General features: G+C 69.3%; 106 protein-coding genes, 3 rRNA genes and 3 pseudogenes (2 of these 112 only partly in view). 45 read left to right on the top strand and 67 right to left on the bottom strand.

Annotated features, from left to right (window positions below; all coding sequences use genetic code 11):
• A protein-coding gene (locus tag DEI96_RS14790) for a YeiH family protein (protein ID WP_111024467.1) crosses the window boundary here: on the bottom strand, window positions 1–158 show its beginning. 874 nt of this gene lie to the left of the window's left edge; 158 of the gene's 1,032 nt are visible here — the first part of the coding sequence; its start codon is at window positions 156–158; its stop codon lies beyond the left edge, outside the window.
• 9 nt (window positions 159–167) lie between these two features.
• On the opposite strand from DEI96_RS14790, the gene DEI96_RS14795 reads away from it, so the two are divergent.
• Window positions 168–881 carry a hypothetical protein gene (locus tag DEI96_RS14795; protein WP_111024468.1) on the top strand — a complete coding sequence of 238 codons (714 nt, stop codon included), beginning with the start codon at window positions 168–170 and terminating at the stop codon, window positions 879–881.
• On the opposite strand, the gene DEI96_RS14800 is transcribed toward DEI96_RS14795, so the two are convergent.
• Window positions 875–1,468, bottom strand: coding sequence for an LppP/LprE family lipoprotein (locus tag DEI96_RS14800; protein ID WP_284183611.1), 594 nt, complete (start codon window positions 1,466–1,468; stop codon window positions 875–877). The genes DEI96_RS14795 and DEI96_RS14800 overlap by 7 nt on opposite strands.
• Window positions 1,469–1,601: 133 nt before the next feature.
• On the opposite strand from DEI96_RS14800, the gene DEI96_RS14805 reads away from it, so the two are divergent.
• The 4 genes and pseudogenes from DEI96_RS14805 to DEI96_RS14820 all read left to right on the top strand — a co-directional run.
• Entirely contained in the window at window positions 1,602–2,429 is an 828-nt protein-coding gene (locus tag DEI96_RS14805; RefSeq protein ID WP_181440589.1) for an alpha/beta hydrolase, read from the top strand.
• A 146-nt stretch (window positions 2,430–2,575) separates the two neighbouring features.
• The gene (locus tag DEI96_RS14810; RefSeq protein WP_071405928.1) at window positions 2,576–2,920 is read left to right on the top strand and encodes a hypothetical protein; all 345 of its coding nucleotides are present in this window, start codon (window positions 2,576–2,578) and stop codon (window positions 2,918–2,920) included.
• 65 nt (window positions 2,921–2,985) lie between these two features.
• Window positions 2,986–3,078, top strand: a pseudogene (locus DEI96_RS14815) (DivIVA domain-containing protein); the annotation flags it as partial.
• Between the two features lie 12 nt (window positions 3,079–3,090).
• Window positions 3,091–3,240: pseudogene (locus DEI96_RS14820) on the top strand (DivIVA domain-containing protein); the annotation flags it as partial.
• A 99-nt stretch (window positions 3,241–3,339) separates the two neighbouring features.
• On the opposite strand, the gene DEI96_RS14825 reads toward DEI96_RS14820, so the two are convergent.
• Window positions 3,340–4,704 carry an MFS transporter gene (locus DEI96_RS14825; protein ID WP_111024720.1) on the bottom strand — a complete coding sequence of 455 codons (1,365 nt, stop codon included), beginning with the start codon at window positions 4,702–4,704 and terminating at the stop codon, window positions 3,340–3,342.
• 297 nt (window positions 4,705–5,001) lie between these two features.
• Window positions 5,002–5,172, bottom strand: a complete 171-nt coding sequence (locus DEI96_RS14830; RefSeq protein ID WP_164941189.1) for a hypothetical protein — start codon at window positions 5,170–5,172, stop codon at window positions 5,002–5,004.
• Between the two features lie 169 nt (window positions 5,173–5,341).
• On the opposite strand from DEI96_RS14830, the gene DEI96_RS14835 reads away from it, so the two are divergent.
• From DEI96_RS14835 to DEI96_RS14850, 4 genes are all read left to right on the top strand, one after another.
• Window positions 5,342–6,103 (top strand): LamB/YcsF family protein, encoded by a 762-nt coding sequence (locus DEI96_RS14835; RefSeq protein ID WP_111024721.1) that lies wholly within the window; start codon window positions 5,342–5,344, stop codon window positions 6,101–6,103.
• Window positions 6,100–6,741 carry a 5-oxoprolinase subunit B family protein gene (locus DEI96_RS14840; protein ID WP_111024722.1) on the top strand — a complete coding sequence of 214 codons (642 nt, stop codon included), beginning with the start codon at window positions 6,100–6,102 and terminating at the stop codon, window positions 6,739–6,741. Before DEI96_RS14835 ends, DEI96_RS14840 begins: the two co-directional genes overlap by 4 nt.
• The gene (locus tag DEI96_RS14845) at window positions 6,738–7,622 is read left to right on the top strand and encodes a 5-oxoprolinase subunit C family protein (protein ID WP_111024723.1); all 885 of its coding nucleotides are present in this window, start codon (window positions 6,738–6,740) and stop codon (window positions 7,620–7,622) included. The genes DEI96_RS14840 and DEI96_RS14845 overlap by 4 nt, the downstream gene beginning before the upstream one ends.
• A 63-nt stretch (window positions 7,623–7,685) precedes the next feature.
• On the top strand, window positions 7,686–7,988 hold the full coding sequence (locus tag DEI96_RS14850) for a putative quinol monooxygenase (protein WP_111024724.1): 303 nt from the start codon (window positions 7,686–7,688) through the stop codon (window positions 7,986–7,988).
• Between the two features lie 32 nt (window positions 7,989–8,020).
• Here the strand turns inward: DEI96_RS14850 and DEI96_RS14855 are convergent, their stop codons facing one another.
• The 4 genes from DEI96_RS14855 to DEI96_RS14870 all read right to left on the bottom strand — a co-directional run bounded on the left by DEI96_RS14855 (window position 8,021) and on the right by DEI96_RS14870 (window position 11,100).
• Entirely contained in the window at window positions 8,021–8,203 is a 183-nt protein-coding gene (locus DEI96_RS14855; RefSeq protein ID WP_027465973.1) for a hypothetical protein, read from the bottom strand.
• 62 nt (window positions 8,204–8,265) lie between these two features.
• Complete coding sequence (locus tag DEI96_RS14860; protein ID WP_245165121.1) at window positions 8,266–9,327, bottom strand: DUF2891 family protein; 1,062 nt, start codon at window positions 9,325–9,327, stop codon at window positions 8,266–8,268.
• A complete protein-coding gene (locus DEI96_RS14865) occupies window positions 9,314–10,396 on the bottom strand; it encodes a DUF979 domain-containing protein (RefSeq protein ID WP_111024725.1) in 1,083 nt (360 codons plus the stop codon). Before DEI96_RS14865 ends, DEI96_RS14860 begins: the two co-directional genes overlap by 14 nt.
• Window positions 10,393–11,100 (bottom strand): DUF969 domain-containing protein, encoded by a 708-nt coding sequence (locus DEI96_RS14870; RefSeq protein ID WP_027465970.1) that lies wholly within the window; start codon window positions 11,098–11,100, stop codon window positions 10,393–10,395. The genes DEI96_RS14865 and DEI96_RS14870 overlap by 4 nt, the downstream gene beginning before the upstream one ends.
• Window positions 11,101–11,197: 97 nt before the next feature.
• Here DEI96_RS14870 and DEI96_RS14875 point away from each other — a divergent pair, with 97 nt between their 5' ends.
• Window positions 11,198–11,842 (top strand): GntR family transcriptional regulator, encoded by a 645-nt coding sequence (locus DEI96_RS14875; RefSeq protein WP_111024726.1) that lies wholly within the window; start codon window positions 11,198–11,200, stop codon window positions 11,840–11,842.
• An 82-nt stretch (window positions 11,843–11,924) separates the two neighbouring features.
• Here DEI96_RS14875 and DEI96_RS14880 read toward each other — a convergent pair whose 3' ends face one another.
• Window positions 11,925–12,503 carry a TetR/AcrR family transcriptional regulator gene (locus DEI96_RS14880; protein ID WP_111024727.1) on the bottom strand — a complete coding sequence of 193 codons (579 nt, stop codon included), beginning with the start codon at window positions 12,501–12,503 and terminating at the stop codon, window positions 11,925–11,927.
• A gap of 287 nt (window positions 12,504–12,790) precedes the next feature.
• Between DEI96_RS14880 and DEI96_RS14885 the strand changes: the two genes are divergently transcribed.
• The 4 genes from DEI96_RS14885 (at window position 12,791) to DEI96_RS14900 (ending at window position 16,584) form a co-directional block, all read left to right on the top strand.
• Complete coding sequence (locus DEI96_RS14885; protein ID WP_111024728.1) at window positions 12,791–12,994, top strand: hypothetical protein; 204 nt, start codon at window positions 12,791–12,793, stop codon at window positions 12,992–12,994.
• A 365-nt stretch (window positions 12,995–13,359) separates the two neighbouring features.
• Entirely contained in the window at window positions 13,360–14,826 is a 1,467-nt protein-coding gene (locus DEI96_RS14890) for a DUF6421 family protein (protein WP_111024729.1), read from the top strand.
• The gene (locus DEI96_RS14895) at window positions 14,823–15,506 is read left to right on the top strand and encodes an SDR family NAD(P)-dependent oxidoreductase (RefSeq protein WP_111024730.1); all 684 of its coding nucleotides are present in this window, start codon (window positions 14,823–14,825) and stop codon (window positions 15,504–15,506) included. The genes DEI96_RS14890 and DEI96_RS14895 overlap by 4 nt, the downstream gene beginning before the upstream one ends.
• Before the next feature lie 4 nt (window positions 15,507–15,510).
• Window positions 15,511–16,584, top strand: coding sequence for a threonine aldolase family protein (locus tag DEI96_RS14900; protein WP_071245082.1), 1,074 nt, complete (start codon window positions 15,511–15,513; stop codon window positions 16,582–16,584).
• 54 nt (window positions 16,585–16,638) lie between these two features.
• On the opposite strand, the gene DEI96_RS14905 is transcribed toward DEI96_RS14900, so the two are convergent.
• Entirely contained in the window at window positions 16,639–18,135 is a 1,497-nt protein-coding gene (locus DEI96_RS14905) for a CitMHS family transporter (protein WP_111024731.1), read from the bottom strand.
• Between the two features lie 153 nt (window positions 18,136–18,288).
• Between DEI96_RS14905 and DEI96_RS14910 the strand changes: the two genes are divergently transcribed.
• The 4 genes from DEI96_RS14910 (at window position 18,289) to DEI96_RS14925 (ending at window position 21,764) form a co-directional block, all read left to right on the top strand.
• Window positions 18,289–19,998, top strand: coding sequence for a sensor histidine kinase (locus tag DEI96_RS14910; RefSeq protein WP_111024732.1), 1,710 nt, complete (start codon window positions 18,289–18,291; stop codon window positions 19,996–19,998).
• A complete protein-coding gene (locus DEI96_RS14915) occupies window positions 19,995–20,651 on the top strand; it encodes a response regulator (RefSeq protein ID WP_111024733.1) in 657 nt (218 codons plus the stop codon). The genes DEI96_RS14910 and DEI96_RS14915 overlap by 4 nt, the downstream gene beginning before the upstream one ends.
• A gap of 107 nt (window positions 20,652–20,758) precedes the next feature.
• Window positions 20,759–21,073: an SdpI family protein gene (locus DEI96_RS14920; protein ID WP_181440590.1), complete on the top strand. Its 315-nt coding sequence runs from the start codon at window positions 20,759–20,761 to the stop codon at window positions 21,071–21,073.
• Window positions 21,074–21,371: 298 nt separating this feature from the next.
• On the top strand, window positions 21,372–21,764 hold the full coding sequence (locus DEI96_RS14925; protein WP_146246959.1) for a hypothetical protein: 393 nt from the start codon (window positions 21,372–21,374) through the stop codon (window positions 21,762–21,764).
• Between the two features lie 52 nt (window positions 21,765–21,816).
• Here the strand turns inward: DEI96_RS14925 and DEI96_RS14930 are convergent, their stop codons facing one another.
• Complete coding sequence (locus DEI96_RS14930; protein WP_111024735.1) at window positions 21,817–23,040, bottom strand: endo-1,4-beta-xylanase; 1,224 nt, start codon at window positions 23,038–23,040, stop codon at window positions 21,817–21,819.
• A 109-nt stretch (window positions 23,041–23,149) separates the two neighbouring features.
• Entirely contained in the window at window positions 23,150–23,599 is a 450-nt protein-coding gene (locus DEI96_RS14935) for a MarR family winged helix-turn-helix transcriptional regulator (protein WP_111024736.1), read from the bottom strand.
• Window positions 23,600–23,682: 83 nt separating this feature from the next.
• Here DEI96_RS14935 and DEI96_RS14940 point away from each other — a divergent pair, with 83 nt between their 5' ends.
• Window positions 23,683–24,426 (top strand): SDR family oxidoreductase, encoded by a 744-nt coding sequence (locus tag DEI96_RS14940; RefSeq protein WP_111024737.1) that lies wholly within the window; start codon window positions 23,683–23,685, stop codon window positions 24,424–24,426.
• Window positions 24,427–24,503: 77 nt separating this feature from the next.
• Here the strand turns inward: DEI96_RS14940 and DEI96_RS14945 are convergent, their stop codons facing one another.
• The 5 genes from DEI96_RS14945 to DEI96_RS14965 all read right to left on the bottom strand — a co-directional run bounded on the left by DEI96_RS14945 (window position 24,504) and on the right by DEI96_RS14965 (window position 31,028).
• Window positions 24,504–26,657 carry a beta-galactosidase gene (locus DEI96_RS14945; RefSeq protein WP_258372982.1) on the bottom strand — a complete coding sequence of 718 codons (2,154 nt, stop codon included), beginning with the start codon at window positions 26,655–26,657 and terminating at the stop codon, window positions 24,504–24,506.
• Window positions 26,654–27,562 (bottom strand): carbohydrate ABC transporter permease, encoded by a 909-nt coding sequence (locus tag DEI96_RS14950; protein ID WP_110864171.1) that lies wholly within the window; start codon window positions 27,560–27,562, stop codon window positions 26,654–26,656. The genes DEI96_RS14945 and DEI96_RS14950 overlap by 4 nt, the downstream gene beginning before the upstream one ends.
• Window positions 27,559–28,512, bottom strand: a complete 954-nt coding sequence (locus DEI96_RS14955) for a carbohydrate ABC transporter permease (RefSeq protein WP_220039146.1) — start codon at window positions 28,510–28,512, stop codon at window positions 27,559–27,561. The genes DEI96_RS14950 and DEI96_RS14955 overlap by 4 nt, the downstream gene beginning before the upstream one ends.
• 11 nt (window positions 28,513–28,523) lie before the next feature.
• Complete coding sequence (locus tag DEI96_RS14960) at window positions 28,524–29,861, bottom strand: ABC transporter substrate-binding protein (RefSeq protein WP_111024738.1); 1,338 nt, start codon at window positions 29,859–29,861, stop codon at window positions 28,524–28,526.
• A 147-nt stretch (window positions 29,862–30,008) separates the two neighbouring features.
• Window positions 30,009–31,028: a LacI family DNA-binding transcriptional regulator gene (locus tag DEI96_RS14965; RefSeq protein WP_111024739.1), complete on the bottom strand. Its 1,020-nt coding sequence runs from the start codon at window positions 31,026–31,028 to the stop codon at window positions 30,009–30,011.
• 299 nt (window positions 31,029–31,327) lie between these two features.
• Here DEI96_RS14965 and DEI96_RS14970 point away from each other — a divergent pair, with 299 nt between their 5' ends.
• Entirely contained in the window at window positions 31,328–31,879 is a 552-nt protein-coding gene (locus DEI96_RS14970) for a hypothetical protein (protein WP_146246960.1), read from the top strand.
• Window positions 31,880–32,011: 132 nt separating this feature from the next.
• Window positions 32,012–33,451, top strand: coding sequence for a family 20 glycosylhydrolase (locus tag DEI96_RS14975; protein WP_284183612.1), 1,440 nt, complete (start codon window positions 32,012–32,014; stop codon window positions 33,449–33,451).
• Between the two features lie 56 nt (window positions 33,452–33,507).
• Here DEI96_RS14975 and DEI96_RS14980 read toward each other — a convergent pair whose 3' ends face one another.
• Complete coding sequence (locus DEI96_RS14980; RefSeq protein ID WP_017886883.1) at window positions 33,508–34,449, bottom strand: LysR family transcriptional regulator; 942 nt, start codon at window positions 34,447–34,449, stop codon at window positions 33,508–33,510.
• Window positions 34,450–34,568: 119 nt separating this feature from the next.
• Here DEI96_RS14980 and DEI96_RS14985 point away from each other — a divergent pair, with 119 nt between their 5' ends.
• The gene (locus DEI96_RS14985) at window positions 34,569–35,525 is read left to right on the top strand and encodes a putative oxygenase MesX (protein WP_111024742.1); all 957 of its coding nucleotides are present in this window, start codon (window positions 34,569–34,571) and stop codon (window positions 35,523–35,525) included.
• A 37-nt stretch (window positions 35,526–35,562) separates the two neighbouring features.
• Window positions 35,563–36,612: a methionine synthase gene (locus DEI96_RS14990; RefSeq protein WP_111024743.1), complete on the top strand. Its 1,050-nt coding sequence runs from the start codon at window positions 35,563–35,565 to the stop codon at window positions 36,610–36,612.
• A 129-nt stretch (window positions 36,613–36,741) separates the two neighbouring features.
• On the opposite strand, the gene DEI96_RS14995 is transcribed toward DEI96_RS14990, so the two are convergent.
• Entirely contained in the window at window positions 36,742–37,239 is a 498-nt protein-coding gene (locus tag DEI96_RS14995; RefSeq protein WP_111024744.1) for a hypothetical protein, read from the bottom strand.
• A 242-nt stretch (window positions 37,240–37,481) separates the two neighbouring features.
• Between DEI96_RS14995 and DEI96_RS15000 the strand changes: the two genes are divergently transcribed.
• From DEI96_RS15000 to DEI96_RS15010, 3 genes are all read left to right on the top strand, one after another.
• A complete protein-coding gene (locus DEI96_RS15000) occupies window positions 37,482–37,907 on the top strand; it encodes a hypothetical protein (RefSeq protein ID WP_111024745.1) in 426 nt (141 codons plus the stop codon).
• A gap of 416 nt (window positions 37,908–38,323) precedes the next feature.
• The gene (locus tag DEI96_RS15005; RefSeq protein WP_111024746.1) at window positions 38,324–39,559 is read left to right on the top strand and encodes an acyl-CoA dehydrogenase family protein; all 1,236 of its coding nucleotides are present in this window, start codon (window positions 38,324–38,326) and stop codon (window positions 39,557–39,559) included.
• A gap of 224 nt (window positions 39,560–39,783) precedes the next feature.
• Window positions 39,784–40,656 carry a carboxypeptidase-like regulatory domain-containing protein gene (locus DEI96_RS15010; protein WP_181440591.1) on the top strand — a complete coding sequence of 291 codons (873 nt, stop codon included), beginning with the start codon at window positions 39,784–39,786 and terminating at the stop codon, window positions 40,654–40,656.
• 153 nt (window positions 40,657–40,809) lie between these two features.
• On the opposite strand, the gene DEI96_RS15015 is transcribed toward DEI96_RS15010, so the two are convergent.
• Window positions 40,810–41,274, bottom strand: a complete 465-nt coding sequence (locus DEI96_RS15015) for a hypothetical protein (protein ID WP_111024748.1) — start codon at window positions 41,272–41,274, stop codon at window positions 40,810–40,812.
• A gap of 421 nt (window positions 41,275–41,695) precedes the next feature.
• Between DEI96_RS15015 and DEI96_RS15020 the strand changes: the two genes are divergently transcribed.
• Both DEI96_RS15020 and DEI96_RS15025 read left to right on the top strand, forming a co-directional pair.
• Window positions 41,696–43,501 carry a hypothetical protein gene (locus DEI96_RS15020; protein ID WP_146246962.1) on the top strand — a complete coding sequence of 602 codons (1,806 nt, stop codon included), beginning with the start codon at window positions 41,696–41,698 and terminating at the stop codon, window positions 43,499–43,501.
• Between the two features lie 273 nt (window positions 43,502–43,774).
• Window positions 43,775–44,494 (top strand): RNA 2'-phosphotransferase, encoded by a 720-nt coding sequence (locus DEI96_RS15025; protein ID WP_181440592.1) that lies wholly within the window; start codon window positions 43,775–43,777, stop codon window positions 44,492–44,494.
• A 202-nt stretch (window positions 44,495–44,696) separates the two neighbouring features.
• Here the strand turns inward: DEI96_RS15025 and nrdF are convergent, their stop codons facing one another.
• The 4 genes from nrdF to nrdH all read right to left on the bottom strand — a co-directional run bounded on the left by nrdF (window position 44,697) and on the right by nrdH (window position 48,646).
• On the bottom strand, window positions 44,697–45,671 hold the full coding sequence (nrdF, locus tag DEI96_RS15030) for a class 1b ribonucleoside-diphosphate reductase subunit beta (RefSeq protein WP_017886894.1): 975 nt from the start codon (window positions 45,669–45,671) through the stop codon (window positions 44,697–44,699).
• Between the two features lie 90 nt (window positions 45,672–45,761).
• The gene (gene nrdE, locus DEI96_RS15035; protein WP_110864196.1) at window positions 45,762–47,867 is read right to left on the bottom strand and encodes a class 1b ribonucleoside-diphosphate reductase subunit alpha; all 2,106 of its coding nucleotides are present in this window, start codon (window positions 47,865–47,867) and stop codon (window positions 45,762–45,764) included.
• Window positions 47,868–47,884: 17 nt separating this feature from the next.
• Complete coding sequence (gene nrdI, locus DEI96_RS15040) at window positions 47,885–48,301, bottom strand: class Ib ribonucleoside-diphosphate reductase assembly flavoprotein NrdI (protein ID WP_027465945.1); 417 nt, start codon at window positions 48,299–48,301, stop codon at window positions 47,885–47,887.
• 111 nt (window positions 48,302–48,412) lie between these two features.
• Window positions 48,413–48,646: a glutaredoxin-like protein NrdH gene (gene nrdH, locus DEI96_RS15045; protein WP_017886897.1), complete on the bottom strand. Its 234-nt coding sequence runs from the start codon at window positions 48,644–48,646 to the stop codon at window positions 48,413–48,415.
• A gap of 355 nt (window positions 48,647–49,001) precedes the next feature.
• On the opposite strand from nrdH, the pseudogene DEI96_RS15050 reads away from it, so the two are divergent.
• From DEI96_RS15050 to DEI96_RS15060, 3 genes and pseudogenes are all read left to right on the top strand, one after another.
• Window positions 49,002–50,140 (top strand): annotated as a pseudogene (locus DEI96_RS15050) (MFS transporter).
• 226 nt (window positions 50,141–50,366) lie between these two features.
• Window positions 50,367–51,185, top strand: a complete 819-nt coding sequence (locus DEI96_RS15055; protein WP_111024894.1) for an aldo/keto reductase — start codon at window positions 50,367–50,369, stop codon at window positions 51,183–51,185.
• Between the two features lie 56 nt (window positions 51,186–51,241).
• Window positions 51,242–51,814 carry a hypothetical protein gene (locus DEI96_RS15060; RefSeq protein WP_111024893.1) on the top strand — a complete coding sequence of 191 codons (573 nt, stop codon included), beginning with the start codon at window positions 51,242–51,244 and terminating at the stop codon, window positions 51,812–51,814.
• Here the strand turns inward: DEI96_RS15060 and DEI96_RS15065 are convergent.
• Window positions 51,811–52,149: a hypothetical protein gene (locus DEI96_RS15065; protein ID WP_071405879.1), complete on the bottom strand. Its 339-nt coding sequence runs from the start codon at window positions 52,147–52,149 to the stop codon at window positions 51,811–51,813. The two genes, DEI96_RS15060 and DEI96_RS15065, sit on opposite strands and share 4 nt — an antisense overlap.
• A 118-nt stretch (window positions 52,150–52,267) precedes the next feature.
• Between DEI96_RS15065 and DEI96_RS15070 the strand changes: the two genes are divergently transcribed.
• The gene (locus DEI96_RS15070; RefSeq protein ID WP_146246976.1) at window positions 52,268–53,098 is read left to right on the top strand and encodes a LysM peptidoglycan-binding domain-containing protein; all 831 of its coding nucleotides are present in this window, start codon (window positions 52,268–52,270) and stop codon (window positions 53,096–53,098) included.
• A 63-nt stretch (window positions 53,099–53,161) separates the two neighbouring features.
• Window positions 53,162–53,683 (top strand): ribonuclease H family protein, encoded by a 522-nt coding sequence (locus DEI96_RS15075; RefSeq protein WP_027465941.1) that lies wholly within the window; start codon window positions 53,162–53,164, stop codon window positions 53,681–53,683.
• A gap of 237 nt (window positions 53,684–53,920) precedes the next feature.
• On the opposite strand, the gene DEI96_RS15080 is transcribed toward DEI96_RS15075, so the two are convergent.
• Together DEI96_RS15080 and DEI96_RS15085 are read right to left on the bottom strand one after the other, a co-directional pair.
• A complete protein-coding gene (locus DEI96_RS15080) occupies window positions 53,921–54,172 on the bottom strand; it encodes a DUF6458 family protein (RefSeq protein WP_071291234.1) in 252 nt (83 codons plus the stop codon).
• Between the two features lie 64 nt (window positions 54,173–54,236).
• On the bottom strand, window positions 54,237–56,807 hold the full coding sequence (locus tag DEI96_RS15085) for a DEAD/DEAH box helicase (RefSeq protein WP_111024891.1): 2,571 nt from the start codon (window positions 56,805–56,807) through the stop codon (window positions 54,237–54,239).
• Between the two features lie 122 nt (window positions 56,808–56,929).
• On the opposite strand from DEI96_RS15085, the gene DEI96_RS15090 reads away from it, so the two are divergent.
• Window positions 56,930–57,943 carry an LLM class flavin-dependent oxidoreductase gene (locus tag DEI96_RS15090; protein WP_111024890.1) on the top strand — a complete coding sequence of 338 codons (1,014 nt, stop codon included), beginning with the start codon at window positions 56,930–56,932 and terminating at the stop codon, window positions 57,941–57,943.
• Window positions 57,944–58,423: 480 nt separating this feature from the next.
• Here DEI96_RS15090 and DEI96_RS15095 read toward each other — a convergent pair whose 3' ends face one another.
• Window positions 58,424–60,904, bottom strand: coding sequence for a glycoside hydrolase family 3 protein (locus tag DEI96_RS15095; RefSeq protein WP_111024896.1), 2,481 nt, complete (start codon window positions 60,902–60,904; stop codon window positions 58,424–58,426).
• Between the two features lie 185 nt (window positions 60,905–61,089).
• On the opposite strand from DEI96_RS15095, the gene DEI96_RS15100 reads away from it, so the two are divergent.
• Entirely contained in the window at window positions 61,090–61,680 is a 591-nt protein-coding gene (locus DEI96_RS15100) for a TetR/AcrR family transcriptional regulator (protein ID WP_111024889.1), read from the top strand.
• Window positions 61,681–61,728: 48 nt separating this feature from the next.
• On the opposite strand, the gene DEI96_RS15105 is transcribed toward DEI96_RS15100, so the two are convergent.
• The 3 genes from DEI96_RS15105 to DEI96_RS15115 form a co-directional block, all read right to left on the bottom strand.
• A complete protein-coding gene (locus DEI96_RS15105) occupies window positions 61,729–62,046 on the bottom strand; it encodes a hypothetical protein (protein ID WP_146246975.1) in 318 nt (105 codons plus the stop codon).
• 110 nt (window positions 62,047–62,156) lie between these two features.
• Window positions 62,157–62,888 (bottom strand): SAR2788 family putative toxin, encoded by a 732-nt coding sequence (locus tag DEI96_RS15110; protein ID WP_111024887.1) that lies wholly within the window; start codon window positions 62,886–62,888, stop codon window positions 62,157–62,159.
• On the bottom strand, window positions 62,885–63,664 hold the full coding sequence (locus tag DEI96_RS15115) for a S8 family serine peptidase (RefSeq protein ID WP_258373003.1): 780 nt from the start codon (window positions 63,662–63,664) through the stop codon (window positions 62,885–62,887). Before DEI96_RS15115 ends, DEI96_RS15110 begins: the two co-directional genes overlap by 4 nt.
• A 151-nt stretch (window positions 63,665–63,815) precedes the next feature.
• Between DEI96_RS15115 and DEI96_RS15120 the strand changes: the two genes are divergently transcribed.
• Window positions 63,816–64,679: an NAD-dependent epimerase/dehydratase family protein gene (locus DEI96_RS15120; RefSeq protein WP_071245140.1), complete on the top strand. Its 864-nt coding sequence runs from the start codon at window positions 63,816–63,818 to the stop codon at window positions 64,677–64,679.
• Between the two features lie 3 nt (window positions 64,680–64,682).
• Here DEI96_RS15120 and DEI96_RS15125 read toward each other — a convergent pair whose 3' ends face one another.
• Both DEI96_RS15125 and DEI96_RS15130 read right to left on the bottom strand, forming a co-directional pair.
• Complete coding sequence (locus DEI96_RS15125; protein ID WP_258373001.1) at window positions 64,683–66,263, bottom strand: DUF7059 domain-containing protein; 1,581 nt, start codon at window positions 66,261–66,263, stop codon at window positions 64,683–64,685.
• A 20-nt stretch (window positions 66,264–66,283) separates the two neighbouring features.
• A complete protein-coding gene (locus tag DEI96_RS15130) occupies window positions 66,284–66,649 on the bottom strand; it encodes an ArsR/SmtB family transcription factor (protein WP_071245119.1) in 366 nt (121 codons plus the stop codon).
• Window positions 66,650–66,752: 103 nt separating this feature from the next.
• Here DEI96_RS15130 and DEI96_RS15135 point away from each other — a divergent pair, with 103 nt between their 5' ends.
• Complete coding sequence (locus DEI96_RS15135) at window positions 66,753–68,006, top strand: MFS transporter (protein ID WP_111024886.1); 1,254 nt, start codon at window positions 66,753–66,755, stop codon at window positions 68,004–68,006.
• Between the two features lie 41 nt (window positions 68,007–68,047).
• On the opposite strand, the gene DEI96_RS15140 is transcribed toward DEI96_RS15135, so the two are convergent.
• Entirely contained in the window at window positions 68,048–68,497 is a 450-nt protein-coding gene (locus tag DEI96_RS15140; RefSeq protein WP_111024885.1) for a TIGR02611 family protein, read from the bottom strand.
• A 130-nt stretch (window positions 68,498–68,627) separates the two neighbouring features.
• Complete coding sequence (locus tag DEI96_RS15145) at window positions 68,628–68,960, bottom strand: TraR/DksA family transcriptional regulator (RefSeq protein WP_111024884.1); 333 nt, start codon at window positions 68,958–68,960, stop codon at window positions 68,628–68,630.
• A gap of 50 nt (window positions 68,961–69,010) precedes the next feature.
• On the opposite strand from DEI96_RS15145, the gene DEI96_RS15150 reads away from it, so the two are divergent.
• On the top strand, window positions 69,011–70,048 hold the full coding sequence (locus DEI96_RS15150) for an LLM class flavin-dependent oxidoreductase (RefSeq protein WP_111024883.1): 1,038 nt from the start codon (window positions 69,011–69,013) through the stop codon (window positions 70,046–70,048).
• Window positions 70,049–70,073: 25 nt separating this feature from the next.
• On the opposite strand, the gene DEI96_RS15155 is transcribed toward DEI96_RS15150, so the two are convergent.
• The gene (locus tag DEI96_RS15155) at window positions 70,074–70,532 is read right to left on the bottom strand and encodes an ASCH domain-containing protein (RefSeq protein WP_220039150.1); all 459 of its coding nucleotides are present in this window, start codon (window positions 70,530–70,532) and stop codon (window positions 70,074–70,076) included.
• Window positions 70,533–70,656: 124 nt separating this feature from the next.
• On the opposite strand from DEI96_RS15155, the gene DEI96_RS15160 reads away from it, so the two are divergent.
• Window positions 70,657–71,103: a DUF2510 domain-containing protein gene (locus DEI96_RS15160; protein WP_111024881.1), complete on the top strand. Its 447-nt coding sequence runs from the start codon at window positions 70,657–70,659 to the stop codon at window positions 71,101–71,103.
• A 157-nt stretch (window positions 71,104–71,260) separates the two neighbouring features.
• On the opposite strand, the gene DEI96_RS15165 is transcribed toward DEI96_RS15160, so the two are convergent.
• The 28 genes from DEI96_RS15165 to infC form a co-directional block, all read right to left on the bottom strand.
• Window positions 71,261–72,241 carry a site-specific tyrosine recombinase XerD gene (locus DEI96_RS15165; protein ID WP_111024880.1) on the bottom strand — a complete coding sequence of 327 codons (981 nt, stop codon included), beginning with the start codon at window positions 72,239–72,241 and terminating at the stop codon, window positions 71,261–71,263.
• 38 nt (window positions 72,242–72,279) lie between these two features.
• On the bottom strand, window positions 72,280–72,879 hold the full coding sequence (locus DEI96_RS15170; protein WP_111024879.1) for a DUF1349 domain-containing protein: 600 nt from the start codon (window positions 72,877–72,879) through the stop codon (window positions 72,280–72,282).
• Window positions 72,876–73,451, bottom strand: a complete 576-nt coding sequence (locus tag DEI96_RS15175) for an NUDIX domain-containing protein (RefSeq protein ID WP_111024878.1) — start codon at window positions 73,449–73,451, stop codon at window positions 72,876–72,878. Before DEI96_RS15175 ends, DEI96_RS15170 begins: the two co-directional genes overlap by 4 nt.
• A gap of 179 nt (window positions 73,452–73,630) precedes the next feature.
• Entirely contained in the window at window positions 73,631–75,346 is a 1,716-nt protein-coding gene (gene pyrG, locus DEI96_RS15180; RefSeq protein ID WP_110864214.1) for a CTP synthase, read from the bottom strand.
• Window positions 75,347–75,472: 126 nt separating this feature from the next.
• Entirely contained in the window at window positions 75,473–77,167 is a 1,695-nt protein-coding gene (gene recN / locus DEI96_RS15185; RefSeq protein ID WP_111024877.1) for a DNA repair protein RecN, read from the bottom strand.
• A gap of 110 nt (window positions 77,168–77,277) precedes the next feature.
• The gene (locus DEI96_RS15190; protein WP_071245131.1) at window positions 77,278–78,201 is read right to left on the bottom strand and encodes an NAD kinase; all 924 of its coding nucleotides are present in this window, start codon (window positions 78,199–78,201) and stop codon (window positions 77,278–77,280) included.
• A complete protein-coding gene (locus DEI96_RS15195) occupies window positions 78,198–79,031 on the bottom strand; it encodes a TlyA family RNA methyltransferase (protein WP_111024876.1) in 834 nt (277 codons plus the stop codon). The genes DEI96_RS15190 and DEI96_RS15195 overlap by 4 nt, the downstream gene beginning before the upstream one ends.
• On the bottom strand, window positions 79,024–79,212 hold the full coding sequence (locus DEI96_RS15200; RefSeq protein ID WP_146246973.1) for a hypothetical protein: 189 nt from the start codon (window positions 79,210–79,212) through the stop codon (window positions 79,024–79,026). The genes DEI96_RS15195 and DEI96_RS15200 overlap by 8 nt, the downstream gene beginning before the upstream one ends.
• Window positions 79,213–79,222: 10 nt before the next feature.
• Window positions 79,223–80,212: an HAD-IIA family hydrolase gene (locus DEI96_RS15205; protein WP_111024874.1), complete on the bottom strand. Its 990-nt coding sequence runs from the start codon at window positions 80,210–80,212 to the stop codon at window positions 79,223–79,225.
• A gap of 13 nt (window positions 80,213–80,225) precedes the next feature.
• A complete protein-coding gene (locus DEI96_RS15210; RefSeq protein ID WP_111024873.1) occupies window positions 80,226–81,077 on the bottom strand; it encodes a tetratricopeptide repeat protein in 852 nt (283 codons plus the stop codon).
• Between the two features lie 1,296 nt (window positions 81,078–82,373).
• Window positions 82,374–82,490, bottom strand: a 5S ribosomal RNA gene (rrf, locus tag DEI96_RS15215).
• A gap of 157 nt (window positions 82,491–82,647) precedes the next feature.
• Window positions 82,648–85,776, bottom strand: a 23S ribosomal RNA gene (locus DEI96_RS15220).
• A 432-nt stretch (window positions 85,777–86,208) separates the two neighbouring features.
• A 16S ribosomal RNA gene (locus DEI96_RS15225) occupies window positions 86,209–87,730 on the bottom strand.
• The 16S, 23S and 5S rRNA genes sit together here, the layout of an rRNA operon.
• 581 nt (window positions 87,731–88,311) lie before the next feature.
• On the bottom strand, window positions 88,312–89,625 hold the full coding sequence (tyrS, locus tag DEI96_RS15230; protein ID WP_111025023.1) for a tyrosine--tRNA ligase: 1,314 nt from the start codon (window positions 89,623–89,625) through the stop codon (window positions 88,312–88,314).
• 63 nt (window positions 89,626–89,688) lie between these two features.
• Window positions 89,689–90,387 carry a DNA-3-methyladenine glycosylase gene (locus DEI96_RS15235; protein ID WP_111025022.1) on the bottom strand — a complete coding sequence of 233 codons (699 nt, stop codon included), beginning with the start codon at window positions 90,385–90,387 and terminating at the stop codon, window positions 89,689–89,691.
• Window positions 90,384–91,820, bottom strand: a complete 1,437-nt coding sequence (argH, locus tag DEI96_RS15240) for an argininosuccinate lyase (protein WP_111025021.1) — start codon at window positions 91,818–91,820, stop codon at window positions 90,384–90,386. Before argH ends, DEI96_RS15235 begins: the two co-directional genes overlap by 4 nt.
• An 83-nt stretch (window positions 91,821–91,903) precedes the next feature.
• On the bottom strand, window positions 91,904–93,100 hold the full coding sequence (locus tag DEI96_RS15245) for an argininosuccinate synthase (protein ID WP_111025020.1): 1,197 nt from the start codon (window positions 93,098–93,100) through the stop codon (window positions 91,904–91,906).
• 18 nt (window positions 93,101–93,118) lie between these two features.
• Window positions 93,119–94,042, bottom strand: coding sequence for an ornithine carbamoyltransferase (gene argF / locus DEI96_RS15250; RefSeq protein WP_111025019.1), 924 nt, complete (start codon window positions 94,040–94,042; stop codon window positions 93,119–93,121).
• On the bottom strand, window positions 94,039–95,262 hold the full coding sequence (locus DEI96_RS15255) for an acetylornithine transaminase (protein WP_111025018.1): 1,224 nt from the start codon (window positions 95,260–95,262) through the stop codon (window positions 94,039–94,041). Before DEI96_RS15255 ends, argF begins: the two co-directional genes overlap by 4 nt.
• Window positions 95,259–96,311: an acetylglutamate kinase gene (gene argB / locus DEI96_RS15260; protein ID WP_111025017.1), complete on the bottom strand. Its 1,053-nt coding sequence runs from the start codon at window positions 96,309–96,311 to the stop codon at window positions 95,259–95,261. The genes DEI96_RS15255 and argB overlap by 4 nt, the downstream gene beginning before the upstream one ends.
• On the bottom strand, window positions 96,311–97,510 hold the full coding sequence (gene argJ, locus DEI96_RS15265) for a bifunctional glutamate N-acetyltransferase/amino-acid acetyltransferase ArgJ (RefSeq protein WP_111025016.1): 1,200 nt from the start codon (window positions 97,508–97,510) through the stop codon (window positions 96,311–96,313). Before argJ ends, argB begins: the two co-directional genes overlap by 1 nt.
• Entirely contained in the window at window positions 97,507–98,604 is a 1,098-nt protein-coding gene (locus tag DEI96_RS15270; protein WP_111025015.1) for an N-acetyl-gamma-glutamyl-phosphate reductase, read from the bottom strand. The genes argJ and DEI96_RS15270 overlap by 4 nt, the downstream gene beginning before the upstream one ends.
• Before the next feature lie 77 nt (window positions 98,605–98,681).
• The gene (pheT, locus tag DEI96_RS15275; protein ID WP_111025014.1) at window positions 98,682–101,174 is read right to left on the bottom strand and encodes a phenylalanine--tRNA ligase subunit beta; all 2,493 of its coding nucleotides are present in this window, start codon (window positions 101,172–101,174) and stop codon (window positions 98,682–98,684) included.
• Window positions 101,174–102,214 (bottom strand): phenylalanine--tRNA ligase subunit alpha, encoded by a 1,041-nt coding sequence (gene pheS / locus DEI96_RS15280; RefSeq protein ID WP_027466550.1) that lies wholly within the window; start codon window positions 102,212–102,214, stop codon window positions 101,174–101,176. Before pheS ends, pheT begins: the two co-directional genes overlap by 1 nt.
• 96 nt (window positions 102,215–102,310) lie before the next feature.
• Window positions 102,311–103,162 (bottom strand): TrmH family RNA methyltransferase, encoded by an 852-nt coding sequence (locus DEI96_RS15285; protein ID WP_071405146.1) that lies wholly within the window; start codon window positions 103,160–103,162, stop codon window positions 102,311–102,313.
• 65 nt (window positions 103,163–103,227) lie between these two features.
• Entirely contained in the window at window positions 103,228–103,611 is a 384-nt protein-coding gene (gene rplT, locus DEI96_RS15290; RefSeq protein WP_017887975.1) for a 50S ribosomal protein L20, read from the bottom strand.
• A 27-nt stretch (window positions 103,612–103,638) separates the two neighbouring features.
• Window positions 103,639–103,833, bottom strand: a complete 195-nt coding sequence (gene rpmI, locus DEI96_RS15295; protein WP_017887976.1) for a 50S ribosomal protein L35 — start codon at window positions 103,831–103,833, stop codon at window positions 103,639–103,641.
• Between the two features lie 60 nt (window positions 103,834–103,893).
• Entirely contained in the window at window positions 103,894–104,568 is a 675-nt protein-coding gene (gene infC / locus DEI96_RS15300) for a translation initiation factor IF-3 (protein ID WP_081827403.1), read from the bottom strand.
• Window positions 104,569–104,882: 314 nt separating this feature from the next.
• Here infC and DEI96_RS15305 point away from each other — a divergent pair, with 314 nt between their 5' ends.
• Window positions 104,883–105,233 carry a DUF1844 domain-containing protein gene (locus tag DEI96_RS15305; protein WP_027466553.1) on the top strand — a complete coding sequence of 117 codons (351 nt, stop codon included), beginning with the start codon at window positions 104,883–104,885 and terminating at the stop codon, window positions 105,231–105,233.
• Window positions 105,234–105,308: 75 nt separating this feature from the next.
• Here DEI96_RS15305 and DEI96_RS15310 read toward each other — a convergent pair whose 3' ends face one another.
• Window positions 105,309–106,622 (bottom strand): phosphotransferase, encoded by a 1,314-nt coding sequence (locus tag DEI96_RS15310; protein WP_220039152.1) that lies wholly within the window; start codon window positions 106,620–106,622, stop codon window positions 105,309–105,311.
• Window positions 106,623–106,749: 127 nt separating this feature from the next.
• Between DEI96_RS15310 and DEI96_RS15315 the strand changes: the two genes are divergently transcribed.
• From DEI96_RS15315 to DEI96_RS15330, 4 genes are all read left to right on the top strand, one after another.
• Entirely contained in the window at window positions 106,750–108,222 is a 1,473-nt protein-coding gene (locus DEI96_RS15315) for a CHAD domain-containing protein (protein WP_284183614.1), read from the top strand.
• A 20-nt stretch (window positions 108,223–108,242) separates the two neighbouring features.
• On the top strand, window positions 108,243–108,698 hold the full coding sequence (locus DEI96_RS15320; protein ID WP_111024335.1) for a MaoC/PaaZ C-terminal domain-containing protein: 456 nt from the start codon (window positions 108,243–108,245) through the stop codon (window positions 108,696–108,698).
• Between the two features lie 104 nt (window positions 108,699–108,802).
• Window positions 108,803–110,683 (top strand): glycoside hydrolase family 2 protein, encoded by a 1,881-nt coding sequence (locus DEI96_RS15325; RefSeq protein WP_111024334.1) that lies wholly within the window; start codon window positions 108,803–108,805, stop codon window positions 110,681–110,683.
• Between the two features lie 149 nt (window positions 110,684–110,832).
• Window positions 110,833–112,053 (top strand): putative hexosyltransferase, encoded by a 1,221-nt coding sequence (locus DEI96_RS15330; protein ID WP_181440565.1) that lies wholly within the window; start codon window positions 110,833–110,835, stop codon window positions 112,051–112,053.
• A 106-nt stretch (window positions 112,054–112,159) separates the two neighbouring features.
• Here the strand turns inward: DEI96_RS15330 and DEI96_RS15335 are convergent, their stop codons facing one another.
• Window positions 112,160–113,218: an amidase domain-containing protein gene (locus DEI96_RS15335; RefSeq protein WP_258372920.1), complete on the bottom strand. Its 1,059-nt coding sequence runs from the start codon at window positions 113,216–113,218 to the stop codon at window positions 112,160–112,162.
• Between the two features lie 105 nt (window positions 113,219–113,323).
• On the opposite strand from DEI96_RS15335, the gene DEI96_RS15340 reads away from it, so the two are divergent.
• On the top strand, window positions 113,324–113,707 hold the full coding sequence (locus DEI96_RS15340; protein WP_071405149.1) for a response regulator: 384 nt from the start codon (window positions 113,324–113,326) through the stop codon (window positions 113,705–113,707).
• Between the two features lie 113 nt (window positions 113,708–113,820).
• Here DEI96_RS15340 and DEI96_RS15345 read toward each other — a convergent pair whose 3' ends face one another.
• On the bottom strand, window positions 113,821–114,343 hold the 3' portion of the coding sequence (locus DEI96_RS15345) for a glycoside hydrolase family 25 domain-containing protein (protein WP_071404019.1). 305 nt of this gene lie beyond the right edge of the window; 523 of the gene's 828 nt are visible here — the last part of the coding sequence; its start codon lies beyond the right edge, outside the window — the gene reads right to left on this strand; it ends in the stop codon at window positions 113,821–113,823.

The raw sequence follows: 114,343 nt of genomic DNA on the forward strand, positions 1-114,343 counted from the left end.
CCGGTGCGGCGTCGGACGAGCCACCCCACGACGGCACCGATCAGGACGGCGGGGACGGGACCGCCGACCACCGGGACGACCCGGCCGACGAGGGTGGCGACGATGCCGATCGCCACGGCGAGGGCGACACCGGGTGCGGCGGCACGGACGGACTGCATGGGAACAGCATGTCGCGCTCGCGGACGATCGGTGGCCGCGACGGGCAAGATGGCACGGTGGAGTACTCCGGGGAACGGTGGGTGCAACGGCTGCGCGACGGGGAGATGCCGAAGCGGGGGCCGGTGCTGCTCGCGGCGGTCGTCACCACGGCGGTGGGGCTCGCCGCGCTCGTCGCCGAGTTCGCGTTCCCGGACTTCCTGCGCGGCATCGACAGCGCCCGGACACAGGGGTCGTTCGTGCTGTGGCCGATCGTGGTCGCGGGGTTCGGGGTGCTGCTGGCCGTGTCGACGCTGTCCGCCGGGCGAGGCGACCGCCGGACGCTCGCGCGCATCGGAGCGGGGCGGGCACCCCGGTTCCACCTGCCCGTGCTGACGTCCGGCCTGCGCACCTCCGACGACTTCCCGAAGCCCCGCCCCGAGGTCTGGACCGTCGACGAGTTCGGCCTGCACGCGTGGGCACCGTCACGGGACGCGCCGGTGTTCGGCCTGCCGTGGGCGCGCATCCGACGGTTCTCCGTCGCGACGAGGGAGTCCCGCGGCCAGCGTGCCGACTTCGGCGTCTGGATCACCACGACCGACGGTGACGACGTGGTCGTGCAGCCGCGGTCTGCCCTCGGACGTGAGTTCGAGGCCGGACCGGACAAGCTCGACACCCTCGTACGGGTCCTGCGCACCCTGCAGCGGGAGCTCGGCCCGGACTCGGTGCCAACCGACCGTCACTGAGCGGGCGGGGTGCCCCCCGTCATCTCGACGCGGCCGGTCTCGTCGTTCCAGGTGAAGGTGGCCGTGGTGCGGCCGGAGGGCGCTGCGTTCGGCTCGCCGGCCTTGGCGAACCGGTAGGTCACCGTGACGGCCGAGTCGCTCTGTCGTTCGACGGTCGGCTCGAAGGCGTACTGCTGGGCAGTGGCCGTGCCGAGGTACCGGCCTTCGTGGAACAGCAGGATCGCGTACGGGGATCCTGCCGTGCCGTACTCGGGTGCGACCACGGACCAGGACAGTGGCGCGCAGGCGTCGTAGCCGGAGTAGTCGGCGTTCGCGGCGTCCCACTTCGCATCCTCGAGGCCGGCGGGCAGCGGCAGGGCCGCGATGCCATCGGCCGCAGCCTCGGCACCGCTCGACGGCCCGCAGGTCGGGGTGGGGGTGGGCGTCGGCGTCGGCGTGCTCGCGGCGTCGGAGGGCGGGGCGGTGACGGTCTCGGTCACGGTCGGGGTCGCCGCACCGCCGTCCGCTCCGTCAGCGCCGGAACACCCCGTCAGCAGCGCGGCCAGGGTCGCAGTGGTCAGGATCAGGGCGGCTCTCGTCAGGCGCATGCCTCCACGCTGCCTGCCCCGCCGAGCGGTCGCCCGCATCGTTACCGGGCCGTGTCCCTCGCGACGCTCCGAAAGCATGCCTGTTCGAGCGCCGCGAGCCCGGCTCCCGCCCGCGTCCTGCAACACTGCTCCCATGCGGGGGAAGCACCAGGACACGATCGAGGTCGCCGATGACCGGATCGACGGACCACACGGACCGGTTCCCGTCCGGCGGTACCGACCGTTGAACCAGAGCGCCAGCGTGGGAGCCCCGACCCTGGTCTGGGTGCACGGCGGCGGGTTCTTCCGGGGCGACCTCGACCTGCCGGAGTCCGACGCCGTCGCACGGGCACTCGCCGAGCGCGGGCTGCCGGTCGTGACCGTCGACTACCGCCTCGGACCACTGCCCGGGCTGCCGTGGCTCGGCCGGGGTGGACCACGTGGGCGACGACGGGCACCCCACGCGCGGGACGAGATCGTCGCCGTGCTCCGCCACCTGCACGCCGAGGCACCGTCCGCCGGCCTGCTGCTCGGTGGGGCGAGCGCCGGGGCGTGCCTGGCGGCGTCCGCGGTCGCCCCGCCACTGGTCGGCCTCGTGCTGACCTACGGGTTCTTCCACGCCCGACTCCCGCGTGACCGGGCGCTGCAGCGACTCGTCCGAGGCCACCGGCGGCTCACGCACGCGCCGCTGCTGCTCGACCTGAGCAACCGGGCGTACGCGGGCGGCCGCCCCACTGCGGTCTACCCGGCGTCCGACGACCTCGGCGGGTTCCCCCGCACCCTGGTGATCGACGCCGAGCGGGACGTCATGCGTGCGTCGGGCGAACGATTCGCGGACGAGCTCGCGGCCGCGGACATCGAGGTCGAACGACACGTCCTGCCGGACAGCCGTCACGCATTCCTCAACCGACCCGGCACGCGGGACTTCGACGACACGATCGAACGCATCGTGGACTGGGCCGACCGGAACCCCATCCGCTGAACGCTCATCCATCTGCGAACGGCGGACATCCGGGGACGGCACGCCCGCGGCGGACGTACTCTGGAAACGGAAGCAACGGCGGTTCCGAATCCCCTTCGCCACGCTCCCTGCCGTGGCGTCTCACCACCGTGACGAAGAGTTCCATCGTGACCGAACACCTCATCGAGTACGTCGCCCGCGACCGCACGGGCATCACCGCCGTCGTGACACCGACCGGTGTCATCGACGTGGACACCGTGATCCAGCACATCCGCGCCGGCCACGCGGGCTACTACGTGGCTGCCGACTCGTGGAAGCGCACGCCGGTCCGGAGCATGTCCTTCATCGGCGGGACCTACCTGTTCGCGAACTGGGACGGGTCGAAGCGGAACATGCTGCACGACCTGGCTTTCCGCTCACCGACCCGCTCGATCGAGACGCCCCACGAGCCGGAGTCGCGGTTCTCGCGGTTCCTCGACGCGCTGTTCGGCAGGCGCTCACCGCAGCTCTGACCCCCGGCAACCCGCCCGTGACACCATGGCAGGGCCACGAGAGGCGCCAGCAGAAGGGGGAGGACATGCTCGCACGAGAGGTGGCGGACAAGCGGTTCCGGCCGACGAAGTTCCGCGAGGGGTACGACCAGAGCGAGGTCGACGCGTTCCTCGACCGGGTCCAGACCACCCTGGCCGGGTACGAGCAGCGACGCCCGGTCGACCCGCTCACACCGGAGCAGGTCGCAGCGGTCCGGTTCCAGCCGACGAAGTTCCGCGAGGGGTACGACCAGGGGCAGGTCGACGACTTCCTCGACGAGGTCGTCGTCGCACTGCGTCAGCACGGCCCCCGCTGACGCGGCCACGTGCGGTGCAGGTGACCGCCTGGAGGCGCGGCGTGCGTCGCGGACGCGGGTCGCGCCTCCAGGCGGTCGCGTCGGTCAGCGGACCGACTTGATGGGCAGGATCACCAGGGCGCCGAGGATGACGGCGACGCCGGCACCCCAGAGCATGAGCGTGTAGTTCTGGCCGCCACCGATGCCGAGCAGGAACAGGCCGACGGCGGGGGCGAGTGACTGCGGCAGGGCGTTCGCGATGTTGATGACGCCGAGGTCCTTGCCGGGGCGCTCCGGGTCGGGCAGCACGTCGACGACCAGGGCGGTGTCGATGGCGGCGTAGATGCCGAAGGCGAAACCGAGGACGATCTCGGCGAAGTAGAACCCGCCGACGCTGTCGACGTGGGCCAGGATCACCAGGCCGACGGCGGTCATGGCCGTCGAACCCCAGACGAAGACCTTGCGACGCTGGATCCGGTCGGACACCCAGCCGGAGACGGCCGCACTGACGAGCAGGGCGATCGTGTACAGCAGCACGCCGAACGCGACGACCCCGACCGCTTCGCCCTGCGGGAGCCCGATGCGGTCCTGCATGTAGAGGAGTCGGTACGTCGTGAACATGAACGTGCCGAAGGTGATGAGGAAACGGCCCCACCAGGCGAGCCCGAAGTCGCGGTGCTTGATCGGGTTCGTCCAGAACGAGCTGATCAGGTTGATCCAGCTGAAGGGCTTGACGGGCGTCGTCGGCAGGTCGTCGCGAGCGACGAACGAGTACACGAGGACCGCGATGATCGCCAGGACGCCCGGGGCGATGAACAGGACCGGCAGGTTCCCGACCAGGTACACGGCCAGGTAGAGCCCGGCCAGGATCGCGATGTTCTGTGCCAGGGCGATGACGCTCGAGGCCTTGCCACGCTGGAACTCCGGCACGTTGTCGGCGAAGCTCGCCGTCAGCGTGGACAGGACGGCGTTGGCGGAGACCTGCGCCAGCACCCAGGCCAGGGTGAGCTGCAGCACGTCGGGCGAGAACGCGAGCCAGGCGAGGGAACCGACGAAGACGACGACACCGCCGACCATCCAGGGGCGGCGACGGCCCCACCGCGTGCGGGTGCGGTCGGAGAGCGCGCCGAACAGGGGGTTGGCGAACAGGGCGCCGAGCGCTCCGAACGGCAGGACCGAACCGACGACGGTCTCGGGGCTCGTCGGGTTCAGCTCCGTCGCCTTGATCGACATGCTCACGAAGACCGGGGTGAGCAGGGCGACGAACAGGCCGAACTGGGCGAAGCTGAGGCCCCAGAGGTACCCCCGGCCCACCCGGACGGTGCTGACGGACTGCGTGATGCCCTCGACCGAGAACGCTCGGGACGCCGCGGCGTCCGTGGCGGTGGCTCCGGCGGCTGCGGTGACCGCTGGGGACGCGGTCCCGGCGATGCCCCGCGTGGGTTCTTCCTTCGACGTCGGTGTCGACATGACTCCTCCTCGAGTCACAGGGGGCTTCGGTGCCCGCTGAATCCCTAGTGCTGCTAGGTGATCGGGACTGTAGCACCGGAAACCTCGTGCCGGAAGGTTTTGCGCTGTTTGTTTCGTCGGGTGCGGACGGATGCGTGCGGACGCGTGCGGATGCGTGCGGACGCGTGCGGACGCGTGCGGACGCGTGCGGACGCGTGCGGACGCGTGCGGATGCGTGCCGACGCAGAACGACACCGCCGTTGTCGGGGGACAACGACGGTGTCGTTCTGCATCGACCCGCAGGCCGGAAAGGAGCCGCTAGTGCTCGCCGTCCTCTTCCGGGTTGAAGTGCGAGTCGTCGCCCGTGTGCCCTGCGGCCAGGCCGTCGGGGTTGTTCGGGATGGTGTTGTCGTCGCCGAGGCCGCCCGGCTTCTCGGTGCCCTCGGAGTCGTTCTTCGGGGCGTCGTGCGTGTTGTCACTGTCGGTCATGAGCTGCTCCAGTGCAGAGATCGATCCGGCAGCACTGCCGCCGGTGGTACTGAGGACTCGGACAGTACGTGGCGCACCTCGGAAACCGCCGTCCGACCGGGGGAAGCGGATGACAGGGACCGGGGTGATCGGTAGATTGTTCAACAACCCGCGACGACAGGGAGCACCCGTGACGACGATCGACCTGAACAGCGACCTGGGCGAGGGCTTCGGAGCCTGGGCCATGGGCGACGACGCCGCGATGCTCGACGTCGTCTCGAGCGCCAACGTCGCCTGCGGGTTCCACGCCGGCGACCCGACGATCATGCTCGCCACCGCCCGCGCCGCCGCCGAGCGTGGTGTGGCGATCGGCGCGCACGTGGCCTACCGCGACCTGATCGGGTTCGGCCGCCGGCCCGTGCACGTCACCCCCGACGAGCTGTACGCCGACGTCGTGCACCAGCTCGGCGCGATGGCCGCCACCGCGCACGTCGCCGGCACGGCCGTCACCTACGTCAAGCCGCACGGTGCCCTGTACAACACGGCCTGCGCCGATCCCGTGCAGGCCGAGGCCGTCGTCCGTGCCGTGGCCGACGTCGACCCGTCCCTCGCCGTGCTGGCGCTGCCCGGGTCCGAGCTGCTGCTGGCGGCCGAGCGACACGGGCTCCGCGCGGTGAGCGAGTCCTTCGCCGATCGCGCCTACGAACCCGACGGCTCGCTGGTGTCACGGAAGCAGCCGGGATCGGTGCTGCACGACCCGGACGAGGTCGCAGCCCGGGTGCTCCGCATGGTCACCGACGGGGTCGCGACCGCCGTCGACGGGTCCGAGATCGCCGTGCGTGCCGACTCCGTCTGCGTGCACGGTGACTCCCCCGACGCGGTCGCGATGGCCCGGGCCATCCGAGCACTGCTGACCGAGCACGGCGTGACGATCGCGCCCTTCGCGCCGTGACTGGCCCGGAGGTCCGCTCCGCTGGCGGCACCGCACTCCTCGCCACGTTCGGGTCCCTCGCCGACGTCGTCGCCTTCCGCGCCGGACTCGCACAGGCCACCCTGCCGGGGCTGACCGAGGTCGTCTCCGGTGCCCGGACACTGCTGCTCCGGTTCGACCCGACGACGACGGACGCCGGGCGGCTCCGCTCCGAGCTCGCGCAGGTCAGCCCGGTCAGCCCGGTCAGCGCCACGCTCGAAGCGCACGACGCCGACCCGCTCGTCATCCCCGTCACCTACGACGGCGAGGACCTCGACACCGTCACCGAACTGACCGGCATGCGGCGCGACGAGCTCGTGGCGTGGCACACCGGGCAGCTCTGGACGAGCGCGTTCTGCGGCTTCGCCCCCGGCTTCAGCTACCTCACCGGCAGCGATCGACCGCTCGACCTGCCCCGCCGCAGCACCGCCCGCACGGCCGTCCCGAGCGGGGCCGTGGCGTTGGCCGGCGAGTTCAGCGCCGTCTACCCGCGGACATCGCCCGGCGGCTGGCAGCTCATCGGCCGCACCGAGGTGCCGATGTGGTCCCTCGAGCGCACGCCTCCGGCGCTCGCCCCCGCCGGCACGCTCGTCCGGTTCGTCGTGGCGGGTGCGGCATGACCGCGCTGACCGTCGTGCAGGTCGGTTACGGCGCGACCACGCAGGACCTCGGGCGCCCGGGCTTCAGCGACATGGGCCTCGGCGCGGCCGGAGCCGCCGACCGTGGCTCCGCGGCACTCGCCAACAGACTGGTCGGCAACCGTCCCGACGCGGCCGTCCTGGAGGCCCTGCTCGGCTCCGTCACGCTCCGCGCCGACGCGTACGTGGTCGCGGCCACCACCGGCGCGGCTTGCCCCGTCGAGGTCGAGCGGGCGGACGGATCGGTCCGCGGTGCCGCCTCGCACGAGGTGCTGCTGCTGGCCCCGGGCGACACGCTCCGGATCGGCACCGCGACCGTGGGCCTGCGCGCCTACGTCGCGGTCCTCGGGGGCTTCGCGGTCGACCCGGTGCTCGGCAGCCGCTCGTGGGACTCCCTCGCGCGCCTCGGTCCGCCGCCGCTGTCGGCCGGTGACGTCCTGCCCGTCGGTGACGCCCGGGTGTCGTGGCCGATCGTCGACGCGGTGCCGCAGCCCGAGCCGCGGTGGCCCGACGAGTCGGTCGTGCTCGACGTGGTGCCCGGACCGCGCGACGACTGGTTCACCCCGGAGTGGCGCACGACCCTCACCGGCCAGGACTTCTCCGTCAGTGCGGACAGCGACCGGGTGGGGGTCCGCACCACGGCCGCGACGCCGCTCGCTCGCTCCGTGGCACGCGAGCTGCCGAGCGAGGGCGTCGAGACCGGTTCACTGCAGGTGCCGCCCGAGGGCTTCCCCGTGCTGTTCCTCGCCGACCACCCGGTGACCGGCGGCTACCCGGTCATCGCGGTCCTGACACCGTCGTCGATCGACCTCGCGGCGCAGCTCCGTCCGGGCGATCCGCTCCGGTTCCGCATCCTCGACTGACCGACCCGGAACAAGCGCAGGGGGTCAGGGGTTGGCTTGGACACCGCTGACGAAAGGTTCCCCATGTCGATGACCGTCCTGCTCGAGGTCCAGTTCCAGAGCGACGCCCCCGAAGACGCACTCCAGGGTGCGATCCGCGAGACGCTCGAACAGACCGCGTCGTTCCACGGCCTGGAGTCGCTCGAGGTCCTGGTCGACGACGAGGACCCGGCGCGCATGGTCGTCGTCGAGTCGTGGACGACCGCCGAGGACCACGACACCTACGTGGCCTGGCGCGCGACGCCGGAGGGTGCTCCGGCGATGGCACCGTTCCTCGCCGCGACTCCGGTCACCCGCACCTTCGCGCGGACCCTCCCGCTCGACTGAACGGACGCCGAAGCCGACAACGGCGCGATCGCTCAGATCGTGTCGTCGTCGGTGTCGAGCGGCACCGGTCGGTCGTCGTCGGGGAGCAGTTCGTCGTCCGCGTCGTCGACCACCGGCAGGTCGTCGGGGTCGAGCACGGTCGGCTCCGGTTCGTAGTCGGTCTCCTGCGCCTCGCGGAAGTCGTCGAGGGTCTCGTCGTCCTTCGGATCGCTCATGGCCCCGAAGGTACCTCCGGATCCTCGACGTGTCCGCAGATGTCGAGCGCTCCCGACGACGGTCAGCGAGCGGCGTGCTCCCGGGCCTCCATGGCGTCCCAGGCGAAGCTCGCCAGCCAGTGAGTGGAGTAGTACTCCTCGCCCACGCTCGCCGCGAGACCCGAGACCAGCAGCCGGTCGGCCGCGTCGTCGAGCAGGTCGGCGATGCCGGTGCCGGAGTCGTCCGGGCCGCCGGCGCGGAGTGCGTCCGCGATGCGCCGGGCCGATCCCGCCCGCGACAGGTCGAGCCCGAACAGGTGCACCTGCTGCGGGTCGTTCTCGTCACGGACCACCGTCGACCGCAGGATCGCGTCGCCCGGCTGCACCGCGGCGAAGAAGCCACGGGCCCACGTCGCGAACTCCGGGGCGGGCAGCACCGCCCGCATCAGGTCGGCTTCGGCGAGGCCCGCGGACAGGAAGTCGTGCCCGCTCCGCTCCCAGGCGAACGGCCACCCGGCGTCCGCGCCGAACCAGTCCTTCGCAGCGCCCTCGACCGCTGCCGCCAGGGCCGGACGGTCGAGCGACCGGGCGGCCTCGAGCACGAGCAGCAGCCCGAACGCCGAGTTCGAGTGCACGCCGTGCCGGACGGGGTGCGCGGCGCCGTCGATCCACCGGACGACCAGGTCTTCGAGGACGTCGACGACGGGTGCGAACCCCGGTGCCAGTGCCCGGACAGCGGGCGCCTCGGATGCCGACACCTCGGCGGCGAGCCGGGCGAGCCAGGCCCAGCCGTAGGGGCGCTCGTAGTGCGGCGTCTCGCGCAGGTAAGCGGCCTCGGTCGCGAGGTGATCCGTCGTGAGGTGCGCCTGCAGGATCGAGGTGAGCCGGGCCTCCAGGTCGGTGGGCAGGCCGTGCGCGACCAGGCGCGCCGCGAGCCAGTGCATGTGCACCGACGAGTGCCAGTCGTACGACGTGGCGAAGGCGGGGTGGAGCTCGACGGGCAGGGCCCGGTCGTCCGGTCCGGATGTCGCGTGGTGCGCGGCGTAGGGGTACTCGCGGGTCGTGTTGTCCGCGGCGACGGCCGCGAAGCGGTCGGCCCAGGCCGCGCGGGTCAGGTCGATCGGGGCGGCATCAGAATGCGACAAGGTACATGACTCCCATGTTGACGACGAGCAGGATGGCGGCGGTGGGGATCTGCGCCTTGATCGGGCCGTACTTGTCCCGCATCTCGAGCAGGGCGGCCGGCACCAGGTTGAAGTTCGCGGCCATCGGGGTGACGAGCGTGCCGCAGAAGCCGGCGAGCATGCCGATCGCGAAGATCGCGGCGGGGTTACCGTCGAAGCCCTGCACCAGGACGGGCCAGCCGATCGCGGCCGTCATGATCGGGAACGCGGCGAAGGCGTTGCCCATGATGATCGTGAACAGGGCCATGCCGAGGCAGTAGATGACCACGGCGGCGAGCAGCGAGCCGTCGGGCAGGACCGACTTGATGATGGTGCCGACGGCGTCACCGACCCCCGCCTGGGTGAAGACGATGCCGAGCGTCGAGAGCATCTGCGGCAGCAGCGCCGCCCAGCCGATCGCCTGCAGCAGGCGACCGCCCTCGCGGATCGGGGTGGCGATCTTCGGCGGGCGCAGGACGAACACGGCCACGACCACGGCGAGCACCGAACCGATGCCCAGGCCGGTCAGGGTCGCACTGCCCTCGGCGAGGAGCGGTTCGCCGCCGAACGAGACGAGCGGGCCGAGCGTCGCGACCAGCACGGCGACCACCGGCACCACGAGGGCCGGGATGAAGAGCCGGTTGCCGTACTTCGTCGCGAACGCGGCGCGCTCGTCCGGGCTGGTGGTGGCGAGCACACTCGTGCTGCCGCTGCCGGCGTCCGTGATCTTCTGCGTCACGCCGGTGGGTTCGGCGGGGCCGGTCTCGGCACCCGTGCCGGCGCCGGGGATGCTCGCGACCCGGGTGCGGCTCGTCGTGCCGGTGAAGCCGAGTCCGGCGAGCGCGACCATCACGAGGACGGCGATCCCGAGCGTCCAGGCCGGCACGGTGCCGGCGGCGACGAAGGTGCCGGTGAAGAACGACAGGCCGAGGATACCCCAGAACGCCGCGTTGCCCAGGCGCTTCGCGTGCGCGGTGTCGGTGACGATCAGGACGGCGACGGCGATGAAGAACGCGCCGATGAGCCAGTAGAGCCATTCGCTGGTGATCACGCTGCTGCCCCCAGGGTCGGGGCGTCGGCACGGGCGTCCGCCGCCATCTTGTCGAGTCGGCGGTCGAACAGCAGCAGGCGTCCGCCGTGCACGATGAGTGCCGCGATGCCCGTCGGGATCGCCCACAGGGCCAGGTCGATCGGTTCGAGCGACAGTCCGTAGGTCGAGTCGACGAACGTCGTGATGAGCAGGATCGAGCCGACGGCGACGAAGACGTCCTCGCCGAAGAACACACCGACCGTGTCGGACGACGCCGAGTAGCCCTTGATCTTCTCGCGCATGCGGTCGTCGATCCGCCCGTACTTCTTCGTCGCCGCACCCTCGGCCATCGGGTAGACCAGCGGGCGCACGGTCTGCGCCGGGCCACCGATGCTCGTCAGGCCGACCGCCGCGGTGACCTGCCGGATCACCAGGTACCCGGCGAGCAGACGACCCGTCGTGAGCTTGTCGAGCTTCGCGATCAGGCGCTTCGCCTGGTCCTGCAGGCCGTAGCGCTCGATCAGACCGATGACGGGCAGGACGAGCGCGAAGGTCGTGACGGACCGGCTCGAGGCGAACCCGTTGCCGAACGCGTCGAGGATGCCGACGGGACCGATCCCGCCGATGGCCGCGGTCACGATGCCCGCGACCGTGACGACGAGGAGCGCATTGATGCGCAACGCGAAGCCGACGATGACGACGGCGACGCCGATGAGGACGAACATGCGGGACAGTCTGGACCGCATTGTTCAACAATCGCAAGAGCCGGTTCCGCTCTGTAACACGCCCTTCACAAACGCCACCCGTGCCAGGATCGGTGCCATGACCCGAACCGTCGGCGGCGCTGACTCCACGGCCACGCGGTTGCGCACCATGATCGCGTCGGGTGGGTTCTCCCCCGGGGCGCAGCTGTCCGAGGAACGGTTGAGCGACCAGCTCGGGGTCTCACGCAACACCCTGCGCGAGGCCTTCCGGCTGCTCGCCCGCGACCGTCTCGTCGAGCACGTGTTCAACCGCGGGGTCTTCGTCCGCCGGCTCTCCGCCGCCGACGTCACCGATCTCTACGCGGCTCGGCGGGTGCTCGAAGAGGCAGCCGTGCGCGCCTGCACCCCCGACGCACCGGCACTCGCCGAGGCCGCCGCAGCGGTCGCCGACGCCCGGGCAGCCGCGTCCGCAGGCGACTGGGGCGCGGTCGGCACCGCCGACATCCGGTTCCACGCCGAGCTCGTGCGCGCGGTGCCGAGCGAGCGGATCCACGCCCTGATGGACGGCCTGCTCGCCGAGATGCGGCTCGCCTTCCTGACCACCGCGGACCCGGCCTCGTTCCACGCCGACTTCGTCGAACGCAACGACGCGATCGTGTCCGCGTTGCGCGGTGGCGACCAGGACGCCGCCTCGGCGCTGCTCGCCGACTACCTCGACGACGCGGAGCGGACGCTGCGGGTCGCCGCCGGCGCAGCCGACTGAGGGACGGCCAGGAGGCCCGGTGCGGCTCCGCCCCGCACGTCCGGCCCGCGACCGCTCACGCTGATCCCTGCGGACCCCTCGGTCAGGACTTCCCGCCGAGCAGCGCCGTGACCGCGTCGACCACGACCTGGCGACGCCGCGGCGGCGTCACGGCCTGCACCAGCGGCTCGTACTCCGGAGCGGTCGCGCTCCAGAACGCCGCGGTGTGCAGCACGAGCCCGAGCAGCACCGCCGGACGGAACGCCCGCGGCAGGACCCCGGCACGCTGCGCGTGCTCGACCTCGGCCACCGCGTCGACGTAGCTCGTCGCGACGGACTCGAGCGGGACGTCGGCGCGCTCGAGCCGGTGCCACGTCGCGAGCCGCTGGGCCCAGGGGCGACGGACGTACGAGTCGTGCACCCGGCCGGCCCAGGCGGCGAGGTCGGCGGTGTCGAGCGGGGCCTCGGCGAAGGTCTCGGTCACGGTCTCCGCGACGAGGGCGTCGAACAGCCCCTCCTTGCTGCCGAAGTAGTGGAAGACCTGCGCCTTGTTGCTCGACGCCGCGGCACCGATCCGTTCGACCCTGCCGGCGGCCAGTCCGACCGCGGAGAACTCGTCCCGCGCGGCGAGCAGGAGCCGGGCGCGCATCGCGTCAGCGGCTGGGGGCGTGAATCGGGCCATGGCGACCACCGTACCGATCACACGGCCCTGCGGAGCTGAAGTGCACTGCAGCGGCTTCAGGCCACCTCTCGCGGAATCCCTGCAGAACGACTTCGAGAGAAATACAAACTACGCACGAACCATCTGGAACATCAGTAGCCTGTGAACGCAGGTACAAGTCGTGACCACATGAGGAGATGGCGTTGTCTCGGAGAACCATCGGACGATCTTCCGGAGCTCTCGGAACGATCACTCCGGAGCGAGCAGCACACTCTCGTCTCCGGCGTGGGCTCAGCACGGGGCTCGCAGTGAGCGCGATCCTACTCGGCGTCGCCTGCGTGGTGCTGGTCGTCAATGGATGGCCGCTCACGGTCGCGGCCGGAGCAGCCGGCCTGAGCGCCGCGAGCTTCGCTGGCGTGCTGGAGTCGAAGAGCAAGACGGCACCGGCTGCATTCCTGGTCTGCGTCGCAGCGATCGGCGTCGCGCTCGTCCTCAACGAGGTACTTCCGTAGTCCGTTCGCACGCCGGCCGGTCGGTCGGTCGGTCCTGCGAACGTGAGGCACCCTGCGTGCGCTCGACGGGTGGACAACGACCTTGGTCCATTCGTCTTCGCGACCGTCGGCGGAGCGGTACCCGGGGCGAGCGAGCCGACGGGCACCTTCGGCGGCAGGAAGCCGTCGTCCCGCCGGACAGTACCGCCACCGCACGAACCGTGCGCGCAGCAGTCGGATCCCCGCGCCGGCACCACGACGACGCACGATTCCACCGCAGATGGGCAACTTTGCGTCCCCCGAACTTCCCTAGGCTCGAGACGATCCGGTAACGCGCACCACTCGTCCGCAGATCCGCGGCCGACCCCGAAGACGGGAGGTTCGACATGTCCCAGTTCGCCCAGAAGATCTCGCAGGACGCCATCGTCGGAGAGCCCGAGGTCGTCGAGGACCGCCTGTCGGTGCGCGAGATCGCCGCCCACCCCGCCTGGCTCCGGCTCAAGCGCGCGGTGGTCGCCCTGCAGGCCCTGCAGACGCGGGACGGCTCCGTCCCCGAACCGTCCGAACACGCTGCTGCCGCCGACCACGTCGCGGTGATCGTGCCGGCCGTCGCCGAGCTGGCACCGCACTTCCCGCACGACGCCGCGTTCCTGCAGGTGCTGCAGCGCGACTTCGCACGCTGGAAGGAGCAGGGCTTCGGGGTCCCCGACTTCCTCGACTCCCTCACCGCGTTCCAGCCGCAGCAGCACCGCGTCGACGGGCTCGGCCACCTGGTCGTGTTCCCGATGGTCACCCAGAACGGCAGCACCTCGCGCTTCGTCGAAGCGGTCCTGGTCGAGGTCATCTGGCCGGAGTTCATCGCCGAGCTCGAGGCCGGCGACCACGGCAACGCGTTGTTCGTCGCGCTGCGCTTCGTCGACTTCACCCCGGGGTACGACACGAACTCGGCGGTGCTGTTCCCCGAGACCGTCGCGATGCGCTCGATCCCCGCCTTCACGTGGGGCGCGATCTTCCAGGACCGCGAGGCCGCCCGCTACCGCCGGGTCGTCCGTGCCGCCGCCGACGTCACCAAGCTCGAGCTGCCGGCCGAGGCCGCGGCGATGCTCGACGACCAGCAGCTGACCGAGCGGGTCTTCGTGATGTGGGACATCATCCACGACCGCTCGCACATGCGCGGGGACCTGCCCTTCGACCCGTTCATGATCAAGCAACGGATGCCGTTCTTCCTCTACTCGCTCGAGGAGCTCCGCTGCGACCTGACCGCGTTCCGCGAGTCCGTGCGTCTGGAACGCGAGCTGTCCGGCGGAACCGACACGGGCCTCCAGGACGCGCAGCGCGCCATCCGCGACCACGCGCGCCTGGTGCAGTACGCGGTCGTCTTCGACCGCATCTTCCGCTTCGCGATCACCGGCAGCCGCGTCCGCAACTACGACGGACTCGGCGGCCAGCTGCTGTTCGCCTGGATGCACCAGCACGGCGTCCTGCACTGGACGGACACGCAGCTGACGATCGACTGGCCCGAGGTGCCGGACGTGATCATCGCCCTGAGCGACGAGATCAACGAGCTCTACCGGCGCTCGATCGACCGGCCGAAGTCGGCGCACTGGCTCGCCGCGTACGAGATGCTGACCCGCACGCTCACGCCGCACCCGGCGTCGAAGTGGGCGCGTGGCCTGCCCGACGAGACGCTCGCCGGACCGCCGCGCGGCTACACCGAGGCGGTGCTCGACGACGAGTTCCCGCTGTCGATGTTCTACGAGGCGCTCGACAAGAAGATGGCGACCGTCATCGCGTCCACGGCCGGCATCACCGGCACCACGGACGCCGAGCTCGTCGGCGAGGCCGCCGCGTGACCGACGGCTCGGTGGCCGGTCGCCTGGTGCTGATCGCCGGTGCGACCAGTGCCAGCGGCGCAGCCGTCGCGCGCGCACTCACCGCCGTCGGTGCGGCCGTCGTCGCGGTCGGCACCAGACCCGACGCCCTGGAGGCCCTGCGCGCGTCTGTCCCGGGCGTCACGACGCGCACGTGCGACCTGTCGGACCTCGGTGCGGTCACCGCGTTGGCCGACGACGTGCACGCGGACGCCGGCCGCGTCGACGGGCTGGTCCACCTGGTCGGCGGGTGGCGCGGCGGTGGCAGCATCGTCGGCCAGTCCGACGCGGACTGGGACTTCTTCGACCGCGCCTTCCGGACCCTGCGGAACACGACCCGGGTCTTCCACGACGACCTGGTGGCGTCCCCTGCCGGGCGGCTCGCGTTCGTGTCGTCCACCGCGGTCGACTCCCCCACCGCCGGCGCCGCGAACTACGCGGCCGCGAAGGCCGCGTCCGACGCCTGGGTCCGGGCCGTGGCACAGGGGTTCCGGAAGGAGGCACCGGAGACCGCCGCGGCCGCGGTGTTCGTCGTCGGTGCACTGTCCGGCCTCGAAGCGCAGCTCGGCACCGCGGTCGTCCGGCTCTGGGACACCCCACCGGCCGATGGCAACGGTGCCCGCATCCCGCTCACGGCGCCTGATCCCTCGAACCTAGGATGAACGCGTGACCCTCCGACTGCATGACCTGGACCTGCGGGGCTTCGCCTCGGACAACTACGCCGGCGTCCACCCCGAGATCCTCGCCGCCATCGCCGCGGCCAACGACGGCCACCAGATCGCCTACGGCGAGGACGTCTACACGGCACGTCTCAACGAGGTGATCCGCGAGCACTTCGGGTCGCAGGCCGAGGCGTTCCCGGTGTTCAACGGCACCGGCGCGAACGTCGTCGGCCTGCAGTCGATGCTGCCGCGGTGGGGAGCGGTCGTGTGCACCGCGACCGCGCACATCCACACCGACGAAGCCGGTGCGCCCGAGCGCGTCGCCGGCATCAAGCTCCTGCCGGTCGAGGCACCCGACGGCAAGCTGACGCCCGAGCTCATCGACCGCGAGGCCTGGGGCTGGGGCGACGAGCACCGTGCCCAGCCGCTCGTCGTGTCGATCACGCAGACCACCGAGCTCGGCACCGCCTACACGGTCGACGAGGTCCGGACGATCGCCGACCACGTCCACTCGCTCGGCATGAAGCTGCACATGGACGGCGCCCGCATCTCGAACGCCGCGGCGTCCCTCGGGGTGCCCCTGCGCGACTTCACCACCGACGCCGGTGTCGACGTGCTGAGCTTCGGCGGGACGAAGAACGGCATGCTCTACGGCGAGGCGATCGTCGTGCTCAACCCTTCGGCGTCCGAGGGGTTGCACTACCTGCGCAAGATGAACATGCAGCTCTCGTCGAAGATGCGGTTCGTCTCCGCGCAGCTCATCGCCCTGCTCAGCGACGACCTGTACCTGCGCTCCGCCGGGCACGCCAACGCCATGGCCGCCCGACTGCGCGGTGCACTGGAGGCCGGCATCGCCGACGGCAGCATCCGGGGCGTCGGCTTCAGCCAGCAGACCCAGGCGAACGGCGTCTTCGCGACCCTGCCCGCCGGGGTGGCCGACCGGCTGCGGAAGCACTTCCGGTTCTACGACTGGGACGCCAGCCGCAACGAGGTGCGGTGGATGTGCGCGTACGACACCTCGGAGCAGGACATCGACGACTTCGTCGCGGCCCTGACGCGGGAGCTCGACGCCGCGTGAGCTGACCGACCGCCGGTGCCGGCCCGGCGCGCCGGGCCGGCACCGGCGGTCGGCTCATCCGAACGGGATGACCCGCACGACGATCGCCACCACGAGCATCGCCATCGCGACCACGGCGGCCCGCCACAGCACCTTCCGGTGGTGGTCGCCGAGGTTCACGTTGGCCAGCGACACCAGCAGCAGGATCGCGGGGACCAGCGGGCTCTGCATGTGCACCGGCTGCCCGACGACCGAGGCCCGCGCCATCTCGGCCGGGGTGATCCCGTACGCCGAAGCGCTCTCGGACAGCACCGGCAGGATGCCGAAGTAGAACGCGTCGTTGCTCATGAAGAACGTCAGCGGCATGCTCAGCACACCGGTGATGCCCGCCAGGTACGGACCCATCGAGTCCGGGATCACCGCGACGAGCCAGTCGGCCATCGCCGCGACCATCCCGGTGCCGTCGAGCACCCCGATCAGCACCCCGGCGGCGAACACCATCGACACCACGCCGACGATGCTCGGAGCGTGCGCGACGATCTGCGCGGTCTGCTGCTTGAGCTGCGGGAAGTTCACGAGCAGGGCGATCGCCGTGCCGATCATGAACACGAAGTGCAGCGGCAGCAGGCCCAGCACGAGCGCCACCATCACGGCGACGGTCAGCGCCAGGTTGAACCAGATCCGCTTCGGCCGCAGGGTCGGACGGTTCGGGTCGAGCATCGTCTCGGCCATGGTGCCGGTCCCCGTGCCGCCCTCGTCCCCCGAACCCGCGCCGTCCACGCCATCGCCGTCCGCACGCCGACCGTCGGCCTTCCCGCCGCGCAGTCCGAGCGCGACCGTGGGGCTCGTGAACATCCCGCCGCCGGTCCCACCCACCGCCGCGAGCACCCGTGAACCGGCCCGGGCGTTCGCCCGCTCCGGCACCCGCGCACCCCGCGAGGCCTCGGTGAACTCGATCAGCCCGAGGCGCTTCCGCTCCCGCAGGCCCATCGTCCACGCGAACGTGAAGCACAGCAGCAGCCCCACCACGAGCGACGGCACGAGGGGCACGAAGATGTCCGTCGGGTCGATCTTCAGCGCGGCGGCGGCACGGGCGGTGGGACCGCCCCACGGCACGATGTTGAGCGTGCCGTTCGTCAGACCCGCCACACACGTCATCACGACCGGGCTCATGCCGAGCTTCAGGTAGATGGGCAGCATCGCCGCCGTGACCACGATGAACGTCGTCGAGCCGTCCCCGTCGAGCGACACCGCACCGGCCAGAAGAGCCGTCCCGAGCACGATCTTCGCCGGGTCGTTGCCGGTCACCCGCAGGATGAACCGGACGAGCGGGTCGAACAGGCCGACGTCGATCATCAGCCCGAAGTACATGATCGCGAACATCAGGAGCGCGGCCGTCGGCGCCAGCGTGCCGATCGCCTCGGTCACCATGTCGCCGAGTCCCAGACCCGCCCCCGCGAACAGTCCGAACACGGTCGGCACGATGATCAGCGCGAGCATGGGTGACATGCGCTTGGTCATGATCAGGACCATGAAGGTCAGGACCATCGCGTACCCGAGGATGACGAGCATCAGGACTCCTTCGTCCGTGTCTGGCAGTCCGGGCACGCTACGACCCGGCCTGGAGGCGCGGCGCGCTTCTGCACATTCGCGCACCATCGCGCGTTGACCGCTTTCTGCGCATTGTGCGCAGGCAGGTCGGCTCGCCCTCCGTACGCTGGGGTCGTGACCGACGACCGTTCACGGCGCCCCAGGCTCCGCTTCGCCACCGAGGTGCTCGTGCTGCAGCTCGCCGTGGTCGTCGCCGTCGTCGCCCTGACCAGTGCCGTGTTCGTCCGGATCGAGGTCACTCGGCTGGAGCGCGCTGCCGAGGGGACCGCACTGGCGATCGCACAGAGCGTCGCCGCGCAGTCCGACGTCCGGGCCGCGGTCGCCCGGTTGAGCGTCGACGGCACCCACCTCGACCCCGCGGTCCTCGCTGACGGGCCCGTCCAACGGGCGGCCCTCGCAGCCCAGCGCCGGACCGGGGCACTCTTCGTCGTGGTCACCGACGACCGGGGCATCCGACTGGCCCACCCCGACACCGACCGGATCGGCGAGATGGTGAGCACCTCCCCCGACGCCGCACTCGCGGGCCGCGAGACCGTGTCCTGGGCGCGCGGCACGCTCGGTGAGTCGGCGCGGGCGAAGGTGCCCGTCTCCGCGCCCGCAGCCGGCGGGGCGGAGACGAGCCGGGCCTCCCGGCAGTCCGCCGTCGTCGGCGAGGTGAGCGTCGGGTTCAACCGGGCACGCGTCTACGACACCCTGGTCGAGGACAGCATGCCGGTGATCGGTGCCGGGCTGGCGGCGGTCCTGCTCGCGGTGATCGCCTCGGTGCTGATCCGGCGGCGACTGGTGCGGCTGACACTCGGGCTGCAGCCGGAGGAGCTCGTGACGCTCGTGCAGAACCAGCAGGCCGTGCTCGGCGGCGTCGGTGAGGGCGTCATCGCGATCGGCCCGTCGGGGGTCGTCACCGTCTGCAACCCCGAAGCCGTGCGACTGCTCGGGCTGGCCGATCCGGTCGGCCGTCCGGTGGCCTCCCTCGACCTGCCCGCGCCGCTCGGGTCGATGCTGGACGTGACCACCGCGGCTCCGGCGAGCGCCACGATCGTCGCCGGGCACCGGGTGCTGCTCGTCGACGTCCGCACGGTGTTCCGCGACGGACGCGACCTGGGCCGGGTCGCCGTCCTGCGCGACCGCACCGACGTCGAGGCCCTGACCCGACGGCTCGACGCCGTCGGGGCGATGAGCACGGCGCTCCGCGCGCAGCGCCACGAGTTCGCGAACCGGCTGCACGCGATCTCGGGGCTGCTCGACATCGGCGAGACCGCCCGGGCGCGCGCGTACCTGGCGGACGTGCAGGAGCGCGGACCGCTGCGCTACCCGGTGCAGCATGCCGACCGGCTGACCGAGCCGTACCTGCAGGCGTTCCTCGGGGCGAAGGGGGTCGAGGCCGCCGAGCGGGGCGTACTGCTGCGGATCGGGGCGGAGACGCTCGTGCAGGGGACGATCACCGACCCGGGCGACGTGACGACCGTGCTCGGCAACCTGGTCGACAACGCGGTCTCGGCGGCGCTCGGCAGCGATGAGCGGTCGCGCGACGGCGGATCCCCGTGGGTGGAGGTCGAGGTGCTCGACGACGGCGCGACCCTGCACCTGTCGGTGATGGACTCCGGGCCGGGGGTGCCGGACGATGCCGCGGACTCGCTGTTCGTCCGCGGGCCGGCGCCTGCTCCTGCGTCGGAGGACGTCTCGCAGGTGCACGGGCTCGGGATCGGGCTGCCGTTGTCGCGGGAGATCGCCCGGCGGCACGGTGGCGACGTGTGGCTCGCCTCCCCCGGCGGCGCCGACCACGGCGCGGTCTTCTGCGCCCGACTGGAAGGAGTGGTGTCGTGAGTTCCGTGTTCACCGTGCTGGTGGTCGACGACGACTTCCACGTCGCCGACCTGCACCGGCGGCAGGTCGACGAGGTACCGGGGTTCCGGGCGCTCGAACCCGTCGGGACCCTCGCGGCCGCCCGCTCCGCGCTGTCGAGCGGGACCGTGGACCTGGTGCTCGTCGACGTGTACCTGCCCGACGGCAGCGGGCTCGACCTGCTGCGGTCGATCGACGCCGATGCCTTCGTGTTGAGCGCCGCCTCGGACTCGGGCACCGTGCGGCGGGCGATGCGGAGCGGGGCACTCGCCTACCTGATCAAGCCCTTCGCAGCCGGGGTGCTGGCCGAGCGGCTGCAGGCGTACGCACGGTCGCGGAACGTGCTCGACGAGCGGTCGACACTCGACCAAGAGGCCGTCGAGCGGGCGTTCCGGATCCTGCACGCCGGGGACAGCGGTGGGGCGTCACCGTCCCGGGCGGCCACCGCGGCGCTGGTGCTCGAGCAGCTGGTCGCCGGTGAGGAACGGTCCGCCGCCGAGGTGGCTGCGGCGATCGGGGTCTCACGGGCGACGGCGCAGCGGTACCTGGCGCAGCTCACGGCGGACGGGACCGTGGCGATGCAGTTGCGGTACGGGGCTGCGGGGCGGCCGGAGCACCGGTACGTGCGGCGGTGACGGGCGCTGCTACCCTTGCGTATTTCACCGGATACCGGCAGGTTTGGTCTGACGCGCTCCGATCTCAGCCCCACGCGAGCGCGATGACCGACCCAGAAGGAGATCACGTGATCGCGATCGAGATGGCAGCCGCCGTCCTGACCATCGTCTTCGTCGTCCTGCCGGCACGCGGCACCATCGGCCGGAACGGGCTCGTGGGCATCCGTACCCGGGCGACCATGCGCAGCGACGAGAGCTGGATCATCGGCCACCGAGCAGCGATCGTCCCGACGAGCATCGCCGGCGGCGCGACCGTGGCAGTGAGCCTGGTCTACATCACACTCGGACGCGCCGACGACATCCCCGCTTTCGTCGCGTGCGCCGCGATCCTCGTCGGCGGAGCCTTCTGGGGCGTGGTGGCCGCAGGACGCGCGACCAGGTGACGGCGAACGCGGGGCCCGGGCGTGGTTCAGCGCTGACGCCGTCGAGCTGCTCGAGATGGTCGGCCCGTACCTCCAGGTCGTGGCGGTGCCGCACACGCACCCTGACATCTGTCCCTTCCGGCCGCCTCAGGAGGGGCGCGCGCCGCCCTAGCCCTGTCCCTGGTCCGTGAGGCGCCATCCGGACGCCGTCTTCGTGAAGCAGAAACTCCACGTGCGGGTCCCGTTCATCGGCTCCGACTCCTCCGACGCTCGACTCGTCACCGTTGTGTCGACGCAGGACTCCGTCCTGTGGCCAGGGTTGAACGGCACCGATTCCGCCTTGTCCGCGACGGTGTACTTCCGCAGCGTCGGGTTCCGGCACCACGCCCACGTGCTGTCGAGCGTCAACGCCTTCGTCACGTCACACCGCTGCGCCTTCGCCGCAGCCAGGTACACCTTCGTCACCTCGACAGAGGTTGCGGACGACGGCGGCAACCGGGGCGAACTGCACCCGGCCACCAGTGCGAGCCCCGACGCCAGCACGGCGGTCGCGAGGAGCGAGCGCTGCACGAGCAGGAGCCGTCCGTGCGGTCTGCTCATACGCATCAAGTCCACCCCTCACGGCGCCGCGGACGGTCCGCTGGTCTCGCCCAGCAAAGCGCACCACCCCGATCAGAGCCATGAGCACCCCCACAGCCAGGTCCGCCACTGACGGACTGGAGGCGCGGGGCGGGGCCGCACCGGGCCTCCAGTCCGTCAGGTGGTCACGCGACGATCTGCACCTGCGTGGGCACGTCGGTGACGGCGAACGCGGTGGACGTGCCACGCACGTCGACGCGGTAGTCGCCACGGAAGCCGCGGACCTGCACCCGACCGCGGTCGTCGGTGCGCAGCACCGTCGGGCCGAGCCACCACTCCTCCTTGACCAGGCGGCGGAGCGCGTCGTAGGACGGCTTCGGGGTGCCGTCGGCGCGGACGAGTCCGATCGGGGCGCCGAGCCAGGCGCCGGCGTCGGTGATGCCCCAGTAGGTGATCGCCTCGACAGAGGGGTGCCCCACGAGGCTCCGGTAGTGCCGCTCGATGTCGTCTGCCTGGCGCGCCTCACCCTCGGGCGTCGACGGCCACGAAGCAACCTGGTGGTCGTTGAGGTCGACGATGTGCGCGGGCATGAGGTCACCGGAGACGAGCGAGGTCTCGGTCAGGTGGAGCGGCAGGCCGTAGCGGGCGAACCGGTCGACCATCGCGAGCATCGTGTCCTCGCCCCAGTAGCCCTGGTGCATGTGGGTCTGCAGTCCGATGGCGTCGATCTGCACGCCGGCTTCGAGCACGCCCTCGATCAGGCACTCGTACGCACTCGACAGGTCGAAGTCGTTGAGCAGCAGGGTGGCGTGCGGATTGGCGGCGCGGGCCTCCTCGAAGGCCATCCGGATCATCGGGATGCGGCCCTTGGCCCGGGCGAGCGGGGTGATCGCGTTGTCGCCGTTGTCGAACACCGGCATGATGACGACCTCGTTGATGGCGTCCCAGGTGTCGATCGTGCCGGCGAAGGCGGAGACCTCGCGGCGGATGCGCTCGCGCTGGAGCCGCTCGACCTCGTCCAGCGGGAGCCCCAGCAGCCAATGGGGCTGCACGGTGTGCCAGACCAGCGGGTGACCCTTGAGGGCGATGCCGCGGTCGCGGAACCACTGCGCCGTCGTCAGGAGTCTGGCGGTGTCGGGGGCTCCACGCTCGGGCTCGAAGCGGCCCCAGTAGAACGGGAGCGTCGCGGTGTTGAAGACGTCGGTGTAGAGGTCGGCGAGGTGCTCGGTGCCTGCCGCGTCGTACGCTTCGCCGTTGGCCAGTTCGATGAAGTCGAAGCCGATGTTGCCGAAGGCGAAGGCATGGCGGGTCTGCTCGACGGTGATGTCGGCATCGGGGATGGGATTGCCTTCGGCATCGACGACCGTCAGGGTCGTCTCGCCGAAGCGGTGCTCTGGTGCGTGCGTCATCGCGCGTCCTCCGACATCGTCGTCCGGGATTTGTTGTGCGCGTAAACATAGCAGCGGGGATCGTCGCCGTCACCCCTGGGCGGTCGGCCCTGCGGAGTCGTCCGCGGGGTCAGGCGGACTGGACACCGTGAACGGAGAGAACCCGGTCGAGCAGGTGGATGAGGTCCTTCCGCTCCTTCGTGGACAACGCGGCGAGCAGTTCGTCCTGCACGGCATCCGCGAGCACCTGGATCTCGGCGAGCCTGACCCGACCAGCGGCCGTGATCGTGACGACGTTCCGCCGGCGGTCTGTCGGGTCGGGCTCCCGAGTCACGGCTTCGTCTCCTTCGAGCCGGACGACGATGCCGTTGACGTTGTTGCGGTCCAGACCCAGCGCCCGACCGATCTCAGCCTGACTCAGCGCGCCGTTCTCGTCGAGCACCGCCAGCACCGCGAAGTCGGACCGCGCTTCGAGGGGCATCCGGGCACTGGTCAGGCGCGCACCGATCGTGGCGAGTCGCCCGGCCTGCCAGCTCACGAGCGTCCGGAGCGTCTGGGGTGGAGTGGGGTCGTCGGACATGCCCGAAGACTATCAGTTGGTACGACCAACCATTTGTGGGTATCGTTGGTCGAACCAACATTGGTCTCACCGAGGAGTCAAACATGTCCACGGATCCCGTCAACCCTGACCTCTCAGGTCGTCGCGTCCTCGTGCCGGGCGGCACGGGCGGTGTCGGGGAGGGCATCGTCAGTGCCTACCTCGACGCCGGTGCCGACGTCGTCGTCCCCACCCGTTCCGATGCGCGCGGCACAGAACTCCGCGCCGCGCTCGGCGCGATCGGCACCTCCCACCTGCTGCACCTGCCGACGCACGACTACACGTCCTTCGCCGGGGCGGAAGCACTCGGTGCCGAGATGACCGAACGGCTCGGCGGCATCGACGACGTGGTCGTCCCCGTGGGCGGATGGTGGCAGGGCGGGCCCCTGACCACCATCGACGAGGACGACTGGGCGGGAGCGTTCACCGGACTCGCCACGGCGCACATGGCACTGGCGCGGGCGATCGTCCCGCGGCTCAGTGGCGTCGGCGCGTACACGGTGATCGTCGGGCAGTCCGCCGAGTTCCCGGTGCCGGGCAGCGGGCTGGTGAGCATGGAGCAGGCCGCGGTGCTCATGATGCAGCGGGTCCTCGCGGCGGAGTCGCCGGACGAGCGTGTCCACGCGCTCGTGCTCGGGCCGGTGCGGACCCGGTTCGTCGACGGCGAGCCGGAGTGGGTCTCGGCGTCCGAGGTCGGTGCCGCCGCCGTCGCGCTGTCCCTGGCGACGGGCATCGGCAGCCGCTCCGTCTCACTCGCGTCGTCGACGGAAGCCCGAACGGCGACGGAGGCGTTCCGGGCCGCGGCCTGACCACTGTCAGAGTGCCGCTGTTGCACAGAAGGAGCAGGCGGACCGTCCGACCCGACGGCCCGTCTGCTCCGGTCTCCCTAGGCGACGACGACGACCCGGACGTCCCACGGCCCGAGCTCGAGCACGGCATCCGCGGCGAGTGCCGTGCCCTCGAACATGTCCTCCGCGGCGACCGGCACCGCGTACGTGCTCGGTTCCCACGACCAGTTGTGGATCACGTGCACCGTCTCGCCGCGGCCGTTGACCGAACTCGCGACCGACTGCGTGTCGGCCTGCGGCTGCCAGCTCGGCGACCCGCTGCCCTGCGCGACCGCCCACTCCGTGATCGCTGCGGCGAGTGCCGGATCCGGGACGGTCCCGACGTAGGTGACCCGACCAGCTCCGTGCGACCGGGAGGTCACCGCCGCGAACCGACCGTGGTGCGGGTGGTCGTAATTGACGAGCACGTCGGCGTCGTCGACGAGCAGGCCGTCCGCCCACCGGGTGGCCGTCGCCCCGGCCGGCACGGTGAACCCGTGCTCAGCGGCAGCGGCTCCGGCGGACACCGGGATGCGTCGGCCGAGGTTGCTGAACTCGTCGTAGTGCACGCCCGCGGGCACGTCGAGGAACGCGGGCTTCCGTTCGAGCCGCGCACGGGCCTCTTCGTCCTCGTACCCGGTGCGGATGCCGACGACCAGGTGGCCACCTGCCTCGGCGTAGGCGGCGAGCCACTGCAGCTGGGCGTCGGTCGCGATGGTGAACGCGGCAGCGACGAGCACCGGACGCTCCGCGGCGACGGACGCCGGCTCACGGTCGAAGACCTGCGACGGGTGCACGGTGTTCGCCTGCAGACCCGCATCGAAGACGCCTCGGGCGTAGGCGTCGTAGATCGTCTGCCACGAACGCCGGTCGGGCTCCATGCCGTCGCCGAGCGCCGGGTGCTCGTTCAGCGCCCACTTCGACTCGTTCGAGAACAGCAGGGCGACGTCGGCGTGCGGGCGGAGGCCGGCGACCCGGTCCCCGGCGTGCGCGAACTCCGCTCCGATCCGGGCGATCTCCTCGTACGTGCGACCGGGCTGCTGCGAGTGCGGCAGGACGCCACCCCAGTACGTCTCGACGCCGTAGTGCAGCGTGTGCCAGTGCCAGTACTCGATCATCGACGCGCCTCGGGACACGAGCGCCCAGGCGGCCTGGCGCCACTGCCCTTCGTAGGCCGGTTCGTTCATCCACGAGAACCCGATGGCCTGCGCGTTGGTCTCGGTGACCAGGAACGGTGCCTGCTTCGACCCGTACATGCGGTCGCCCGAGGCGAAGATCGACCAGGCACCGGACGAGGTCCAGAACTGTGCGGGTTCCTCGGCACTCGGCAGCTCGAGGGCGTCCTGCATCCGGTAGTACGGGTTGCCGGCGGTGACGTCGAGCGTCCGGGTGAGCACCTCGTCCTCGACGGTCGGCCGCTCGTAGGCGATGCACGTGGTCACGAACTGGTCCGGACGCGAGTACTCCCGCACGACCGATGCCTGCCAGGCGATGAAGTCCGTCGTGATCGAGGCCTGGAACCGGCGCCAGGCAAGGTCGTACTGCGGCTGCGCGTTGCCGTCCGGCGTCCACAGGTCCGCCCAGGTGGACAGCCGGTGGGACCAGTAGGTCAGGCCCCACTCCTCGTTCAGCCGCTCGACGCTGCCGTAGGTGTGGCGCAGGTGGTCGACGAAGCGTTGGAACACCTCGGGGTTCGCGATGAGCTCGTTGCCCGGTTCGTTGTCGACCTGGTAGCCGATCACGGCTGGGTGCTCGGCGTAGCGGGCGACGATCTTCCGGATGACCCGCTCGGCATGGAACAGGAACGCCGGGTGGGCGTAGTCGATCTCCTGCCGGGCACCCCAGCCCATCGCCTCGCCGTCGGTGCGGCGGCGGACGTTGATCTCCGGCACGATGCGGGCGAGCCACATCGGCACGGCGTACGTGGGTGTACCGAGGATCACCCGGATGCCGTGTTCGTGGGCGGCGTCGAGCACCGGTGCGAGCCACTCCAGGTCGAAGCGGCCGTTCTCCGGCTCCCAGGTGCTCCAGACGGACTCACCGACGCGGATGACCGAGAAGCCGGCCTCCTGCATCAGGCGCATGTCCTCGTCGAGCCGAGGGGTCGGCTGGTACTCGTGGTAGTAGGCGGCGCCGAAGAGGACGCGGTCGTGCTGCATGGTGCTGGGTGCTCCGTTCGAGAAGGATCGGTGGTGGGTGCGGGTGTCGGTCATCCCTTGACCGCCCCCGCGGTCAGCCCGTCGAGCAGCTGCTTGCGGAGGAGCAGGAACACGAGGATCGTCGGCACGCTCGCCAGCACGGCCCCGGCGAGCACCAGGTCGTACGACCGGTTCTCCGACGCGAAGATCGCGTTGAGGCCGAGGGGCAACGTGTACTGGCTCGAGTCGGACAGCAGGACCAACGGCCACTGGAAGGAGTTGTAGCTCTGCAGGAAGCTCCACACCGCCAGGGCGCCGAGCGACGGTCGGAGCAGCGGGAGTACGACCCGGCGGAACGTGCCGAACTCGGAGTTGCCGTCGATGCGGGCCGCCTCGATGAGTTCGTCGGGGATCGCCTGCACGATGAACTGCTGCATCATGAAGATGCCGAACGCCGGCGCCACCCACGGCACGACGAGCGAGAACCAGGGGTTCGTCAGCCCGGACTTCACCACCAGGATGAAGAGCGGCACGAGGATCACCGCGAACGGCACCGAGAGCGACGAGAACATCACGGCGAACAGGATCCGCTTGCCCCGGAACCGGAACTTCGCGAAGCCGTACCCGGCCATCGCGCAGACGAACACGGACACGACGGTCGCGATCAGGGCGGTGCCCACACTGATGCCGAACCAGGCCCAGAACGGCTGGGTGGCGAGCAGGTTCGTGTAGTTCTCCCCCGTCGCCGGGCTCGGGATGAGCGTGGGCGGTGTCGCGAAGATGTCGCCACGCTGCTTGAACGAGCCGGACAGCGCCCAGAGCAGCGGGAACACGAAGACCAGCAGCAGCGCCACGAGTGTGGCGTAGAGCAGGCCGCGGCGAGCGATCCAGCCCCTGGTGCGGGGCGGGCCGGACCGGGGTGCCCGGCTTCCGGCGGTCGTGACGGCCCGGGTGTCCGGGCGGTCGGTGGTGGCGGTCATGCGTCCCTCCCGATGGCGAGTGCGCGGTTGAGGATCTGGCTGACGCCGAACACGACGACGAACAGCACGACACCGGCGGCTGCCGCGTACCCGAACTGCTGCCGTTCGAAGGCGGCGCGGTAGATGAACATGGCGACGGAGAGCGTGGCTTCGCCGGGGCCGCCCTTGGTGAGCAGGTAGGGCTCGTCGAACAGCTGCGCGGCACTGATGAAGCTCGTCACCACGACGAACGCCGTGACCGGTCGGATCGCCGGGAGCGTCACGTTGGTGAACTTCCGGAAGGTGCCTGCCCCATCGAGCGACGCGGCTTCGTACTGCTCGGGCGACACGTTCTGCAGTGCTGCCAGGAAGAAGATCGTCAGGTACCCGACCGTGCGCCACAGGAGCACGAAGCCGATGGCGACCTTCGCGAGCGTCGGGTCGCCGAGCCAGTCGGTGTTCGGCAGTCCGAACAGCGCCTTGAGCATGGCGTTGAGCAGCCCGTAGTTCGTGTCGAACACCAGGCTGTAGATGAGCGCGATGACGATCGGCGACAGCACCATCGGGATGAAGAACGTCACCCGGAACAGGTCTCGGGCGCGGAGTCCCTTGGCGTTGAGCGCCTGCGCGACCAGGAGCGAGCACGGCACGATGACGAACACGGCGATGAGTGTGTAGATCAACGAGTTGACCAGGGCGGTGCCGAAGCTGGTGTCCCGGAACAGGTTCGCGTAGTTGGACAGGCCGATCCAGTTCGGCGTGCCGAGGCCGACCCACTCGGTGAGTGACAGGTACACGGCGGCGAGCACCGGCACGATCATGAACAGGCCGTACAGCACGTAGAACGGCGCGATGAAGAGGTACGGCGCGCTGCCACCGTTCGTGTTCAGGCGGCGGCGACGGCGATCGGGTGGATCGGTGGTGGTCGTGGTGGCGGACACCGGGATGCCGGTGGCGGTTGATGTGGACAACGTCGTCCTCCTCAGGCGCGGGTCTGGCCGCGGAAGTCGGCCGCAGCGGCGTCGAGCGCCTGCTTCGGGGAGATCTGGCCCTTGTAGGCCTTGATGAGGTAACCGCTCAGGACGGTCTGCAGGATCGAGGCATCGGCGCTCTGGTGCTGCGAGGGCACGTCGTCGACGACCGACTTGTAGACGCCGAACAACTGCTGCCCGCCGAAGTACGGATCGCTCAGCGCCGCGAGCCGCGGGTCGTCGTAGACCGATCGGAGCGTCGGCAGGTAACCGAGGTCCTGGTAGCGCTTCACCTGCTGGTCCGGATCGAGGTACGCGGCGAGCACCAGATCGATCCCGGCCTTCGTGAGCGGCTTGTCGCGGAGCACCGAGAACCCGGTACCGCCGCCGACGCTCGTCGTGCTGCCACCACCCGCGAACCGGGGCAGGTTCCGCACCTTCCACTTGCCCTTCTGCTCGGGCACGTTCGGCTTGATGCCGTAGCTGGCGTACCAGGAGGGCATGTCGACGGCCAGGATCGTGCCCCCCTTCAGCCCGGACTGCAGGCTCGGTCCGTACATGTCGGCGACCGTCGCGATGGCACCGGACTGCACACCGTCGACCAGGAACTGCAGGGTGCGTTCGGCCTCCGGCGTCTGGATGTCGATGCCGCCGTCCTCGTCGTACAGGTCGCCGCCCCGCTGGAGCAGCAGGATCTGGTAGCTCTGCAGCGTGCCGCCCGGATCGGTGACCGCCACGGCGTGCAGCGCGACGCCCTTGCTCTTGTTGAGCTTCGCGCCGACGTCCATGTACTCCTCCCACGTCGTCAGGTCGTCGGGGATGCCGAGGGCCTCGAACTGGTCGGCTCGGTGGTAGTAGACGCACAACGGGGTGTCCGAATCGAGCGCGTAGAGGTGCCCGTCCTTCGAGAACGGCGTGAGTCGTGCAGCGATCAGGTCGTCCTTGCGCGACGCCACCGACGGCGAGAGGTCGCTCAGCAGCTCGGCAGCGATGTCCCCGCGGAGCATCCGGCAGAACGCCCCGATCTCGAGCCCGGCGACGTCCGGCGTCCCCGTGCCGGCGACGGCCTGCGCGATGAGCTTGGTCGGGATGTCCGCCGCCGCGATCGTGGTGATGTCGAGCGCGAAGTCGAAGTCCGACTTCCGGTCGGCGACCGGCAACGCCTCGGTGAAGAACTTCTCGTAGCCGGGGTCGTGGGTCCAGAAGGACAGGTCGGCGCGTCCGGAACGGACGGCGGCCGTCGACTGCGGGGAGCAGCCGGCGAGCAGCGCGCCGAGGGCGATGCTGCCGCCAGCGGCGGCGCCCCACCGGAGCAGGTCGCGTCGGCTCGGCCCACGGCCTGGAGGCACGGGTGGCGCAGGTGGGGAAAGTCGCCTGGGTACTGGGGTCACGGAGGTCTCCTGACGTCGTCGTCGAGGTGCGTGCGGAAGTGGCGGTGAGCGCGCGTGAGCGCTCACTCACGGGACGGACGCGGGCCGCGCCTCCCGTCCGGGGGTTCAGTCGGCGGGGCGGAGGTGACGCCGCTCAGCGGACGGCGGCGCGCTGGTGGCGCGCGTGATCAGCTGGCCGGGCAGCATCCGGTGGCGCTCGGCGGGCGGGTGGCCGTCGAGGGTGCGGAAGAGGCGGTGCATCGCGAGGCGGGTGGCCTCGTCGAAGTCCTGACGGATGGTCGTGAGCGGCGTCGGCAGGTACGCCGAGATCGGCATGTCGTCGAAGCCGACGACGCTGACGTCACCCGGCACGGACAACCCGTGCTGCTGGATGGCGGACATCGCGCCGATCGCCATCTGGTCGTTCGCGACGAAGACCGCCGTCAGGTCCGGACGGCCGAGCAACGAGCGCATGGCCTCGTAGCCGCTCTGCGGCGACCAGTCCCCCTCGACCGGCGCGTGCTCGGCGACGCCGGCGTCCTGCAGCGCCGCCCGCCACCCCGCCAGCCGGCGCGAACTCGAGGTCCAGTCCGCCGGACCCGCGATGTGCCACACGGTCTCGTGCCCGAGGGCCAGCAGGTGATCGGTGGCCGCGAACGCAGCGCCGCTCTCGTCCAGACCGACCGCCAGGGTGTTCTCTCGGTCGGAGACGTCCGGCGGCCCGAGCGTCAGCACCGTCACGCCCTGGGGCAGGCGGAGCTGGTCCATCTGGTTCTCGACCGGCTCGGAGAAGACGATCGCCTCGACGTCCTGGCCGACGAGCGAGTCGACCGCCGGCTGGAGCTCGGATGCGGTCGCGGCGACGGTCCGGACGATGGCCAGGCTGTACCCGTTCGTGCGGCACGCCTGCTCGACGCCGGTGAGCATGGCGGTCGGGCCGTACAGGTTCGTGCCGATGGTGATGAGACCGATCCGGCGGGAGCGCTGCGACTTGAGGGAGCGGGCGGCTGCGTTCGGGCGGAAGCCCAGTTCGTCGATCGCCTTGAGGACCCGGGCGCGGACCGCCTCGGTGACGTGCGGTTCGCCGTTCACCACGCGGGAGACGGTCTTCTGGGAGACGCCGGCCAGGGTCGCGACGTCGGTCATGGAGGCCGGACGGAGGCGATGAACCGATGCGTTGCCGCTCATCGTCAGCTCCTTCGCTGCTCCGTGGGACCGGCCAGGACCGGATGTGGGAGCAAGACAACCACGGGATTGTCTACGTAGTCAAGAGCGATTCCGCGGTGGTCATCGCAGCTGCAAGGTTGTGGCTTGTATTGATGTGCAGCATTCTGGATCGGTTGCCGTGCCGAGGCGCGAACCGAGAGGAAGAACATGGAGAAGATCCGGGTCGCATGCCACGCGGGCGGAGACAGGCGGTGAGGGCGTCAGGCACCCGGCCCTCCGTGCGCAGAGCTGCCGCCGCCACCCTGATGGTCGCCACCACCGGTGCCTCGCTGCTGGCGGTCGACAACCTGCTCGGCTTCATCGGAACGCATCTGATCGCAGCAGGGCCAGTGTTGATGGTCGCTGCTATATCCGTGTCAGCAGGAGTCGTCGCCGCTGCCGGTGCTGCGCTCGCTCGCGACGCCGTGCACCTCGTCTTCGCGGCCGCCACCGTCGTCTTCGTGGCCGCCCTGTCGCCGGCGACCAGCAGCCAGCTGTGGCTCTCCATCGCGGTCGTCCTGCAGGCGCTCGTCCCGTTGGCCTTCGCAGCCGCCGGGCTGCTGGCCCTTCGCGGTTCGCGGAACTCCACCGCGGTGCGGGTCCTCGCGGTGCTGCTCGTGGGGTTCGCCGCCGCTTGGATCGTCACCGCGTTCATCCCGGTGGCGCTCGTGGCGTTCCTCCTCGCACAGGCCGGCACGCTGGTCGTCGGGGCTGCCCTCAGCCTGCAGCCGCTTCTTCGCCGCGCCCGGAGTCTTGTGCGTGCGCTGTGGGCGAGTGCGGAGGTCCGCTGAGGAGCCCCGCTGCACGTCGCTGGGCGATGTGCGTTCGACGCGGTGCGGATACGATCGTGCGCGCATCCTGATCCAACGAGGGCAACGGGGTGTTCGAGGGGGGAGGACATCGTGGTGCGTCAGCAGGGGCACGTGGGTCCCGGATCGTCGGCCAGACGCACGATCGCGGTCGGTCTGGCAATCGCCGTGTCGGCAGCAGCCCTGGTCGGCATCCGTGCAACGGCAGGATCAGCGGACACCGCAGCCTCGGCGGTGACGGTCACGAAGGTCACCGCGTCCACCACCGGCACCGCCGTGCGCACCACGCTCAAGGTCAAGAACACCGCCTCGGTGCGGAAGCCGGCTTCCTCCGCGTGGCTGTACCTGTCCGCCGGCACGAAGAAGTACACTCTCGGCCGGGTCGCGGTGAAGGCACTCGCCGCTGGTTCGAGCACCTCGGTCACCGCAGTCCGCGGGACACCTTCCCGTGCCGCGGCCGGCAAGTACTCCGTCCTCGCCTGCGCCGGTGCGTACTCGGCGAAGCAGTGCCGCACGTCGACCGCGACCGTCACCACCAAGCCGACGAAGCGCGCGCGTCCGGAGACGGGCGTGATGCTCGACGTCGCTCGCGCCTACTACCCCGTAGCGTTGCTCAAGCGGTACATCGACCTCCTCGCCGACGACGGCGGCCGCTTCCTGCACCTGCACCTCACCGATGACCAGAACGTCGGGATCGAGAGCACGGTCCTCGGCCAGACCCTCGCCAACGCTGATCTCGACGACGGCGTGTACACGAGCCGCGTGACCCATCGCCCGTTCCTGAGCGCCGCGCAGGCACGCTCGATCGCCGCCTACGGGGCGAAGCGAGGCGTCGCGATCGTGCCGGAGATCGACACTCCCGGACACATGGCCGCCGCCTTCGCCCTGCTCGAGGCGGAACACGGCACGAAGTGGGTCGACCGCATCCGTTCGGGCGAGAACGAACTCGACACGTCGGCGCCGGAGAGTCTCGCCCTGGCGAAGAAGCTGTACGCAGAGGTGCAGCGGACCTTCCCCTCCAGCCGCACCGTGCACATCGGCGGGGATGAATGGGGCGACGACGTCACCGCCGGCCAGCGCGTCGCCTGGATGAACGCGATGGCGGCCACGGTCGGCAACCGCGAGGTCTGGGCCTGGAACGACGGGATCGATCGGGTCGCGATCGGGCGACTCGATCCGCGCATCCACGTCACGTACTGGAGCTTCGACGGCGACACCGAGGACGCAGCCGAGCGGCGCGAACGGCGAGCACGACGGGCGAGTGCGGTCGACCTGCAGCAGGCTGGGATCGACCTGCTCAACTACAACTCGTACTACCTCTACGAGGTGCCGACGGACCTCGACCCGGCCGACAGCGAGTACACGGTCGCCGACCTCCGCGAGAACTGGTCACTCCGGGCGTGGGACGGCGACTCCGGTTCGCTGCTCGCGGCTCCGATGTCGGGCGCCGCCGTCGCGATCTGGGGTGAGGACCTGGAGGATCCACCTGCTGACGCGCTCCTGGGGTGGAGCGCACCGCACGTGAGGGCGATGATCGAAACCGCAGCCTCCTGACGGACGCGTGTCGTGCCTCCAGGCCGATCGCTGGAACCGCCGGACCCGCCGCCTGCCTATCCGAGCGGCTCCACGCCGTAGCTGGTGACCACCGCGCGCAACTCGTCCAGGTACGCCTGCGCCTGCACGGTGAGGGGAACCGAAGCGTGCGCGATCCAGCCGATCTCGATGCGCTCGTCGACGTCGAGGGGGATGGCGACGATCTCGGGATCGAGGTCGTCGCTGATGAGCCCGGTCGAGATCGTGTACCCGCCGAGGCCGATCATGAGGTTGAAGATCGTCGCCCGGTCCGAGACACGGATCTCCCGCTTGCTCGACATCGTCGACAGGATCTCCTCGGCCAGGTAGAAGGAGTTGTTCGCGCCCTGGTCGAACGTGAGCCGCGGCAGGTCCGCGAGGTCCTCGAGGGTCGCACGCTCCCGAGACGCGAGCGGGTTCCGCTTCGCCACGAAGATGTGCGGCTGCGCGACGAACAGCGGTGTGAACACGACGCCGGCGTCCCGCAGCAGCTTGCCGAGCACCTGCTTGTTGAAGTCGTTGCGGTAGAGGATGCCCACCTCGCTGCGCAGCGTGCGGACGTCCTCGATGATGTCCCAGGTGCGCGTCTCGCGCAGCGAGAACTCGTACTCGTCCGCAGCTGCCGCTTCGACCATGCGGACGAAAGCCTCCACCGCGAACGAGTAGTGCTGGGCGGACACCCCGAGCAGCCGACGCGACCGCTGTCCGCCGACGTAGCGCTGCTCGAGCAGGGAGACCTGCTCGACGACCTGCCGGGCGTACCCGAGGAACTCGACGCCGTCGACGGTGAGCACGACCCCTCGGGCCGATCGGGTGAACAGCGGGCGTCCGATCCGCGTCTCCAGGTCCTTCATCGCCGCGGACATCGTCGGCTGCGACACGTAGAGCAGGTCGGCCGCTGCGCTGATCGAGCCCTCCGTCGCGACCTCGATGAAGTACCGGAGCTGCTGCAGGGTGATGTCGTTCGAGACACGGGCCATAGGCCGAGGCTATACCGGTGCATAGCGTCTCGGTATTACCTGATGGCCCATGAATCCCGCGATGATCGAGGCACCCCTTCCCCAGCGCCCGCGGGCGCTCGACGAACAGATTGCCGACCATGGCGAACGACCTCACCTTCAGCATCACCCGGACCCGGTTCGACGAGGACTACTCCCCCGCCGACAGCTCCCGGCTGACCACGAACTTCGCCAACCTGGCGCGCGGCGAGCACCGTCAGCAGAACCTCCGCGCTGCGCTGGCGATGATCGACGGACGAGCGAACGAGCTGGCCGCGGCACACGACCGCTACCGTCTGCAGCTCGACATCGTCTCGGTGGCGCTGGAGTTCTCAGACAGCGGGTCGGACGCGGAGTTCCCGCTGCTCGAGATGCTCGACGTCACGATCGTCGACGAGCACACCGGCGAGCGCCACCAGGGGATCCTCGGCAACAACTTCTCGTCGTACCTGCGCGACTACGACTTCTCGGTGCTGCTGCCGTCGTCGCCGTCGCTGCCGTCCGACTTCGGACAGCTGCACGGGGCGCTCTTCCAGCGTTTCCTGGAGTCCTCCGCGTTCCACTCGAACTTCAGTGCCGAGCCCGTCGTCTGCATCAGCGTCTCGACGAGCCAGACCTACCGCCGGACCGGGTACGTCCACCCGATCCTGGGCGCCGAGTACGAGCACGAGCACTCCTCGCTCACCGACGACTACTTCGGCCGGATGGGCATGCGGGTCCGGTACTTCCAGCCCGTCGGGGCGGCTGCCCCGCTCGCGTTCTACACGCGCGGCGACCTGACCGGCGACTACACGGACCTCCAGCTCATCGGCACGATCGCCACCATGGAGACGTTCCAGAAGATCTACCGCCCGGAGGTCTACGCCGCGAACACCCCGTCCGGCAGCACCTACCGCCCCACCCTCGACCACACCGACTTCACACCCACCCCGGTGACGTACGACCGCGAGGAGCGCAGCCGCCTCGGGATCACGCAGGGCCGGTGGACCGAGGAGCACCTGGTGCGGCCGCACCACGCACTCCTCGCCCGGTGGGCTGACCCCGCCCTCGCGCGCTGACTTCCTCTGCCCTTCGACTGACTGGACCGTCACCCCCATGCGTTCTCTCCTCCCCACCTCGATCGTCGGCAGCCTGCCGAAACCGTCCTGGCTCGCCGAGCCCGAACGGCTCTGGTCCCCCTGGGAGCTGCAAGGAGCAGCACTGACCGAGGGCAAGCAGGACGCCCTCCGATCCGCCGTGCACGAGCAGGAGCGCCGTGGCATCGACATCGTCAGCGACGGCGAGCAGACCCGCCAGCACTTCGTCACGACGTTCATCGAGCACCTGGACGGCGTCGACCTGGAGCGCAAGGAGACCGTCCGCATCCGCGACCGCTACGACGCGGCCGTCCCGACCGTCGTCGGTGCCGTGAGCCGTCGGGCGCCGGTCTTCGTTGAGGACGCGAAGTTCCTGCGGGCTCAGACCGATCGCCCCATCAAGTGGGCGCTCCCCGGCCCGATGACGATGATCGACACGCTCTCCGACCAGCACTACAAGAGCCGCGAGAAGCTGGCGTGGGAGTTCGCCACGATCCTCAACCAAGAGGCCCGGGAACTGCAGGACGCCGGCGTTGACATCATCCAGTTCGACGAGCCCGCCTTCACCGTCTTCCACGACGAGGTGCAGGACTGGGGCGTGGCCGCACTCGAACGCGCAGCCGAGGGCCTGCGCGCTGAGACCGCCGTGCACATCTGTTACGGCTACGGCATCGAAGCGAACAACAAGTGGAAGGAGACGCTCGGGGCGGAGTGGCGGCAGTACGAGCAGTCGTTCCCGCTGCTGCAGCAGTCGTCGATCGACATCGTCTCGCTCGAGTGCATCCACTCCCACGTTCCCCTCGAGCTCGTCGAGCTGATCCGCGGCAAGAAGGTCATGCTCGGGGCGATCGACGTCGCGACCGAGACCGTGGAGACCCCGGAAGAGGTGGCGGGGGTGCTGCGTCGGGCGCTCGAGTTCGTCGATGCCGACAAGCTCATCCCCAGCTCCAACTGCGGGATGGCGCCCCTGGCGCGGGGTGCGGCGCTGGACAAGCTCGGCGCGCTGTCCGCAGGGGCGGACATCGTGCGGGCCGAGCTCGCTAGCGTCGCCGAGCCGGTATCGCGCTAGCGACTCGGCTGCACAGGAGGGCTCGCCTCGACAACGGGGCGGGCCGTCCTTCGTGTCGCGTCCGGCAGGCGCCCTGGTCCCGGGCCGGACTGGAGGCGCGGCTCGGTTCCGGTGGTCAGGTCGCGGTCGTCACTCCTGACTGTCGAGGCTCATCTTCTCGAAGTCCCCCGCAACGCACTGCGAGCTGCCGTCGATCGTGTACCCGCGGGGATCCGCGCGGAAGTCGGAGGAGCTCACCGGACCGCCCCTGCCCCGGACGCCGAGGATCGGGTCCTCGCCGCCGGTCTGGTACCGCTCGGTCGTGACGCCGAGCTCCTTCCAGTGCTGTTCCACCGCCTTGACGTCGGCCTTCGGGTCAGCGCTCGCGGAGCGGACCATGGCGTAGACGTACTGGACGTCCCCTTGCCCCAGTCCCCGGCCGCACTTCCCGAGCCCCGGACCGTCGCTGACTTCCCAGCCGTCACCGACCACGTCGGTCGAACCCTCGACGAACGTGACGATCGACTGCTTCGCCCGCTCCGGGGTCTTCCCGAGCCCGGAGCTGCAGCCGGCGAGGACGGCGACCGCGAGCAGTGCCGCTCCTACAGACGGGAGGACGATGACGGCTTTCCGTCGAGGTACTTTCATCTGGGAACTCCACTCAGATCGCGCTGTGTCTGCGACGTTCGCACAATCATCTCGTGAGCCGTTCGAGCTGGCCGGTCGTGGCAGAGCCCACGTTCTGGAGCGACTTCGTGTCCTCGTCGAGGTAACCGCCGCCCTACCAGGTATGGACTCCATGGTCGCGTACGGGGTTGAGACCCGGCGCTCCGTCGGCGTCGAACGACGGCGTCTGCGAAGCGTCAGACTCGAGGGCGTTGACTACGGTCATGATCACCAAGGGCGTCATCCACCAGGTCGAGACTGCGACTGTCCGGGATCGCAACGGCGTGTCAGTCGGCAAGGTCGTGCAGGTGTTCCCCTCCGACGAGGACGGCAGTGCGGCCTACGTCTGTGTCGCAACCGGACTGCTCGGGCGTCACCAGGCGCTCGTCCCCGCCGACGACGCCACGTTCGACGGCACGGACGTGCACGTCGGGTACACGAAGGACGCGATCAAGGACGCGCCGTCCCTCGGAGCCGGACGCACCTTGTCCCCCGCCGAGGCGAACGCCGTCCGCGGACACTTCGGGCTGTCCCACACCGGCGCTGCAACCGGGGACATGGGTGATCCCCACGAGAACCTCGATCAGGCCGGGACCGGTCTCGGGGGTGCCGACGACACCGAGGGCGCAGGGACGACACCGCCGGCCTGAACCTCACCGGAGTGAACGGCGCCGAGACCACGGCTATCGCCCACACCAAGCCAGGCAGTGGCCAGTCCTCTGGCGGGTGCGCGCTCGCTCGATGATGCGCGCTCCTGTGAGCGTGGCCGACGCGGGTTTCTCGGTGGAGCGTGCCCGTCTCCGTCCGACGGGCTCCGCGGCCATCGCACACGCGCAGCACCGCGAAGGCGCTGCTGCGAACCCCCACCTCGTCGCTGCGTGGTCACGTGTCATGGGAAGTCACCCTCCGACACACATCGACACAACCCTTCTCGCAGGCGTTCGGCGATGCCACAGTCTCGCGATGGCGCACATCTGGTCGGGCTGTCCGCCCACACCGGACGAATCGACACCACACGGCGCCACACCACGCGACAGGTAGCAACCCAGAGAACGAAGGAGTCCTCGTGACCATCAGCAACCAGACCGCCGACCGCACGATCGACGAGGGCGCCGACGACGAGCTCCTCGCCCGCTTCCGTCCGATCTTCGACCGCATCGCTGCCGGCGCCTCTGCGCGCGAACGCGACCACCGCCTCCCGTTCGAGGAGATCCGCGAACTCGCCGCCGCAGGATTCGGCGCCGTCCGCGTCCCCGTCGCCCACGGCGGAGCCGGGGCGACCCTGCCCCAGCTGTTCCGCCTGCTGACCGAACTCGCCGCCGCTGACAGCAACATCCCCCAGGCGCTCCGCGGCCACTTCGCACTGGTGGAGGACCGGCTGGTCGCCCGGTCCGGGAAACGCGAGGGGTGGCTTGACCGCTTCGGCCGCGGTGAGATCGCCGGCAACTCGTGGACTGAAGTCGGGTCGGTGCAGGTCGGCGACGTGATCACGAAGGTGACCCCGCAGCCGGACGGGACGTTCCGGATCACCGGGCAGAAGTACTACTCGACCGGCAGCATCTTCGCCGACTGGATCGACACCTACGCCGAGCGCACGGACACCGGCGAGCGGGTCATCGCGATCGTCGACGCGCACCAGCCCGGGGTCACGCACACCGACGACTGGGACGGGTTCGGGCAGCGCACCACCGGCTCCGGTACCAGCACCTTCGACGACGCCGTCGTGCAGGCCGATGCGGTGATCCCCTTCGACGAGCGGTTCAAGTACCAGACGGCGTTCTACCAGGGCGTGCTGTTGAGCGTCCTCGCCGGGTCCGTCCTCGCAGCCGAACGAGAGATCGCGCGCGAGGTCCGCAACCGCACCCGCGTCTTCTCCCACGGCAACGCCGACACGTTCGCGGCAGACCCGCAGATCCTGCAGGTCGTCGGCGAGGTGTCGGCGGCCGGGTTCGCCGCCACGGCGATCGTCGACCGGGCCGCCGCGGCCCTGCAGGGCGCGTACGAGGGAGCCGGGCTCGACACAGCCGAAGACGAGCGCCGCAACGACCGCGCCGAACTCGCGACCGCGCAGGCGCAGGTGGCGCTGACCACGCTGGCGACGACGGCGACCTCGCACCTGTTCGACGCGCTCGCGGCGTCCGGGGTGAGCACGACGAAGAACCTCGACCGGCACTGGCGGAACGCTCGCACCGCCGGCAGCCACAACCCGTGGGTGTTCAAGGCACGGATCATCGGTGACCACGCGGTCAACGGTGCCGAACCGCCCCGCGTCTGGGCGATCGGTGCGACCCGGACCTCGTGACGCCTGTCGAAGCCGGGACGGCTTCCGCGTAACCGCTGCTGCGATGTGCCTGCCCCACCGCCCGCCCGCCGTGCGCGTACAGTCCCTGGCAACGCACGGCTGGCCAACGACCGGGGAACGCGATGCGACTGATCACTGGGATGACGCTGGCCGTTGCGCTGGCAGCAGGCGCGCTGATCGGCCTCGCGCCACCAGCGACTGCGGCCGGATCCGGAACGATCACCGTGCAGCTCACAACACCCGACGGCACCGCGATCCGGCTGGCGGACGTCGAACTCGCAGCGATCGGCACCGATGTCGTCGTCGGGAACGCCACCACCGACGATGACGGCACCGCGACGTTCACCGGCATCCCCGCACCGGACACCGTCACGGTGACGACGCGGCAGCTCCCGCCGCACGGAACGGAGACCTACGCCCCCGGACTCCGCTCGGGCATCACCGTCCGTGGCGGTTCCACAGTCGCGGTCACCGTGCCGCTCGTGATCGGCGCCACCGTGCAGGGCGGCGTGGTCGGCCCCACGGGACCCGCCACCGGTCGCCTGATGTACGCCTGGAACGAGGACACCTCGCAGGTGTTCCGGACGACCTCGGACAGCGCAGGCCAGTACCGATTCGTCGGGTTGAGCACCGGGAAGTACCGCATCGAGGCCTACGCCAGTGGAACGGCGTCGCCCGCCGTCTGGAAGACCCGGGTGTACCAGCAGCGAGGAACGCTCCCGGCTTCCCGGGTCACCTTGTCACGGCACTACGCACACAGCGACTACGACCTGATCGTCTACGCGGCCTCGGCGTCCCGCAGCCCGTCGGAGCAACTGAGCGGCGCGACCGTCACGGTGACGAACGCGACGACCGGTGCGTCGTTCTCGACCCGGTTCTCGACGCTGCTCGACAGCGAGCAGACGGCGCAGTTCCAGATCCCCTCCGGGCAGTACGTGGTGGAGCTCCGGACCGTCGCGACGACCACAACGACCGCGCAGGTGCTGTGGCTCGGACGTCCGGGCGGCGTGTACCGGTACGTGGCCGACCGGGCGCAGGCCGTCCCGGTGACGGTCGTGTTCGGCGGTCACGACTTCTGGGGCGGCGCCCTCGGGTGATTCGGCCCCAGCACATGGCTGGCCGGACGCGGTTGGCTGCGTGACTGCACGCGGTCGCGTGAGCAGCAACGGACAGGAGGCGCGGTGCCAGCTGGCACCGCGCCTCCTGTCCGGCACACGGTCGCGGACACGCGACGGTGGCGTCGCCACCTTCTACATGTCGGCGATGAGACGGAGCGTGTAGCCGTCGGGCACCGTCTGGTGTTCGACGTAGTGCATGAACACCGGCGCAGCCTGGTCAGCCGTGAACAGCTCGGCAGGATGCCGGGGCTCGTGCGCCGCCTGAACGTCGATGGTCCCCGTGAGCGCTTCGGTGAGATCGTGGTCGCGGCCGACGATGTAGAAGCGGTACTCCCCGTCGTCCTCGCGACGGCGCAGCTCCACGCTCATCTTCTTCGCGGTGCCACCGGCCTGCAGGTAGGAGTTGCCGTACTCGTCGATGACGGGCTGCGGGCCGGCGCGCCACGTCTGGTCGTCGATCGGCGCGGAGAAGACGAGCCACGCGAAGTGGTCGTCGTTGTCGAGGAGGCCGAGGCTGCGTCGCACCTGGTCCGGGAGCGGGCGGAACGTGTCGTTCAGCACACTGCTGACTGACCCGTTGGACTTCATGATGATCAAGGCGGGCTACTCCACGTGCTCGTAGGCGACAGAGGTGATCTTGATGCGCACCCCATGGAGCGTGGCATACGCGGGCTTGTCGTAGGAAACACCGTTGTCGACATATCCAACGTCAAGGTGCGGCCTCCCAGACCTTGCTTCGCTCTGAATCGCACAGTAGCGTTGCCAGCAGACCTCATCAACCCAAACCCATTTAGGGAACCAATTGAAGAAGCCTCCGGGTCCGAGCAAGTTCTCTCCAGCAGATTTGCGTAATTCCCTTCGTGGAAATATCAGGCCCGACCGGGAGCAATCGGCGCAGCTTTCCTCTTTTTGGCGCCAGTTGGGGATGCGCCCTACCGCCGTCGCAGCCGGATCGGACCCGAAGCCAGCCGACGTGACAGCACCTTTCTTACTAAGGTCTGAGGTGAAGGCCGCGGAAGTGGCAGAACTCTGGGTAGACGTCCTTTCGGAGCGGCATGAGCCCACTCTTGCAGATCTGGTGCTTATCGAGTACTGGTTTTCGGTAGGAGCAGCACATCTTTCGCGTCACATGCCGGCGAAGATGTCATACACGAAGACTCTCCTGACCGTCAGGCAGCGAGTCGCGATAGCCGTGCATGATTACGCCAGAGAAATCAATTGGCGGCGCCCAGTGCTCTTTGTAACAGCGCTCAAAATCGCTCGCGCCTACCTACGTGACGCAGTCGGACACGAAGAGGCTCTTCGCCCGGAACTGCGAAAAAATTTCACAGGCCGCCTAGGCGTAGCCTCCGTACTCATTTCTCGATTCGAGAGCATCGACCAAGAGGACGCCAGAGAAGCCATCACCGCGCTCGAACGCTCGATCTCGCAGGGAAACACGGACAGCTCCGCATTCGCGTACCTACTGGAGGCGCATGCAGTCTATTTCGATCTACAACCCGATATAACTCTCCTCGAGCGGGCATTGAGCGGAGCCAGAGAGCGATGCTCACAGGATCCCTCGTTCATCCTTGCTCAAATAGACCTTCTGCTACGCAAGGCAACGCAACCTGGATTTGTGACCCCAGACACCGACGTTCTTTCTGAGGCACGTAACCTCGCGAGCGCCTGCAAGCCGTTCCTCGGGGAGGAGAAAGTTCGAAGGGTCATGGCGACCGCGATCATCGAATATCTCCAGTCCGGTTTAGTCGAGCAAGAAGATCTAATGCATGCGCGACTTCCATTCGGTCTAAGGGTCGAGGGTGAGTCAAATCAGCTCTTGGTGCAATCAGCCAGATATCTTATTGGCCCGCTACGTCAGCTGGCAAGCTCAGGTGAACCCACCGCGCGAGGACTCTTGGCAGACTATCTCCTTCAGGCCGCCGGCCCACTTGGCATTACTGAGGCGAACGCGCTGGAGGAAAGCATATCGCTGAGGGGCGGGCAACGAACGCTGGAAGACGAGCGAAGTCAGCTACTGAGGCGGCGAGACCAATTACGGCTTGCAGCCCTGACGGATGATAGATTCCTGCGGATAAACACGTTGACTGAACTCGCTGCCATGGTCGACGCGGATCACACACTGCCGGCACCCCTCGTACTCCTGGCCCGGGACGTGCAAGAGCACGGGGCACAACCCGTCCCCATGGAGATAGGAACGGGCCAGTCCGCCCGCGCCGTTCTCAACAATATCTCGAAGGGCGACAGCAATTCCTTGTACGAGAAGGCTGGCGAGGCGGCGCTGCACAGCCCAGATCTATCTGTTCTCGGCTTAGGGGGCCGGAGCGGAGTGACCTCTGTGGCCGACTACTACGGACTGAGTAGCGAGACCTTCATCTTCAAGAACATGGCGAGGGTCGCGGTCGAGCTAGAGAAAGAGCGCTCAGACGCCATCGCTCACCATCTTCGGAGTGAGGGCTGGGAGAATCGGTACAAAGTATCTCGCCTCTTGGCCACATACGACCGCGAAGAAGAGGACGGAACAGACGTGACAGCCGCAAGGCACTATGTCCGCGGACGTTCACTCTTTGACGCGGTAGACACCGCGGACGCCGCGGAGCGCCGCGACCTACTGCGTGATGCAGCGAAGTTCCTCGGCATCATTAATGAATGCGAGCGCGGCGAGCCTTCAAACAGGGGCCGTCGTGAAGTGAAAATGAAGGAGTTTGGCCGTTGGCTGAAAGCTTGCGGCCTGCAGGATGCGGGCGCTACTTTCCACCGCTGGTGGGAACTCGTAAAAGACGTGGACCTCGTACGCCGGCGCGACGCGCACCTCCATAATTGACTGATTACGGACGCTCGAACTCTTTATGCAATCGATCTCGAGGCACAGGGCTGGAGGCCTGCGGGGTACGAGTTAGCTCAACTCACTGACGACCATTCCTTCCTGCCCATGGGGGACTGGGAGAGTCGCAGAACAGTATTCACGGATTGGCGAAGTGCCCGGAATGCTAACCCTGAAGGAGAGGGCGCAGAGTGGCTGTCCTACCAAGCATCAGTCCTGTCGCGGATCATCTGGGGCTTAACCGGGTCCGCCAAAAGCCCTTTTCCCTCCGGCATGGCTGAGGCGCGTCTTTCAACCTTCATCGACACCGTGGCGGACGCGCGCTTGCGCGATCTGGGGAACGAAATACTTCAGAGCTGGCTGTCATCACGTGGGCTTTCGCGACTTCCGCTTTCCGATCCCGCCGCGACTGGCGCGGGTCGCATCCGGACAAGCAAGGGCATGGCCTTCCACCTTCGCCATGACGCACTTTTGGAGCGAGACGCTGGCGGTTGGGCCCTCCTCGAAGATCTTCAGCAACGACTATTACCCGCGCATCCTGTCGAAGTCCTCGCAGCCGTAGCAACCGATAGAGAAGAGCGTCGATTTGAGATCAAAGCAGGAAGGATCCGGGCCAAGTACGGTCATAGCATTCCTGCTGAACTCGATTATGATCCGCCGAAGGTCACCACTCGCTTGTACCACGCTTCTCCTTGGGCATCGGCGAACCATATTATCGACAGTAGGGCTGGCGTGCTGCCTATGAGTAGACAGTTCGTTCATTTGAGCGACGACATCGAAGAAGCGGTGGCGAACGGAATTCGTACCGGCCAGCCTCTCGTTTACAGCGTATCCTCCGGTGCCGACGCGGGCATTCTCCAAGCTCACGGCAGCACGTTTCTCTCACGGGGAATTCCGATGCGAGAGCTAAGCGTCGTACCCGTGTCGTGCTTCTGGGTTCAGATTCCACCTAGCACGCATCTGCTCAGGGCGGAGCTGCCACCGACAGTTTGAGGGCCTAATCTCTCATCAGAAGTCGTGATTGATGGAATCAAGCTTCCTCGGTATTGATTTCAGCACCACGGTGCCTAGTGGAGCTTGTTTTACGGCGTCCAGAGACCAGCTGCAGAGGTCATCCATCGCGCCGCTGACGCCGCAGACACAGAACGCCCCGCCGGCCGAAGCCAGCGGGGCGTCCCCATGAGTCAGACCAGGATCAGAAGTCCCAGTCCTCATCCTCAGTGTTCACGGCCTTGCCGATGACGTACGACGAGCCCGACCCCGAGAAGAAGTCGTGGTTCTCGTCCGCGTTCGGCGACAGGGCGGAGAGGATGGCCGGGTTCACGTCCGTGATGTTCTTCGGGAACATCGGCTCGTAGCCCAGGTTCATCAGCGCCTTGTTGGCGTTGTAGTGCAGGAACTTCTTGACGTCCTCGGTCAGACCGACCTCGTCGTAGAGGTCCTGCGTGTACTGCACCTCGTTCTCGTACATCTCGAACAGCAGCGAGAACGTGTAGTCCTTGAGCTCGTCGCGCTCGGCCTGCGTGAGGGTCTCGAGGCCCTTCTGGTACTTGTACCCGATGTAGTACCCGTGGACGGCTTCGTCACGGATGATCAGGCGGATCAGGTCGGCGGTGTTCGTGAGCTTGGCGCGCGACGACCAGTGCATCGGCAGGTAGAAGCCCGAGTAGAACAGGAACGACTCGAGCAGCGTCGAGGCGACCTTGCGCTTCAGCGGGTTGTCGCCCTGGTAGTAGTCCATCACGATGGACGCCTTCTTCTGCAGGTTCGGGTTCTCCTCGGACCAGCGGAAGGCCTCGTCGATCTCACGCGTCGACGCGAGGGTCGAGAAGATCGACGAGTAGGACTTGGCGTGCACCGACTCCATGAACGCGATGTTCGTGTAGACGGCTTCCTCGTGCGGGGTGATCGCGTCGGGGATGAGCGACACGGCGCCGACGGTGCCCTGGATGGTGTCGAGCAGGGTCAGACCGGTGAACACACGCATGGTCAGGGTCTGCTCGGCCGGCGTCAGCGTGTTCCACGACTGCACGTCGTTCGACAGCGGCACCTTCTCGGGCAGCCAGAAGTTGTTGACGAGACGGTTCCAGACCTCGACGTCCTTGTCGTCCTGGATGCGGTTCCAGTTGATGGCCTGGACCCGATCAATGAGCTTCAGCTTCTCGACCAACGTGTGTTCCTTACAGAGATGGTGACTAAGTGACGGACTGGAGGCGCGGTGCGGGTTGGCACCGCGCCTCCAGGGAGCAGAGCGGCAGCTCTACAGCATGCAGCTGACGCAGCCCTCGACCTCCGTGCCCTCCAGCGCGAGCTGGCGGAGACGGATGTAGTAGATCGTCTTGATGCCCTTGCGCCATGCGTAGATCTGCGCCTTGTTGATGTCACGCGTGGTGGCGGTGTCCTTGAAGAACAGCGTCAGGGACAGGCCCTGGTCCACGTGCTGCGTCGCCGCGGCGTACGTGTCGATGATCTTCTCGGCACCGATCTCGTACGCGTCCTGGTAGTAGTCCAGGTTGTCGTTCGTCATGAACGGCGCCGGGTAGTAGACGCGGCCGAGCTTGCCTTCCTTGCGGATCTCGATCTTCGACGCGATCGGGTGGATCGACGACGTCGAGTGGTTGATGTACGAGATCGAACCGGTCGGCGGGACGGCCTGCAGGTTCTGGTTGTAGATGCCGTGCTCCTGGACGGAAGCCTTCAGCGCCTTCCAGTCGTCCTGCGTCGGGATCGTGATGTTCGCGTTGTCGAACAGCGACGCAACACGAGCAGTCGCGGGCGTCCACGTCTGGTCGGTGTACTTGTCGAAGAACTCACCCGACGCGTACTTCGAGTCGCGGAAGCCGTCGAAGGTCTCGCCGGTCTCGATCGCGATCTTGTTCGACGCACGCAGGGCGTGGAACAGCACCGTGTAGAAGTAGATGTTCGTGAAGTCGATGCCCTCTTCGGAGCCGTAGTAGACGCGCTCACGAGCGAGGTAGCCGTGCAGGTTCATCTGGCCGAGGCCGATGGCGTGCGACTTGTCGTTGCCGTCCTCGACGGAACGCACCGAGGTGATGTGCGACATCTGCGAGACCGAGGTCAGGCCGCGGATGGCGGTCTCGATGGTCTTGCCGAAGTCGGGCGAGTCCATCGTCAGCGCGATGTTCAGCGAGCCGAGATTGCAGGAGATGTCCTTGCCGATCTCCTTGTAGGACAGGTCCTCGTTGAAGGTCGTCGGGGTGTTGACCTGCAGGATCTCCGAGCACAGGTTGGACATGTTGATCCGACCCTTGATCGGGTTGGCCTTGTTCACCGTGTCCTCGAACACGATGTACGGGTAGCCCGACTCGAACTGGATCTCGGCGATGGTCGTGAAGAAGTCACGCGCCTTGATCTTCGTCTTCTTGATGCGCGAGTCGTCGACCATTGCGCGGTAGTTCTCGGAGATCGGGACGTCGCCGAAGGGGACGCCGTAGACCTTCTCGACGTCGTACGGCGAGAACAGGTACATGTCCTCGTTGTTCTTCGCGAGCTCGAACGTGATGTCCGGCACGACGACGCCGAGCGACAGCGTCTTGATGCGGATCTTCTCGTCGGCGTTCTCGCGCTTGGTGTCGAGGAACTTCATGATGTCCGGGTGGTGGGCGCTGAGGTATACCGCTCCGGCACCCTGACGCGCACCGAGCTGGTTCGCGTAGGAAAAGGAGTCTTCCAGCAGCTTCATCACGGGGATGATGCCCGAGGACTGGTTCTCGATCTGCTTGATCGGGGCGCCGGCCTCGCGGATGTTGGAGAGGAGCAGGGCCACGCCGCCGCCGCGCTTCGAGAGCTGCAGCGAGGAGTTGATGCCGCGCGAGATCGACTCCATGTTGTCCTCGATGCGGAGCAGGAAGCAGGAGACGAGCTCGCCGCGCTGTGCCTTCGCCGTGTTGAGGAACGTGGGGGTCGCGGGCTGGAAGCGGCCGGCGACGATCTCTTCGACCAGGTCGATGGCGAGCTGCTCGTTGCCCTGGGCCAGGCCGAGGGCGGTCATGACGACGCGGTCCTCGAAGCGCTCCAGGTACCGCTTGCCGTCGAACGTCTTGAGCGTGTAGCTCGTGTAGTACTTGAACGCGCCGAGGAACGTCTGGAACCGGAACTTCTTCGAGTACGCCAGGTCGTTGAGTCGCTGGATGAAGTCCAGCGAGTACATGTCGATCGTGGCTTTTTCGTAGTACTCGTTCTCGACCAGGTAGTCGAGCCGCTCCTTCAGGTTGTGGAAGAAGACGGTGTTCTGGTTGACGTGCTGCAGGAAGAACTGCTTGGCGGCCTCACGATCCTTGTCGAACTGGATGTTCCCGTCCGCGTCGTAGAGGTTGAGCATCGCGTTGAGGGAGTGGTAGTCCATCCCCGTCTGCGGCGACGTCAGATCGACGTCTGCAACTGCTGCGTCCAAAATGCATCCAATCCTGAGTTGACCGCCGACACGTCGTCAGGGGTCCCGAAGAGTTCGAATCTGTAGAGAAGGGGGACGTTGCACTTCTGCGCGATGACGTCCCCTGCGAGGCCGTACGCCTCGCCGAAGTTCGTGTTGCCGCCCACCACCACGCCGCGGATCAGCGAGCGGTTGTGGGCGTCGTTGAGGAACTTGATGACCTGCTTGGGGACTGCACCCTCGCCGTTGCCGCCACCGTAGGTGGGCAGGACCAGGACGTAGGGCTCGTCGACGTGCAGGAACGGTTCGCTCGGGTAGAGCGGGATCCGGTCCGCGTCGCGGCCGAGCTTCTCGACGAAGCGCGCGGTGTACCCGGACACGCTCGAGAAGTAGACCAATCGGCTCATGGTGCGCTCCTCTGGAGAAGGTGCGGAACAGGCGGACCGGAGGGTGTCCTGCGGGCGATCGCCGGGCCTCCTGAACGGGACCGGGGTGACCGTCCGCAGGACGGGAGACGACTACGCCAGTTCGGCGCTGAGGGTTGCGATCTTGTCGGGGCGGAAACCCGACCAGTGGTCGTCGTCCGTGACGACGACGGGGGCCTGCATGTAGCCCAGGCTCTTGACGTGCTCGAGCGCTGCTTCGTCCGTGGAGACGTCGTGCACTTCGTACTCGATGCCCTTGTTGTCGAGGGCCCGGTACGTCGCGGTGCACTGGACGCAGGACGGCTTGGTGTAGACGGTGACGGCCATGTTCTCCCCTGGTTCCTACTGGTTTCTGCTGTGCTGTGGAGGTGGTGCTGATGTCTGTCCGCAGTCGTGTCCGGGAGGGGCCGCTGCGATGCCTCCACACTACATCTAGTGGCTAGCCGCAGCACCGACCACTAGAGGAAGTGTTACAGCCATGTAGTTCTCCACAACGTCCTCCACAGTCTGTGGATTCCCGGGAGGCCCGAGTTTCCGCCAGTCTGCGCCCGACCACCGACACTTCCCCACACCGGTGGACAGTCCCGATCCACAGATGTGGAATCAACGCATCGGCGTGTCGCGAACCGCCCCTCCCCAGGACGGGGGACACCCCCGTCCGGCCGGTCCGTACACTCGTCTCGTGAGTACGTACGGGCCCCTCCTGAAGACCCCTGGCGTGGGTCGTGTCATCGCCGCACAGCTCACCGCGCGGTTCCCGTTCGGCATGCTGTCGCTGGCCTACCTGCTGCACGTCGAGCACGTGTTCGACTCCTACGGCGCGGCCGGCCTGGTGCTCGCGACGACGAGCATCGGGCAGGCGCTGGCCGGCCCCCTGACGAGCCGGTGGATGGGCAGCTGGGGCATGCGCCCCGTTCTCATCCTGACGAGCATCGTCGCGCTGATCAGCATGGTGGTCATCGCGTTCGTGGTCATGCCGCTCTGGGGCTACGTGGTGGTCGGGTTCCTCGGCGGCCTGGCGGTCCCGCCCGTGCAGCCGGCGGTGCGCAGGAGCTCATCTGGGTCGCCGGCCCGGTCATCACCACCTTCGTCGCCACCCAGGTCGGCACGGTCGAAGCGATCGTCGTCGCGATGGTCTTCCTGGTCGTCGGCGGCGCGTGGTTCATCGCCTCCCCTGAGCTCGGCCGCGTCCGCATCCCCCGTTCGAAGCGCGCCTTCGGTGTCGTGCTGAAGCGCCCCGCCGTCGTCGTCGCCACCCTGACCGGCCTGCTCCTGATCGGGGCGTGCGCCGCGGTCGAGGCCAGCGTCACCAGCGTCTTCGGCGAGGGCAGCCCCAACGCCGGCATCGTCCTCGCGGTGTTCGCGGTCGGTTCGCTCGTCGGCGGTCTGGCGTTCGGCCACCGCCCGATCTCCCGCAACACCCTGTGGACGCGCATGGCCGTCGTGTTCGTCGGCCTCACCCTGGCCCTCGGCGGCACGGGCTTCTGGTGGCTCTGCCTGGCCCTGGTCATCGCGGGTGTGGGCATCGCGCCGGCCCTCGCGGTGATGTTCGGTTCGGTCTCCGCCACCGTCAAGTTCTCCGACACGGCCGAGGCCTACGGCTGGATGGGCACCGGCCAGCTGATCGGTGCCGCCGGCGGTTCGGCGATCGCCGGCTTCCTGATCGACGGCAGCGGCCCCGTCGGCGGCTTCACCGTCGGCGCCGTGATGGCCGGCCTGGGCGTGCTGCTCCCCCTGGCGATGCGGAGCTGGCTGCCCGACCTGCGCGGCCGTGACGCCAGCCCCCTCCCCGACACCGAGCCCGTGCACCTGCCGACGTGAGCGGCGGGCGGGCGGCGGGCGGCGGTGGTCGCGCGGCGGCGGGCGGTTTCGGGCGTACCTGGTCGAAACGGGCGTACCTGGTCGGAAGTTCTGACCAGGTACGCCCGATTCCACTCGCCATCGCGGCCGGTGTGGGAAGGAACGTGCGCCCGGCGTACGGGTCGCGTTCTCCACAGATGGCCTGGAGGCCCGGCGCGCGCCCGCCAGGCACCGGCAGGATGGGTGCATGGTCACCTCAGTTCCCCTGCGCGACGGCCGCTCGATCCCCGCGATCGGCTTCGGCGTCTACAAGGTCGACGATGCCGAAGCGGAGACGGCGGTCGGCCTCGCGCTGGACGCCGGCTACCGGCACGTCGACACCGCCGAGATGTACGGCAACGAGACCGGCGTCGGCAAGGCGATCCGGGCCTCCGGGCTGGACCGTGACGACGTCTTCGTGACGACCAAGGTGTGGAACGACCACCAGGGGCGCGACGCGACCCTGCGGGCATTCGACCGCAGCCTCGAGCGGCTGGGGCTCGACGCCGTCGACCTCTACCTGATCCACTGGCCGGCCGCCGCCAACGATCGCTACGTCGAGACCTGGCGCGCTCTGGTGGAACTGCGTGAGTCAGGGCGGGCGCGGAGCATCGGTGTCTCGAACTTCCAGGTGCCGCACCTACAGCGGCTCATCGACGAGACCGGCGAGGCACCGGCGCTGAACCAGGTCGAACGGCACCCGTGGCTGCCGCAGCGCGAACTCATCGCGTTCCACGAGCAGCACGACATCGTGACCGGGGCGTGGTCGCCGCTCGGTCGTGGGCGCCTGATCGACGAACCGGTGCTGACCGGCATCGCGGACGCGCACGGTGTGAGCGTGGCGCAGGTGCTCGTGCGGTGGAACGTGCAGCAGGGCGTGGTCGTGCTGCCGAAGTCGGTCACGCCGTCCCGAATCCGCTCGAACCTCGACGTCGACGGCTTCGTGCTGACCGACGACGAGCTCGCAGCGATCGCGACGCTCGAGTCCGGGCAGCGGACGGGCTCCCACCCGGACTCGGTGTCGTAGCCGGGCGGGGTACGCACTGTTCAGCCACAGCGACTGACGGGCCGTACTGTCGAGGGGTGATCGATCCTCAACAGACCGCCCGTGAACACCTGCGCCCCGATGAGCACCTGTACTGGGCCGGCACGAGCGATCCGGCCAGGCTCCTCTCGGGCCGCGACGGCTTCCTCATCCCGTTCTCGCTGCTCTGGTGCGGATTCGTGGCGTTCTGGACCGTCTCGGCCGTGACCAGCGGAGCGCCGCCCTTCTTCTTGGTCGTCGGGTCGCTGCTCACACTGATGGGCCTGCACCTGCTCGTCGGACGCTTCCTCGTGAAGCGGTACCGCAAGCGGACGACCGTCTACGCCGTGACCGATCGCCGGGCCCTCGTGATCACCCCTCGCGGCACGCGGGAGGTCCCGATCGGCCGCACCGACCGCACCGTGAGCTGGACCGGCGACCGACGGCACTGCAACGTCGAGTGGGACGCGACGGGAGGCGGACCGGGATCGATGCTCTTCGGCTGGGGAACGAACGCGAAGGTCTACGCGAACACCGGTCTCGACGGCTTCTTCGGGCCACAGCCGATGGCGTTCTGGGACGTCACCGATGGCGAGGCTCTCGTGCGCGAACTCGACCGGGCGTCGAGCTAGCCCCGGCGGTCCTCCTCGGACTGCCACGGCAGGTGCAGGTCACCCGGTTCGGGCTCGACGTCGCCGGCGTCGTCCGCGCCGCCCGTCCCGGGGGCCGCGATGACCTTGGACGGGTCGATGCCGTCCGCTCGCAGGTCGGCGTCGTCGCGCTGCTTCGTCTGGGACGCGTCCATCTCGCGCTCGCTCGACGGGCTGTACGACGTGTCCGCTGCTCGCTGCTCGCGTCCGCTGACCCCGTCGACGTCGTCGCTGTGCGCGGCGTCGCGGAGCGCGTCGTTGCGTGCGCGGTCGTCCGACGGCTCGGGGCCGGGGGCGTTCGGGATGCTGTCGCTCATGGTGTTTCCTCCTGCAGCGGACGCTAGTCCTCGGCCCCGTGTAACGAGTCTGGCTCGGTCCGCTCCCCGCACTCGATGACGCGCCTGGCCCCCGCTACGCTGCCGACGAGGGGGAACGATGCGACGAACACGGACCGCGACGACCGCGGTGATCGGCTCGCTACTGGTGGGGCTGCTGCTCGCCGGGTGCACGGCGTTCGGCGGCGACGACGCGATCCCGACGCCGACGCGACAGGCGGGCGAGCGCACCGCGGAGCCCGCGCCGGGTCCGACGCGCGACACCGATCCGGTCGAGCCCGAGCCCGAGCAGGCGCTGCCCACCGGCACCGTGGCGGCCGAGACCGACGTCGTCTCGCCGAGCGGTGACACGAGCATCCACGTCCGCGTCGTCGCGAACGACCGCGGCACCTTCGACGCCCAGCTCTCCGGGTACCGCACGACCAATCCGCAGCCCATGCGCCTGGAGTTCCGACACCGGCCCGCGAAGCCGCTCGACGGCGCGGACGGCTCGGTGCGCGAAACGGTCGAGTGGGACGCCGAGGTTGCTCCCCCGACCTCGTTCACGATGGGTCAGGCGGGTCCTCGCCCTGACTACCTGCGCAGTGTCGTCCTCGTCCCGGCGACGGTGGCCGACGAGGACTCGTCCGAGCGCCCGTGGGCAGGGTCGGTGCTCGCCGCCGCTGACCTCGCGTGGAAGATCCCGACCCCCTACCCCGACCTCCGGGTCACCGTCGGCGAGGACCGACCGGGCGCCTACGGCATCGTCACCGACGTCGACGGCCGACCGGCGAACTACCTGGTTGCCCACGGTGACGAGCTCTCGACGGTCGCGGAGCGGTTCGGCATCACGCCGGCGCAGGTGCAGTGGATGAACCCCTTCATGGAGCAACGCGACGACGACTGGCTGCTCGAGGGCAGCACGCTCAACATCGACCCCGCTCGGCGTTGAGACGAGGGGCCGGGTCGGTCCGTTACGGTTGACCAGCACTCGGCACCACCAGGAGGTCCCATCGTGACGATCGTCGCCGCCGCAGACGGCTCAGCCCTCGGCAACCCCGGCCCCGCCGGCTGGGCCTGGTACGTCGACGACGACCGGTGGGCGGCCGGCGGCTGGCCCCGTGCGACGAACAACATCGGCGAGCTCACCGCCGTCCTGCAGCTGCTCCGCGCCACGAAGGACACCGGCGAGCCGCTGCACATCCTGTGCGACAGCCAGTACGCCATCAAGGCCTGCACCGAGTGGCTCGCCGGCTGGAAGCGCAAGGGCTGGCGGAAGGCCGACGGCAAGCCGGTCCTCAACGTCGAGATCATCAAGGAACTCGACGCCGAACTGCAGGGCCGCAAGGTCACGTTCGAGTGGGTCCGCGGTCACGTCGGTCACGAGATGAACGAGGCCGCCGATGTGCGAGCCCGCGGTGCTGCCACCGCGTTCCAGAACGGCACCGACGTGCCGCACGGTCCCGGCTGGCCCGGCGCCGAGGTCCCCGAGCCGTCCGCGCTGCCCGACGCGACCCCGCCCGCGACCCTCTTCTGACGGCGGAGCGGCAAGCAGCGACTTCGGCGGAATCGAAACCGCCAGACGAACCTCCACTCGAATCGGAAGCAGATCTGATGCCCGACAGCACCGCCCCCTTCGACGGAGAGGTGGAACGGGCTCAGTCGCATGCCGTCGAGCGGATCATCGCTCGCGCATCGGCTCTAGGGGCAGACGAATTCCACCCGGCTGACGGGAAGACCGAGCTGGGCGGTCAGTAAGTCCTGTCCCCGCGGGTCAGTAGGTCCCGTCGCGCCGGTCCTGGCGGGTGATCTGCTCCCCGGACGCCGGGTCGACGCCCGAGCGCGTGGTGGTCGTGGTGCGGCGACCGCCGAAGGCCACGGCGAGGCTGATGATGAGCAGCACGACACCGGCTGCCATCAGGATGTAGCCGATCAGGCGGAGGTCGACACCGGCGAGCTGGATGTTCAGCGCGAAGGCGACGATCGCGCCGATGACGATCAGGGCGATGCTGGATCCGATGCGCATGACGCAGTCCTCTCGGGTGGGGGTGGTGCCGGAGACGGTACACGTCCGACAACCCCGGCGCCGATCAGTCGACGTCCACCTCGGCCCACCCGTCGAACCGCCCGATCTCGGTGACCCGCACGACGGCCTCGCCGACCTCGTCCGAAGCATCCAGGTCGATCGTCGCCGAGAACCCGAAGTCCTTGTCGCCCTCGGGGTCGGCGAAGATCTGCCGCGCCTTCCAGACCCGGGGTGATGCGGTGGTGCCGCTCTCGTCGAGCACCAGGTACTGCATCGAGCGCGCGTCGGCATCGGTGCCGATGGTGTCGTGCTCCTCGTAGTACTCCTCGAGCACGGTGTCCCACGCGGCTCGGTCGAAGCCCGCTGTCGCGTCGAGTTCCCCGAGCCCGTCGATGTCGTCGGCCGCGGCGAGCAGCACCCGCTGGAACAGGGCGTTGCGGACGAGCACCCGGAACGCCCGCGGGTTGCCGGTGAGCCGTGCGGGCTGCGGCGGCGCGATCTCCTCGTGCTCCTCGGAGGCCAGCAGGACGTCACCGTTGAGCAGCGCCTCCCACTCGTCGACGAGCGAGGAGTCGGTCTGCCGCACGACCTCGCCCAGCCACTCGATCAGGTCGTCGAGCTCCTGGGTCCGCTGTTCCTCGGCGATGGTCTGTCGCATGGTCCGGTACGCGTCGGACAGGTAGCGGAGCACGAGCCCCTCGGAGCGGGTGAGCTGGTAGAAGCGCACGAAGTCGCCGAAGGTCATCGCGCGTTCGTACATGTCGCGGACGACGGCCTTCGGGGACAGCTGGAAGTCGAGCACCCAGGGCTGTTCGGCCGCGTAGGCCTCGTACGCCGCCTCCAACAGCTCGGACAGCGGGCGAGGCCAGGTGACCTCCTCGAGCAGCTCCATCCGCTCCTCGTACTCGATCCCCTCCTGCTTCATGCGGGCGACGGCCTCGCCGCGCTCCTTGAACTGCTGCTGCGACAGGATCGCCCGCGGGTCGTCGAGCGTGGCCTCGACGACCGAGACCATGTCCAGTGCATACGTGGGAGAAGAAGGGTCGAGCAACTCGAACGCGGCGAGCGCGAACGGTGACAGCGGCTGGTTGAGCGCGAAGTTCGGCGCGATGTCGACGGTCAGGCGGTAGGCACCGTCGACCTTCTCGATCACCCGCGCGTTGATGAGGGTCCGGGCGATGACGAGTGCCCGCCGGGCCATCGCGAGCTGCCGGGAGCGCGGTTCGTGGTTGTCGTAGACCAGCGACCGGACGTCCGCGAAGGCATCGCCACCACGGGCGACGACCGACAGCACCATCGCGTGCGTGATCCGCATGCGCGAGACCATCGGCTCCGGCTCGGCCGCGATCAGCCGCTCGAACGACGCCTGCCCCCAGGACACGAAGCCCTCGGGTGCCTTCTTCCGCTTGATCTTGTTCTTCTTCTTCGGGTCGTCGCCGGCCTTGGCGACGGCGCGGGCGTTCTCGATGTCGTGCTCGGGCGCCTCGGCGACGACGTCGCCCTCGGTGTCGTACCCGGCACGTCCGGCACGGCCGGCGATCTGGTGGAACTCCCGCGCGGACAGCTGGCGCATCTTCGTGCCGTCGAACTTCGTCAGCCCGGTGAACAGCACCGATCGGATCGGCACGTTGATCCCGACGCCCAGGGTGTCGGTGCCGCAGATGACGGGCAGCAGGCCGCGCTGGGCGAGCTGCTCGACGAGTCGTCGGTACTTCGGGAGCATGCCGGCGTGGTGCACGCCGATGCCGGCCCGGATCAGGCGCGACAGGGTCTGTCCGAACCCGGCGCTGAACCGGAAGCCGGCGATGGCGTCGGCGATCTGGTCACGGCGTTCGCGCGAGGCGACCTTCGCCGACATCAGCGACTGTGCCCGTTCGAGTGCGGCGGCCTGGGCGAAGTGCACGATGTAGATCGGCGCCTTGCCCTCCTCGAGGAGCCGCTCGACCGTCTCCTGCACGGGCGTCATCACGTACTGGTACTCGAGCGGCACGGGTCGCGAGACACCGGTCACGCGGGCGGTGGGCCGACCGGTCCGGCGCGACAGGTCGTCGGCGATGGTCGTGACGTCGCCGAGGGTCGCCGACATGAGCAGGAACTGCGCACGCTCGAGCACGAGCAGCGGCACCTGCCACGCCCAGCCGCGGTCGGGGTCGCCGTAGAAGTGGAACTCGTCCATCACGACGACGTCGACGTCGGCGTCCGGTCCCTGCCGCAGCGCCAGGTTCGCCAGGATCTCGGCGGTGCAGCAGACGATCGGGGCGTCGGCGTTGACGCTCGAGTCGCCGGTGACCATGCCGACGTTCTGCGCACCGAACAGCTCGACGAGCTGGAAGAACTTCTCGGACACCAGCGCCTTGATCGGTGCCGTGTAGTAGCTCCGCTTGCCCTCGGCGAGCGCGGCGAAGTGCGCGCCGGCCGCGACGAGCGACTTCCCGGTGCCGGTCGGCGTGCTCAGCACGACGTTCGCGCCGGAGACGAGCTCGATGACCGCTTCGTCCTGCGCCGGGTACAGCGGTCGGCCGCCCTCGGCGGCCCAGGCCGCGAAGGCCTCGTAGACCTCGTCGGGGTCGACGACGCCGTCCACCGCCGCCGGGATCGCGGCGACGAGCGGGGGCAGGGCGGTGACGTCGGTCATGCGCCCATCCTCCCAGGTGCGCATGTGCCGGACGGGAGGCCCGTGGCGGCGCCGCCACGGGCCTCCCGTCCGGCCCGCCGCCGACTCAGGCGCATTTCGATACGTGCGCATAGACTCGCGACATGCGCGAACTCGGCTTCCTCTCCTTCGTCCCGAACCACGGCGGCACCGACGGCGCCGCCGGCGCCCTGGAGGACGGCCTGCGCCTGTTCGAGACTGCCGAGTCACTCGGCTACGGCACCGGCTGGGTGCGCGGACGGCACTTCGAGCCGTACCTGACGAGCCCGATGACCTTCTTCGCGGCAGCCGCGCAGCGCACCAGCACCATCGCGTTCGGCACCGCCGTGCTCGGCATGCGCTACGAGGACCCGGTGCGCCTCGCCGAGGACGCCAGCACGGTCGACCTGCTCAGCGGTGGCCGGGTGCAGCTCGGCATCAGCACGGGCATCGCCGGGTACGGTCCGATCCTCGACCCGGTGTTCGGAACGGTCGACCGCAGCTTCCGCGACGAGGCCGAGGCCCGCGCCGCCCGGCTGCTCGAGGTGCTGCAGGGTGAGCCCCTGGGCAGTGCCGGCAAGGGCTACGAGAGCATCCCCGCCGGGGCCGACCTGACCCTGCAGCCGCTCAGCCCGGGCCTGCGCGACCGCGTGTGGTGGGGCGGCGGCAGCATGGGCACGGCGGTCCGCACTGCCGAGAAGGGCCTCCTGCTGCACTGCTCGACCCTGAACACCGAGGACACCGGCGCCCCGTTCGCCCAGGCGCAGGCCGACCAGATCGCCGCCTACCGCGAGCGGTTCGTCGAGTTGCACCCGCAGCGCGAGTCCAAGGTCGCCGTGGGCCGGATCGTGGTGCCGCTCCTCGACGACCACGACCGCGAGGTGCACGAGGAGTTCCTGACCGGGTACGCCTCCGGGATGGACGACGAGGGTCGACCGCTCTCGGGCACCCCGCCGTTCCGGTTCAGCAAGGTCGTGTCCGGCGAACCGGCGGCCATCGTCGACGCCCTGCTCGCCGACCCGGCGGTCGCCGCCACCGACGAACTGGTCATCACCCTGCCGGCGAACGGCGACCGTGCGGCGCACGAGCGGATCCTGCGCATCGTGGCCGAGGAGATCGCCCCGGCGCTGCGGGCCTGAGAACCGGTGCCGCGGGCCGGCGCCGCGGGCCGGCGCCGCGGGCCCGACCAAGGGCATCCGGCAGGGCTCTGATCGAGTTGGTGAGGCCCGAGAGCCCGGCCGGATGACCATCTCGTCCCTGATCCGCACGAGATGGTGCACCCATCGTTCCACCTACCGAGCGGTTTGTCACACCGTTCCGCGCACCTGGGACGTATGAAGTTGACCAAGTGTCACTCGTTTTTCCGAACCGGGACGAAGTGCGGCAACCGGTTCACCGGTGCGCATCAGGGCCGGAACGACGAATGCGTCCCCGCGCGGACGCGGGGACGCATTCTGGGACGCACCGGGGAGGCCAGGGCAACAACGGCCGGATCAGGAGACCGAGTCGCTCACCCAGCGACCCCGTAGTCGGTGCGTGCGCGGACGGTAACCAGCCGACTCGCGCACATAGATGTTACTGAATGGAGTTGCGAGCTGCGCGGAAACCGGACGACTTCGTCACTCCAGTTCGAGGGACGTGGTTCCGGCGTCGTCGACGACCGAGGCGCCGACGTGCAGCGTGAAGGTCCCCGACTCGTACTGCCACGAGCCGTCCCAGTGGGCGAAGGCACGCGCCGGGACCTCGATCGAGACCTCCGTCGAGGCGCCTGCCGCGAGCCGGACCGGGGCGAACCCGACCAGCCAGCGCACCGGACGGTCGACCGCCGACTCCGCACGGGACGCGTAGACCTGCACGACGTGCTTGCCGGCCCGGTCACCCGTGTTCGCGACGGTCGCCGTGACGATGACGGCGTCGCCCTCGCGCACGGTCGGGGTCGCGGAGACGCCCTCGATCGACCACGTGGTGTAGCCGAGGCCGTGCCCGAACGGGTACGCCGGTTCGGTGCCGGCGCGGAGCCAGGCCCGGTAGCCGACGTGGACACCCTCGTCGTACGCGACCTTCCCGTCCACCGGGGTGACGTCGAGCACCGGGACGTCGGCCATCGCGATCGGCCACGTGGTGGGCAGGCGGCCGCCGGGCTCCTGCGCCCCGGTCAGTACATCGGCCAGAGCGTTGCCGTACTCCTGCCCGCCGAACCAGGTCAGCAGCACCGCGGCGACGTCGTTCCGCCACGGCATCTCGACCGGCGACCCGGCGTTCACGACGACGACCGTGTTCGGGTTCGCCGCGGCGACCGCGCGCACCAGGTCGTCCTGGTGACCGGGGAGTGCCAGCGAGGAGCGGTCGTAGCCCTCGGACTCGACCTTGGAGTTCGTCCCGACCACGACGACGGCGACGTCCGCACCACGGGCGGCGTCCACCGCGGCCTCGATCAGCACGGCGGGGTCGTCGTCCGACGGCTCGGTGCCGAACTGGTACGCCAGCACCCCGCCGAGCGTCTCGTCCTGCACGATGTCGTACTCGATGCGGATCGCGACCTGCTGTCCCGCTGTCACCTCGACCGGCACCGACCGCGCCGGCGGGTTGAGGAACGCGGCACCGAGCGGGTCGCCCTCGAACGGCACGTCCTCGTCGAGCAGCAGCTCGCCGTCGATCCACATGCGTGACCGTCCGGCCGCGCCGATGCCGAACCGCACGGTCCCGGTCGACTCGGCCGTGTAGGTGGTGGTGATGTCGAGCCGGTCGGCTTCGCGGATCGGGGCGTCGCCGCCGAACCAGAACAGTGCCGTCGCGCGGCGGTCCTCGACGAACAGCTCCTCGCCGTCCTTCACGAAGGCGACCCGGGCTCCGGGCTCCCCGGTGCCGGGGTTCGTGATGGTGGACAGCGGGAACTCCGCGATGCCCTCCTGCACGACGGCGCCGATCGCGTAGTCCACGCTCGCGCCGGGGAAGGCCGAGCGGATGCCGTCCAGCGGTGCCACGACCTGCGACGGCACGACCGTGGCCGAGCCACCGCCCTGCGTGCGGGCCTGGTCGGCGTTGTGCCCGATCACCGCGATGCGCGACAAGGCGGGGGCGTCGAGCGGCAGGACACCGGTGTTGCGGACCAGGACGGTGCCCTCGGCCTCGGCCTCGCGCACGAACGCGATGCCGTCCTCGACATGCACGGGCGACGTGGCGACGGGCTCGAACCCCTCGAGCGCGCCGACGCGTGCGGCCAGGGTCAGGATCCGGCGGACCTTGCGGTCGATCGCCGCCATCGGCACCTCGCCGGACTGCACGGCGGCGAGCAGCGGGCCCTCGCTCCACCACGGGTTCGGCCCGGGCATCGCGACGTCCTGCGACGCCTTCGCCGAGTCCACCGAACGCACCCCGGTCCAGTCGGACACGACGATTCCGTCGAAGCCCCACTCCGAGTTGAGCGGAGTCTCGAGCAGGTCGTTCTCCGACGCCGTCACACCGTTGATCGCGTTGTACGACGACATGATCGCCCAGGCGTGCGCCTCGGTCACGGCCTTCTCGAACGCGAGCAGGTACAGCTCGCGCAGCGCACGGTCCGACACCTCGGTCGACGCGGTGAAGCGGTCGGTCTCGTAGTCGTTCGCGATGTAGTGCTTCGGGGTGGCGGCGACACCGTTCTCCTGCACGCCGTCGACGTACGACGCGGCCAGGTCACCGGTGAGCACCGGGTCCTCGCTGAACGCCTCGAAGTGCCGGCCACCGAGCGGGGACCGGTGCAGGTTGATGGTCGGACCGAGCACGACGTCGACGCCCTTGCGGCGGGCCTCCACCGCGGCGGCGGCGCCGTAGCGCTTCGCGATCGCGCGGTCCCACGAGGCACTCAGCGCGGTCGCCGACGGCAGGTTCAGGGACGGGTCACGCTCGTCCCACACCTCGCCGCGCACGCCCGACGGGCCGTCCGACATCAGGATCCGGCGCAGCCCGATCTTCTCGATGGGCCAGGTGGTCCAGAAGTCACGTCCGGTGAGCAGCTGCACCTTCTCGTCGGTGGTCAGCTGGCCGAGGAGCGCATCGATGCGCTCGGTCAGCGGCGTCGACGGACTGGAGGCGGTGCTCGCGTCGTTCACGGTGGTCACGGTGGTCACGGTGGTCGGTCCTCTCGTTCAGGGCCGCGGGGCGCCGCCTGGACAGCCGGGGCCTCGTCGCCCACACCCACCATCCACCGGGTTCGCCGCCCGCGCTGGCAGCTCCTGCACCGTACCACCGAAAACCAACCGTTGCTTGGTTTTCTCGGGTCTCCTGTGGGCGGTACAGTCTGGCCATGGCACGACGGGGTTCGTACGCAAAGGGCATCGCGAAGCGCGAGGAGATCCTCACGGTCGCGCTGGACCTCGTGGCGTCGCAGGGCTTCCGGCGGACGAGCATCAAGGACATCGCCGACGCCGTGGAGCTGACCCAGGCCGGCCTGCTGCACTACTTCGACTCCAAGGACGAGCTCTGGGTCGAGATCCTCCGCCGGCGCGACGAACTCGACCTCGCGCACGACTGGCAGGCCGCAGACCCGGCAGCCCTGCTCGCCGCGATCGTGCGACACAACGCCGAGGTCCCGGGCCTGGTGCAGATGTTCGTCAACCTGTCCGCTGCCGCGGCCACCGACGCCGAGCACCCGGCGCACGAGTACTTCCGCGAGCGCTACGAACGCAGCCGCCGCGACCTGTCCGCCGACTTCCGCACCATGCAGCAGGACGGCCGGTTGCGCACCGACATCGATCCCGACGAACTGACCAGCGTGCTGCTCGCGGTGTCCGACGGCATGCAGATCCAGTGGCTCTTCGACCCCACCCGCGACATGGCCGAGCACGTCGAGCTCGTCGCCCGCCTCGCGATCGCCCAGGTCGCCCCCACCGCCTGACGGGAGGCGCACCGCACATCGGCACCGAGCCTCCCGCCGACGAAGTGGTCAGGGCAAGCGCACGGCAGCGAGTTCGTCCGCCGCGGTGCTCCACGCGCGGACCTGCGTCTTCGAGAGGGGTTCCTCCGGAGACATCGACCAATCTGAGATGTTCCGGCCCCGCATCTCCCGCGCGAGGTGGTCACGCACCGCTCGCTTCGAATCCGTCGACAAGGCCGCTCCGTAGTGCTCCGCACCAGGAACGTCGGCCAGTTCGGTCAGGTACGCCTGGCAGAACCAATCCGCTGCTTCGGCCCGCAGGTACGGGCTCTCGAGCGTGGCGTACCAGCGGCGGAAGAACTCGTCGTACGGGCGAGAGTCCTGCATGAACCCACCAGAAGCAAAGAGGAGTTCACGGACCCGCTGAGGGGTGAGCCCGCGGGCGGCTCGGACGGCATCACCGATCCTTCCCCCGTCGACGAGGCTCGCTATCTCGCTCATTTCACCCATCCATTGCTGATGTGACCGCCGGTCGACGTCCGAACGGTGATCGTCCGCCCGCTGTATCGCCACGTGTAGTCGATGTGGTCACGCGCCTTCGCTGAACGTCCGTTCGCGACAGCCTTACTCATGAGGTCTGCGACCTTTGCACGTGTCGTACCACCCACGTACCGCCAGTTGTGCTTCCGCGCCATGATATGAGTCCACTTCGACGTTGTGAGGGACAGCGCGTACTTCTTCGCGGCGCTCTGGATCGCGGCCTTCGAGAACTGGCGGATGGCCATCTGGATACCCACACGAGCAAGCACCACCAGGATCAGCGGCAGAACCTGCGCTTCGGTGGCTGTCGTGTCGATGAAGTGCGTCTCACCTGTCGAGTCCGAGGTGAGGAGCGCGGAGAAGTTCTCGTCGTCGACGATCGTGAGGTCGCTGATCGAGTACGTGTCCTCGAGCACATCCCCCTCTTGGGCAGTCTCAACGCTCACCGTGTCGATCACGTTGCCGTCGATCGCGACGACAGCCTCACCGTCCATCCCGAGTTCCGACTCGATCTGGGTGGAGACGGACGCCTCACCAGCAGGATTCCCTTCCGTCACCACGGAGATGTCGACGGCCGCCGCATCAGGATCACGGTCCACGGGTTCGGCAGACGCGGGCGCGACAAGGCTGAACACCATCACTGCCGTCACCAACACGCCGACGGGCGGTGTCCACTTGGAGAGCTTCATTGGTTCTTCCTTTCGGTACACCGCAGCACTGGAACGCCGCGGTCGTCTTTGACGCCACGACGCTGCGCGTCGCGGAGCAAGTCATCGCGGGACACAGGCCACCCGGCACAACGGATCACCGCGGAGACGGCCGATGCGGCTGCGATGCTCGTCCCGGAGACCTCACCGCCAGAGCCGAGGTCGACGTCAACACCGAGTGCGCTGACGTCGCCGTCACGTGGCGACGTCGACGCCCGTGCCCCGGAGTGATCCACACTGGACACCGAGAGCACGGATTCGTGATCAGCGGGGAAGGACCTCGCACCGATCAATTCGTTTCGCATGCTGCTCACCACGAGGACGTCGTTGCGATCCGCGTTCCGCAAGGCAGCCCGAAGCGCGGCCGAGTCGAAGCGACTGCTCAGAGCGATCAACACGATGTCGGCTCCACTGCCGACGGCCCATTCCACGCCTTGGGCGATTGAGTCCGGAGTGGCGGGGTGATTCGGCGTCGCCACTCGTACGTCGAGAAACGATGGAGTTCCCTTACCGAACTCGGCGAGAACTACCGCCGCGAGCAGGTCGGCATGGCCATCAGGCGACTCGTCCGGAAGGTTCGGCGCGATCCAAGGGTGTGCTGCATCCGTTCGTCCGAGGGATGGCGTCATCCCGCCGTCCACGATCGCGATGGTCCGCTCGCTGGCTTCACCCGCCGGTGCCCACGTCGGGTCGGACGAACAGCCGGCAAGGCTCGATGACAGCACGACCGCCGCAACGATCGTTCCTCGCCGAATCATGATACCCACACTGACATATGAGTGTTGAAATCTGAAACGAAATACCGTACCAGCTCCGGGGTACGGACAGGGCCTGGTCGCGTCAGGTGCGGCGGGGCAGGATGGTCGGTGCCCGCCAGGGTGTGTTCCGACGACGATGTGGAGTGACGCGATGACGCGTGTAGTGGTGACCGGTGGCAGCGGCAAGCTCGGACGAGCGGTGGTGCGCGACCTCGATGCGCACGGGTACGACGTGGTCCTGCTCGACCGCGTCCCCTCCCCCGACAAGCCCGAGCGTGTGCCGTTCGTGCGGATCGACCTGACCGACCACGGCCAGGTCCTGAACGCCCTGCTCGGCATCGACGACCGGTACGACCACGTCGACGCCGTCGTGCACCTCGCCGCGGTGCCGGCCCCGGGGCAGGTCCCCGATGTGGCCCTCATCACGAACAACGTGACCTCGTCGATCAACGTCTTCCACGCCGCCCGTGCCGCGAAGATCAAGAACGTCGTGTGGGCGTCGAGCGAGACCCTGCTCGGCATCCCGATGGGCGAGCACCACCCGCCCTACCTGCCGGTCGACGAGGAGTTCGCCGTCCGCCCGCAGTCGTCGTACTCGCTCGGCAAGGCGGTGGAAGAGGAGATGGCCCGCCACTTCACGCGCTGGGACCCGGAGCTGAAGATGATCGGCCTGCGCTTCTCGAACGTGATGGACGAGACCGACTACCCGGCGTTCCCGTGGGACGCCACCCCCGAGGCGAAGACGTTCAACCTGTGGTCGTACATCGACTCCCGTGACGGGGCCCAGGCCGTCCGCCGGGCGCTCGAGGCCGACCTCACCGGGTTCGAGGCGTTCGTCATCGCGAGCCCCGACACGGTGATGGACACCCCGACGATCGAGCTCGTCGAGCGCTTCGTGCCGGACATCGAGCGCCGTGCGGACATCGACGGCGTCAGCTCGCTGCTGTCGTCGGAGAAGGCCCGCGAACTCCTCGGCTACACGCCCGAGCACAGCTGGCGCGACCACCGCGCCTGATCGTCAGGCGGTGGGGACGAGCAGCCCGTCGAGCACCAGGTCGCGCGCCGCCGGCAGCAGGTCGGCGGCGAGCGCCCGCTCGTCCACGCCGGTGATCTGCGCGAGCGCGCCGATGATCGCGGCGACGGACAGGTCACCGTCGCACGCGCCCACGAACGCCGCGAGTGCGGTGTCCGCGTCCACCCGGCGCCCGAGCCCGCCACCCTGCACCAGGGTCATCACGGTGGGGTCGTCGTTGCCCGGCCAGTAGTACCGCTCCTCGGTGACGTCACCGGCCACCGACAGGTGGGCGGCGGCGAGCGCGGCGTCGTCGTGCGCGGCGAGCCAGGCCGCCGCGTCGAGGACGCGGGCGACCGTCGCGCCGAGGCCCGCGGGGTTGGAGCCGAGCGTCTCGGGGACCCGCTCGAACCGGCGGAGGCCGGACGTGCCTCCAGGCAGGGGTCGACGCACCACGACGTAGCCGAAGCCGACGCCGGTGACGCGACGGTCCGCGAAGTCGTCGAGCCAGGCGTCCATCAGGGTGTCGAACTCGGCCGTGCCGGGCTTCGTCCCGCCGTCGCGGATCCAGGTCTCCGCGTAGGACGTGGGGTCCTGCCGCTCGCGCTCGATCACCCAGACGTCGAGGTCGGTGTCGGCGAACCAGCCGCGCACGCGGTCCAGGCCGTCGACGCCCCAGTGGTACTCCCAGTTGCCGAGGAGCTGAGCGGTGCCGCCGGGCTCCAGGTGGTCGGACAGGCCGCGGAGCACCGTCTCGACCAGGGCGTCGCCGACCATGCCACCGTCGCGGTACTCGTACGACGGGACGCCTTCGCGACGAGGCGTGATGACGAAGGGCGGGTTCGAGACGATCCGGTCGAAGCGCTCCCCCGCGACCGGCTCGAACAGTGAGCCGAACCGGAAGTCGATGCCGTCGATGCCGTTCAACTGGGCGTTGAACCGGGCGATGTCGAGGGCACGGCGCGAGATGTCGGTGGCGACCACCTGGTCGGCGAACCGCCGCGCGTGCATGGCCTGGATACCGCACCCGGTGCCGAGGTCGAGCACCCGCTCGACCGGGACGGGCACCTGCAGGCCGCTCAGCGTCGTGGTGGCGCCGCCGATGCCGAGGACGTGTTCCTCGCTGATCGCGTGCCCGAGGGCGAGCTCGCCCAGGTCAGAGACGATCCACCAGCTGCCGGCGCCGAGGTCGTCCACGAAGGCGTAGGGGCGCAGGTCGACGGTGGGGTGGACCAGGTCGTCGGCGCCGTCGCAGTCGCCTTCGCCTTCGCCGTCGCTGCGCAGCAGGCCCGCGGCGGTGACGGCGTCGAGCCCGGCGGTCGGGAACGCCACTTCGGCCTCGGACCGCACCACCGGCAGGCCGAGCACGAACAGTGTCGCCAGGGTGCCGAGCGGCGTGGCCTCGCGGGCGGCGAGCGCACGGAGCGCGGCGACCCGCGATCCGCGGTGCAGCGATGCGGCAGCCTCGGTACCCCACAGGGAGTCGAGCCGGTCGACGGTGAAGCCGGCAGCCGTCAGGTCCGCGGCGAGCGCCGTGGTGACGGCGGGGTCCGCGACGATCGACGGCAGCGTGTGCACAGTGTCCACGCCCGCGCTCCCGCCGGCGCTCACGATGCGATCCCCTCGCGCAGCAGGGCCGCGGGGACCTGCCAGTCGAGCACCAGGTCGAGGAGCCCGGGGAACCGCTGCTGCACGTCCTCGACGCGAACTCGGCTGACGCGGGTCAGGCCCTCCAGGTGCTGCTCGAGCAGACCGGCCTCGCGCAGGACCCGGAAGTGGTGGGTCAGCGTGGACTTCGGCCGGTCGATGCCGACCCAGCCGCAGCTGCGCTCGCCCCCGGCCGCGTCGACCAGGTAGCGGTGCAGGATCGCGAGCCGGATCGGGTCGCTCAGGGCGTCCATCACGACCGGGAGGTCCATCTCGGCCACGGACGGCTGCGGCAGCCGTTCAGGAGCATCGACGTGCGCGGGCATGGACGGGACGCTACCACCGTTCGGCTTGCTGTACGACTTGTGTCGTACTGTTCGAGTGCGGTACGAATGCAGTCGTACTGCACGGAGATGGAAAGGGGTGCGCATGCACCAGTCAGCTCGTTCGGTCGCCGGGTTCTGGATCCTGGCGGCGATGCTCCTGGTCTCGGTCGCGTCGTCGGCCGTGCCGTCGCCGATCTACCCGGTCTACGCAGCCGAGTGGCACCTCACCCCGCTCATGCTCACCGGGGTCTTCGCCATCTACGTCGCCGGCCTGCTCGCGAGCCTGCTCGTCGCGGGTCGCCTGTCCGACCACGTCGGCCGCAAGCCCGTGCTGGTCGTCGGCGGCCTGGGCGTCGCACTGTCGCTCGGCCTGTTCGCGATGGCGGACGGGGTCGTCGCGCTCATCGTCGACCGGATCGTGCAGGGTGTCTCGGTCGGGCTGCTCATCGGGGCCCTCGGCGCGGCCCTCATCGACAACTCCCTCGAACGCCACCCCACCACGGCCGGCGTGCTGAACGGCGTCATCCCGCCGATCGCCCTGGCCACCGGCGCGATGTCGAGCGGCGCGCTCGTGCAGTGGGGTCCGGCCCCGGAGCAGCTCGTCTACCTGCTGTTCGGCGCGCTGCTCGTGCTGCTGGTGCTCGCGCTGTTCGTCGTCCCCGAGCAGGTACAGCGCCGCCCCGGCGCTCTTCGCTCCCTGCGTCCGACGATCAGCGTGCCGCGGTCCTCACGCCGGCTGTTCCGCGGTGTCGCCGGCTCGCTCGTCGCCAGCTGGGCCCTCGGCGGCATGTTCCTGTCCCTCGTGCCCTCGGCGCTTGGCACGGTGTTCGGCATCACGAACCACTTCGCCGCCGGTGCGCTCATCGCCGTGGTCACCGGCGTCGGCGCGCTGACCGGCCTGGCGATCCAGCGCATGGACACCCGTCGCGCGGTCCTGCTCGGACTCGTGGCCCTCGTGCTCGGCCCGATCGTCACCGTGTCGTTCGTGTTCGCGCACTCCCTGCCGGGCATGGTCGTCGGCAGCGCGATCGCCGGTGTGGGCTTCGGCGCCGGGTTCCAGGCGCCGCTGCGGATGCTCCTCGCCACCGCTGCCCCGACCCACCGCGCCGGGCTGCTCTCCACGATCTACGTCGTCAGCTACCTGGCGTTCGGGGTGCCCTCGGTCATCGGCGGGCTGCTCGAGCCCTCGGTCGGGCTCGTCCCGGTCATCGCCGGGTACGGCGGCTTCATCGTGCTCGCCGCGGTCGTCGCCCTCGTGCTGCAGCTGTCGTCGAAGGACGCCGCCGAGGTCGAGGAGCGCGCGGCCGAGGTCATCGAGCGCACCGCGACCGGCTCGATCCGGGTCGCGGCCGAGTAGCGAACCGTCCGCCTGGCGCGGCGCGCTCGCACGGTGCGGCGCTAGTGGCCCGGTCGCGCCGAGTTCGTCCCGCGAGCGCGCGCACGCACCCCGACGGTCCGCGCAGCACCGGTGTGCGCAGCGTCGACGTCGGCCTTGCCCCGGTCCGCAGCATCGCGCAGACGCTTCGGCCCGTGCCGCTTGGCCCAGTCCCAGAAGCGGTGCAGCTGCGCCTTGAGCCACGTGATGATCTTGTGGAAGAAGTGGAACTCGCTCGCCAGCACCGTGAGGCCGATGAACACCACGAGCCACCCCGGGCCCGGCAGCGGCACCAGGATCAGCCCGATGATGACGACCAGCCCGCCCACCAGACCGACCAACACCTTGTAGAGCAGGTGCACGTGCGGCCGCGCGTGGATCCAGGTGCGCAGGCGGTGGAACCACTGGAAGCGCTGGCGCGGCGCGCCGTCGGCCCGGACTTCGCCGGGTCGGTCGTTCGGGTCGCCGTCCATGCCGAAAACGTAGGGCGCGCGGCTGGGAATCAGCGGCGCACGGGGTGGACGCGGGGTGCGCATGCCGGGAGGCGCGTGGCGGGGACAGACCGCGCCTCCAGGCCGTCAGGCGGCACCGATCGCCTGCCCCTCACGCGTGCGCGACGCACGTCGCCGCCCACGGGACGGCGGCCAGCCGGGCCTTCGGGATCGGCTCGCCGCCGACCGTGCAGCGCCCGTAGGTGCCGTCGTCGAGTCGTGCGAGCGCTGCGTCCACCTGACGGACCCGCAGCTGCGCGCCGTCGCGGACCGCACCGAGCGAGCCGCGTTCCCAGGCCAGGGTCGCGCCCTCCGGATCGTGCTCGTCGTCGGAGTTGGCGTCCTGCCGGGCGTCGCTGACGTCACGCATGCTCCGCTCGACCTCGAGCAGCAGCCGTTCGTTGCGGGCGCGTTCGGCCTCGAGTGCGGGGCGGGGGTCCTCCATCCCGGCCACGGTAGTCGCGGCGGAATGGCCCCGCCTCCGGATGCGTTCGCATGGACATGACGAAGATCGGGTTCCTGTCGTTCGGACACTGGCGTGACGTGCCGGGGTCGAAGGTGCGCAGCGGGCGGGAGGCCCTGGTGCAGGCGATCGACCTCGCGGTCGCAGCCGAGGAAGCCGGCGTCGACGGCGCCTACTTCCGCGTCCACCACTTCGCCCCGCAGCAGGCCGCACCGTTCCCGCTGCTCTCCGCCATCGCCGCGAGGACCAGCCGGATCGAGATCGGCACCGGCGTCATCGACATGCGCTACGAGAACCCGCTCTACATGGCGGAAGAAGCCGCAGCCACCGACCTCATCTCCGGCGGCCGACTGCAGCTCGGCGTCTCCCGGGGATCACCCGAGACCGCCCTGGCCGGCTACCAGCAGTTCGGCTACGTGCCCGACGCCTCCGACGAGAACGGCGGCGACATGGCCCGAGCGCACACGAACGTGTTCCGCCATGCGATCACCGGCGAGCCGATGGCCAACGCCAACCCGCAGATGACCGGGTCGGTCGGGTCCCTGCCGATCGCCCCGCTGTCCGACTCGCTCGGCGACCGGATCTGGTGGGGCGCCGGCACCCGTGCCACCGCCGAGTGGACCGCTGAGCAGGGCATGAACCTGATGTCCTCGACCCTGCTGACGGAGGACACCGGCGTGCCCTTCGACCAGCTGCAGGCCGAGCAGATCGAGCGCTTCCGCCGGGTGTGGTCCGAGTCGGGCTGGGACCGCGAACCGCGCGTCTCGGTCTCGCGGAGCATCATCCCGATCATCGACGACGAGTCCCGCCACTACTTCGGCGTGCGCGCGCAGGTCGAGGGGCAGGACCAGGTCGGGCACCTCGACGGCGGGCTGGCCCGGTTCGGCCGGTCCTACATCGGTGAGCCCGAGCATCTCGTCGCGGAGCTCGCGGCCGACCAGGCCGTCCGTGCTGCCGACACCGTGCTCGTCACCGTGCCGAACCAGCTGGGCGTGGACTTCAACGCCCGGCTGCTCGCCGCCGTGAAGGACGTGTTCACCGAGGTCGACGCGGAGCCGGTCCCCGCCTGACCCCGGATCGGGATCGGTCTCGGTCTCAGCCGTTCGGCCAGAGCAGCTGGAACCGCTCGCACACGACCGGCATGTCCGGCGCGAACCCCCGCGGGTTCTCCGAGTGTGCGCACCAGAACGCCTCGTGCACGGTCCGCCAGTGTTCGAGCGTCCGGTCCCCTTCGCCCTCGGCCCAGGCGTGGTCGGCGTCGACCTGGTCGAACGGCACCAGCCGGACCGCCGTCGTCTCGATGACGGCACGGGGCGCACCCGAGCCGTCGGTCACGATGCTCACCTCGTCGACTGTCGGCAGTGGATCATCGGTCGCCTCGTAGTCCCAGAGCGACGACGCCGTGCCGACCTTGACCCCGTCGAGCACGAGCTGCAGGAGCGCGTCCGCCTGCTCCGGGGTCGCGCCGAAGGGCCACGCCTCCGGCACGTCCGCCGGAAGGCTCGGACGCTCGCTGCGTCGCGCGGTCCAGAAGTCGTCGAGCGTCGAGGGCACGCCCCGACCGTAGTGCACCGGTCCGGTCCCCCCTTGTGCTGACACCCGGCTGGGGACTGGGGCGAGGCCGACCGCGCTCCTAGGCTCGGGAACGTCGATCCACCCCGCACCTCGAGGAGCAACCGTGACGCTGCCGGCCGCAGGCTGGTTCCCGGACCCGCAGGACGCCCGTCGTCTGCGCTGGTGGGACGGTCGCACCTGGGGCGCGGCCACACGGGCCCCCGCGGCCGCTGCAGAACCGGTCACGCCGATCGTCGTCGCTCCGGTGGGGCCGTCGTTCTCGGTGCAGACCGCGGCGATCCGGACGGACGCGTGGGCATCGGGCACCGCCGGCGACCGTCGGCTCTGCGTGTTCACGGTGCTCGCGGTGCTGCTCGCCGTGGTCTCGGTCGTCGCGAACCCCTGGGGCCTGGCGGGACTGCTCGCCGTGGCGTGCGGGGTCATCGGCATCGTCCGTCCCGGAGCCGTCGGTGCCTGGGCCGTCCTGGCGCGGAGCGCTTCGGCGAGCGCCCTCGTCGTCGCGGTGACGACGAGCGTCATCGCCGCGTCGGCCCAGTTCCACCTGTTCTGAGCGCGTAGCCCGCCTACCGTCGCGATCCACGGCGCTTCGTGAGCAGAAATGGTCGGGTGCGACGGCGCGACCCGACCATTTCTGCTCACGAAACGCGCCCGTCGCGCACGCGCACGGCCCCACGCACCCGCGCACCCGCACGGCCCGCGCAGACCGCCTACCGCCGCGCCCGCGGGTGCGCCGTCTGGTACACGTCCCGCAGCATGTCCGCCGTGACCATCGTGTAGATCTGCGTCGTGGCGACACTCGCGTGGCCGAGCAGCTCCTGCACCACGCGCACATCGGCACCGCCCTCGAGCAGGTGCGTCGCGAACGAGTGCCGGAACGTGTGCGGTGACACGTGCGCCTCCAGGTCGGCGGCAGCAGCGGCAGCCTGGATCACGAGCCAGGCACTCTGCCGCGACAGCCGTGCTCCACGGGCACCGAGGAACAGCGCCGGCGTCGACGGCCCTCGTGCCGCGAACACCGGCCGCGCCCGCACCAGGTAGGCGTCGATCGCTGCCCGGGCGAAGCTGCCGAGCGGCACGATCCGCTGCTTGTTGCCCTTGCCCGTGACCTTCACGACCGAGAGCTCGCCGTCGGCGTCCGACAGTGTCGTCACGTCATCGACCGACAGCCCCACCGCCTCGGAGATCCGCGCACCGGTGGCGTAGAGCAGCTCGAGCAGGGCCTTGTCCCGCAGCTGGACGGGGTCGTCGGCGTCGACGGACACCGCCCCGAGCAGCCGTTCCATGTCCTCGACGGGGATCGCCTTCGGCAGCCGCATCGGGGCCTTCGGCGGCCGGACGGCGGTGCCGGGGTCGAGCGGCAACCAGCCCTCTCCCGCGGCGAAGGCGGTGAACGAACGGACCGAACTGAGCATCCGCGCGATCGACCGTGGCGCCAACGGTCCCGATGGTCGCGTGGCGAGGTGCTCGACAAACCCCGAGACGTCCGCCCGCGCCAACCGTGCCACGTCCTGCAGCACCGAGGAGCCCCCGGACCGGTCCGCTTCGTCAGACTCGACCACCGGTGCGGCCTCGAGCCACTCCGCGAACACGGCGAGGTCCCGCCGGTACGCCGACAACGTGTGCTGCGAGAGTCCCCGCTCGATCGCGACGTGCCGCAGGTACGTCTCCGCGGCACGGTCGAGGGGCATCACCTCAGCAGGCTAACCGGCGCGAGGCCACCCGCCCGTCAGTGCAACGCCTCGTCCGGCGCGCCCACGCGGAACCCGGTGAACGTCACGGTCAGCCCGGCCCGCGTCGGTCCGGCGCACAGCAGCCCCGCGGACACGACGGCGTCCGGGCCCAGGTACGCGACCCGGACGAGCCGGGGCTCGTCGCCCTCGGCCCACGCCCGGATCGTCACGGCGTCACCATCGCGGCTCGCGCGGACGGTCACCACCCGGTTCACCCACTCCGGCACGGGCGACACCGACCAGTCCGAGAACCCACGCGTCACCACGGCGCCGAGCTGCGGCGCTCCGTCCGAGAACTCCACGCCGGCCTTGATCCAGGTCTGTTCGTCGACGCGCAGGAACACCCCGGCCTGGTCGAACTGCTCGGTGTAGTCGAGCACGAACGACGCCTCGACCGAGAACGGCCCGTCCGTCGGCTGCAGCAACGCGTGCTCGGAGTCGTGCACGAACCCGTACGAGGTGGTCCGCCAGGCGTCACTGCCCTCGACCGCGGTGACGCGGAACACGTCGCCGTCGAACTCGGCGGCCGCAGGCTCGTGCGTCCAAGTGCCCCTGGCGACCAGGTCGCGCAGACCGTCGACCGCAGGCCCGCTCATTTGCGGCGCTGTTCGATGGCCTCGACGGCGAGCGTCGCGACGACGAGGGCCGAGTTGTTGAGCCGACCGCCCAGGATCCCCTCGAGCAGCTCTGCCCGGGGGACCCAACGGGTCACGATGTCTGCCTCTTCGGCCTCGCGCTCGAACGCGGACTCGGTCGACCGGACACCGCGCGCCCGGTAGATCTGGATGAACTCGTCACTGCCGCCCGAGGACGTGTTGTACCGGACCAGGGGCTCCCACGTGTCGGCCTCGAGGTCGGCCTCCTCGCCCAGCTCGCGCTTCGCAGCCGTCAGGTGGTCCTCGCCCTCCATGTCGAGCAGACCGGCGGGCAGCTCCCAGTCGCGCAGCCGCACCGGGTGCCGGTACTGCTGGATGACCAGGACGCGGCCCTCGTCGTCCTCGGCGTACACGGCGACGGCGCCCGTGTGGTCGATGTACTCGCGGACCATCGAGTCGCCGTTGTACGCGACGGTGTCGCGGCGCACGTCCCAGACGGCGCCCTCGTACACGACGGTGGATTCGGTGACCTCGAAGGAGGCGGACTCGTCAGCGATCGGTGCGTCTGTCACCGCTCCATCCAAGCACGCGCGCGCCGGACGCCCCCGTCGGAACCAGGTTCCGGACACAGCACCGCGTCGTTCCGTGGTTCCGTGTCCGGAACCACGTGCCGTGGACGCGCCCCCCAGACGGACGGGAGGCGCGGTGCCAGCTGGCACCGCGCCTCCCGTCCGGTCGTGGAGACCGGCGCTTACGCGACCTGCTCCTCGGTCTGCGGGTCGAACAGGCTGGACGCCTCGTGACGCTCGATCGCGGCCGCGACGAGCCCCGCGAACAGCGGGTGCGCATCGGTCGGACGCGAGCGGAGCTCCGGGTGCGCCTGCGTGGCGATGTAGAACGGGTGCACGTCGCGCGGGAGCTCGACGTACTCCACCAGCGTGCCGTCGGGCGAGGTGCCCGAGAAGACGAGGCCGGCGTCCGCGATCTGCTCGCGGTACTTGTTGTTCACCTCGTAGCGGTGACGGTGGCGCTCGGAGGCCTCGGGCGCACCGTACAGCTCCGCGGCCAGCGACCCTTCGGTGAACGACGCCGGGTACAGGCCCAGGCGCATCGTGCCGCCCAGGTCGCCGCCCGCGATGATGTCGACCTGCTCCGCCATCGTCGCGATGACCGGGGTCGAGGTCTCCGGGTCGAACTCGGTGCTCGACGCGTCGGTCAGACCGACCTCGTGGCGGGCGTACTCGATGACCATGCACTGCAGGCCGAGGCACAGGCCGAGCGTCGGGATGCCCTGCTCACGCGCGAACTTCAGCGCGCCGAGCTTGCCCTCGATGCCGCGCACGCCGAACCCACCGGGGATGCAGATGCCGTCGACGTCGCCGAGCTGCTTCGCCGCGCCCTCGGGCGTGGTGCAGTCGTCGGACACGACCCACTTCAGCGTCACCTTGGCGTCGTGCGCGAAACCGCCGGCACGGAGCGCCTCGGTGACGGACAGGTAGGCGTCCGGCAGGTCGATGTACTTGCCGACCAGCGCGATCGTGACGGCCTTCTTCGGCTCGTGCACGGCCTTCAGCACCGGGGTCCACGCGGTCCAGTCGACCGGACCGGCGTCGAGCTTGAGCGCCTCGACGATGACCTGGTCGAGGCCCTGGTTGTTCAGCAGCGTCGGCAGGTCGTAGATCGAGGGGACGTCCACGGCGTTCACCACGGCGTCCTCGTCGACGTCGCACATCAGCGCGATCTTGCGCTTGTTCGACTCCGACACCGGGCGGTCGCTGCGCAGCACGAGCGCGTCGGGCTGGATGCCGATCGAGCGGAGCGCGGCGACGGAGTGCTGCGTCGGCTTGGTCTTCTGCTCGCCCGAGGCGTTCATGAACGGCACCAGGGAGACGTGCACGAAGAACACGTTGTTGCGGCCGAGCTCGTGCCGCACCTGACGGGCGGACTCGATGAACGGCTGCGACTCGATGTCGCCGACGGTGCCACCGACCTCGGTGATGATGACGTCGGGCTGCGGGTCGTTCTGCGCCTGCTCGCGCATCCGGCGCTTGATCTCGTCGGTGATGTGCGGGATGACCTGCACCGTGTCGCCGAGGTACTCGCCGCGACGCTCCTTGGCGATCACCGTCGAGTACACCTGACCGGTCGTGACGTTCGCGGCCTGCGACAGGTTGATGTCGAGGAAGCGCTCGTAGTGCCCGATGTCGAGGTCCGTCTCCGCACCGTCGTCGGTCACGAAGACCTCGCCGTGCTGGAACGGGTTCATGGTGCCCGGGTCCACGTTGAGGTACGGGTCGAGCTTCTGCATGACGACCTTGAGGCCGCGAGCCGTGAGCAGGTTGCCGAGGCTGGCCGCCGTCAGGCCCTTGCCGAGAGACGAGACGACCCCGCCGGTCACGAAGATCTGCTTCGTCACCTTCGGGGTCGAGTTCGAAGAATTGGTACCGCCGCTGAGAGTGTCCGCCACGGGATTCCATCGTACGTCAGAACTGCCGGGAGGCGCGACCTCGGTTCGCCGTGGGCGTTGCGCGGGTGGGTGGCCGGGTCCTCGGGCCGTGGCCGGATCGGCGGGCGGCACCCGCCTGCTTGGTCGTCAGGCTCGCTGGCCGGCGACGTCGAGCAGCTCGCGGGCGTGCTCGATGCCGCTGGCGCTGTCGCCGAGCCCGGAGAGCAGCCGTGCCATCTCCTGCAGACGGTCCTCACCCTCGAGCCGGCGCACGCTCGACGAGGTCACGGCACCGCTGGCGTCCTTCACGACGTTGAGGTGGTTGTTCGCGAAGGCCGCGACCTGGGCCAGGTGCGTGACGACGATGACCTGCGTGCGCTCGGCGAGCTTCGCCAGCCGTCGGCCGATCTCGATCGCCGCCGCCCCACCGACACCGGCGTCGACCTCGTCGAAGACGAACGTCGGCACTGTGGTGCTGCCGGCCATGACGACCTCGATCGCGAGCATCACGCGCGACAGCTCACCGCCGGACGCCCCCTTGCCGATCGGCCGGGGATCGGTGCCGGAGTGCGGCTGGAGCAGGATCGTGACCTGGTCACGGCCGTGGCGGCGGTACTCGCCGGCGTCGGTGACCTCGACCACCAGGGTCGCGCCGCCCATCGCGAGGGTCTTCAGCTCAGCGGTCACACGCTTCGCCAGGTCGGTCGCCGCCTTGGTGCGCGCCGTCGTGAGCGCGGCGGCGGCGGACTCGAGCGCCTGCTCGTCCTGCTCGACCGACTGCTGCAACGCCGCGATCCGGTCGTCGTCGCCGTCGAGCTCGAGCAGCCGGTCGCTCGCGCGCTGTCCGTAGGCGATGACGTCGTCCACCGTCTCGCCGTACTTGCGGGTGAGGCCGGCCAGCAGGGCTCGGCGTTCGTTGATGAGTTCGAGGTCGTGCCCGGCCTCGGGTTCCAGGGAACCGAGGTAGCTCGAGATGCTCGCCGAGGCCTCGGCCGCCTGGATCCCGAGCTCCGTGAGCTGCTCGAGCACCGGCTGCAGGGCACTGTCCGACGACGCGACGCGCTCCACGGCACGGCGTGCGGACTCGACCAGGCCGACGACGTCGGAGACACCGTCGAGGGACTCGCTGGACAACGCCTCGTGCGCCAGGGCCGCGGACAACCGGAGCTCCTCGAGGTTGCCCAACCGTTCGGCGCGTTCGGCCAGTTCGACGTCCTCGCCGGGCTGCGGGTCGGCGGCCTCGATCTCGTCCGAGGCCGCGCGGATCCGCTCGGCCTCGGCCACCCGGTCGTCCCGGTCGCGGACCAGGACCTCGAGTTCACCGGCGTGCTGCTGCCAGGCGTCGTACGCGGCGACGTACCGGGTGAGGGCCTTCTCGAGCGAGGCTCCCCCGAACCCGTCGAGGGCAGCTCGCTGCGCCGTTGCCGAGGTCAGGCGGATCTGGTCCGACTGCCCGTGCACGGTGACGAGCTGGTCGGCGAGCTCGCCGAGCACCGCCACGGGCGCACTCCGACCGCCCACCGTGGCACGGCTGCGCCCCTCGGCGGAGACCGTGCGGGTGAGGATGAGTTCGCCGTCCTCGACGGTGCCGCCGGCGTCCTCGACACGTTCGGCGACGGCGTCCTGCTCGGGGACGTGCCAGCGGCCTTCGACGACGGCGCTCGGCGCACCGCGGCGCACCGAACCGGCGTCGGCCCGCGCACCGAGCAGCAGCCCGAGCGCGGTGACGATCATCGTCTTGCCCGCACCGGTCTCCCCGGTGACGACGGTGAAGCCCGGCCCGAGTTCGAGCGTGGTCTCACCGATGACACCGAGGTCGCGGATCGCGATCTCCTCGATCATCGGTCGTCCTCCGTCGTTCGCTGCGCCACGGCCGACCGGGCGGAAGCGATGCTGCGCCCATCCACGCCGATCATCGGGTGTTCTCCGCGCTCATCGGGTGTTCTCCGCGCTCATCGGTCGTCCTCGTCGCTCTGGGGGCCGCGCCACCCGGCGACGGGCAGCTGGAACTTCGCGACCAGGCGGTCGGTGAACGGAGCGTCCTTGAGGCGGGCGACCCGCACCGGGTCGGGCGAACGCCGGACCTCGACACGGGCGCCCGGGGGCAGGTCGTGGGTCCGTCGGCCGTCGCACCACAGGACGCCGACGCCGCTCGTGCGCCGCAGGACCTCGATCGCGAGCGTGCAGTCCGGCCCGACGACGATCGGTCGGGCGAACAGGGCGTGGGCGCTCAGCGGCACCATGAGCAGCGCGTCGACGTCCGGCCACACGATGGGGCCACCGCCGGAGAACGAGTACGCCGTGGAGCCGGTCGGGGTCGACACGACCACGCCGTCGCAGCCGAAGGACGACAGCGGGCGGCCGTCGACCTCGGTCACGACCTCGAGCATCCGTTCCCGGGAGGCCTTCTCGATCGTGGCCTCGTTCAGCGCCCAGCTCGAGTAGACGATCTGGTTGCCGACGACCACGTCGACCTGCAGGGTGACGCGTTCCTCGACGTTGTACTCGCCGGACAGCGCGCGCTCGACCGTCTCGGACAGACCGTCGCGCTCGCTCTCGGCCAGGAACCCGACGTGCCCGAGGTTCACCCCGATCAGTGGAGCGCCGGTGTTCCGGACGAGTTCCGCCGCGCGGAGGATCGTGCCGTCGCCGCCGAGCACGATGACGATCTCGAGCTGGTTCGGCTGGACGTCGACGCCGAGGATGTCGACCTTGCCGACCGACGCCTCGGCACGACGGATGTCGGCGTACTCGTCGAAGGGCATGACGGGCGTGAGACCGGCCGCGTGCAGGAGGTCGCAGACCTCGACCGCAGCGTCGATCGAGTCACGGCGACCCGTGTGGGACACGAGCAGGATGTGCCGTTCGTCACTCATGAAGACCCTTCCGTGAGTTCGGTCGCCCGGACTCTCCATTCTGTCGGATTGCCCCCGACACCGCGCTGGAAGCGGGCCAGGTACTCGTGGTTGCCGTGTGTCCCGACGATCGGGGACGCGGCGAGCCCACTGGTGCCGAGGCCCAGGTCCCACGCCGCCCACAGCACGTTCATGAGCGCGTCGTTCCGGAGCCCGGCGTCGTGCACGATGCCCTCGCGGACACCGCCACGACCCACTTCGAACTGGGGCTTCACCAGGAGCACGAACTCGTCCGCGGGGACGGCTTCGGCCAGCGCCGGCAGCACCAGTCGGAGCGAGATGAAGGACAGGTCGCCCACCACCAGACTCGTCTCGGCGGCGGTGCCGTCGAGCGCCAGGTAGTCGGCGCGCGTGAGGTTTCGCGCGTTCGTCCCCTCGACCACGGCGACGCGTTCGTCGAGCGCGATGGTGGGGTGCAGCTGTCCGTGCCCCACGTCGAGCGCGATGACACGGCGCGCACCGCGTGCGAGCAGCACCTGGGTGAACCCACCGGTGCTCGCACCCACGTCGAGCACGACCCGACCGAAAGGTTCGACGCCGAACGCGTCGAGTGCACCGACGAGCTTCCGGGCCGCCCGCGAGACCCACTCGTCCGCGGCGTCGACCTCGATGTCCGCGTCGGACGCGATCGGCGTCGACGGCTTCAGGACGGCACGGCCGCCCACGAGCACCCGGCCGTCCTGGATCAGCTTGCTGGCGACGGTGCGCGACCGTGCGAGCCCGCGTGCAGCGAGGAGGGCGTCGAGGCGGACCGGGGTCGCGTCGTGCACGGCTCCGTCCGGCTCAGGCACTCGCGGAGCCGCCGCTCTCGAGCCGCGTCCGCAGCTCGTCGTGCAGGGCGGAGAAGGCGTCGGCACGGTCGGCGAGCGGCAGGGCCTCGGCCTCGGCGGTGCGCGCGGCGAAGGCGTCCTGCTGCTCGGGTTCGACGGACGTCTGCTCGGGTTCGGCGGACGTCTGCTCGGGGTTCGGCACGTCCGACACGCTACTCGCCGCCGTACAGCTGCGGGTCCACGTCGAGGCCGTAGATGGCCAACCCGGACTCCCAGATGAGCGTCGAGCCGGCACGGAGCCGATCGATGTCCGTCCCGGCGTCGAGCACCCGGACGACGTGCCCGCGCATCGCCACCGTCGAGGTACCGACGGTCACGTACCTGGTGCCGTCCTCGTCCTCGCGCCGCACCGTCTCCGGGTACGGCTGGGACAGCCCCCGGAGGTCTTCGAGCACGTAGGTGGGACGCGAGCGCTGGTCGGCCGCGAGCACCTGCTTCGCCTTGTCGATGCCGGTGAGCACGAGCACGCTCGGGATACCGGCGTCGTTCGCGCCCTTGATGTCGGTGTCCAACCGGTCCCCGATGAACAGGGTGCGACCGCCGCCGAATCGCTCGACCGCCGTGTCGAAGATCGGCCGCTCCGGCTTGCCGGCAACCACAGGCATCCGGCCGACCGCCTGGTGCACGGCGGACACGAGCGTGCCGTTGCCGGGCGCGATGCCCCGCTCCACCGGGATCGACCAGTCCATGTTCGTGGCCACCCACGGCACGCCCGGGTCGGCCAGGGCGAACGATGCCTCGGCCAGTTCCTTCCAACCGAGGTCCGGCGAGAAGCCCTGGATCACCGCGGCCGGGGAGTCCTCGGCACTCGAGGTGACCGTGAACCCGGCTTCCTCGACGATGCTCGACAGGCCGAGCCCGCCGGTGACCAGGACGGTCGATCCGGCCGGCACCAGGGTCGCGAGCAGCTGGACGCCGGCCTGCGACGAGGTGACGACGTCACCCTCGGACACCTCGAGCCCGTACCGCTCGAGGTGCTCTGCGACGTCGATCGGTCGGCGCGACGCGTTGTTCGTGATGTAGCCGACCCGCGCCGTGAGCGATGCCCGGGTGAGGGCCTCGACCGCGTGCGGGATGGCGTTGCGGCCGCGGTAGACGACGCCGTCGAGGTCGGTGAGGACCACGTCGACGCCGTCGGTCAAGGCCGCCGAGTGCTCAGCCGGCTGCGGAGCCGTCGACGTCGCGGGGGTTGTCGTCGTCGATCTCGCCGGGCTCGTCGGCTGCGGAGGTGTCGTCGTCGAGGGCGTCGAGGGCGGGTTCGTCATCGAGGTCGTCGTCGATGTCGTCGGCGGATTCGTCGTCGCCGTCGAGTTCGTCGGTCGCGACGTCGTCGGCTCCGAGGTCATCGGCGGCGGCGTCTCCGGCGTCTCCGTGTTCTTCGACTTCGAGCGTTTCCTCGACCACATCAACTGTCTCCCAAGCGTTGTCGTCCGCGATTTCGGCGAGGGCCGCTGCCGCGCGGTCCACACGGGCCCACCACTCGTCGGCCTCGTCCTGTCGACCGAGCTCCTCGAGCGTGGCCGCGTAAGCACTGTAGAGCGCCGGGGACCACGTGTAGGCGGTGGATGGGTCGAGCTGTGGAATCTCCAGCTCGCCGAGGGCGGCTGTGGGATTCCCGAGGTCGAGACGAGCGCCGGACATGGCGATCGCGAGCTCGACCTGCACCGGGGTCTCGAGGGCCGAGCGCTCGACCGAACGACCGAGCTCGAGTGCCCGCTCCGGACGGCCCAGGCCACGCTCGCAGTCCACCATCATCGGGAGCTGGTCGTTGCGACCGGAGATCCGACGGTAGGTGCGGAGCTCCCGGAGCGCGGTGGCGAAGTCGCCGAGGCGGTACGCGGTGATCGCGGCCGTCTCGCGGACGACACCGACACGACCGGCACGACGAGCAGCACTCAGGGCGTGCTGGTTGGCCGTCTCGGGGTCGTCGTCGACGAAGAGCGCGGCGGCCACGAGGTGACGGGCAACCCAGTCGGCGTTGTCCTTGCTGAGGGTCTTCAACTCCATCCGGGCCGCGGGGTCGAGGTCGCGCGCCTGGATCTCCTCGGGGATCTCCGGGTCGTCGTGGCGCGGACGGATCGACTTCGTGCCGTAGGGGTCGCGGTCCTCCCAGTCGTCGCGCGCGGCCTCACCGAAACGGGCGCCGGCGTGACGGCTGCCGTCACCGAAACGACGACGGTCCTCACCGCCGTCGCGAGCCGGGCGGTCCGACGAACCACCGCGGAACGAACGGTCGGACGAACCACCACGGGCCGGACGGTCGGACGAACCACCGCGGTACGGGCGGTCGCCGTCTCGAGCAGGGCGGTCGGAGCCCCCGCGGTACGGACGGTCGCCATCACGAGCGGGACGGTCCGAGGATCCCCCGCGGTACGGGCGGTCCCCGTCGCGAGCCGGACGATCGGAGCCCCCGCGGTACGGGCGGTCGCCATCGCCACGGCGACGGTCAGAACCGCCCTGGAAGGGTCGGTCCCCGTCACGGCGCGGCCGGTCGGAGGACCCGCCACGGTACGGACGATCACCATCACGAGCGGGACGGTCCGAGCCACCGCGGTACGGGCGATCGCCATCACGACGCGGACGGTCTGAACCACCCTGGAACGGGCGGTCACCGTCACGGCGCGGACGGTCAGAACTCCCGCCACGGAACGGACGATCACCGTCACGAGCCGGGCGGTCGGAGCCACCACGGAACGGACGATCGCCATCGCGTCGCGGACGATCGGCACCGCGCGGACCATCGCCACGCGGCGGCCGGCCGGAGTCACCACGGTCGCCCTGCCACGACGGACGGTCGTTCCGGTCGCCGGACCGGAACGGACGATCCCCATCACGACGCGGAGCGCTGTCCCGGCGGGGTGCACCGTCACGGAACGGACGGTCTCCACCCTGCGGACGATCACGACGGTCGCCTTCGCGGCGCTCGAACTCACGAGGACCGGACGACCAACGACCATCGCTCTGGCCGTCCCGTCGCGGAGCGCCGTCGCGACGCGGGAACCGGTCGCCGTCCCGCCGGGGTCGATCTCCGCGGTCCCCGTCGTTCCGCCGCTGATCGTCGTCGTTCGCCACCGTTGCTCCTCATCGCGTGCCCGGTGCAGTGCCTCGGGCGTTCGTCCGCTGTGTCGTTGTGTTGGGTGCCGCGTCGGTCACCCGACGTCGGCCTCCAGTCCATCACGAACCAGAGCCGGCGTCGAGCGAACGGCGGCAGAAACAGAAATGGCCACCGGCCCCGACCGAGAACGAGGGTTTCCCCTGCGAATTCTCGATGGAGGGCCGATGGCCACATCTTTCAAACGTTAAGTCCGGCGGCGTCCTACTCTCCCACAAGGTCCCCCTTGCAGTACCATCGGCGCTGAGAGGCTTAGCTTCCGGGTTCGGAATGTGACCGGGCGTTTCCCTCTCGCTATGACCACCGGAACACTCTCGACCAGATCATACATTGGTCTCAAAGCTGTCCCGACTACCACCCTCCGTGAAGAGGGCAGAGCGGTGTATTCAGTCTCGATTCCCGATCGTCTGTCGGGAACCACAAAGTGGACGCGAGCCCGTGCAACAAGTGCACGGAAATCAGTGTGTTATCAAGTCTTCGGCTTATTAGTACCGGTCAGCTCCACGGGTCGTTAGTCCCCGCTTCCACATCCGGCCTATCAACCCAGTAGTCTGCTGGGAGCCTCTCACACTCAAGGTGCATGGAAATCTCATCTCGAAGACGGCTTCCCGCTTAGATGCTTTCAGCGGTTATCCGGTCCGAACGTAGCTAATCAGCGGTGCCCTTGGCAGAACAACTGACACACCAGAGGTTCGTCCATCCCGGTCCTCTCGTACTAGGGATAGATCTTCTCAAATTTCCAACGCGCGCAGCGGATAGGGACCGAACTGTCTCACGACGTTCTAAACCCAGCTCGCGTACCGCTTTAATGGGCGAACAGCCCAACCCTTGGGACCTACTCCAGCCCCAGGATGCGACGAGCCGACATCGAGGTGCCAAACCATGCCGTCGATATGGACTCTTGGGCAAGATCAGCCTGTTATCCCCGAGGTACCTTTTATCCGTTGAGCGACAGCGCTTCCACAAGCCACTGCCGGATCACTAGTCCCGACTTTCGTCCCTGCTCGACCTGTCAGTCTCACAGTCAAGCTCCCTTGTGCACTTACACTCGCCACCTGATTGCCAACCAGGTTGAGGGAACCTTTGGGCGCCTCCGTTACTCTTTGGGAGGCAACCGCCCCAGTTAAACTACCCATCAGGCACTGTCCATGAACCCGATCAGGGTCCTACGTTAGACATCCAAAGTGACCAGAGTGGTATTTCAACAATGACTCCACGAACACTAGCGTGCCCGCTTCACAGTCTCCCACCTATCCTACACAAGCCACTCCGAACACCAATACCAAACTGTAGTAAAGGTCACGGGGTCTTTCCGTCCTGCTGCGCGTAACGAGCATCTTTACTCGTAGTGCAATTTCGCCGAGTTCGCGGTTGAGACAGCTGGGAAGTCGTTACGCCATTCGTGCAGGTCGGAACTTACCCGACAAGGAATTTCGCTACCTTAGGATGGTTATAGTTACCACCGCCGTTTACTGGGGCTTAAATTCAGAGCTTCGCCCAAAGGCTAACCCTTCCTCTTAACCTTCCAGCACCGGGCAGGCGTCAGTCCGTATACATCGTCTTGCGACTTCGCACGGACCTGTGTTTTTAGTAAACAGTCGCTTCCCACTGGTCTCTGCGGCCTTCAACGCTCACGGAGTAAATCCGGTCACGTGTCCGGCCCCCCTTCTCCCGAAGTTACGGGGGCATTTTGCCGAGTTCCTTAACCACGATTCTCTCGATCTCCTTGGTATTCTCTACCTGACCACCTGAGTCGGTTTCGGGTACGGGCGGCTGCAACCTCGCGTCGATGCTTTTCTCGGCAGCATAGGATCACTGATTTCCCCTTACGGGTACGCGTCGGATCTCAGGCATACAGACGACGGATTTGCCTATCGTCAGCCCTACATCCTTACACCAGGTTCACCTTACGGATACCATCGCCTGGCTCAGCTACCTTCCTGCGTCACACCTGTTCATACGCTAACCGCACCAGCATGGGGTCGAGCGTTAGACCGGCCACCATCACCCCGAAGGGATCCGGTTGTACCGGGTTAGGACTCTTAGCACCACTGGATTAGCTTGGGCGGTTGTTCGCCGGTACGGGAATATCAACCCGTTGTCCATCGACTACGCCTGTCGGCCTCGCCTTAGGTCCCGACTTACCCAGGGCGGATTAACCTGGCCCTGGAACCCTTGGTCTTTCGGAGGACGGGTTTCTCACCCGTCTTTCGCTACTCATGCCTGCATTCTCACTCGTGTAGCGTCCACGGCTGGATCACTCCGCCGCTTCACTCGCCACACGACGCTCTCCTACCACTCCGCACGACTGAACCACGAAGGCTTGTCTATAGTGCGAAATCTACAACTTCGGTGGTGTGCTTGAGCCCCGTTACATTGTCGGCGCGGAATCACTTGACCAGTGAGCTATTACGCACTCTTTCAAGGGTGGCTGCTTCTAAGCCAACCTCCTGGTTGTCTGTGCAACTCCACATCCTTTCCCACTTAGCACACGCTTAGGGACCTTAGTTGGTAGTCTGGGTTGTTTCCCTCTCGACGATGAAGCTTATCCCCCACCGTCTCACTGCTGCGCTCTCACTCACCGGCATTCGGAGTTTGGCTGACGTCAGTAACCTGTTGAGGCCCATCGGCCATCCAGTAGCTCTACCTCCGGCGAGAAACACGCAACGCTGCACCTAAATGCATTTCGGAGAGAACCAGCTATCACGAAGTTTGATTGGCCTTTCACCCCTATCCACAGCTCATCCCCTCCATTTTCAACTGAAGTGGGTTCGGTCCTCCACGACGTCTTACCGTCGCTTCAACCTGGCCATGGATAGATCACTTCGCTTCGGGTCTAGAACATGCGACTCAAACGCCCTATTCAGACTCGCTTTCGCTACGGCTGCCCCTCACGGGTTAACCTCGCCACATATCACTAACTCGCAGGCTCATTCTTCAAAAGGCACGCCGTCACCCCTACTAAGGAGGCTCCGACGGTTTGTAAGCAAACGGTTTCAGGTACTATTTCACTCCCCTCCCGGGGTACTTTTCACCTTTCCCTCACGGTACTTGTCCGCTATCGGTCATCTGGGAGTATTTAGGCTTATCAGGTGGTCCTGACAGATTCACACGGGATTTCTCGGGCCCCGTGCTACTTGGGATACACATCCGGCCATAACACCATTTCGTCTACGGGGCTGGCACCCACTACGGCCCGGCTTTCAAACCGGTTCGACTATGATGCGCTGTAACCGTCCCAGTCCGGCAGAACTGAGTGACGTGTCCCACAACCCCGACCATGCAACGCCCGCCGGCTATCACACATGATCGGTTTAGCCTCATCCGCTTTCGCTCGCCACTACTCACGGAATCACATGTTGTTTTCTCTTCCTGTGGGTACTGAGATGTTTCACTTCCCCACGTTCCCTCTACCCGCCCTATATATTCAGGCGGGAGTCACCAGGTCGCAAAAGCGCCTGGCGGGGTTTCCCCATTCGGAAATCCTCGGATCGAGGCTCGATTATCAGCTCCCCGAGGCTTATCGCAGATTTCTACGTCCTTCATCGGCTCCAGATGCCAAGGCATCCACCGTTTGCTCTTAGAAACTTGACCACAAAGATTAAAATTGCGATCCAACGTCACCACTCAACAACCCGAAGGCTGATCATGGATGACGCGAATCAAAGATGCTCGCGTCCACTGTGTAGTTCTCAACATACGATCGGCACCAGCACTCCCCCACCACAACAGTAGGTTCACCCTGGCCCGACGAAGGACCCGTAGGCCCAACCCCCACCACCACTCACGTAGCAGCAGGAAGCCTGGTCCCTCAGGACCCAACAACGTGCACCAGCTGGCAGCTCCACCCCGACCCGTCCCAACCCTGCAAGCAGAGCGTACTGAGGTCGGAAGCATCACTCCCAACTGCACTGTCAATGTTCCACCCATGAGCTACCCGTCGGACACGTTCGGTCCGAAACAGGCGCCTGGACCAGCAACCAACCACCCATGATGGGCGACCAGCACTGACCAGATGCTCCTTAGAAAGGAGGTGATCCAGCCGCACCTTCCGGTACGGCTACCTTGTTACGACTTAGTCCTAATCACCGATCCCACCTTCGACGGCTCCTTCCACAAGGGTTAGGCCACCGGCTTCGGGTGTTACCGACTTTCATGACTTGACGGGCGGTGTGTACAAGGCCCGGGAACGTATTCACCGCAGCGTTGCTGATCTGCGATTACTAGCGACTCCGACTTCATGAGGTCGAGTTGCAGACCTCAATCCGAACTGAGACCGGCTTTTTGGGATTCGCTCCACCTTACGGTATCGCAGCCCTTTGTACCGGCCATTGTAGCATGCGTGAAGCCCAAGACATAAGGGGCATGATGATTTGACGTCATCCCCACCTTCCTCCGAGTTGACCCCGGCAGTCTCCTATGAGTCCCCGGCATAACCCGCTGGCAACATAGAACGAGGGTTGCGCTCGTTGCGGGACTTAACCCAACATCTCACGACACGAGCTGACGACAACCATGCACCACCTGTACACCGACCACAAGGGGGCGACCATCTCTGGCCGTTTCCGGTGTATGTCAAGCCTTGGTAAGGTTCTTCGCGTTGCATCGAATTAATCCGCATGCTCCGCCGCTTGTGCGGGCCCCCGTCAATTCCTTTGAGTTTTAGCCTTGCGGCCGTACTCCCCAGGCGGGGCGCTTAATGCGTTAGCTACGACACAGAAACCGTGGAAAGGTCCCTACATCTAGCGCCCAACGTTTACGGCATGGACTACCAGGGTATCTAATCCTGTTCGCTCCCCATGCTTTCGCTCCTCAGCGTCAGTTACGGCCCAGAGATCTGCCTTCGCCATCGGTGTTCCTCCTGATATCTGCGCATTCCACCGCTACACCAGGAATTCCAATCTCCCCTACCGCACTCTAGTCTGCCCGTACCCACTGCAAGCCCGAGGTTGAGCCTCGGGATTTCACAGCAGACGCGACAAACCGCCTACGAGCTCTTTACGCCCAATAATTCCGGACAACGCTTGCACCCTACGTATTACCGCGGCTGCTGGCACGTAGTTAGCCGGTGCTTTTTCTGCAGGTACCGTCACTTTCGCTTCTTCCCTACTAAAAGAGGTTTACAACCCGAAGGCCGTCATCCCTCACGCGGCGTTGCTGCATCAGGCTTTCGCCCATTGTGCAATATTCCCCACTGCTGCCTCCCGTAGGAGTCTGGGCCGTGTCTCAGTCCCAGTGTGGCCGGTCACCCTCTCAGGCCGGCTACCCGTCGTCGCCTTGGTGAGCCATTACCTCACCAACAAGCTGATAGGCCGCGAGTCCATCCCCAACCAAAAAATCTTTCCACCACCAGACCATGCGGCCAGTGATCATATCCAGTATTAGACGTCGTTTCCAACGCTTATCCCAGAGTCAGGGGCAGGTTACTCACGTGTTACTCACCCGTTCGCCACTAATCCACCCAGCAAGCTGGGCATCATCGTTCGACTTGCATGTGTTAAGCACGCCGCCAGCGTTCGTCCTGAGCCAGGATCAAACTCTCCGTAAAAAAATACAGACCCAACACCCGAAGGCATCAGACCGAGTTGATTCTGACTGTTGACTGTCTACTGACAATCTTCAATCCAAAAGGAATTGCTTCATGACCCGGTCAGCAAGCCGACCAGGCACGAGGTCAATCAATAAATTGGCATTGACAATGTGCACGCTGTTGAGTTCTCAAGGACCAGACGCACTTGCTCCTCGGCTCGAGTTCGAGCTTCAGCCACAAGGCTTGTGTTCTTGGCTTGCCACCGGTTGTTCGTCGGACCCGGAGGTCCAGTGGCTCATCCCGAGGGGAGAGAACCGGTGGGCTTGTCATCCTAGGCGTCGAAGCGATCCGGCGCAAGGCCCGATCTGAACTTCAGTGGAGGATGGTCCCGCTTGAGGGCCGACGTGCTCTGGGCTTTCGCTCCAGCCGCTCCGCCGCACCTTTGGGGTGACGAGTAAGAACTATACGCAGCCCTGAGCGAGTGCGCCAAGCCAGCCCCCATCCCGGGCGTGTCGCGTTGTGCAACACACGTCGCCCGGACGCAGCGATGCCCGGTTCCACCGGGGAACCGGGCACCACAGGGGGGCGAGCAACCGGGATCAGGCGAGCGTCACTCCGGCGAGGGTCTTCTTGCCACGACGGAGGACGAGCACTCCCCCGGGCAGGGCGAGTCCGGACAACGGGGCGGCCGGGTCTTCGGCCCGGACGTTGTTCACGGAGACGCCGCCCTGGTCGATCGCGCGGCGGGCCTCGCCGAGGGACTTCACGAGTCCGGTCTCCACGAGTGCCCGTGCGACGTCCGCTCCGGAGTCGAGCGTGACCGATCCCGGCAGCGCGGCGATCGCCGACCGCAGGGTCTCCGGGTCGAGCGCACCGAGGTCACCGTTACCGAACAGCGCGGCCGCGGCATCGATCGCCGCCTGGGTCGCCGCCACTCCGTGCACGATCGAGGTGACCTCGAAGGCCAGGGTCCGCTGGGCCTCTCGTCGGAAGGGCTCGTCGGCGACGGCCTGCTCGAGTCGTTCGATCTCGGCGCGCGTCAGGAACGTGAACTGCCGCAGTCGGGCGATCACGTCGGCGTCCGTCGTGTTGAGCCAGAACTGGTACATGGCGTAGGGCGAGGTCATCTCGGCGTCGAGCCAGATCGCGTTGCCCTCGCTCTTGCCGAACTTCGTGCCGTCGGAGTTCGTGATGAGCGGGGTCCCGAGAGCGTGCACCGTGGCACCTTCGGCACGACGGACGAGCTCGGTGCCCGAGGTCAGGTTGCCCCACTGGTCCGAGCCACCGGTCTGCAGCGTGCACCCGTACTGCCGGAAGAGTTCGCGGTAGTCGAGCCCCTGCAGGATCTGGTAGCTGAACTCGGTGTAGCTGATCCCCGCATCGGAGTTCAGGCGCGCGGCGACGGCGTCCTTCTTGAGCATCGAGTTGACGCGGAAGTACTTGCCGACGTCGCGCAGGAAGTCGATCGCGGACATCGGGGCGGTCCAGTCGAGGTTGTTCACCAGCCGGACGCCGTTGTCGCCGTCCGGACTGAGGAACCAGGACACCTGTGCCTGCAGTCGGGACACCCACTCCGCCACGGTCTCCGGCGTGTTCAGCGTGCGCTCGGCCGTGGGACGGGGATCGCCGATGAGACCGGTCGACCCACCCACCAACGCGAGCGGCTTGTGCCCCGCGAGCTGCAGCCGACGCATGGTCAGGAGCTGCAGGAGGTTGCCGCAGTGCAGCGACGGCGCGGTCGGATCGAACCCGCAGTAGTACGTGATCGGCTCACCGTCGAGGGCCTCTTGCAGCGCGGTCTCGTCGGTCGAGACCTGCACCAGACCGCGCCACTGCAGTTCGTCCCACACCGAGTCGAAGGCGGGGTCGTTCTGCTGGCGCGTCAGGACGTCTTGAGCGGTATCACTGGACACCCCGCCATCGTAGCGGCGACGGACGTCCGGCAGGCGCGGCAGCCGGGAGGCCCGTGGCCGGGTTCACGAGTCGAGGGCGCCCTTGTGCCGTCGGTACGTCGAGACCGTGGGGTCACCCGTCAGCCAGAAGCGCCAGGGGTACCGCACCCCGCCGGCGATGCCGCCGACGCCGGTGCGCGGGCCGCGGGAGATCCGTGGGACCGCAGCGCTCGCGGGCGGACCGGCCAGGGTCTCGGACAGGAGCTCGTCGATCACGTGGGCCGGTCCGGCGGAGGCGAGCCGGGCCTCCAGGCCGGGTGCCAGGGTGAGCACGAACGGGCCGGACCCGTCGAGGAGCGACGTGCCGTCGTCCTGCCCGAGGACCGCTCCGAGTGCACCACCGAGGTTGCCGGGCCCGCGTGCCAAGGCGACGTCCGTGACCTTCGACCCGCGACGAGCTCGCGCGACGTCGAGTCCCTCGACGACCTGCGCACCGCGCAGCAGGGAGCCCGACGAGGTGCCGGCCGGCCCGCTCACGACGTTGACGCAGGTGTGGATGCCGTACGAGCGGTAGGCGTAGAGCGTGCCGGGCGGACCGAACAGGTGGCGGTTGCGCTCCGTCATCCCCCGATGACCGTGTGATCCCGGATCGGTGGGGCCGGAGTAGGCCTCGACCTCGGTGATGCGGAGCGCCACGCCGCGCCCCGCGATCGTCGCACCGAGCAGGGCCGGCGCGGCGATCGGGGCGGGCTCGGCGAGCAGCGCGGCGATCCCCTCGGTCATCGCGAGAAGGGTGCGCCCTCGGCCAGGTCGCGGACGCGGCGGGTGACGGACGCGAGCTGCTCGGCGACCCGGTCGGGTGCGGTGCCCCCGACGCCGGAGCGCGATGCGACGCTGCCCTCGATGGTCAGGACGGAACGGACGTCGGGCGTGAGGTGCTCGGACACCGACCGGTACTCGTCGTCGGTCGGCTCGTCGAGCTCGATGTCGCGCTCCTCGCAGTACCGGACGAGCGCGCCGGAGACCTCGTGCGCATCCCGGAACGGGACCCCCTGGCGGACCAGCCACTCGGCGACGTCCGTCGCGAGCGAGAACCCCTGCGGCGCGAGCTCGGCCATCCGGTCGGTGTCGAAGGTCAGGGTCGCGATCATGCCGGTGAACGCGGGCAGCAGGACCTCGAGCGTGGCGACGGAGTCGAAGACCGGCTCCTTGTCCTCCTGCAGGTCGCGGTTGTAGGCCAGCGGCAGGCCCTTGAGGGTCGCGAGGAGCCCGGTCAGGTTGCCGATCAGGCGCCCCGACTTGCCCCGGGCGAGCTCGGCGATGTCCGGGTTCTTCTTCTGCGGCATGATGCTCGAGCCGGTCGAGAAGGCGTCGTGGAGCCGGACGAAGCCGAACTCCTTCGTGTTCCAGAGGATGACCTCTTCCGACAGGCGCGAGACGTCGATGCCGATCTGCGCGAGGACGAACGCGAACTCGGCGACGACGTCGCGGGCGGCCGTGGCGTCGATCGAGTTGTCCGCCGGGCGGTCGAAGCCGAGCTCCGCGGCGATCGCGGCGGGGTCGAGGCCGAGCGAACTCCCTGCCAGCGCACCGGCACCGTACGGGCTGACGCTCGCGCGGCCGGCCCAGTCGCGGAGGCGCTCGAGGTCGCGGACGAGCGGCCAGGCGTGCGCGAGCAGGTGGTGGGCCAGGAGCACGGGCTGCGCGTGCTGCAGGTGCGTGCGGCCCGGCATGATCGCGGCCGGGTGCTCGGTCGCCTGCTGGGTGATCGCGTCGACGAGGTCGATCACGAGCCGGCCGATGCGCCGCCCGTGGTCGAGCATGTGCATGCGGCCGAGGGTTGCGATCTGGTCGTTGCGGCTGCGACCAGCGCGGAGCTTGCCGCCGAGTTCGGGACCGAGGTCGGCGATGAGCAGGCGTTCGAGGGCGCCGTGGACGTCCTCGTCGGAGTCGTCGGGCTGCAGTGTGCCGTCGGCGTGCGCCGCTTCGAGCCGGTCGAGGCCGGCGAGCATCCGATCGAGCTCGTCGGCGGTCAGGTAGCCCGCGGTGTGCAGCGCTCGGGCGTGGGCTCGGGACCCCGCGATGTCGTACGGCGCGAGCTGCCAGTCGAAGTGCGTCGACTTCGAGAGCGCGGCGAGGGCCGCACTCGGGCCGTCGGCGAAGCGGCCGCCCCAGAGGGCACCGGTGTTGGTGGCGTCGGTCTTCTCGTCGGTCATGTCGTCCTGCGTCGTTTCGTCGGTGCTGGGTCGGGCCGGGGGCTCGGGCCGTGGGCGGTTGGTCGGTGTGGTGCGGCCGTCGGTCAGTTCGCCGCGTCGCGGCGGGCGGAGATCTTGCTGGGCAGTGACCAGAGCTCGATGAACCCCCTGGACACGGACTGGTCGAACGCGTCGCCGGTGTCCGACGTCGCCAGGTCGAAGTCGTAGAGGCTCTGCTCCGACCGACGGCCCGTCACGGTGGCACGCCCGCCCTGCAGCCGCAACCGGACGTCGCCGGACACGTGCTGCTGGGTGTGCTCGACGAAGGCGTCGAGGCTGCGCTTGAGTCCGCCGAACCACAGGCCGTCGTAGACCAGGTCGGCCCACTCGGACTCGACGCCGCGTTTGAACCTGGCGACGTCGCGCTCGAGGGTGAGGCTCTCGAGCTCCTCGTGCGCGGCGATGAGCGCGATCGCGGCCGGCGCCTCGTAGACCTCGCGCGACTTGATCCCGACCACCCGGTCCTCGACGACGTCGATCCGCCCGACGCCGTGCTTGCCGGCGACCGCGTTGAGCTCCTGCACCATGCGCAGCACGCTGAACCGCTGCCCGTCGAGGGCGACCGGGACACCGCGGTCGAAGGTGATCGTGACCTCGTCGGGCTGCTGCGGGAGCGCCGGGTCCTGCGTGGTCGCGTAGAGGTCGTCGGCGGGGGCGGTCCACGGGTCCTCGAGGAGCCCGGTCTCGACGGCTCTGCCCCACACGTTCTGGTCGACCGACCACGGCTCCCGCTCCGAGTGCTGGATCGGCAGCCGGTGCTCCTGGGCGTAGGCGATGGCGCGGTCGCGGGTCAGGGCGAGGTCCCGCACCGGTGCGACGGTCCGCAGGTCCGGTGCGATCGCCGCGACGGCTGCCTCGAAGCGGACCTGGTCGTTGCCCTTGCCGGTGGAGCCGTGCGCAACGCTGTCGGCACCGAGTTGCTTCGCCGTGAGGGCGAGGTGCTTCGCGATGAGCGGGCGGCTCAGTGCCGAGACGAGCGGGTACCGCTTCTGGTAGAGCGCGTTGGCCCGGAGCGCCGGCACGATGTACTCGTCGGCGAACTCGTCCTTGGCGTCGACGACGAGCGACTCGACGGCGCCGCAGTCGAGCGCACGCTGCCGGACCGCCTCGAGGTCCTCGCCGCCCTGGCCGACGTCCACCACGAGTGCGACGACGTCCTTGCCGGTGGCGTCGCGCAGCCAGCCGATCCCGACGGAGGTGTCGAAACCGCCGGAGTACGCGAGGACGACGCGGTCAGCCACTGGTGTTCGGTCCGTCGGCTAGTCGTTGGCGAGCAGCCAGGCCAGCAGCGCCTTCTGGGCGTGCAGACGGTTCTCCGCCTCGTCCCAGATGATGCTGCGCGGGCCGTCGATGACGTCGGCGGTCACCTCGAACCCGCGGTCGGCCGGCAGGCAGTGCATGAAGACGGCGTCCTCGGCGGCGTGCGCCATGAGCGCGTCGTCGACGCGGTACCCCGCGAAGGTGTCGAGGCGCGACTGCTTCTCGGACTCCTTGCCCATCGACACCCAGGTGTCGGTGACGACCACGTCGGCACCCGCGACCGCGGCAACCGGGTCGGTCACCACGAGGACGGAGCCGCCCGTCACGGCGGCGCGTTCCTCGGCGTCGGTGACGACCTGCGCCGACGGGGAGAACTCGGCGGGTGCGGCGACGCGGACGTGCATGCCCGCCGTCGCCCCGGCGAGCAGGTACGACTGCGCCATGTTGCTCGCACCGTCGCCGATGAACGCCACGGTCTGTCCGGCGAGGGCGCCGCGGTGCTCACGGATGGTGAGCAGGTCGGCGAGGAGCTGGCAGGGGTGGAAGTCGTCGGACAGCGCGTTGACGACGGGGACCGTGGTGCCGGCGGCCATCTCCTCGAGCCCGGCCTGACCGTAGGTGCGCCAGACGATCGCCGACACCATGCGCTCGAGCACGCGGGCGGTGTCCGACGGGGTCTCCTTGCCGCCGAGCTGGCTGTTCGCCGTCGAGATGATCAGCGGGCTGCCGCCGAGGTCGGAGATGCCGACGTGGAAGGACACGCGGGTACGGGTCGACGACTTGTCGAAGATCACCGCGACGCTCTGCGGACCGGCGAGCGGCTTCTCCGCCCAGCGGTCGGCCTTCATGCGGTCGGCGATGTCGAGGATCGCGGACTGCTCGGCCTGGCTCAGGTCGTCGTCGCGGAGGAAGTGGCGGGTCATGCGGTGGGCTCCTGCGCTGCGGCGACGGCCGCGAGGCTCTGGGCGAGGATCGACAGGAACTCGTCGATCTCGGCGTCGGACACGATGAGCGGCGGCGCGATGCGCAGGCTCGACTCGTTGGGGGCGTTGATGATGAGGCCGCGCTCGAGGGCGGCTGCGTTGACGGCCGGGCCGATCGGACCGATCAGACCGACGCCGATGAGCAGGCCGGTACCACGGACCTCTTCCACCAGCGGGGACCCGATGGCGCGGATGCCGTCACGGATCCGCTCGCCCTTGACCACTGCGCCGGCGACGAGTTCCGCACGCTCGATCTCCTCGAGCACCGCGTTGGCGACGCGGGTGCCGAGCGGGTTGCCGCCGAAGGTCGACCCGTGCTGGCCGGCCGAGAACAGGTCGGACGCCCAACCGAACGTGACGAGGGCGCCGATGGGGAAGCCACCGGCGATGCCCTTCGCGACGGTGATGGCGTCCGGCGTCACACCGTGGCCCTGGAACGCGAACCAGTTGCCGGTCCGGCCGACACCCGTCTGGATCTCGTCGAGGATCAGCAGTGCGCCGTGCTCCGCGGTCAGTCGGCGTGCCGCCAGCAGGAAGCCCTCTGGTAGGTCGACCACGCCGGCCTCGCCCTTGATGGGTTCGAGGATCAGGGCGGCGACGGAGTCGTCGATCGACGCTTCGAGCGCCTCGATCGAGGTGTCGATGTGCTCGACGCCGGGGATCATCGGCAGGAAGTCCTGCTGCAGCGCAGGCTTGCCGGTGAGCGCGAGGGCACCCATCGTGCGCCCGTGGAAGCCCTGCTTGAGCGCGAGGATCCGGGTCTTCGTGCCGTCCGCACCCTTGTTGAGGCGGGCCAGCTTGAACGCGGCCTCGTTCGCCTCAGCGCCGGAGTTGCCGAAGTAGACACGGCCAGCGTCGCCCGCACCGGTGATGCGCTTGAGTCGCTCGGCGAGTTCGAGCTGCGGCGGGGTTGCGAAGTAGTTCGACACGTGCACGAGCTTCGCGGCCTGGTCGGCGATCGCCTCCACCAGGGCGGGGTGCGCGTGGCCGAGCGAGTTCACCGCGATGCCGGCGAGGAAGTCGAGGTACTCGTTGCCGTCGACGTCCCAGACGCGGCAGCCCTGGCCACGCTCGAGCATGATCTTCGGCGGGGTCAGGGATCGCATGAGCGACGCCCCGAACCGGTCGTTCCAGGTATCGGTCTGCGTCTCGGTGCTCACTGCTGGTGTCCCTTCTCGTCCGTACCCGCCACGTGCTGGCCGGTACTGCTGTCGATCGACGGCGACGCCACGCGACGGCCGATCTCGGCGTGGGTCATCTGGTTCTCGGTTCGTCGGCTCGGGTCCGGGATCACCTCGGTGCCCGCACCCCGCAGGGTGAAGACCTCGAGCAGGATCGAGTGCGGGATCCGGCCGTCGATGATCGTCGCACCGCCGACCCCGCCGACCACGGCGTCGAGGCACGCGGTCATCTTGGGGATCATCCCCGACTCGAGGCTCGGCAGGAGTTCGCGGAGCTCGTCGACCGCGATGAGGTCGACGATCGAGTCCCGGTCGGGCCAGTGGCGGTACAGCCCGGGGACGTCGGTGAGCATCATGAGCTTCGAGGCGCGGAGCGCGATCGCCAGGGCACCCGCCGCAGCGTCCGCGTTCACGTTGAGTGCCTGGTCGGGGTGCGCGTCGTCGATCGCGATGCTCGAGACGACCGGGATCCGGCCGGCCTCGATCGCGGCGAGCACACCCGACGGGTCGACGTGGGTGATGTCCCCGACGTGGCCGAGGTCGTACTCCTGCCCGTCGACGACGACGCCCTTCTTCTCGCCGGTGAACAGCGAGCCGCCGTCGCCGAACACGCCGACGGCCAGGCCCTCGCCGTGTTCGTTCATCAAGTCCACGATCTCACGGTTGACCTCGCCGGCCAGGACGTCGCGGACAACCGTGATCGCCTCGGTCGTCGTGACGCGGTAGCCGCCGCGGAACTCGGACTCGATGCCCTGTTCCTTGAGGGCCGCGGAGATCTGCGGGCCGCCGCCGTGCACGACGACGGGGTGCAGACCGGCGTAGCGCAGGTAGACCATGTCCTCGGCGAAGGCGCGCTTCAGGTCCTCGTTCACCATGGCGTTGCCGCCGAACTTGACCACGACGACCTTGCCCGAGAAGCGCTTCAGCCAGGGCAGCGACTCGATGAGCGTCGCGGCCTTGACCGCGGCGAACTCGTGTTCTTCTTCCTTCGTGAGGGGCGTGCCGGCCCCGTTCGTGTCCGCCGCCATCAGCTGGAGTACGCGCTGTTCTCGTGCACGTAGTCGTGCGTGAGGTCGTTGGTCAGGATCGTGGCCGAGTGCGTGCCGACACCGAGGTCGATGCGCACGTGGGTGTCACGAGGGGTCAGGTCGACGGAGTCGCTCGGCTCGTCGGGTGCGCCCGCGTGGCAGACCCGGACGCCGTTCATGCTGACGTCCACCGCGTACGGGTCGAACTCGGCGTCGGTGGTGCCGATCGCCGCGAGCACCCGGCCCCAGTTCGGGTCGTTGCCGAAGACGGCCGCCTTGAACAGGTTGTTCCGGGCGACGCTCCGACCGACGGTCACGGCGTCGTCCTCCGTCGCGGCGTGCACGACCTCGATCGCGATGTCGTGGCTCGCACCCTCGGCGTCCTGCTGCAGCTGGCGGGCCAGGTCGGCGCAGACCGCGGTCAGGGCTTCCTGGAAGTCACCGACCTCGGGCGTCACGCCACTCGCACCCGACGACAGCAGCACGACGGTGTCGTTCGTGGACATGCAGCCGTCGGAGTCGACCCGGTCGAACGTGATGCGGGTGGCGGCACGGAGCGCCTGGTCGAGCTGGTCCGGCGTCTGCACGGCGTCGGTCGTGATGACGACGAGCATCGTCGCGAGGCCCGGGGCGAGCATCCCGGCACCCTTGGCCATGCCGCCGACGGTCCAGCCGTCCTCGGTCACGACGGACTGCTTGGCCTTCGTGTCCGTCGTCATGATCGCGGTCGCCGCATCCGGACCGCCGTCGCTGCTGAGTGCGGCGCTCGCCAGGTCGACGCCGCGGAGCACGTTGTCGCGGAAGGTCTGGTCGCCCACACCGATGAGCCCGGTGGAGCAGACGACGACGTCTCCGGCTCCGATCCCGAGGGCGTCGCCCACGGCTTCGGCCGTCAGGTGCGTGGTCTGGAAGCCGAACGGGCCGGTGAAGCAGTTCGCGCCGCCGGAGTTCAGGACGACGGCACGGGCGACGCCGTCCCCGACGACCTGGCGGGACCAGATGACGGGGTGCGCCTGGGCCCGGTTGCTGGTGAAGACGGCGGCCACGGCCGCGCCGGGGCCGTCGTTGACGACGAGGGCCACGTCCGGCTTGCCGCTCGTCTTGAGGCCTGCGGTGACGCCGGCGGCGCGGAAGCCCGCTGCCGCGGTGACGCCCTGGAGGCCCGGCTCGGTCTGGGTGGTCGTGCCTGCGTCGGTCACGGTGCGACTCCGTCCACGCTGAGGCCCGTGGTCTCGGGGAGACCGAGGGCGATGTTCGCCGACTGGACGGCGGCGCCGGCCGTGCCCTTGGCGAGGTTGTCGAGCGCGGTCACCGCGACGACGCGGCCGGCGGCCTCGTCGACGGCGATGCCGACGAGCGCGGTGTTCGCACCGATCGTGTCCGCGACCCGGGGGAACTCGCCCTCGGGCAGCAGGTGGACGAAGGGCTCGTCGGCGTACGCCTGCTCCCAGGCCAGTCGGACGTCGCGTGCGCTGACGCCGGGCGAGAGCTTCGCGGTGGTGGTCGCCAGGATCCCCCGCGACATCGGGACCAGGACCGGCGTGAACGAGATCGTCACGTCGGCGGCCCCCGCGACCTGCAGGTTCTGCTGGATCTCGGGGACGTGCCGGTGCGAGCCACCGACGGCGTAGGCGCTGGCGGACCCCATGATCTCGGAGGCCAGGTAGGTGGTGGCCAGCTTCTTGCCGGCGCCACTCGGGCCGACGCTGAGCACCGCGACGAGGTCGTCGGACTCGACGAGGCCGGCCTGGATGCCCGGCTGGATGCCGAGCGTCACCGCGGTGACGTTGCAGCCGGGGACCGCGATGCGCTTCGTGCCGACCAGGGCGGAACGCTGCTTGCCCTGCGACGCGATGTCGTCGACCTCGCGCCATTCGTCGGCCGAACCCGGGGTGGGCGCCGCGAGCAGGAGCTCGGGCAGCCCGTAGGTCCATGCACCGAAGTAGTCGCCGCCGTAGAACCGCTCCCACGCTGCCGGATCCGTCAGACGGTGGTCCGCGCCGCAGTCGATGACGAGCGCGTCGTCGCCGAGTTCCGCGGTGATCGCACCCGACTGGCCGTGCGGCAGCGCCAGGAACACCACGTCGTGCCCGCGCAGCGTCTCGGCCGTCGTCTCCGCCAGCGTCAGGTGCGACAGGGAACGGAGGTGCGGCTGCGTCGCGATCAGGGGCTGTCCGGCGTTGGAGAACGCCGTCACCGTCCTGACCTCGAACTCGGGGTGGGCGGAGAGCACGCGCAGGAGCTCACCACCCGCGTAGCCGGAGGCTCCCGCCACGGCGACGGATACGGACATGGGATTCCACCTTTGGTCGGACTGGTCGTCGAGAGAGTCGGAGGCGGCGACCCCGGGCGGTGCTGATCCCGTGTGGGTCAGTCGCGCAGGGTCGCCCCGAATCGCTCGCCGGCACGTCGGACAGCGCCGTCACGGGCCTCGGTGGCCTCGGCAGCGGTCAGCGTGCGGTCCGTGGCACGGAAGCGCAGGGCGAACGTCAGGGACTTCTGTCCCTCGTCCACGCCGGAGCCCCGGTAGTCATCCACGAGCCGAGCATACTCCAACAGGTCTCCGGCGCCAGAGCGCACCGCATCCAGCACGTCACCGGCCGGCACGCCGGCATCGACGACGAGCGAGAGGTCCTGCGTGGCCGCCGGGTAGGAGACGATCGGCGCGACCGCGACGAGTTCCGGGGCCGCGGCGACCAGCGCGTCGAGGTCGAGCTCGACGACCGCCACCACGCGGGGCAGGACAGCGGCCTCGGCCAGTTCGGGCAGGAGCTCACCGGCGACGCCCACCACCGTGCCGTCGACGAGCAGCGACGCGGCACGGCCCGGGTGCAGGGACGGGTGGGTCGTCTGCGCGACGGTGAGTTCCACACCGACGGCCCAGGCGACCTGGCGGGCAACGTCGATCGCGTCGGCGATGCCGAACGGTTCCGCCGTGGTGCCGGGCTGCTTGACGACCCGGTGGCCGGTGAGCAGTGCGGCGACGTGGAAGGGCTGGGCGGGCAGCGAGGCGTCCAGCGCCTCGAGCGTCGCACGGTCGGGCCGGGTGGCGCCCGCCGGGACCTCGTCGGTGCCGAGCGTCACGCCCGTCACCGGCAGGAACACCCGGGACGTCTCGTAGAGCGCGACGTCGACGAGCCCGCGCGACACGTTGCGACGGGCGGCGTCGACCAGGGCCGGAACGCCGCTCCGGCGCAGGAGGTTCTGCTCGCTGTCCAGGGCGTTCGCGAGCACGACGCTCGGTCCGCCCTGCGGGTCGATCCCCGGGTAGGCGTCCTGCGTGGCGGCCGACACGAACGGCGCCGTGACGACCTCGGTCAGGCCCGCCGCCGCCAGCGCCGAGGCGACCCGACGACGAGCCTGCTGGTGCCGGGTCAGGCCACGGCCGGGCGGGGCGACCGGCAGCACGCTCGGGATCCGGTCGTAGCCGACGATGCGCGCGACCTCTTCGACGAGGGTGGTGTCGTCGGTCAGGTCGGGACGCCAGGTGGGCGGCGTGACCGCGAGCTGCTCACCGTCGGTCTCGACCGTCGCGCCGATCGCGCGGAGCGTGTCGATGACCTCGGCGTCGGTGTACTCGACGCCGACGAGCTCGGCCGGACGCGTGAGGCGCATCGTCACGGTCGCCCGCGGCTCGGTGTCGACGAGCGTGGACCCGAGGGCGTCAGCGGTGCCGCCGGCGAGCTCGACGAGGAGCTCGACGGCACGGTTCGCCGCAGCCTCGGCCACCTGCGGGTCGACCCCGCGCTCGAAGCGACGGGATGCCTCGCTGGGGAGCTTGTGGCGACGAGCGGTGCGGGCGACGGAGACCTGGTCGAACCCGGCGGCCTCGATCAGGACGTCGGTGGTGCTCGCCGAGATCTCGGTGCGGGCTCCGCCCATGACGCCGGCGAGGCCGACGGGACCGTCGTCGTCGGTGATGACGAGGTCTTCGGGGTCGAGCTTCCGGACCGTGCCGTCGAGGGTCTCGAGCGTCTCGCCAGCGGTCGCCCGGCGCACGCCGAGGCCGCCCGCGATGGTCTGCAGGTCGTAGCCGTGGAGCGGCTGGCCGAGCTCGAACATGACGTAGTTCGTGATGTCGACGGGCAGGGAGATGGAGCGCACGCCTGCCAGCGAAAGACGCGACACCATCCAGGACGGTGTCTTCGCGGCCGGATCGATCCCGCGGACGACGCGGGTGACGAACGTCGACGCTCCGACCCGACCCCGCACCGGGGCCTGGTCGTCGATCGTGACCCGGAAGCCCTCGGCCGCACGCGGCGCGACGCGGTCGACGGGGTCGTGGAAGCTGGCTCCGGTGGCGTGCGCGTACTCACGGGCGACACCACGCATGCTGAGCACGTAGCCGCGGTCCGGCGTGACGTTGATCTCGACCGCGGCGTCGTCGAGGCCGAGGAGCGCGATGGCGTCGGCACCGACGGTGGGGTCCATGCCGAGGTCGGCGAAGCGCAGGATGCCGTCGTGCTCGTCGCCCAGCCCGAGCTCGCGGGCCGAGGCGATCATGCCGTCGGACACGTGCCCGTAGGTCTTGCGGGCGGCGATCGGGAACGGCCCCGGCAGGACCGCGCCGGGCAGCGTGACGACGACGAGGTCGCCGACGTCGAAGTTGTGCGCGCCGCAGACGATGCCGCGGGGCTCGGCCTCGCCGACGTCCACCTGGCACCAGTTGATGGTCTTGCCGTTCTTCTGCGGCTCAGGGACGCGCTCGAGGACCCGACCGACCACGATGGGACCGGTCAGGTCGAAGGTGTGGACGTCCTCTTCCTCGAAGCCGACCGACACGAGCGCCGCGTGGACGTGCTCGAGGGTGACGTCCTCGGGGAGGTCGACGGACTCACCGAGCCAACGGAGTGGGACGCGCATCAGACCACCGTTCCGAACTGCTGCGAGAAGCGGATGTCGCCCTCGAGGAAGTCACGCATGTCGTTCAGGCCGTTGCGGAACTGCAGCGTCCGCTCGATGCCCATGCCGAACGCGAAGCCCTGGTACTCGTCCGGGTCGATGCCGGCGGCACGCAGGACGTTGGGGTTCACCATGCCGCAGCCACCCCACTCGACCCACCGCGCGCCACCCTTGGCGTTCGGCTGCCAGACGTCCATCTCGGCGCTGGGCTCGGTGAACGGGAAGTAGTTCGGGCGGAGCCGGATCTGCGCCTCGGCGCCGAACATCTGCCGGGCGAAGTGCTCGAGCGTGCCGCGCAGGTGCGCCATCGTCAGGCCCTTGTCGATCGCGATGCCCTCGACCTGGGTGAAGACCGGCAGGTGCGTGGCGTCGAGCTCGTCGGCACGGTAGACGCGACCCGGCGCGATCACGTACAGCGGGAGGTCACGCGACAGCAGCGACCGCACCTGCACCGGCGAGGTGTGGGTGCGCATGACCAGGTGCCGGTCGACGGGCTCGACGAAGATCGTGTCCGCCATGGCCCGGGCCGGGTGGTCCTGGTCGAAGTTCAGCGCGTCGAAGTTGAACCACTCGTGCTCGAGCTCGGGGCCTTCTGCCACTTCCCACCCCATGCCGACGAAGATGTCGGCAACGGCTTCGTTCAGCAGCGAGAGCGGGTGGCGGGAGCCGGTGGCGCGGTGGACCGGCAACGCGGTGACGTCGACGCGCTCGGCTTCGAGCCGTGCGCGTTCCTCGGCCACCGCGAGGACGGATTCCTGCTCGGCGATCGCCGCGTTCACCCGCCCACGGGCCTGCCCGACGAGCTTGCCCGCCGCGGCCTTCTGCTCCGGCGGCACACTGCGCATCGATGCGTTCATCCGCGCCAACGGTGACTGCTCACCGGTGTGCTCGGCCCTGGCCTGCTTCAGTTCGGCGACCGTCGTCGTGGCACGGACGGCGGCGAGGGCCGCGTCCACCGCGTCGGCGACGGCCGATTCGCTGATCTCGAGAGGTTCTGACACGAGACCCAAGCCTACCGGCCGTCGGGATACCACCCACCTGCACCGAGCGGACGGTGGATGACCGATGCCGACGACCGGCCTGGGGAGGGAGGAGCGTCAGCTCCGGAGCGCGAAGGCCGACTCGTACAGGCACACCGACGCAGCGGTGGCGAGGTTCATCGACTCCGCCTGCCCGTAGATCGGCACCTTGACGGCCCGGTCCACGAGCGCCAGGTCGTCGGCGGTGAGTCCGCGGGCCTCGTTGCCGAAGACCCACGCGGTCGGACCGTCGAGCATCCCCTCGGCGCGGACCACCGGCAGGTCGTCGCCGGAGACGTCTGCCGCGAGCACCGTGTAGCCGAGGGCCTTCGCCCGCTCGATCGTGTCGGCCAGGGTCACGCCGACGGACACCGGGACGTGGAACAGGGACCCGGTCGTCGACCGGACGACCTTCGGGTTGTACGGGTCGACCGAGCGTCCGGTCAGCACCACCGCGTCGGCGCCGGCCGCGTCGGCGGCCCGGATGATCGTGCCGGCGTTCCCCGGGTCCCGCACCTCTTCGAGGATGGCGACCAGTCCGGGCAACGCGGCCTGCTCGTCGGACGCATCACGGGCCTCCCGGTCGGCGGCGGCCGCAGCGCGGTCCGGGAAGACGTCCTTCACCGACGTCGGGAACTGCTGGCACACCGCCACCACGCCCTGCGGGGTGACCGTGTCCGCCATGGCGTCGAGCACCTGCTCGGTCACGAACCAGGTGTCCACCGGCGCGTCGTCGAGCCCGTAGCGGGCTGCGGCGGTCGGGGTCACGTAGAGCTCGCGCAGGAGCTCCGGGGCGTACTCCAGGGCTTCGCGGACCGCTTGGGGCCCTTCCAGCAGGAACAGGCCGGTCTCGGCCCGGACGTCCTTCTTGGCCAGGGCCGCAACGGCCTTCACACGTCCGGCACGGGGGTTCTCGAGGAGATCGCTCACGACCCAAGTCTAGGAACGACGAAACCCCCGCCGTGCGGCGGGGGTTTCGCGAGCAGAAGAACTGACTACGCAGCCTTCGGGGCCGAGGTGTCGGCCGGGAGGGCCTTCTTCGCGGTCTCGACGAGCGCGGTGAAGGTCTCGGGGTTGTTCACCGCGAGGTCGGCGAGGATGCGACGGTCGACCTCGACGCCGGCCAGGTTGAGACCCTGGATGAGGCGGTTGTAGGTCAGGCCGTTCGCACGGGACGCAGCGTTGATGCGCTGGATCCAGAGGCGACGGAACTCGCCCTTCTTCGCGTGACGGTCGCGGTACGCGTAGACGAGGGAGTGGGTGACCTGCTCCTTGGCCTTGCGGTACAGGCGCGAACGCTGGCCGCGGTAGCCCTCGGCGCGTTCGAGGATGACGCGGCGCTTCTTGGCGGCGTTGACCGCTCTCTTTACTCGTGCCATTGCACTATTCCTTTACGATCCGGGGGCTCAGTGGCCGAGGAGCTTCTTGACGTTCTTCGCGTCACCCTTGGAGAGGACCTGGTCCTCGTTCAGGCGGGCCTTGCGCTTGGAGCTCTTGACCTCGAGGTTGTGACGCATACCGGCCTGCTGCTTCATGATCTTGCCGGTACCGGTGACCTTGAAGCGCTTCTTCGACCCGGAGTGGGTCTTCTGCTTGGGCATGGTGGTGCCTTTCCGTGGGATGGATGGGGGGCCGCGTCGTTGCGGGTTCGGTCCGGGGACCTATTCGGCCGCGGCGTCCGTGGATTCCGCAGCTGCCTCGGACGTGGAACCGGCCTCGGCCTCGTCCTTGCCCTTCGCGGCGTGCTCGGTGGCACGACGCTCGGCCTTCTGTGCAGCACGCTTGGCGTTCTGCTCGCCCTTGACGTCGGACTTGTTCTTGAGCGGGGCGATGATCATCGTCATGTTGCGACCGTCCTGGGTCGGACGCGACTCGACGACACCGAACTCGGCGATCTCTTCCGCGAACTTCTGGAGGAGACGGACACCCTGCTCCGGACGCGACTGCTCGCGGCCACGGAAGAGGATCATCGCCTTCACCTTGTCGCCGCCGAGGAGGAACCCCTCGGCGCGCTTGCGCTTCGTCTCGTAGTCGTGCACGTCGATCTTCAGGCGGAAACGGACCTCTTTCAGGTCCGTGTTCACCTGGTTGCGACGGGCTTCCTTGGCCTTCTGAGCGGCTTCGTACTTGAACTTGCCGTAGTCCATGATCTTGGCCACGGGCGGCTTCGAGTTCGGCGCGACCTCGACCAGATCCAGTTCGGCTTCCTGCGCGAGACGCAGTGCCATGGCGATCGGGACAACGCCGACCTGCTCACCCTGCGGACCGACGAGTCGGACTTCGGGAACGCGGATTCGGTCGTTGGTACGGGGATCGGTGATGCGGAGCTCCTTCAATCAGGTGGTGGCCGTCCGGGGCGTTTGCCCTGGACGACAGCACGAGAGAGGAGATCTGACGCACGGGATGTCGACCCGTTCGGCAGCCGCCCTGCATCGGATCCGTGGGATCCGACCGACGGGTGCAACACGTGCACTCGCGGAGCGGTGGTGACCCGGTAGCCTGGTGGAACGCGGCCGCGGGTGGGAGAGACTCCTCTTTCGTGACACCGTCCGGGTGTTGTCGAGGATCTTGATCTCAGGAGAACTGATGTCAAGGGAACTGACGGCACACGGACAGCATCTGCCGCGAGCAAGCCTAGCAGAGGAGCACCGTGAGCGACACCCCGATCGACGACACCGGCATCGACGCCGCCAGGGACATCGCGGAGGTGCCCGCGGTCGAACTCATCAACACCGTTGCGGTGCACCTGCTCAGTGCCGCGGCCGTGAAGGTGGGCCTGGCAGACGACCCGCAGGAGCAGACCGACCTGGACGAGGCGCGGAAGCTCATCACCGCGCTGGCCGGCCTGGTCACCGCAGCCGCGACCGAGATCGGCGACCACCACGCCCGTCCGCTCCGCGACGGGCTGCGTTCGCTGCAGCTCGCCTTCCGCGAGGCGTCGGCGATCCCGGACCCGATCGGTGCCGGACCGGGCGAGAAGTACACGGGTCCCGTCAACTAGACGACGCCACCCGGAGACGGACGGGAGGCCCGTGGCGGTGTCGCCACGGGCCTCCCGTCCGTTCGTGGGTCGCGGTCAGGACCCGCTGTCGCCGACCAGGCGCGCGACGGCCGCGAGCGGGATGCCGACCCAGTCGGGTCGGTTGCGGGTCTCGTAGACGACCTCGTAGACCGCCTTGTCGAGCTCGAAGGCGTCGAGCAGTGCGCTGTGGGCGGCGAGGTCCGCGCCGGTGCCCCGCCGGTAGCCCTCGAGGAAGCGTGCCCGCGCCTCGGCCGCCCAGGCGGCCGCGTCGACCGGTTCGGCGTCGTGCGCCAGCGCACCCGCGACGTAGTCGAACGAGCGGAGCATGCCCGCGACGTCGCGCAGGGTGACGTCCGGCAGCGAGCGTTCGTCGAGGGGGCGGAGGGGTTCGCCCTCGAAGTCCAGGAAGACCCAGCCACGGGGATCCGGTGCCGACAGGACCTGTCCGAGGTGCAGGTCACCGTGGATGCGCTGCAGGTCCGGCCACGTCGCGTCGGCGGCACGGGCGTAGACCGCGCGGACGGCGTCGACGTGGTCGGCGACGGCCGGGGCCTCGCGGGCGGCGGTGTCGAGTCGGGCGTGCATCGTCGCGACGGCGGCGTCCCGTCGGGGTGCGTCTGCCGGTTCCGTCGGCAGCGCTCCGGCGAGGGTGCGGTGCACGTCGGCGAGCGCGGTGCCGAGCTGCTCGGCGCGGTCACCGAACGGGGTGCCGGCCTGCGCCTCCTGCAGGGCGACGCGCCAGGCGTCGTCGAGCCCGGGGAGGAACTCCTGGGCGAAGGCGAGGTGGCCCGTCGCCGTGCCGTCCGGGCGTCCGACGTCGGGCCAGTCGGCGCGGAGGGCGCCGTAGACCCGCGGCACGCGCGTGCTGCCCGCCGCCGTGAGGGCGAGCTGCGTGGTCACGTCGGGGTTGTCGCCGTGGTGCAGCACGCGGAAGACCTTGATGATCACGCGGTCGCCGGACTCGGTGTCGCAGATGACCGACGTGTTGGACTGCTCACCCGTCAGGACGCGGGCCGCGGTGACCCGACCGATCGGGCTGAGGCTGTCCGGTGCCGCGTCGATGCGTGCGGCGAGTGCCGACACCCACGCGAGGTCGGTGGTGGCGTCGACGAGCGCGCCGTCGGGGTCGCTGGTGATCGGTGACTGGTAGAGGACGGGGACCGCGGGAGCCTCGTCGAGCACCAGCCGGGTCCCGTCGGCGGTCGAGATCGTCCGGAGGCGTGGCACGGACCCCTTCGAGGCGTACCAGCGGCGGTCGGCGATCCAGGACTCGAGGTCGCGGTCGCTCGGCGTGCTGGTGTCGGGGGCGCTGGTGTCTGCGCTTGTGTCCGCGCGGGTGTCGGGGGCGCTGGGTGCTCCGTCGCTCATGCAGCGGAACCTACGCGCCGGGGCCTGGCGAGGTGCCGAGTCCCCCACAGGACGGGCCGGGCAGGGCTCTGTCCACAGAACCCGCTGCCCCCGGTCTGACACGGGTGCGTCGGACGACACTTGCGGCATGCCCCGATCCGCTGCTGCTCCCGCCCCCGCCGCTGACGCTGCACGTGCACTCCCCGACCCCCGCCGGACCTGGCGGATCCTCGACGACCGCAAGCTCCCCGCACTCGAGCCGTTCGCCGCCGACGTCCGCCGCCACGGAGCGGTGACCGTGCGCGAGACGGTGTGGGACTCCGACGACCGGGTGCTCGCTGCCGAGGGCGTCGTGCTCACACGCTTGCCGGACGACACCTGGACGATCGACCGGGGTGCCCACGGGGTCGGCCTGGAACCGCTCGACTGCGCGTCCGACGATCCACCACGGGATGCCGTCGAGGTGTTCCTGCGTGGTCGTCCGCTGCGGACCGTCCTGGTCCGTGACACCGCCACGACGCTCGTGACCCTCCGGGGCAGGGACGGCCGGGTGCGGGCCGAGGTCGCCGACGTGCGCGTGGACGACGGTGACCCGGACACCACCGTGCTGCGGTCGTCGCGGTGGTGGGCGCTGACGGACGACGGACGCGACGGCGCCACGGCACGAGCGGCCGAACGAGCGCTGCACGACGCGGCGACCGATCCCGTGGACGTCTCGTCGGTTCCGCTCCCCCGCGGCCCCGAGCCCGCCCCGGAACGGCGACGCGGCCGAGTGAAGCGCCCCCGGCCGGACACCGCCGCCGGGTTCGTCCTGCGGGTGCTCGATGCCCTGCGGCGTGACCTCGTCGCGGCGGACCCCCGGGTACGAGCCGACGAGCCCGAGGCCGTGCACGACCTGCGGAAGGTGCTGCGCCGCCTGCGGAGCGTGCTCGCGGCGTTCCGCGGCGCGCTCGACCGTCAGGCGACCGAGGAACTCCGTGCCGCCCTGGCCGAGACCGGACGGATCGCCGGGACCGCTCGCGACGCCGAGGTGCTGCACGCCGGCCTGTCCCGGTCGGCGGCACACGCCCCCGACGGGTACGTGGACGCCGAGACCCTGGACCGCATCGCTTCAGAGACCGCGGAACGTCGCAGCGTCGCTGCGGCCGAACTCCGGCGAGCGCTGCGTTCCGATGCCTGGTTCCGGACGCTCGACGCCCTCGACGACCTGCTGCTGCGCGCGCCGGCCGGCCCGCACGCGGACGACGATGCGGCCGCGTTCGCCACCGGGCGCATCCGGCACGAGCGGGCACGCGTCGGTCGGCTGCTGGGTGATCCCAGCGATGACCTCGACACCCTGCACGAGGTCCGGAAGGCCGCGCGCCGGTTGCGCTACGCCCTGCAGGCGGCCGGTGACGTGCCCGACGTCGGGAAGCGCCGACTCGGTCGACTGCGACGGGTGCAGGAGACCCTCGGCGAGACGCTCGACGCCGCACACGCAGCCGATGCGTACCGACGGCTGGCCGCCGTGGCAGCGCAGCACGGCCAGGACACGTTCGGGTACGGCGTCCTGGCGACGACCGAGCAGGCGGCCAGCACGCAGGGCCTGCACCGATCGCGGAAGCTGCTCGCGCGGCTCTGACCGGGTGCGAGAATCGGGCCGTGCCGCACTACTTCGAGGACCTCGCTGCCGGACAGACCTTCACGACGCCGGGGCGCACCATCACCGAGGCGGACGTGGTGTCGTTCGCCTCGTGGACGAACGACAACAACCAGGTGCACACGGACGTCGAGTTCGCGGGGAAGACCCGGTACGGGCAGCGGATCGTGCACGGGTTGCTCGGCACCTCGCTGTGCCTCGGGCTCATCGCGCGCACGGGCGTCTTCGAGGGGTCCGCGGTGGCACTGCTCGGGATCGACCAGTGGCGGTTCACCGAGCCCGTGTTCATCGGCGACACCGTGACCTGCACCGTCGAGGTCCTCGGCACCCGGCTGACGAGCTCGGGAACGACCGGGATCGTCGAACGAGCGGTGGCCCTGCGGAACCAGCACGGCGTGGTCGTCCAGCAGGGACGGATGGACGTCATGGTGCTCACGCGCGACGCCGCGATCGGCTGAGCGACCGCTCGACGAGCGCCCCGCGGAACCTGCTCCACGCGATCCCGGCTCCCTGTTCACAACGAGCCCTTTACAACGATGTACCCGCACGGGAGCATGGACGCATGAGCACGCTCGACGGCATCGTGGCCGCACCTGACTCCGCTTCCGCCCCCGGCCTCCCCCTCGCTTCGCGGCAGGACGGCACGTACCCCCGGCCGCAGATGCTCCGCACCGCCTGGGCCGACCTCGACGGCACGTGGTCGTTCCGGAACGACGGCGACGACGACGCCTGGCGCACCGGCTTCACCGACGCCCGGGACATCGTCGTCCCGTTCCCGCCCGAGTCCCCGGCCTCGGGCATCGACGAGCCCGGATTCCACCCGGTGGTCTGGTACTCCCGCGCGATCACTCGCTCCGAGCTCGACGCCGCCGGGTTCGGCACCGGCGCGCCCCGGCTCGTGCTGCACTTCGGCGCCGTCGACCACCGCGCCCGCGTCTGGATCGACGGGCAGTTCATCGGCGGGCACGAGGGCGGCCACACCCCGTTCTCCTTCGACGTCACCGAGGCGCTGACCACGGACCCCGACGCCGTGCACACCCTGGTGGTCCGCGCCGAGGACGACCCGCACGACCTGACCCAGCCGCGCGGCAAGCAGGACTGGCACGAGGACCCGCACGCGATCTGGTACCGCCGGACCACCGGGATCTGGCAGACGGTCTGGCTCGAGGCCGTGCCGACCGCCTCGATCGCGTCCCTGCGCTGGACGAACGTCGACCACGCGACCATGCGGCTGACCGTCCGGCTCGACGGTCACCGCACCGGCGGCGAGCGCCTGCGCGTCGAGGCCCGCTGGGACGACCGCGACGAGCACCTCGCCACGATCGAGACCACCGTCGGCGAGACCGGGGACGAGTTCGACGTGGTCGTGCCGATCGCGCGGCAGACGAACGGGCAGGCCGAGGACGAGCTGCACTGGACGCCGGACACGCCCCGGCTGATCGACGCCACGGTCACGCTGCTGCCGCGCTCCGGCAACGGCACGACGGTGGGCACGGGCGCGCTCGACGCCGTCGCCAGCTACTTCGGGATCCGGACGGTCGGGGTCGACGGCGGCGCGTTCCTGCTCAACGGCCGACGCCACGACGTCCGCAGCGTCCTGAACCAGGGCTACTGGCCCGAGTCGCACATCGCCGCCCCGTCCCGCCAGGCACTCCGCCGCGAGGTCGAACTCATCAAGGAGCTCGGCTTCAACGCGGCCCGCAACCACCAGAAGATCGAGGACCCGCGGTTCCTGTACTGGGCCGACCGGCTCGGACTCCTGGTGTGGGGCGAGGCCCCCGGCGCCTACGCGTTCTCCCCCCGCGCCGTGCAGCGTCTGATGCGTGAGTGGATGGACGCCGTCGAGCGTGACGCCTCGCACCCGTCGATCGTCACGTGGGTGCCCGCCAACGAGAGCTGGGGTGTGCAGCACATCGCCACCGACCCGGCCCAGCAGGCCTACGCCCGGGCCCTCGCGGACGTCACGCGGGCGTTGGACCCGACGCGTCCGGTGATCTCGAACGACGGGTGGGAGCACACGAACTCCGACATCGTCACGATCCACGACTACGAGGGCGACGGGCCCCGGCTCGCGGCCACCTACGCGGACGAGACCGCACGGATCCGGCTGCTCGGTGGCATCGGCCCGGCGGACCGCCGCATCCTGGTCGGCGGCGCCGAGGACCTCGGCCAGCCGGTCATGCTCACCGAGTTCGGCGGCGTGAACTACCAGCCGGGCGTCCAGCGTGAGGACGGCTGGGGGTACACGTCGGCCACTGACGGCGACGACTGGGTCGCCCGCATCACCGCGCTGTACGACGCGATCCGCGCGAGCTCGTTCCTCGCCGGGTCCTGCTACACGCAGCTCACCGACACCATGCAGGAGACGAACGGCCTGCTCAACGCAGACCGCTCCCCGAAGGTCCCGATCGAGCAGATCCGTCGCGCGGTCACGGGGCGCTAGCCGGGAGGCCCGCACTTCGTGAGCAGGAATGGTCGGGTCCGGCAGGCGGACCCGACCATTCCTGCTCACGATGCACACGGGTTGGCTCGCGCCGGGCGGTGGCTGCCCGCGATGCGGGGCGCGGCCTGCGATCTGGGAGGATCGGGCGGGTGACGAGCGTGGCGGAAGCGAGCCGGGCCTCCAGGCGGGGGTTCCGCAGCCTGCTGACCGAGCGGCGCAGCGCCTGGACCGCACCGCTGCTGATCTGGGCGGGCTCGCGGGTCGTCAGCACGGTGCTGCTGGCGACCGTGTACCTGCTGGCGACCGCGAACGGCTGGCCGTTCGCCTCGTACCGACAGGACCCCTCGTTCTTCACGTTCTCGGGCTCGTGGGACGCCTCGTTCTACCGGACCATCGCCGAGCACGGGTACCCGGCAACACTGCCGGTCGACGACTCCGGGCACGTCCTGCCGAACGCGTGGGCGTTCCTGCCCGTGTTCCCCGCGGTGGTGCGGGTCGTGATGACGCTGACCGGCGCCTCGTTCTGGGTCGCCGGGGTCGTGGTGGCGTCGATCGCCGGAGCGGGCGCCTGCGTGCTGCTGTACCGGCTGGTGCTCGCCGTCGGCTGCTCGCACCGGGCCCGCTGGGCGACGGCCCTGTTCGCGTTCGCGCCGACGGGGTTCCTGCTGCAGGTCGCCTACGCGGAGAGCCTGCTGCTCGTGATGCTGTTCGGTGCCCTGCTCGCCCTGGTCCGGCGACGGTACTGGCTGATTGCGCCGCTCGGTGTCGTGGCGGCGTTCACGAAGCCCGGGGTCCTCGCGCTGGCGCTGGCACTGGCCGTGCACCTGGTCTTGCGGTGGGTGGCGTGGCGCCGGCAGCAGGACGCGTTCCCGTGGCGCGACCGGATCGCGATCGTGGTGACCGGCCTGGTCGTCGCGGCTGCCGGACTGGCGTGGCCCGTCGTCGCGACGGCCATGACCGGGCGACCGAACGCGTACCTGGACACCGAGCTGTCGTGGTGGGTGGGGTTCGTCGGCCGGCAGCACTTCGCGCCGCTGACGCCGTGGTTCACGATGGCGTCGACGTGGCTCGGGCCGCTCGGCATCGTGCTCGTCGTCGTGGTGCTCGCCGCCGCGGTGTGGTTCTTCTCACGCAGGAGCACCAGGGCCCTGGGTACCGACGTGCTCGCGTTCACGGCCTCCTACGGGCTGTACCTGGTGGCGGTGTTCCTGCCGCAGCAGTCGTTGCCGCGGTTGCTCATGCCGATGGCGCCGCTGCTCGGCTCGGACGTCTTCGTGGGGACACGGCGGCGGGCGGTGACGTGGCTGATCGTCGGGGTGTGCCTGCAGCCGGTCGCGGTCGTGCTGCTGTGGTTCCTCGGGTACCCGTGAGCGGCGCTGGTCAGTCGGCGCTGCAAAACACCGGTGTTCGCCGGTTGAACACGCGCAGACCGCGGTGCGAAGTGCGAACACCGGTGTCTTGCGGGCCGCGACAGCGCTACGCGTCGAACGTGTGGAACCAGGCCGATCCGCCGGGGTGCTGCACCGTGATCATCTCGTCGAGGTCGCGGTAGGGGCCGTCCTGGTTGTGGCTCGCCGACTTGATGCGGATGGTGCCGTCGGGTTCGGTGAAGACCTCGGACACGATGGTGGTGTGGTCCGGTGACCCGTTTGCGTTCCAGTCGAAGAACACGATGTCGCCGACCTGCACCTTGTCGCGCTCGTCCGACGACCGCCGGGTGAGCCCGAACTCCGCCGCGTTGGTCTCGAGCCACGGGTCCATCGTCGGGCAGTAGGTCCACGTCGCACTGTGCTCGGCACCGGCCGCGCGGTTGTACCAGTCGGACCGCTGCTCCCACCCGCGGGCGATGAGCGTCTGGCTGACGTAGTTCGCGCAGTCGCCGCCGATCGGGTTCATTGTGCCGTACTCGGCGAGGTTGTAGTCCTTCCAGTACCGCATCGCGTAGGCGAGCTGCCGGTCGACGTCGGTCAGTGCGGCGTAGGCCAGGGTGGTCGAGGCGACCGCGCTGCCCGCAGCGGGCGTCGCGGCGGCGGTCGGGGTCGGCGTGGTCGTCGCGGTGTCCTGGGTGGCGCCGCTCTGCCCGTCGTTCGCGGCGCTGCCGTTGCCGTCAGAGGACTGGTTCGCCGACGCGGTGGGCTCGATCACCGAGGTGAAGAGCGCGACGTCGGCGTCACCGGCCGTGTACATCGCCTGGTGCGGGGCCGTGAAGGTCACCTTCGACGCGGTCGCCGTGACGTCGCGCGCAGCAACACCGCCGACGGTGACGCCCTTGACGGCGGCGAGTCCGGTCCCCGTCACGGTGATCGTGACGCCACCGGCGAGCGGGACCTGCGCCGGAGTGACGGCCTTCGCGACGGACTTCGCCGTCGGGGTGGACGATGCGTCCCCACCCCCGGAGCTCCCACGCCCGCCGCCCGAGCCCTTGCCCGAGTCGCCGCCCTTGTCGCTGCCGGAAGAGCACGCCGCGACGGCGAGCCCGATCCCGGCGACGCCGGCGAGGGACAGGAGTGCGCGGCGGTTCATCGAGGCAGTCATGACACGACCAGCGTAAGCGACACCTCCGTCGTTCCGACACGGCATGATCGTCTTCGGGGGCGAGCGTCCTCCGTGTCCCAGCGGAGCCGTTCGGAAGGAACACACATGCCCGAGAGCCACGACTTCTTCGTCGCCACCGACCCCGAGACCGCCCGTGCCCAGGTGCGTGAGGCGCTGTCACGCGAGGGCTACACCGTCGACGACGCCGAGCAGGGGGCACTCCGTGCGACCCGCGGCAGCCTCGGCCTGACGCTCCTCATCGGCGGCATGGCGAACGACCGCACGTTCCACACCCGCCTCGACGTGCAGATCATGATCGCCCCGGACGGCCGCACGGTCGCCCGACTGCTGCGCGGCTCGGGCAAGTCCGCGATCAAGGGTGGAGCGCTCGGCATCTCGCGCGGCAACCGTGCTTTCGAGCAGGCCGCGAACGCGATCCACACCACCTTCGCGCAGTCCGGCGTGCTGACGGAGAGCATCGCCGGCTGACACGTCGACGTCGGGGCCGGGTCCGACGCGACCCGCAGACGGACGGGAGGCCCGGTGCCAGCTGGCACCGGGCCTCCCGTCTATCACGACGTCACGACGTCACGGCAGTGCGATCACGTGCAGGAGACGTTGCGGTCGATGCTGCCGGACCCGTAGGGCACCACGACCTGGACCATCGCGATGGTGCCACCGGGCAACGGGGTGCCGGAGCAGGCCTTGCGCGCCTTGGTGACCGTGCTCTTGCCGAGCGCGATCCAGTTCGACCGGCCGTAGAGCGGGCTGTTCGACTTGACCGTGCCGGCGATGGTCTTCCACTGCGAAGTGGTCGAGTAGAGGCCGATCCGCTTCACGCCGGCGGTCTTGAGCCCGACGATCATGCCCTGCATCGCCGCCCGGTTCTGGGCGGTGTCGCGCTGGTAGGACAGACCCGTCTCGACGTCGATCCACCAGCGGTAGGCGGACGGGTTCGGGACGCCACGGCTCTGGACGTCGTCGTACCCACGGGCGTAGCCGTACATGAACGAGCACGCCAGGGTGACCTGCTTCTTGCCGCCCTTGGTCACGCACTTGCCGAACGGGTTGGTGGGCACCGTGTTCTGGTACCGGTTCGACGTGGGCCAGACCGACGCCTTGAGG

Origin of the sequence: Curtobacterium sp. MCLR17_031 (genome assembly GCF_003234775.2) — a bacterium.
GTDB lineage: Bacteria > Actinomycetota > Actinomycetes > Actinomycetales > Microbacteriaceae > Curtobacterium > Curtobacterium flaccumfaciens.

Coding starts and splice junctions, on each gene's coding strand:
- DEI96_RS14795 (WP_111024468.1), top strand. CDS start 168: ATGTCGCGCTCGCGGACGATCGGTGGCCGCGACGGGCAAGATGGCACG.
- DEI96_RS14800 (WP_284183611.1), bottom strand. CDS start 1,468: ATGCGCCTGACGAGAGCCGCCCTGATCCTGACCACTGCGACCCTGGCC.
- DEI96_RS14805 (WP_181440589.1), top strand. CDS start 1,602: ATGCGGGGGAAGCACCAGGACACGATCGAGGTCGCCGATGACCGGATC.
- DEI96_RS14825 (WP_111024720.1), bottom strand. CDS start 4,704: ATGTCGACACCGACGTCGAAGGAAGAACCCACGCGGGGCATCGCCGGG.
- DEI96_RS14830 (WP_164941189.1), bottom strand. CDS start 5,172: ATGACCGACAGTGACAACACGCACGACGCCCCGAAGAACGACTCCGAG.
- DEI96_RS14845 (WP_111024723.1), top strand. CDS start 6,738: ATGACCGCGCTGACCGTCGTGCAGGTCGGTTACGGCGCGACCACGCAG.
- DEI96_RS14850 (WP_111024724.1), top strand. CDS start 7,686: ATGTCGATGACCGTCCTGCTCGAGGTCCAGTTCCAGAGCGACGCCCCC.
- DEI96_RS14855 (WP_027465973.1), bottom strand. CDS start 8,203: ATGAGCGATCCGAAGGACGACGAGACCCTCGACGACTTCCGCGAGGCG.
- DEI96_RS14870 (WP_027465970.1), bottom strand. CDS start 11,100: ATGTTCGTCCTCATCGGCGTCGCCGTCGTCATCGTCGGCTTCGCGTTG.
- DEI96_RS14875 (WP_111024726.1), top strand. CDS start 11,198: ATGACCCGAACCGTCGGCGGCGCTGACTCCACGGCCACGCGGTTGCGC.
- DEI96_RS14880 (WP_111024727.1), bottom strand. CDS start 12,503: ATGGCCCGATTCACGCCCCCAGCCGCTGACGCGATGCGCGCCCGGCTC.
- DEI96_RS14890 (WP_111024729.1), top strand. CDS start 13,360: ATGTCCCAGTTCGCCCAGAAGATCTCGCAGGACGCCATCGTCGGAGAG.
- DEI96_RS14905 (WP_111024731.1), bottom strand. CDS start 18,135: ATGCTCGTCATCCTCGGGTACGCGATGGTCCTGACCTTCATGGTCCTG.
- DEI96_RS14930 (WP_111024735.1), bottom strand. CDS start 23,040: ATGACGCACGCACCAGAGCACCGCTTCGGCGAGACGACCCTGACGGTC.
- DEI96_RS14935 (WP_111024736.1), bottom strand. CDS start 23,599: ATGTCCGACGACCCCACTCCACCCCAGACGCTCCGGACGCTCGTGAGC.
- DEI96_RS14940 (WP_111024737.1), top strand. CDS start 23,683: ATGTCCACGGATCCCGTCAACCCTGACCTCTCAGGTCGTCGCGTCCTC.
- DEI96_RS14945 (WP_258372982.1), bottom strand. CDS start 26,657: ATGACCGACACCCGCACCCACCACCGATCCTTCTCGAACGGAGCACCC.
- DEI96_RS14950 (WP_110864171.1), bottom strand. CDS start 27,562: ATGACCGCCACCACCGACCGCCCGGACACCCGGGCCGTCACGACCGCC.
- DEI96_RS14965 (WP_111024739.1), bottom strand. CDS start 31,028: ATGACCGACGTCGCGACCCTGGCCGGCGTCTCCCAGAAGACCGTCTCC.
- DEI96_RS14980 (WP_017886883.1), bottom strand. CDS start 34,449: ATGGCCCGTGTCTCGAACGACATCACCCTGCAGCAGCTCCGGTACTTC.
- DEI96_RS14985 (WP_111024742.1), top strand. CDS start 34,569: ATGGCGAACGACCTCACCTTCAGCATCACCCGGACCCGGTTCGACGAG.
- DEI96_RS14990 (WP_111024743.1), top strand. CDS start 35,563: ATGCGTTCTCTCCTCCCCACCTCGATCGTCGGCAGCCTGCCGAAACCG.
- DEI96_RS14995 (WP_111024744.1), bottom strand. CDS start 37,239: ATGAAAGTACCTCGACGGAAAGCCGTCATCGTCCTCCCGTCTGTAGGA.
- DEI96_RS15000 (WP_111024745.1), top strand. CDS start 37,482: ATGATCACCAAGGGCGTCATCCACCAGGTCGAGACTGCGACTGTCCGG.
- DEI96_RS15025 (WP_181440592.1), top strand. CDS start 43,775: ATGGCTGAGGCGCGTCTTTCAACCTTCATCGACACCGTGGCGGACGCG.
- nrdE (WP_110864196.1), bottom strand. CDS start 47,867: ATGGACTACCACTCCCTCAACGCGATGCTCAACCTCTACGACGCGGAC.
- nrdI (WP_027465945.1), bottom strand. CDS start 48,301: ATGAGCCGATTGGTCTACTTCTCGAGCGTGTCCGGGTACACCGCGCGC.
- nrdH (WP_017886897.1), bottom strand. CDS start 48,646: ATGGCCGTCACCGTCTACACCAAGCCGTCCTGCGTCCAGTGCACCGCG.
- DEI96_RS15055 (WP_111024894.1), top strand. CDS start 50,367: ATGGTCACCTCAGTTCCCCTGCGCGACGGCCGCTCGATCCCCGCGATC.
- DEI96_RS15065 (WP_071405879.1), bottom strand. CDS start 52,149: ATGAGCGACAGCATCCCGAACGCCCCCGGCCCCGAGCCGTCGGACGAC.
- DEI96_RS15070 (WP_146246976.1), top strand. CDS start 52,268: ATGCGACGAACACGGACCGCGACGACCGCGGTGATCGGCTCGCTACTG.
- DEI96_RS15080 (WP_071291234.1), bottom strand. CDS start 54,172: ATGCGCATCGGATCCAGCATCGCCCTGATCGTCATCGGCGCGATCGTC.
- DEI96_RS15085 (WP_111024891.1), bottom strand. CDS start 56,807: ATGACCGACGTCACCGCCCTGCCCCCGCTCGTCGCCGCGATCCCGGCG.
- DEI96_RS15090 (WP_111024890.1), top strand. CDS start 56,930: ATGCGCGAACTCGGCTTCCTCTCCTTCGTCCCGAACCACGGCGGCACC.
- DEI96_RS15100 (WP_111024889.1), top strand. CDS start 61,090: ATGGCACGACGGGGTTCGTACGCAAAGGGCATCGCGAAGCGCGAGGAG.
- DEI96_RS15105 (WP_146246975.1), bottom strand. CDS start 62,046: ATGCAGGACTCTCGCCCGTACGACGAGTTCTTCCGCCGCTGGTACGCC.
- DEI96_RS15110 (WP_111024887.1), bottom strand. CDS start 62,888: ATGAAGCTCTCCAAGTGGACACCGCCCGTCGGCGTGTTGGTGACGGCA.
- DEI96_RS15115 (WP_258373003.1), bottom strand. CDS start 63,664: ATGATTCGGCGAGGAACGATCGTTGCGGCGGTCGTGCTGTCATCGAGC.
- DEI96_RS15120 (WP_071245140.1), top strand. CDS start 63,816: ATGACGCGTGTAGTGGTGACCGGTGGCAGCGGCAAGCTCGGACGAGCG.
- DEI96_RS15130 (WP_071245119.1), bottom strand. CDS start 66,649: ATGCCCGCGCACGTCGATGCTCCTGAACGGCTGCCGCAGCCGTCCGTG.
- DEI96_RS15135 (WP_111024886.1), top strand. CDS start 66,753: ATGCACCAGTCAGCTCGTTCGGTCGCCGGGTTCTGGATCCTGGCGGCG.
- DEI96_RS15140 (WP_111024885.1), bottom strand. CDS start 68,497: ATGGACGGCGACCCGAACGACCGACCCGGCGAAGTCCGGGCCGACGGC.
- DEI96_RS15145 (WP_111024884.1), bottom strand. CDS start 68,960: ATGGAGGACCCCCGCCCCGCACTCGAGGCCGAACGCGCCCGCAACGAA.
- DEI96_RS15150 (WP_111024883.1), top strand. CDS start 69,011: ATGGACATGACGAAGATCGGGTTCCTGTCGTTCGGACACTGGCGTGAC.
- DEI96_RS15165 (WP_111024880.1), bottom strand. CDS start 72,241: ATGCCCCTCGACCGTGCCGCGGAGACGTACCTGCGGCACGTCGCGATC.
- DEI96_RS15170 (WP_111024879.1), bottom strand. CDS start 72,879: ATGAGCGGGCCTGCGGTCGACGGTCTGCGCGACCTGGTCGCCAGGGGC.
- recN (WP_111024877.1), bottom strand. CDS start 77,167: ATGATCGAGGAGATCGCGATCCGCGACCTCGGTGTCATCGGTGAGACC.
- DEI96_RS15190 (WP_071245131.1), bottom strand. CDS start 78,201: ATGAGTGACGAACGGCACATCCTGCTCGTGTCCCACACGGGTCGCCGT.
- DEI96_RS15210 (WP_111024873.1), bottom strand. CDS start 81,077: ATGGAGTTGAAGACCCTCAGCAAGGACAACGCCGACTGGGTTGCCCGT.
- DEI96_RS15235 (WP_111025022.1), bottom strand. CDS start 90,387: ATGACCGAGGGGATCGCCGCGCTGCTCGCCGAGCCCGCCCCGATCGCC.
- argH (WP_111025021.1), bottom strand. CDS start 91,820: ATGACCGACGAGAAGACCGACGCCACCAACACCGGTGCCCTCTGGGGC.
- argF (WP_111025019.1), bottom strand. CDS start 94,042: ATGACCCGCCACTTCCTCCGCGACGACGACCTGAGCCAGGCCGAGCAG.
- argB (WP_111025017.1), bottom strand. CDS start 96,311: ATGGCGGCGGACACGAACGGGGCCGGCACGCCCCTCACGAAGGAAGAA.
- DEI96_RS15270 (WP_111025015.1), bottom strand. CDS start 98,604: ATGTCCGTATCCGTCGCCGTGGCGGGAGCCTCCGGCTACGCGGGTGGT.
- pheT (WP_111025014.1), bottom strand. CDS start 101,174: ATGCGCGTCCCACTCCGTTGGCTCGGTGAGTCCGTCGACCTCCCCGAG.
- rplT (WP_017887975.1), bottom strand. CDS start 103,611: ATGGCACGAGTAAAGAGAGCGGTCAACGCCGCCAAGAAGCGCCGCGTC.
- rpmI (WP_017887976.1), bottom strand. CDS start 103,833: ATGCCCAAGCAGAAGACCCACTCCGGGTCGAAGAAGCGCTTCAAGGTC.
- DEI96_RS15310 (WP_220039152.1), bottom strand. CDS start 106,622: ATGAGCGACGGAGCACCCAGCGCCCCCGACACCCGCGCGGACACAAGC.
- DEI96_RS15315 (WP_284183614.1), top strand. CDS start 106,750: ATGCCCCGATCCGCTGCTGCTCCCGCCCCCGCCGCTGACGCTGCACGT.
- DEI96_RS15325 (WP_111024334.1), top strand. CDS start 108,803: ATGAGCACGCTCGACGGCATCGTGGCCGCACCTGACTCCGCTTCCGCC.
- DEI96_RS15335 (WP_258372920.1), bottom strand. CDS start 113,218: ATGACTGCCTCGATGAACCGCCGCGCACTCCTGTCCCTCGCCGGCGTC.
- DEI96_RS15340 (WP_071405149.1), top strand. CDS start 113,324: ATGCCCGAGAGCCACGACTTCTTCGTCGCCACCGACCCCGAGACCGCC.